We start from the raw sequence: 85,126 nt of genomic DNA on the forward strand, positions 1-85,126 counted from the left end.
TCCGGCGCCGGCTGTCCCGCTCGATGCGCTGTCGCATCCGGTCGTCCTGCCGTACGGGCTCCTGGTCGACCGCCGTCGGCTGCCGGACCCGAGCGGGCGTCGTATCCGGTGGTCCTGCGGTACGGGTCCTGGCCGACCGCCGTCGGCCGTCTCGGCCGAGCGGGCGGCCGTCGTGCCGCACGGCCCGTGCACTCGCGTCGGCCGTCCGGCTCGATTCGGCCCGCATCCGGCCGTCCTGCCGCACGGCCCCGGCCGAGCGCCGCGGCCGATCTGCCCGGGCGCGATCGAACGAGCCGTCCCAGGGCGCGTCGCCTCCGTTCGTCCTGCCACACGGCCTCCGGCCTAGCACCGTCGGCCGACCCGTCCCAGGGCGTGTCGCCTCCGTTTGTCATGCCGCACGGCTCCCGGTCGACCGGTGTCGGGCGTCCCGCCCGTGCGCTCGCCGGGGGCGGCGCCCGCCCCGAATCCCGGCCCCCGCTCACCGCGGCGGGCGCCGTCCCGGTCAGCCGTGCGGTACGACGGCGACGGGGCACGGGGCGTGGTGCAGCACCGCGTGCGCGACGGGGCCGAGTCTCCAGGTCATGTGGGCCGGCCGGCGGCGGCGGCCCACCACGGTGAGCCGGCTGTGCGTGGCGGCGGACAGCAACGCGGGCGCGGCCGATTCCGTGACGACCTGCGCCACGACGGGCACGTCCGGGAACATCTCGCGCCACATGACCAGCGTGGTGGTGAGCCGGGCGCGTTCCTCGGCCTCCAGGCGGGCCTCCCCGTCTGGGGACGTCAGATACGCATGACGGGGAAGGGCCCGCACCACGCGCACCCCGACGCCGTACGACTCCGCGGCGGCGAAGGCGAACTCCAGCAGCGGGTCGCTCGCCGCCCCCGCGTCCGACAGGCCGACCACCACCTCGCCGCGGTCCACCGCGGCGGGGTGTCCCCAGCCGGTCTCGACGGCGGGATCGCCGGCCCGGACGGTGACCGCCGGGCACCGGGCGAGGCCCAGCACGTGCAGGCTGATGGACCCGAGCAGGAAGCTCGCCATCGAACCGTATCCGCGCGACCCGAGCACCAGCAGGGACGCACCCCTGCTGCGGGCGAGGAGGGCCTGGGCGGCGGGCTCCGCCACCAGTTCCGTCGTCGGCTTCAGATCGCTGTACCGGTGCAGCAGTTCGGCCTCCATGCGGTGCAGCAGATCCTGCCCGTACCGCTGCTTGCTCGCGGCCTCCTGGGGGATCGGCACGTCGAGTGGCTGCGTGGTCCACGAATGGAGCAGGACCAGCGGCAACCCCCTGCGGACCGCCTCGTCGGCGGCCCACCACGCGGCCGTCACGCTCCCGGGTGAGCCGTCGAGTCCGACGACGACGGGTCCGGTCATGACGCACCTCCCGTGTCCGGCGCGGCAGGTCACCCAAGGTCCGGCGACCGCACGCGGTTCCCTCCACCCTCTCGATTCTCCGCAACCGCCGACGGCCGGGACAGGGCCGGACGGTGCGCTTCGGGGCCCGACCGGCCCCTGCCGGGGCGCCCCGCACCCGGAGAGCGTGGGGTCGGGAAGCGGGACAGGGCCGTCGGACCCGAGGAGTCCGGCGGCACCGAGCTGTCCGCCGTCGCGCCGGGGAGCACCACCGCTTCCGTCCCGGCGCCGTGCGAAGGATGCGAAGGAAGGGGGGAGCCGACATGAGCGGCCCCGTACTGGTGGGAGTGGACGGCTCGGCGACGAGCATGGCCGCGGTGGAGGCCGCCGCCCGGGAGGCCGGCCGGCTGGGGGTGGACCTCCGGCTGGCGCACGCCTTCGAGTGGCCGGCCGCGCAGGTGCCGCCGGGGGTGCCCCCCTGGGACCCGGAGGGCGCCGGGGACCACGGCACGGGCGACGGCGCGATGGCGGAGGCCGAGCGCCGGGCCCGCGGGGCCGTGCCCGGTCTGCGCGTCACGCACACGGTCCTCATGGGGGAACCCGCGTCGGTGCTGGAGGCGGAGTCCCGCGGGGCGTCGCTCACCGTCGTCGGCAGCCGGCCGGCGAGCCGGTCCGGCGGTGCGCGACGCGGCTCGGTCGCCGCCAGGCTGGCCGCCGGCGCGGGCTCCGCGGTGCTGATGGTCCGCGGCAGGCCGGACCGGGCCGGCCCCGTCGTGCTCGCCTGCGACCACGGCCCCGCCGGCCGGCGGGCCGCCGAGTTCGCCTTCGCGGAGGCGTCGGCCCGGGGAACGGACGTGGTGGTGCTGGACGGGTCCGCGGCGCGCGCCGGCCGGTTACGCGAGCAGTCCGTCGCCCTGCCGGCCGCGCTGCGGAAGAAGTACCCGGACCTCACCGTGCGCCGGGCCCGCGTCCGGGGCGGGACACGCCGGGCGGTGATCGAGGCGAGCACCCGTGCTCAGCTCGTCGTGATCGGCACGCGTCGCCGGGGCGGCTGGACCGCCACCCGCCCGGCCGGCGTCAGCCGGGCGGCCCTGCGGTACGCCGGCTGCCCCGTCGCGGTGATCCGTGAGGAGGGCGGGAATCCGTGACCGGGCCGGCGACGGCCGAGGGCCCGCGCCACCAGGACGCCGCCGAGCGCCCCGCCGCGACGGCGGACGCCCACCGGCAACAAGGTCGTCATCGTCCGCGCGCTGCCGGACCAGGGGCACACCGTCGCCACCCGGCCCTGACGATGGCGTTCACCCCCCTCATGCCGTTCCAGCTGTTCAGCGTGCTCAGCGCGCTCAACGCCCGTGCGGACGAAGGCCCCCTGCCGGGCCGTCACCGGTTCCGCGACCGCGCCCTGGGGCTGTGTCTGGCCGGTGTCCTCGCCGTGGGGGCGGCCGCCGTCCACCTTCCCTGGGCCAACGCCGTGTTCGGCACCGTGCCGTTGGACGCGGCGCGGTGGGCCGCGGGCGCGGCCACAGCCTCCGGAGTCCTCCTCGCCGCACTGGCGGCCCGTCGCGCGGGAAGGCCCCACCGGTCCGGAACGGCCTCCCGATGAGGAGGCCCGCACCGCCGTATGTCCCCGGGATTCGGGACGTTCGGCCCCTGCGGGCCGCCCCGGTGCAGGGGCGAGGCTGGTGCCGCCGGTCCGGCAGCGGGCACGAGGGAGGTGCCATGGACGCTTCGAGCGCCTCGGTCGCCGCGCTGCGCGCCGCCCACGAGCAATACGCGTCCACGTCGCGCCGGGCGCCGGGCGTGCGCGGCCTCGTCGCCGACTCCTGGCAGCGCTGCGCGGCGGGCGAGGTACGGCCCGACGGCAGCCGCCCGCCACCGCGGCGCTGGGCGTCCGAAGAGCTGGAGGCCTATCGCCGCGCCCACCCCCTCGCCTCCGTACTGCCCCTGTTCCGCGCACTGCTGGGCGCCGGCGCCGCCGACGACGGGCATGTGTTCGCGGTCGCCGACGCCGACGGCGCCCTGCTCTGGGTCGAGGGGGACACCGGGGCCATGGGACGCGCCGAGCGCATGCACTTCGTCGAGGGAGCGGTGTGGTCGGAGCGGCAGGCGGGCACCAACGCCCCGGGTACCGCACTGGAGTTGGGCCGGCCCGTGCAGATCGTGACGGGCGAGCACTACAGCGCATCGGCGCACGCCTGGTCCTGCGCCGCCGCCCCGGTGCACGACCCCGCCACCGGGCGCGTGCTGGGCGTGGTCGACCTGTCCGGCGGCGCCACCATCGCCACACCGCCCGCCCTGGCCGCGGTCCGTGCCGCCGCGCTGGCGGCCGAGGCGCTGCTCCTGCGGCAGCCGTCGGTGCCCCTTCTCGGGCCGGACGGGCGGATGCGACGCGGCGGGGAGACACCGCCCTTCGCCGGGGTCCGTCTGTGGGCGCTGGGCCGCGACGGCGTCCTGCTGGAGGACGCGGACCGGGTGCGTCACCTCAGTCCGCGGCACAGCGAGATCGTGCTGGCGCTCGCCCTGGCCGGCCGGGGCGTGCCGGGGGACCGGCTGGCCGTGGACCTCTCGGAGCACGAGGTGCCCGCCTCGACGCTGCGCGCCGAACTGACCCGGCTGCGCGCCGTACTGGGACCCGACCTGCTCGGCTCTCGCCCGTACGCGCTGCTGCGGCCCGTGCGCACGGACTTCGGCGAGGTGTCCCGGCTGCTGGCCGAAGGCCGGGTACGCGAGGCGCTCACCCGCTACCGCGGCCCGCTGCTGCCGCGCTCCGAGGCACCGGCCGTCGTCGCCCACCGGCGCTGCCTGGAGCAGCAGGTGCGCGGGGCCGTCCTCGGCGGCGGCGACGCCGTGCTGCTGCGCCGCTGGGTGGAGGCGGCCTGGGGCGCCGAGGACCCGGGTGCCTGGGCCGCGCTGGCCCGGACACTGCCGGCCGGCTCGCCGCAGCGCGCCGCGGCCGCGGCGCGGGCCCGCGCGCTGGACCTGGAGACGGCCGTGGTCCCGCAGGTCCGGCGGCATGCAGCGGTGTTGCAGCGTTCCCGCTCCTAGCGTTCCGAGCGTCACCCCGATCGTCGTGATCGGACGTCATCCGAGAGGAGACGGTCATGAAGTACGAGCCTCCGGGTGCGCCGGGCAGCCCCGTCGACGTCGCACCCCGCTACGAGAACTTCATCGGAGGCAAGTGGCAGGCGCCCACCACGGGTCAGTACACGACCGACCTGTGCCCCGCCACCGCCCGGCCCATCTGCGAGATCCCGAAGTCCGGGCCCGAGGACATCGAACACGCCCTGGACGCCGCGCACTCCGCCAAGGACGCGTGGGGCGAGGCCTCCACGGCCCGGCGCGCCGCGGTCCTGAACAGGATGGCCGACGCCATCGACGCCCACCGCGAGGAACTCGCCGTCGCCGAGAGCTGGGAGAACGGCAAGCCGGTCCGCGAGACCCTGGCCGCCGACATCCCGCTCGCCGCCGACCACTTCCGCTACTTCGCGGCCGCGATCCGCGCAGAGGAGAGCCGGATCACCGAGATCGACAAGGAGACCGTCGCCTACCACTTCCACGAGCCGCTCGGCGTGGTCGGACAGATCATCCCGTTCAACTTCCCGCTGCTGATGGCCGCGTGGAAGCTGGCACCGGCGCTCGCCGCCGGCAACGCCACGGTGATCAAGCCCGCCTCCCCGACCCCGTGGTCGATCCTGAAGCTGATGGAGGTCGTCGGCGACATCGTGCCGCCCGGCGTCCTCAACGTCGTCAACGGACCCGGCGCCGAGATCGGCAAGGCGCTCGCCACCAACGAGCGCATCGCCAAGGTCGCCTTCACCGGCGAGACCACCACGGGCCGCCTGATCATGCAGTACGCGTCCCAGAACATCATCCCGGTCACCCTGGAGCTGGGCGGCAAGTCGCCGAACATCTTCTTCAACGACGTGGCCGCGGCCGACGACGACTTCCTGAGCAAGGCCGTCGAGGGACTCGTCCTGTACGCGTTCAACAAGGGCGAGGTCTGCACCTGCCCCTCCCGCGCCCTCATCCAGGAGGACATCTACGAGGAGTTCATGGGCCGCTGCCTGGAGCGCATCCGCGCCGTCAAGCAGGGCGACCCCCTCGACACCGCGACCATGATCGGCCCCCAGGTGTCGAAGCAGCAGGTCGAGAAGATCGCCTCGTACGTCGAGATCGGGCTCGAGGAAGGCGCCGAACTGCTCGCCGGCGGCCACCGGCCCACCCTCGACGCCCCGTTCGCGGACGGCTACTTCTACGAGCCGACCGTCCTCAAGGGCCACAACAGGATGCGGGTCTTCCAGGAGGAGATCTTCGGACCCGTCCTCGCGGTCACCACGTTCAAGGACGAGGCCGAGGCCCTCGCCCTCGCCAACGACACCCTGTACGGCCTCGGCGCCGGCGTGTGGAGCCGTGACGGCGCCCGCGCCTACCGCATGGGCCGCGCCATCAAGGCCGGCCGGGTCTGGACGAACTGCTACCACCAGTACCCCGCCGGTGCCGCGTTCGGCGGCTACAAGGTCTCCGGCATCGGCCGCGAGACGCACCAGATGATGCTCGAGCACTACAGCCAGACCAAGAACCTCCTGGTCAGCTACGGCACCAAGCCGCTCGGGCTGTTCTAGGAAGGAGCACGGCGACATGTCCCCGAAGGTCGTGAACGGCACCGCGGGACGCGTCACCCTCACCCGGGCGGCCCGTAGGGCCATCGAGGCCCTGCGCGCCGCCCAGGGCCGGCCGGTGATGTTCGTCCAGTCGGGCGGCCGCTGCGACGGCAGCGACCCGATGTGCTTCCCCGGCGGCGCATTCGCCCTGGGAGAAGGCGACATGCTCGTCGGCGTGGTGCACGGCTGCACCTTCCACATGAACGCCGACCACTACGAGGCGCTCGGCCGCCCGCTCCTCGTCCTGGACGTCGAACCGGGCACCCCGGGCGGCTTCTCCCTCCCCGCCGGAGACGGACAGCGCTTCGTCACCCGGATCAAAACGCCCCCGCGCCACAGCAGTTGAGGAGCAGGTCATGAAGGCAGCAGTGGTCACCGACTTCGGCAAGGCCCTGGAGATCCAGGACCTGCCGGTCCCCGAGCCCGGCCCCGGACAGGTACTCGTCCGCATGGAGGCCTCCGGTCTCTGCCACACCGACATCCACGCGGCCCGCGGCGACTGGCCGGTCAAGCCGCGGCCTCCGTTCATCCCCGGCCACGAGGGCATCGGCCCCGTCCGGGCCGTAGGCCCCGGCGTCTCCGAGGACCTGGTCGGCAAGCGGGTCGCCGTCCCCTGGCTCGGCTCGTCCTGCGGCACCTGCCGCTACTGCGTCTCCGGCTGGGAGACGCTGTGCCGGTCGCAGGTCAACTCCGGCTACTCCGTGGACGGTTGCTATGCCGAGTACACCGTCGCGAACGCGGGCGCGGTCGTCCGCGTGCCCGACGCCGTGTCGTCGCTCGACGCGGCACCGCTGACCTGCGCCGGCGTCACCACGTACAAGGCCGTCAAGGTCGCACACGTGGTCCCGGCCGAACGGGTCGCCGTGTTCGGCATCGGCGGACTCGGCCACCTCGCGGTGCAGTACGCGCGCCTGGTCGGCGGTCTGGTCACCGCCGTCGACCTCGAACCGGACAAGCTGGGCCTGGCCCACCGGCTCGGCGCCGACGCACTCGTCAACGCCCGCACCCACGACCCCGTCGAGGAGATCAGGAAGGCGGGCGGAGCGGACGTGGCGATCGTCCTCGCGGCCGCGCCCCAGGCCTTCGAGCAGGCGTACCGGTCGCTCAACCCCGGCGGACGTCTGGTCATGGTCGCGCTGCCCGCCGACGACGCGGCGATCCAGGTGCCGATCTTCGAGACCGTCATCGGCGGCATCTCGGTGATCGGCTCCATCGTCGGCACCCGCCAGGACCTGACCGAGGTGTTCGCGCTGCACGCGGCAGGACGCACCCGGGTCATCGCCGAGACCCGCCGCCTGGAGGACGTCAACGACTCCTTCGAAGAGGTCCTCGGCGGGCGGGCCGAGGCACGGCTCGTCTTCGAGTTCTGAGAGGCCCGAGAGGCCCGAGAGTTCTGTGGCCCGGCACCCACCGGGCCACAGGGAAAGGCAGCACACCATGGCCACCGTCACCGTGGGCGCCGTACGGGAGCGGGCGCCCGGCGAACGCCGGGTCGCCGTCGTCCCCGAGACCGTCCCCCTTCTGCGCCGGGCCGGGCTCGACGTCCTCGTCGAGACCGGCGCGGGCTCCGGAGCCTGGTTCACCGACGCCGACTACACCGCCGCGGGCGCGGCCGTCGTGTCCCCGGCGGAGCTGTACGCACGGGCCGGCCTCGTCCTGTGCGTGGCGGCGCCCGACCGGGAGACCGCCGCGGCCCTGCGCGCCGGGCAGACCCTGACCGGTCTGCTCGAACCGCTGCGCCACCCCGCCCTGGTGCAGGACCTGCACCGCCGCGGCGTGCGCACGGTGAGCCTCGACCTGCTGCCGCGCACCCTCAGCCGCGCCCAGTCGATGGACGCGCTGACCTCCCAGGCCTGCGTCGCCGGCTACAAGGCGGCCCTGCTCGCCGCCGACTCCTACGACCGCTTCTTCCCGATGCTGACCACCGCGGCGGGCACCATGCGCCCGGCGCAGTTCCTGGTCCTCGGCGCCGGAGTGGCCGGACTGCAGGCCATCGCCACGGCCCGCCGCCTCGGCGCCGTCGTCTCGGCGTACGACGTACGCCCCGCGTCACGAGGGGAGGTGGAGTCCCTCGGTGCCCGGTTCCTCGACGTCCAGCGCCCGCCGGACGAGGAACCGGGTACCGGACGGGGAGGCTACGCACGGGAGTTGACCGAGGCCGAGCAGCAGGCCCAGCGCGCCGCCCTGGACACGCACATCGCCCGCTCCGACATCGTCGTCACGACCGCCCAGGTCCCCGGCCGCAAGCCGCCGCTGCTGGTGACCGCGTCCGTGCTGGAGCGGATGCGGCCCGGCTCGGTCGTCGTCGACCTCGCCGCGAGCGACCTCGGCGGCAACGTCGAGAACTCCGAACCCGACAAGACGGCCGTCCTGGACAACGGGGTCACCGTCATCGGCGCCGGACGCCTGCCGTCCGCGATGGCCACCGCCGCGTCCACGGCCTACGCCCGCAACCTCGTCGCCCTGCTGCGCCACCTGGTGCGGGACGGCGAACTCGTCCTCGACCCGTCCGACGAGATCACGGGTGCCCTCATGGGAGGTGAAACGTCATGAACGACCTCGACCTCCTCACCGCGATCACCGTGTTCGTGCTGAGCGTGCTGGTCGGCATCGAGGTCATCAGCAAGGTCCCCGCGACCCTGCACACCCCGCTGATGTCCGGTTCCAACTCGGTGCACGGCATCGTCGTCGTCGGCGCCATGCTGATCGCGGCGGAGTCGCACACCTGGCTCGGCTACGTCCTGGCCTTCGTGGCCATGGTCTTCGGCGCGATGAACGTCGTCGGCGGATACGTCGTCACGGACCGGATGCTGGAGATGTTCAAGGCCAAGCCGCGGACCCACGACACGACGGAGGTGTGACCGCCATGGACACCGTCTCCCAGGCCGTCCACTACGTCTTCCTCGGCGCGGCCGCCTGCTTCGTGCTCGGCCTGCACCTGATGAACCATCCGCGCACCGCCCGCCGCGGCAACACCCTCTCCGCCGTCGCGATGGCCGTCGCGATCGGGGCCACCGTGTGGCTGGTGGCCGACGAGGGCGTCATCAGCCGCACCGGCTGGCTGGTGCTCGGCTCCGGCGGGCTCGTCGGCGGAGCACTCGGCCTGTGGGCCGCGCGCGAGGTGCGCATGACCGCCATGCCCCAACTGGTCAGTCTCTTCAACGCCGTCGGCGGCGGCGCGGCCGCGCTCATCGCCGTCAACGACCTGCTCCAGGCCGACGACCCGGCGGCACTCGGCGCCAGGGTCTCCCTGCCGGGCGCGCTGGACATCGTCATCGGCGCGGTCACCTTCTCCGGCTCGCTGATCGCGGCCGGCAAGCTCCAGGGGACCGTCTCCGGGGCGCCCGTCGTCTTCCCCGGGGCGCGGCTGCTGAACGTGCTGCTGCCGGCCTCCTTCGTCGCCGGCACGGTCTGGCTGGTGCTGGCGCCCGACTCCCGTACCGCGCTGTACGGACTGACCGCCGTGGCCCTGCTGTTCGGCGTGACCATGGTGCTGCCCATCGGCGGCGCCGACATGCCGGTCGTCATCGCCCTGCTGAACGCCTTCACCGGATCCGCGGTCGCGATGGCCGGCTTCGTCCTCGACGAGACCGCCCTCATCATCGCGGGCATGCTGGTCAGCTCCTCGGGCGGCATCCTCACCAAGCTGATGGCCGACGCCATGAACCGCTCCGTCGCCAACGTCGTCGTCGGCGGCTTCGGCACCGGCGACAGCGCCCCGGCGGCGACCGGCGCGGGCGGGCCCCAGGCCCCGGTGCGGCCGGTCTCCGCCGACGACGTGGCGATCCAGCTGGCGTACGCGAGCAAGGTCGTCTTCGTCCCCGGCTACGGTCTCGCCGCCGCCCAGGCCCAGCACGAACTCGGCGACCTGGCCGAACTGCTCACCGCCCACGGCATCGACGTCAGCTACGCCGTGCACCCGGTCGCGGGCCGTATGCCCGGTCACATGAACGTGCTCCTGGCGGAGGCGAACGTGCCGTATCCGCTGTTGCGGGAGATGGACGAGGCCAATTCGGAGTTCCCCCAGACCGACGTCGCCCTCGTCGTCGGCGCCAACGACGTCACCAACCCCATGGCGCGCCGCCCCGGCAACGCGATCTCCGGGATGCCGATCCTCGACGTCGACAAGGCGAAGAGCGTCGTGGTCATCAAGCGGTCGATGGGCCACGGCTACGCGGGCATCGACAACGAGCTGTACACCGACCCCAGGACCGGGATGTTCTTCACCGACGCGAAGAAGGGACTGAGCGAACTGAAGGCGGCCGTCGCGGAGTTCGTCGGCTGAGTGCCCCGGCGGCGATGAGCCCCCGCCCGCGCGGCGGGGGCTCACCCGTGGACGTCAGCCGTCGGACCCCGGCAGCCGCCGCTCCGTCAGCGCGGAGAAGAGGTGACAGCCGTCCGTCCGGACGGTGACCCGCAACTGCTCCCCCTTGCCGTGCCGTCGCCGTTCCGGGGCGCGGACGACGACCTCCGCGGTCTCCGGGCCGACCTTGGCGGTCGTGTGGAGGTAGGTGACGGCCCCGGTGTCCTCCACGGCCTCCACCACCAGCTCCAGGGCCGGCGTCTCCAGGTCCTCGCCGGACAGCACGGTGAAGGACTCCGGCCGGACCCCGAGCAGGACCTCGGCCGCGCCCTCCTCGGACGCCGCCCGCCGCACCCCCGGATCCAGCGGCACGAGAAGCCCGCCCAGTTCGGCGCCCTCCCCGACGACAGGCAGACGGAAGAGGTTCATGGCGGGGGAGCCGATGAAGCCGCCGACGAACGCGTTGGCCGGGCGCGCGAACACCTCCCGGGGGGACCCCACCTGCTGCAGCACCCCGTCCTTGAGGACGGCCATGCGGTCGCCCATCGTCATCGCCTCGACCTGGTCGTGCGTGACGTACACGGTGGTGGTGCCCAGCCGCCGCTGCAACGAGGCGATCTGCGTCCGGGTCTGGGTACGCAGCTTGGCGTCCAGGTTGGACAGGGGCTCGTCCATCAGGAACACCCGGGGTTCGCGGACGATGGCCCGCCCCATGGCGACCCGCTGACGCTGCCCTCCGGACAGGGACTTGGGCTTGCGGTCCAGGAAGTCCCCGAGGTCGAGAGCGTCCGCGGCCTCGGTGACGCGGCGGCGGACGTCCTCCTTGCGCATCTTGGCGATCTTCAGTGCGAAGCCCATGTTGTCCGCCGTCGTCATGTGCGGGTACAGGGCGTAGTTCTGGAACACCATCGCGATGTCCCGGTCCTTGGGCGGCTGGGGGTCCCCCCAGGCCTTTCAGGCTCTGGGGGAGGGTCACGTCCCGGTCGCCGATGCGGATCGCGCCGGAGTCGACGTCCTCCAGTCCCGCGAGCATGCGCAGGATCGTGGACTTGCCGCAGCCGGAAGGACCCACCAGGACCATGAACTCGCCGTCGGCGATCTCCAGGTCGAGCCTGTCGACGGCCGGGTGCTCCATGCCCGGAAAGCGCCTCGTGGCCTTGTCGAAGCTGACGGATGCCATGACCTTTCCCCTCCCTGTCGGCCCCCGCGGGTGCCTCGTACGAGGGCACGCGCCACGCGGGGGCGGGGGGCGCCTCGCCCGGCGCCGCCGCACCTTCAGCCTCCCGGCCCGCAGGCGTGCGGCGGCAGGCACCCGACGGCCCCGTCACGGCGGCGGCGAGCCCCGAAGCGCAGGGCCGCACAGCCCGGCGCCGGGGCCCTTCGGCCCGTTCCGCGGGAGGAGAGCCGCCTGCCGCCCGGGGGAGAGGACTCGGCGGGCCGGCTCAGCCGAGGTCGAGCACCTCGTGCACGGGGCGGCGCGGGGTGCCGGGGCCCGCGGGGCCGTATCCGAGGCGCAGGACCATCTGGATGAAACCCATCGGCGACTGCGGGTCGCGCACGGTCCAGCGGAGTTCGGGCCATTCGAGGGCCTGGGAGGTGAGGGAGGTGGCGAGCCCGTCGAGGGTCGCCTGGAGCAGGACGCGCTCCATGGCCTGGCCCGCCAGCAGCCAGTCCTTCGTTCGGTCGCCCGTGGTGCCGAGGACGGCGAGCTGGGGCGCGCTCTCGAACGCGGCGGTCTCACGGCCGGGCACCGGCAGCCTGGCGGCGAAGTCCCGCACGGGCGCCCGGCCGTTGCGCCGGCGGGGGCCGAAGGCGTACTCGGGCACCCCGTCGCTCGCCGTCTCCGCCGCCGCCGTGCCCGTACGGGTCCACTGCCGCAGTTCCTCGGCGGCGGCCGCGTCCAGGGCGTCGCGCCCCTCGGCGTCCTGGACCAGGTCCAGCAGGGTCCGCACATGCCATGATCCGGGGAAGACCAGCCGAGCCCCCTCCAGCAGGGCGGCGGCGCTCAGCGCGTCCTTCAGGGGGTCGGGGATCTGCTCGTCCGTGAACGGCTGACGGCTGGTGTGCCGGCGGCGGATCGCCGGATACAGCGGCACCAGGTCGTGCTCGACGCCGTGCCCGGGAAGCGCGGGACCGCTCAGCCGCACCGACGCGAGCAGCCGCGGGTTCGCGGGGTCGGGCAGCAGTTCGGTGGCCGTCGCCCAGCCCGCGTGGGCGGCGGAGACCCGCAGGTTGAACAGGGCGGCGGCGCACCCCAGGTGCAGTGCGCGCGTGGTGGGGTCGGCCCGTGGCATGGCGCGGTCGAGATCCGCGTACACCTCGACGGTGCCGTCACCGCGCAGGAAGCGGAACCGCCACGGCTGCGCGTTGTGCATCGACGGAGCGGCTGTGGCGTCTTCGACCAGGGCTGTCACGGTCGTCGTGTCGAGTTCACGTACGCTCACCGGATCTGCCTCCCTCCAGGGCCGACCGGCCGTTCACGAGAGCGCGTCCCGTCTCCTCCACTATTCCACGGCGGTCGCGGACGCGTGCGGCCATGGCCGTGCGATCAGTTCTTGCCGGGCCGGGGTTCGCCGCCGGCCCGCAGAACGGTCAGGCGGCGGCGGTATTCGTCCTCGTCGATCTCCCCGCGGGCGAAGCGTTCGGCGAGGAGCTGTTCGGGGGTGGTCCTGGGCGGTGCCGCGCCGGTCGTCGCCCCCGGGCCGGCCGGCCGGGACAGGGCCCGGAACAGCAGGACGCCGCAGGCGATCAGCGCGGCCCAGAAGAGGACCATGCCGACCGACATGGTGAACCAGCCCCACCCACCGGGGTCATGGCCGTACCAGAGCATCGCGGTCACCCACTTCCTCACGGTCGCCGGACGCGGGCCTCACACCCGTGATCCCGGCGCCCGTCTTCACGGTCGTCCTGCGTCCACTCGCCCGTCATGGGCCGAAGAGCCCCGATCCGCCGGGCCTTGGGCCCTGATGCCGCGGGCCGGTCGGCGCACGCCGGGGCGAGGGCGGCCTCCTCGGGCCTCCGGCCCGATGGGGACCGCCGGAGGATCGTGCAGGGTGTGGTGCGCCGAGCGGTGCGCGGCGACCGCGAGCGGGGCCGCACGGCGCCGGGCGGACAGTTCGGGCGGCGGCACCAGGACCACGCGCCGGATCCGACGCGGGCGGTCCGGTCTCCGCGTCCGGGTGTCCGTACGGACCCGCGGTCCGGCGCGTGGCGGTCCGTGGCGCTCCAGAGGGCGGCCCGCGTGGAAGGCGACGCAGGTGGCCCTCGGCGCGGCGAACGACTCGACCGGAGCCGGCACGGTGTCCGTACCGCCCGCGTCCAGGGGCCGGCCGACCTGGAGCCGGTGGCCCGGACGTCCACCGCGTACGTGTCACCGTCGACGTGGGTGCCCTCCGGCCGGTGCGCCTCCGGCCTCCCTCGCGGCCCGCCGGCCGTCGCGTCCGGTGCTGTGCTCGTCATGGCCATGGCGCCCCCCTCGCCGCGGTCCGCCGCTGTTCCCGGCGGACCGCGCACGGCGCGGCGGGCCTAGGTCGTGTCCGCAAAGTCCCGCCTGCCTCGCGACGCCCGGCACGTGCTCTCGCCGCACCGGGCGAAGCCCGAGTACACCCGGTACGAGGCCTTCCGCCCGGCACGCCGAGAGCACGCTCCCCCACGCTCGGCTTCGCTCGCGCGGGAGGGGCCCCACGACGCCGCGAGGCCCGCCCTGCGGGCGAACGGCGGGACCTCGCGGACACGACCCAGGGGCCGATCGGGTGAGGGGCGGGACCGTGCGGGCCTGGCGCCGTCCCTCACGGCGGAAGGACCGTCCCCCGCCGGCCACCGTCGAGGCCAGGCGGTCCTCCCGGGTCCGCTTCAGTCGTGCGGGACCACCGCGACGGGGCAGCGGGCGTGGTGCGCGGCGGCCTGGGCGACGGGCCCCAGGCGCGGCCCCGCTCCGGCCGGGTGCCTGCGCCGGCCCACGACGAGCAGGTCGGCACCCTCGGCGGCCCTCACGACGGCCCTGGCGGGGCTCTCCAGCCGCGGCACGTCCGTCACGACGACGCCGGGGAACTTCTCCCGCCAGGGGCGCAGGACCTGGTCGAGCCCCTTCTGCACGTCGTGCGCGATCTCCTGGGTCACCCCGTGGTCCGAGCCCCAGGGGGCGTACGCGTGCAGCGGGACGCCCCGGCCGTGGACGGCACGCAGCGGCACGCCCCGGGCGGCGGCGGTGGCGAAGGCGAACTCGAGCAGGTCCTCGCACGGGCCGTGGAGCTTCAGCGCCACCACCACGCCGCCCGCCGCCGTCGGGGCGGGCCGCCCCGGCTCCCCGGGCTGCCGGGCCCGTACCAGCACCACGGGCCGCTCCGAGCGGGCCACGACGGGCATGCTGATGTCGCCCAGGAAGTAGCTCTCCCAGGGCGTCAGTCCGCGCGAGCCGAGGACCAGCATCTCGGATTCCGACGCCGCCTGGAGCAGGGCGTTCTGCGCGTCGTCGGCGACCAGATTGCCCACGACGGTGAGTCCGGGGTGGCCGGCCTGGAGCTCCGCCTGGGCGTTGTGCACGAGCTTCTTCGCCCAGTAGTTCTGGTCGATCTCGGAGCGGACGTTCGTCGGCTCCGGCACCAGCAGGGGCCACGCGTGCAACAGGCGCAGGGTGAGACGGCGCCGCTCGGCCTCGTCGGCGGCCCAGTGGGCGGCCGCATGGCTCTCGGGTGAGCCGTCGAGACCCACGGTCAGGGCTGGTTCCATGGCGACTGCCTCCGTCTCGTACGAAGCTGGAAGGACGGTGAGCGTCGGCGCAGACCGGCAGAGCACGGCGCTTCTACATCGAGGACTACCCCAGATCTCCCCGCGCCGCATGTGGTCCCCGGCCCGACGGCGCCCGGCGTTCGAAGTCCGCAACGACGGAGGTGGCGGCGGTGACGCTTCCCCTGGTGGCCGGCATCGACGGGTCCGAGGCGAGCCTCGAGGCGGTGGACTGGGCCGCCGACGAGTCGCTCCGGCACGGCGTGCCGCTCCATCTCGTGCACGCGGCCGTCGCCGGCCACGAGGCGCCGGACCTGATCGACGTCGCCTGGGAGCGCGCCCGGCGCGGCACACCGGCCGTGCGGCTGTCGAGCGAGGTGGTGCACGAGGACGCGGCCGCCGCCCTGGTCGGCCGCGGGCGCAACGCCTTCGCGCTGGTCCTCGGGTCGCGGGGCCTCGGGGATCTCGCCGGCCTGCTGCTGGGCTCGGTCAGCCTCGCCGTGGCCGCCCACGCGACGTGCCCGGTCGTCGTCGTACGCGGCGGAGCCAAGCACCGGCACGGCCGGTTCGGCAGCGTCGTCGTGGGCGTCGAGGACGGGGAGGGCAGCGACACCGCGGTCCGGTTCGCGTTCCGCGAGGCCCGCGCGCGGCACTGCCGGCTGGTGGCGGTGCACGCCTGGAGCGCCCCGGCCGCGAACGCCGGACCGCCTGGCCTGGCCGGGTACGCGCTCCAGACCCGCCGGCGCCCGCCGGCGCGGGTCCTCGCCGAGGCGCTGGCCGGCCCCTTCGAGCACTACCGGGAGGTCGAGGTGAGCAGTGAGGCGGTCGAGGGTCCGGCACGGCGCGCCCTCCTGGACGAGGCGTCCCACGCCGACCTGCTCATCGTCGGAGCACGCCGGCGCCGCGGGCACGTCGGTCTGCAACTGGGCCTCGTCAACCACGCGGTGCTGCACCACGCGCCGTGCCCGGTCATGGTCGTGCCGAGGATATGAACGGCCCCCGCGCGGGCGAAGGACACCCCGGGCGCCCCGCGCCCGGGCCCGGCCCGCGACGAACCGCACACGAACCGCACCCGACGTACCGACGTACCGACGTGAGGAGCAGAACGATGCCGCATACCGTGGAGTGGAAGGTGCGTCTCTTCCTCTTCGAGGAGGACGACGACACCAAGGCACGCGTGGTGCTGAACACCGGCACCACGGAACTCACCGGCCACGGCGCCGCGCACCGCAACCCCGCCGACCCGGAGGTCCCGGAGATCGGCGACGAACTGGCGGCGGGCCGTGCCCTGCACGACCTCGGCCGGCAGCTCGTGGAGGTCGCCGGCCGTGACATAGAAGCGATGAACCCGCCCGCGAACGGGCGCACCGCCGGTCCGGGCACCGGCTGGCCGATGCCGGAGCAGACACCGTGAGCATGAGCGCCCACACGCCGGCGGCATCCTGAGGAACGGTGGCGATCATGCGAGCTCAACTCGGCGACCGGCTCGTTGTGGAGCGCCCGGGCACCGGTGCCGCCAGGCGCGACGGCGAGATCGTGGGGCTCCATCACCCGGACGGTTCCCCGCCCTACGACGTGCGCTGGTCGGACACGGACGAGGTGACGCTGGTCTTCCCCGGGCCGGACGCGCACATCCGTCATCCCGCTCACGAGGCCCCCGGCACCCCCGGGGACCAGGGCGGCACCGGGGCCCACGGCGCCCTGACCGGCCGGACCCCCAACCCCGGCGACGTGGGCCGGCGCGTCGCCGCCGAGCGCGCCCGCCGCGGTCTGTCCCGGGAGGAGACGGCCCGCCGCGCCGGAATGGCACCGGAGTATCTCGCCTATCTCGAGGAACAGCCCTCGGACCCGACGGTGGCCACCCTCATCAAGCTGTCCGACGCGCTGGGCACCAGCGTCACGGCCCTGCGCGGGGGCGGCGGCGACGTGCCGCCCGGCCAGGGCACGGCGCTCCTGCGCCCGCGCCTGCGCGACCTCGATCCCGAGGAGTGCCGGGCCCGCCTCGGCACGCACGGCGTCGGACGCGTCGCCGTGTCGGCACCGGACGGCCCGGCGGTCGTCCCGGTCAACTACGACGTGGTCGACGACGCGGTCGTCTTCAGGACGGCACCGGACTCGGCCCCCGCCTCGGCCGTCGGGAGGGAGGTCGCCTTCGAGGTCGACCATGTGGACGAGACCATGAGCCAGGGCTGGAGCGTCCTCGTCGTCGGCCCCGCCCGCGCGGTCACCGAACCCGACGCGGTGCGGGAACTGGCCGCCCGCGCCCACACCAGCCCGTGGGCCGGGGGCGAACGGGACCTGTGGGTGTCGATCCGGCCGACGCGCGTCACGGGACGCCGCGTCCTGCCGGCGGAGGACTGAACGGGACCGGCGCACGTGTCGCGGGGGACCGGGGACGGTGCGACGGTAAGGACAGGCAAGTCTCGGGGTGCCGACCGGGAAGGCGGTGGCGACGATGGAACTCCCGCTGGTCGTGGGCGTCGACGGATCGGATTCCAGCTTCGAGGCGGTGGACTGGGCGGCGGACGAGGCGGCGCGCCACGGGCTGCCCCTGCGGCTGCTGTACGCCTCCCTGTGGGAGCGCTACGAGGGCGTCCGCCCGTCGTTCTCCACCGGCCGTCCCTCCGAGGAGGTCATGGCGGAGAACATCGTCGCGTCGTGCGTGGAACGCGCCCGGCGGCGCACCCCGGAACTGAAGGTGTCGGGCGAGGTCCTGCCCGACGACGCCGTGTCCGTGCTGCTGAACGCGGGCCACGCGTCCTTCGCCCTGGTCACGGGTTCCCGCGGCCGTGGCGAGCTCGCCGGGCTGCTGCTCGGGTCGGTCGGCCTCACGGTGGCCGGCCGCGCCGTGTGCCCGGTCGTCGTCGTCCGGGGCGGGCAGCGCAACCGGCAGGGCTCCTACGGCCGGGTCGTGGTCGGCGTCGGCGACTCGCCCGAGGGCTCCGAGGCGGTCCGGTTCGCCTTCGACGAGGCGCGCACGCGCGGCTGCGCCCTGCACGCCGTACGGGCCTGGCGCCGCCCCGCCCGTGAACACGCCGGCGACGCCGCGGGCGCCGACGAGGAGAGCGCCTCCGCCCTCCTCACCGAGTCGCTGCGCGACGCCGTCCGGGACCACCCCGGGGTCGAACTGCACCGCCAGGTGGTCGAGGGCACCGCCCACCGGGTCCTCCTCGACGCCTCGACGGCCGCCGATCTGATCGTCGTCGGCGCCGAGCGGCGGCACGGCCTCTTCGGTCTGCAGCTCGGCAGGGCCGCGCACACGCTGCTGCACCACGCCGAGTGCCCGGTGGCGGTGGTTCCGCAGCGGGACTGAGCGGACGCGTCCCGCCGCTTGACCGGGGTCAGGGCACCAGCGGGCGGTCGTCCGGCTCGGTGCCGCCCATGTCGAGGCGGAACGGCGGATAGACGTCCGTCATCAGGGAGGTGTAGGCGGCGACCCGCAGCACCCATCGGTTCAGACCCGTGACCAGGTCGAACAGGTCCCGGGGGTACTTCTCGGTGAACGTAAGGATCACGGCGGCGATCACCGTCAGGAGGGCCACCAGCCCGCCGTCCCACCAGCCGAGGTGCCAGCCGCCGACGAAGAAGCCGACGACGATGTAGTGCGGGATGGCCAGCAGCCACCACTTCACCAGGACCAGGCCCCGGGAGAGCCGCTCGGGGTAGGCGATGTCCAGCCGGGCCGGGTAGTCGGGCTCCTCACCGAGGCTGAACGGCGGGTAGCGGTCGGTGGCCAGGGTGCCGTACGAGTAGAAGGCGACCCGCCAGGTCCAGCGCAGCACTCCCAGGTTGAAGTCGAACAGGCCGCGCGGGTAGCGCTCGGTGAACAGGATCGCGAAGAAGGCGATCACGGAGACGACGGTGAAGGCGATCCACAGGAAGAACAGCACGATGCAGTGCGGGATGATCAGGATCCACTTGACCAGCCACAGCCAGCGGGACAGCGGGGCGTCGAGCCGCGCGGTGACCCGGACCGGGCGGTCGGGCAGGGGGGTCGGAGACGTCATGGCGCTCAGCTCCACTCTCGCTCAGGTGGCCAGTCCGGCGCGGCGTGCCGTGTCGTCGCCCGGCGCCGCGGAGGTGTCGTCCACCCGGTGCTCCAGCCGGGCGGACACGTCGACGACACCGTCCACCCCCTGGCACAGCCGGACGACGATCGGAACGAGGGACTTGCGTTCGACGGTGCCCGTCAGCGTGACGCGCCCGTCGACGACCCGCACCGTGACCGCGCCGGGGCTGATCCCGAGCGTGCGCAGCAGGACCTCCCCGGTGATCTCCTCGCGCAGGGCGCTGTCTCCCCGCAGGAACACGCGGAGCAGGTCGGCCCTGCTGACCACGCCGACCAGCCTGTCGGTCTCGTCGACCACCGGCAGCCGTTTGACGTGGTGGCGCTCCATGACCTGGGCGGCCTCCACCACGCTCCACTGCGGCCTGGCCGTCACGGCCGGACTGTTCATCAGCCCTTCGGCGGTCGTGGCCGCCGCCTTGGCGCCGGCGGACGGCTCGGGCCGCGGACCCGGCGGCTGAGCGGACGGATCCAGCTGGGCGGCCTCCTTGCGCAGCAGGTCGGCCTCGGAGACCACACCCACGACGTGTTCGTCGTCGTCCACGACCGGTACGGCGGTGACGTCGTACTCGGCGAGCAGTTTGGCGATCTCCTTGAAACCGGTGTCCCGGTGCACCCGGACGACCGTGGTGGTCATGAGGTCGCTCACCATCCGGTGCCACATGGTCCCGCCTCCTGATGTCGTGGGCGTTCTCCTCCTTCCACTCTCCGCCCGGCGCTCGGTGCCCGCATGGGCCGGCCGGCCCCGAACAGGACGGTTCCGAGGGGGGCCGGACGGCTCCTCGGCTGCCTGACCTCGGGTCATCCGGTCCGCCGAGGAGGACGCGGCGGAGCGGCGCGGTGTCCCCCGAACGGGCCTACGCGCCGCCGCACCGGCCCCGGCGGAGCGCCAGGACCGGGCCGCGGCGGCGGCCGGGGCGACGGACCGGGCCGAGGCGGAGGCGGCTCACAGGCCCACCCGTTCGGGTTCGGCACGCAGGCGCGCGATGTTGCGTTCCAGCAGGGCGGTCGCGGCGCGCACCCCCACACCGCGGGCCCCGTCCAGCTCGGGCAGGCGGCCGTCGGCCCGCTTGAGGCCGGCCAGCGCGGAGTCGATCGCCTCGTGCGCCGCGAACAGACACGGGGTGCTGTAGATCGCCACGTCGACGCCCAGCCCGGTCAGCTCGCCCAGCGACAGCCGGGGCGACTTGCCTCCGGCGATCTGGTTGAACAGCAGCGGTTTGTCGCCGACGACGGCACGGATCCGGCGGATCCACTCGACGCTGCGCACCCCGTCGACGAGGACCACGTCCGCGTCGGTGGCGGCCAGCGTCCCGGCACGGTGCAGGATGTCGTGCTCGTCGGTGGCGTCGGTGCGGGCCACGACGACCAGGTCGCGCCGGGTGCGCAGCACCATCTCCAGCTTGGCGAGGTACTCGTCCAGCGGCAGCACCTGCTTGCCGTCGGCGTGGCCGCAGCGGCGCGGCCGCTTCTGGTCCTCCAGGATCACGCCCGAGGCCCCGATCCGCTCCAGGCCCTCCACCACGTGGCAGGCGACCTCCGGGTCCACGTACCCGTCGTCGATGTCCACCAGCAGGTGGTGCCGCGGGAAGGCGCCCCGCAGACGCTGGACGAACGCCACCATGTCCGGCCAGGCGATGAAACCGATGTCCGGCAGTCCGTAGTACGAGGCCGCGAATCCGAACCCGGAGACGAACAACCCGTCGTAGTGCTCGGCCGCGATCGACGCCGAGTACATGTCGTGGACGCCGATCAGCGGGGTCGTCCCCGGACTGACGATCTGTTCCCGCAGCTTGTTGCCGTGGCTCAACGTCCTGCTCCTCCCATGAGGCCGAGGCTTCAACACCGTGCGCGGGAACGCCGTGCCGACACGGGGACCTGCGCCGGGACAAGAGAATTTCGCTGTCGGGACGCGGCTTTCTCCCCGTGCCCGCCTCCCTCACTCCAATGGCGCAGCCGGTTCACCGCAGAAACGTCACTGGCCGTCGCGGCCGTGGTCGGCGGCGTACGCGGCGAACACCTCCGCGGGCGCGCCGCCCGTGTGGAGGAACCGCTGGTCGAGGATGGTGGCGAGGTCCTTCAGCGCGCCGGCGAGCAACGCACCCGCCAGCCGCACCTCGGGCCGCTCCGCCTCCTGCCCGCGCCGGGCGAGCACGGTGGCGTAGCCGACCATGGCCGCCAGCGACGAGTGGTCCTCCCCGTCATGGAAGTAGTACGCCTCCGCGTACTGGGTGAAGTCGATGCGCACGCGCGCGACTTCGGTCGCCAGGCCGTCCAGCAGCAGGGCCCCCGCGGTGCAGTCGATCTGCCGCGTCGTCGGAGCCGCGTCGCGCAGCAGCGCCAGCCGGACCGCCAGGACCCTCCTGCGGGTCAGCGCCGGATAGATCTCCAGCACCCAGGAGACGGTGGCCGTCAGGAGCGCGAACCCGATGAGGGCCTCCAGCGGTGAGACCAGCCGCAGCCAGCCCTCGTCGGGCGCGATGTCGCCCAGCCCCAGGGTGGCCACGGTGACGAGCGACAGATACAGGGAGTCGAGCAGCGCCGGCTCCTGCGCCGCCTTGGACCCCGGGGAGAAGGAGAACGCTCCCGGCATGTGGGGCCAGTACACGATCGCCCAGCCGAGGACGACCATGACGGTCCACATGCCCACGACCGTGACCATGGCGAGCGGCCCGACCAGCCCGACCACCCGCCCGGGCGCACGGAAACGCCGCGCGAGTCGCCACAGCGCCGTCATCACGAGGCGGCTCAGACCGCCGTGGCGGGTGGGGTGCCAGAGCGTGTGGAACAGGTCCCGCAGGGTGATCATGACGAGCCCGGCACCGACGAGCGAGACCAGCCACTTCATCCATGTCTCCCACGGCCTGTCGCGTGCAAGGGAACCCGCTTCCGGAGCCTAGGCCCTGTGCGGCCCGGCGGCGGGAACGGAGACGGTGGGAACGGGTGGCCGCCGCCGGTGTCACTCGTCCGCCGGGCTGATGCGGCGGCCCGTGAGGTGGGCGGGCCGGATCGACACCCACATCTCCCGTGCTCCGCCCGCCCAGGGCGTGGTGTGGGCCCCCTCGGTGAGCCTGCGTACGGCGTCCGGCTCCGTCACGGCGCTCGCGGGGCCCACGGCGAGGACGCTCCAGCCCTGACTCGATGCCTCGTCCAGGTGGTCGACCTCGAAGGCGACCTCGGTCCCGACCGCTGCCGACGGCGTGGAGTCCGGCGCGGTCCGGAACACGATCGCGTCGTCGACGACCTCGTAGTTGACCGGAACGACCGCGGGCCGGCCGTCGGCCGCGGACACCGCGACCCGCCCCACGCCATGGGTGGAGAGCAGGGCGCGGCACTCCTCCGGGCCGAGGTCCCGCAGCCGGGGACGCCGCAGCGCGCGGCCCTGACCGGGGGGCTCGTCCGCTCCGCCTCCGCGCAGGGCGGTGACGGTGGTGCCCAGCGCGTCGGCGAGCCTGACGAGGGTCGCCGCACTCGGGTCGGCGGGCCGTTCCTCCAGGTACGCGAGGTAGCCGGCGGACATCCGCGCCCGGTGGGCCGTCTCCGCACGGCTGAGGCCCAGCCGGTGGCGTTCGGCGGCCACCCGGCGGCCGATGTCACCGTGGTGGAACGCCCCGGGTGCCGCGGGCGGCGTCCGGGATGCCGCGGATGTCCCGGGCGCCGGGGCGGCCGCGGTCCCGGTTCCCGCCGCGTGCCCGCCCGCCGCCGAAGGACCGTGCGCGGTCCCCGGATGCCCGTGTTCGAGATGGCGGATGTGCGCGTCGGGCCCGGGGAACACGAGCGTCACTTCGTCCGTGTCCGACCAGCGCACGTCGTAGGGAGGCGTTCCGTCCTCGTGGTGCAGCCCGACGATCTCGCCGTCGCGCCTGGCGGTGCCGGTCGTCGTGCTCTCGATGACGAGTTGATCGCCGAGGTGGGCTCGCATGACGCCTCCCTCTCCTCAGGGTGGTGCTGCATCCAACGTGCCACGCGCGACGGGCGGCCGCACGGGGTCACCGCCCGGCGGCACCGGGGACGGTGCGGGCGTGGACCGGCAGTTGCTCCTCGATACGGCGCCGGACACGGGCGGTGAGCGCGCTCAGCCGCTCGGAGGTGGTCGCGCGGGGCGCGACGGGCGCGTGGATCCTGCGGGCGGCCGGGGGCAGCATGTCCAGGTCCGCGGCGAGTCTCTCCCGGCACTCGGCGAGCGAGGCCCTGGGGCCGGTGCGCCGCCCGTCGAGCATCACCGTCTCCAACAGCGGAACCCCGTCCTCGGGGGGCCGCTCGGTCATGAGACCGATCACGTCGGCGCAGCCGGGCCGGCGGAACACCTGTTTGCGGCCGGGGGCCGTCACCTTCGCCGACGAGAGCTTCATCACCGGGTGGCCGTCGAGCTCCACCAGCTTGTAGGCGGAGTCCAGGTACGGCGCGTCGGCCGACACCCCGACGCGGGTGCCCACCGCGTACGTGTCGATCGGCGCCCCGGAGCGGACCAGGTCGTCCACGGCGTACTCGTCGAGACCGCCGCTGGCGACGATCCGCACGTCGGGCAGTCCCGCGTCGTCGAGGATCGCGCGGGCCCGTGCCGCCAGGTCGCCGAGGTCGCCGCTGTCCAGCCGTACGGCGGAGCCGGGCCCGCGGTCCAGGTCCCGCAGGACGCGTGCCGCGACACGCACGCCCTCCTCCGTGTCGTAGGTGTCCACCAGCAGGGTCACCGGCCCGGGGTGGGACCGGGCGAACGCGCGGAAGGCGTCCTCCTCCGTGGCGAACGCCTCCACGAAGGAGTGGGCCATCGTGCCGACGGCGGGGATGCCCTCGGCGGTGGCCGCCGCCACGTTGCTGGTCCCGGCGAAGCCGGCCATCGCGCCCAGACGGGCGGCCTGGAAGCCCGCCTGCGGGCCGTGGGTGCGCCGCAGGGCGAAGTCGACGACCGGGTGACCGGCCGCCGCGAGCACGCAGCGCACGGCCTTGGAGGCGATCGTCGTCTGGTGGCTGAGCAGGTTGAGCACATACGTCTCGGCCAGTTGGGCCTGCGGAAGCGGTGCGGTCACCTCCAGCAGCGGCTCGCCCGCGAGCACGATCCGCCCTTCGGGTACCGCGCGCACCTGGCCGGTGAACGTCAGGCCGAGCAGCGGTTCCAGGTCCCGCGGCGGCCGGTGCAGCGCGGAGGCGAAGGCGTCGACGTCCTCCGGGCCGACCCGGAGACCGGTCAGGTGGTCGAGTGCCGACTCCAGCCCCGCCGCCACCAGGAAGCCGCGTTCAGGCGGCAGGTCGCGGACGAAGAGGCTGAACGTCGCCTGGCCGGTCGTGCCCTCCCGCAGGTAGCACAGGGCCATCGTGACTTCGTACAGATCGGTGGTCGTGGCGTCCGACATCGGTGTCACCTCCCGGTCCGCGGCCGGTCCTGTCCGTCACCGGTGGAAGCGGGCCGACCACCGGGGCTCGACCAGCTCCCACTCGGCGTCCCACCGCGCGTACCTTCTGCGGTCCAGGGCCAGGCGCGTGCCCGCCCAGGCCGCATAGGCCCCGGCGGCCACGCCGAACGCCGCCATGCCGCCCACCAGCCAGCCGGTGGTCGTCGCGTTGAGCGTGCTCACCGGCGCGGTGGTGACGGTTCCGTCCCGGTCCACCCACACCCGCACCGCGGTGCCCGCGGGGGTGCCCGGCTTCACCAGGGCCGCTCCCGTGCGCACGGTGCCGTCGGGGTCGGTCCAGCGGACCTGCGCCGGCTGCTTCGCCCAGTCTCCGTCGCTCTCGACGCCCGCGGCCACCCGGGCCGTGACCTGGTGACGCTCCGCCGCCTGGACCCGCACCGTGCGCATCGAGGCCTCGTACGCCGTGAGTCCCGCACCGACCGCGGCGGCCGGCACACCCAGGAGGACAACCACGATCAGGACGCGGCGGAACCAGCGTTCGAACCTGTCGGACGCGCGCCGCAGGGAGGTCGCGCCCGGGGACGGGCCAGGACCGCGCCCCGGCGGCGGACCGGAGTACGGCGAACCGTGCGTGCTCATGACTCGGCCTCCAGCGACTCGTCGGCCGTCCCCCGCCATCCGCTCCCACCGTCGAACGGCACCGCTCCCGGAGCACTGGGCCGAAGGTCCCTGCCGGTCCGACTTCCGGCCCGGATCCACGAGGCGGACCCACCCGACCCCGCCGTCCGCGCATGCGCCGGGGAAGGGAATGGGGTACTCCTCGAAGGAGGGAAGCGCCGCGCCCGGCATGCCGGCGACGTCCGGACCAGGCACGTCATCGGACTCGGTCGTCACCGTCACCCGCCGCCGCGTCAGGCTTCGTACGAGACGGAGGCCGCCGCCATGGCATCTCACCCCGGTCCTGTCAGCCGGGCCGCCATCCACCACGGACGCCGCCCCGGCGCCGTCGTCCCCCATGACTGAGCCCGGCCACGACGGCGGGCAGCCGCCGCGCGCGGAGGTGTGCGAGACCCATTCCGCGATCGTGTTCTTCGTCGGGGACCGGGCCTACAAGGTCAAGAAGCCGGTGGACCTGGGATTCCTGGACTACACCACACCGGCCGGACGCCGGGCCGCGTGCGCGCGCGAAGTCGCCCTCAACCGCCGCTTCGCCCCCGACGTGTACCTCGGCCTGGGAGAGTTCCGCGGCCCCGGCGCGGAGGCGCCGGAACCCCTCGTGGTGATGCGGCGCATGCCCGCGCACCGACGCCTGTCCCACCTGGTACGAGAGGGGGAGGCGCTGGACGAGGTCCTCAGGTCCGTCGCCCGGCACCTCGCCGCGTGGCACGCCGACGCGCCCCGCAGTCCCGAAGCGGACGCGCAGGGCACGCGGGACGCCCTGTCGTCGCGGTGGGAGGCCGGCTTCGCGCAGGTCCACGCGATGGCGGAGGACGGCCCGGTGCCCGACGGCGTGACCGAGACGGAACGGCTCGTGCGGCGCTATCTCGCCGGCCGCGAGGGGTTGTTCGCGGCCCGCATCGCGCAGGGCCGGGTGGTCGACGGTCACGGCGACCTCCTCGCCGAGGACATCTTCTGCCTCGACGACGGCCCCCGCGTCCTGGACTGCCTGGAGTTCGACGACCGGCTGCGCTGCGTCGACGGCCTCGACGACGCCGCCTTCCTCGCCATGGACCTGGAACGACTCGGCGCACCCGAGGCCGCCGCGTACTTCCTCGCGCGGTACGGCGAATACTCCGGCGACCCCGCGCCCCCGTCCCTGTGGCACCACTACGTCGCCTACCGCGCGTTCGTCCGCGCCAAGGTCTCCCTGATCCAGGCCCGCCAGGGCGCGCCCGGCGCGGAGACGGCGGCACGCCGGCTGGTCTCGACGACGCTGCGCCATCTGCGCACCTCCGCCGTCGGCCTGACCCTGGTCGGCGGGCTGCCGGGCAGCGGGAAGTCCACCCTCTCCGGCGCGCTGGCCGACCGCCTGGGGGTCACCCTGCTCAGCAGCGACCGCCTCCGCAAGGAACTGGCGGGCATGCCCCCGGAGCGGTCGGCGGCGGCCGGCTACGGCGAGGGGCTGTACACGGCCGAATGGACGGCGAGGACCTACGCCACCCTCCTCGACCGGGCGGCGGCCCTGCTGTCCGCGGGCGAGTCCGTCGTCCTGGACGCCACCTGGTCCGACCCCGCGCAGCGTGCGGCGGCACGGCGCGTGGCCGAACGCACCTGCTCGGACCTGGTGGCCCTGCACTGCCATGCGCCCCACGACGTGTCGGCGGCCCGCCTGAGGGCGCGCGCTTCCGCCTCCGGCCATTCCGTCTCCGGCCACTCCGACGCCGACCTCGGCATCGCCAACGCCATGGCGGCCCGGGAACCCCCGTGGCCGGAGGCGGTGGCCGTCGACACCAGCGGCCCGCTGGAGTCCGCGGTCGCCCGTGCCCTGACGGCCGTACGACCCTGGGGAACCGGCCAGGCCCCGGTCTTCCGCCGCCCCTACGGGGAGCCGGACTGACGGCCGGCGCGGCAGCGAGCGGGGGGCGGGTGGCCCGGAGCGCCGGGCGGTCGCGTGCACCGGAACCCGACCGGAAACCCGTGCACCGGAACCCGACAGGAACCCGTGCACCGGAACCCGACAGGAACCCGTGCACCGGAACCCGACCGGAACCCGTGCACCGGACCCGCACCGGAACCCGATCACTGGAACGCGGCGTGGATCTCCTGCTCGGTCGCGGTGTGCGAGACGAGCAGGATCTCGTCACCGGGGCGGAGCCGGACCGCGGGGTCCGGTACGGTCGGCTGCCCGTCGCGGACGATCGTGGCGACGACCGTCCCCTCGGGCAGCCGGACGTCGCCCAGGGCCCGGCCCGCCGTCCTGGACCGCGGTGTGATGGCCGTTTCGATGACGTCGACGCCGGCCTTGCTGAGCCGCAGCAGGGCGACCGTGTCGGTGGCCCCGGTGGCCTCCTCGATGAGGGAGATCAGCGGGGTGGCGGCGGGGACGGCGACGTCCACGCCCCAGCGCTCGTCGAACAGCCAGGCGTTGTCGGCGTCGTTGAACCGCGCCGCCACGCGGGGCACCGAGAACTGCCGTTTGGCGAGCAGGCTGATGACGAGATTGTCCTCGTCCTCCCCGGTGGCGGCGATGACGAGGTCGGCGGTCAGGGCCCCGGCGTGTTCCAGGAGGGCCGGTTCGCAGGCGTCGCCGGCCACCAGCCGCACCGGGACGCGGTCCTGGAGCTCGGCGACGCGGTCGTCGTCGATGTCGATCAGCGTGACCTCGTTGTGGGCCGCGGAGAGCACCTGGGCGATCTGGGTGCCGAGCCGCCCCGCTCCGGCGATGAGCACGTTCACGTCCCCAGCTCCTTGTCGAGAAAGCCGCGCAGCCTGCCGAGCGCGGTGGCGGCGACGGCGAAGGTGACCAGGTCGTCCGCCTGGGCTGAGGTGCCGTGTGCGGGAATCAGCGAGTGGCCCCCGCGGGTGACCTCGACGACGCGGATCTCCCCGTCGACCTCGAACTCGGCCAGCCGCCGTCCGATGAGGTAGTCGGGCACCTCGGAGCGGACGAGCACCGTCTCGCCGTTGCCGAAACCGAGCTCGGGGCTCAGATGGCGGTGCAGCAGCATCTGGTGGATGCGGTGCACGGTCCAGCGGACGCTGGCGATGGTGGGGATGCCGAGTTCGCGGTAGATGTCGGCGCGCCGTGGGTCGTAGATCCGGGCGAGGACGATCGGCACCCGGTAGGTCTCCCGCGCGGTGCGCGCGCTGACGATGTTGCTGTTGTCCCCGGAGGTGACGGCGACGAAGGCGTCCGCGTGCTCGACACCGGCGGCCTCCAGCACGGAGCGGCTGTAGCCGTTGCCCTCCAGGAAACGGATGCGGGGGCTGTCGGGCAGCCGCCGGGCCGCCTTGGGACGCCGGTCGACGACCCGCACGTCGTGCCCTTCGGAGGCGAGCAGACCGGCGAGGGTGGCCCCCACGCGTCCGCAGCCGACGACGATCACCTTCACCGTGGGGCTCCTTTCCGGCGGTCGGCACGGTGGCGCAGCCACCCCTTGCGTACCTCGTCCGCGATCAGGGGGAGGGTTCCGAGCCCGGCCAGCACCGCCCAGTCGGCGGCGTCGAGCGGGGCGGTGTTGAAGACGGCCTGCAGCGGAGGCGCGTAGCTGATCGCGGCCATGAGGGCGACGCCGAAGCCGCCCGCCGCCAGCAGGGCCGGATTGGACAGCAGCCCCACCTTCAGAAGGCTCTGCCGGTCGGTGCGGACCGCGAGCGCGTTGAAGAACTGGCTGAGCACGATCCCCGCCTGGACCATGGTGATCGCCTCCCGGTAGACGGGCGTGTCCTCGGTGAAGTCGTCGAACGGGATGCCCGAGGACCCGATGTGCCAGAAGAAGACGGCGGTGACGCAGAGCGCCTGGATGCCGCCGAGGAACAGGATCCGTCCCACCACGGAGGCGGAGAACAGCCGTTCCCGGCGGGAGCGCGGCGGGCGCTCCATCACGTCGGGCTCCGGGGGTTCGGCCCCCAGGGCCAGGGCGGGCAGTACGTCGGAGCCCAGGTCGATCGCCAGGATCTGCACCGCGCTGATGGGCACCAGCGGGAAACCGGCGAAGGTCGCCGCCAGGATCGGGACCAGCTCCCCGATGTTGTGACTGAACAGGTAGACGAGGAACTTGCGGATGTTCTGGTAGACCGCCCGGCCGAGTCGCACCGCCGCGGCGATCGAGGCGAACGAGTCGTCCAGCAGCACCATCGAGGCCGCCTCCCGCGCCACGTCGGTGCCCGAGGCCCCCATCGCCACCCCGATGTCCGCGTGCTTGAGCGCGGGGGCGTCGTTCGCGCCGTCCCCGGTGACCGCCACCACCTCGCCCCGCCGCTGGAAGGCGGTGACCACGCGCATCTTGTGCTCCGGGCTGACCCGGCACAGCAGCAGCTCGGACGGCTCGGCCAGCAGCGCGTCGAGCGCCTCCTCGTCCATCGCGTCGAGCCTGGCGCCCGTCACCACGACGGGATCCGGCCCGCGCACGATCCCGACCCGCCGGGCCACGGCCTCCCCGGTGAGCGGGTGGTCGCCGGTGACCATGACGATCCGGATACCGGCCCGGCGGCAGGCGGCGACCGCGTCGGTGACCTCCGGCCGCGGCGGGTCCAGCATGCCGACCAGTCCCAGGAGCGTGAGCGAGGACTCGGCCTCGTCCTGTGCGGGCCGGGGCCCGTCCAGCTCCCGGCGCGCGACGGCGAGCACCCGCAGCCCCTGCGACGCCAGCGCGTCACCCGCGGCCAGCACCGCCGCCCGGTCCTGCGCGGTCAGCGGCCCGCCCCGCCCCTCCCACTCCACCTCGGCGCAGCGCGCCAGCAGCTCGGCGGGCGCGCCCTTGACGCACGCCTGGTAGCCCGTGCCGCTCTTGTGCACCGTGGTCATCAGCTTGCGGTCCGAGTCGAACGGAAACTCGGTCACGCGCGGAGCCGCCGCCTCCTCCGCGCCCGGGTCGAGACCGGCCTTGGCCGCCACCACGAGCAGCGCGCCCTCCGTGGTGTCGCCGAGCACCCGCCAGTGCCGGCCGCCCTCGGGCGGCACGAGACGGGCGTTGCAGCACAGGCTCGCCACCCGGAGCAGCTCGCGCACCGGCGCCGCGTCGGCGACCTCCCCGTCCGGGGCGTAGCCGACACCCGTCACCGGGTGCGTCGCGCCCCCCGCCCACACCCGGGTGACGGTCATCTCGGCCTGGGTGAGCGTCCCGGTCTTGTCGGTGCACACCACCGTGGTCGACCCGAGCGCCTCCACGGCCAGCAGCTGCTTGATCAGAGCGCGGCGGCGCGCCATCCGCCGGACACCGATCGCCAGGGACACCGAGAGGGTGGCGGGCAGCCCTTCCGGCACCATCGCCACCATGACCCCCAGCGCGAACACGAACAGGGGCACCACGGACTCGCCGGTGGGGAGCCGTACGGCGAACATCAGGGCGCCGATCGCCAGGGCCGCTCCCGCCACCCGCCGCGCCATCGAGGCCACCTGGAGCTGCAGCGGGGTCTTCTGCCGCGGGGCCGCCGCGGCCAGCCGGTAGATCCGCCCGAACTCGGTCGCCGCACCCGTGGCACAGACCACCGCCCGGCCGGATCCGGCGACCACGTCGGTTCCCATGAACACGCAGTTGCGGGCCTCCAGCGGCGGCCCGGCCGCCACCGGATCGGCGGTACGGCCCACGGCGTTGCTCTCGCCGGTCAGCGGCGCGTTGTTCACCGCCAGCTCGTGCGCCTCCACCACCCGGCAGTCCGCCGACACGGCGTCCCCGGCCTCCAGCACCACCACGTCGCCCGGCACCAGCTCCCGGGCGGGCACCTCCCGCCGCTCACCGCCGCGCAGCACCCGGCACGCGTGGGGCACCATCGCCTCCAGCGCCTGGGCCGTCCGCTCGGCCGAGTACTCCTGCGCGAAGCCGATGACCGCGTTCAGCACCACGACGCCCAGGATCGCCAGCGCGAGCTGCAGGGTGCCCACGTCACGCGGTTCCTGAAGCTCGTACGCCAGAAAGGTGATCCCCGACGCGACGATCAGCAGGACCGCGAACAGGTCCGTGAACTGCGCCCCCAGCTGCCGCCATACGGCGCGGCCCTTCGTACGGGGCAGTTCGTTGGGCCCGTACCGCTCCAGCTCCGCCCGCGCCCGCTGCGCCGACAGACCGCGCCGCGAGGTGCCCAGCGCGGTGAAGACATCGGCGGCGGCGAGCTCCCGCACCGCGGGAGGCGGACCGGAGCCGGACGCGGCGCCGGCCGCCTCCTCCGCCTCCGCGCCCGGTACCGGCGGGTCCGTACGGGCGCGCATCACACGCACCCGTACGGTGCCCCGACGGCCGGCTCCCGCCGAAGCGGGCGAAGGGCGCGGAGGGCCTTGCGTGAGGTTTCCATCACGGACTCCAGTGCGTTCGGCGGCCGTCCCGCCGGTGCGCCGCCCTCGAACGGGGGCGTCCCCCCATCGTGCGTCGCCCCGGCCGACCCCACCAGGGCCGTCCGGGGCAGCCCCCCGGCCGTCCGGCGCCTCCTCACCCGGACCTGCCCAGGTCGCCAAGGGCTCCTTCCCCTGCCGCCCCCGCCGAGTCCGTCCGCCCCACCCGAACCCCACCCGCTCATCCAACGCACCCGACGGACCGATGGCGCCGAGCGGCGTCCAGCCGCGCTCGTGGTGGGGGCACGGCTGTGGCCGGGGGCCGGAGGCGGCGGGTCCGGGGCGTGTCCCCGGTCGGCGGGGCGATGGTGCCGGGCGGGGTTCAGCCGCGCTCGTGGTGGGGGCACGGCTGTGGCCGGGGGCCGGAGGCGGCGGGTCCGGGGCGTGTCCCCGGTCGGCGGGTCGATGGTGCCGGGTGGGGTTCAGCCGCGCTCGTGGTGGGGGCACGGCTGTGGCCGGGGGCCGGAGGTGGCGGGTCCGGGGCGTGTCCCCGGTCGGCGGGTCGATGGTGCCGGGCGGGGTTCAGCCGCGCTCGTGGTGGGGGCACGGTCCGTGACCGGGGGACGGGAGGTCGGCCCCGGGGCGTCTCCCTGGGCCGGAGGTCGGGCCCTCCGGGCTGAGGTCGGGGCCCCGCCGGGGCGGTCACCCGGTGTCGGGGTCCGGCGGGAGGCGTGAACGGGCGACGCTGAAGCCGATGGAGGATCCGCCGCCGGGGCGGGCACCCGCTCGCACGGTTCCGCCGTGGGCCTCGGCGACAGCCGGGACCGGGCCGCCGCCGGACGCGACCCGCACGAGCACGTCGTCCGGCGCGCGGGCCCTGCGGTGGACCGGCGACGCCACCGCGGACCAGATGCGGAGCCTCACCCTGCGCCGACCCACGGACGCCCGCGTCCCCGGCCGGTGCCCGCGGCCGGGGACACCGGCACCCTCAGCCGGCGGCGGCGCCGAACCACCTGCCCAGGCAGGGGAGCAGTTCCCGCTGCTCCTCACCGGCCCACGCCACATGGCCGTCCGGTCGCAGCAGCACCGCGGGGACGTCCAGTTCCTCGCTCACGTCGACGACGTGGTCGACGCGGTCCGCCCAGCCCGCCACCGACAGCCGGCCGGTCTGGTCGAGCAGCAGGCCGCGGCCGCCGTGCATCAGCTCGTAGAGGCGGCCCTGCTTCAGCTTCACGTCCCGCAGCCGCAGGCCGAGCAGTTCGTGGCCCTCGCCGAAGTCGTAGCGGACCCCGACGGCGGTGATCATCCCGGTGACGTACCGGTTCACCTCCTCGAAGTCCATCAGCTTCGAGAACAGCTCGCGCAGCGCGGCCGCACCCGGCTCGGTCCCCAGCAGCGTGATCTGCGCGCGGGTGTTGTCCAGCACGCGGGCACCCACCGGGTGCCGTTCGGCGTGGTAGCTGTCCAGCAGCCCCTCCGGCGCCCAGCCGCCCACCTCGGCGGCCAGTTTCCAGCCGAGGTTGAACGCGTCCTGGATGCCGAGGTTGAGGCCCTGCCCGCCGGTCGGCGGGTGGATGTGGGCCGCGTCTCCCGCGAGCAGCACCCGGCCGACCCGGTAGCGCTCGGCCTGCCGCGTGGCGTCGCCGAACCGGGAGAGCCAGCGCGGCGAGTGCACGCCGAAGTCGGTGCCCGCGACGGCCCGCAACCGCTGTCTGAACTCCTCGAGGGTCGTCGGCGCCGTGCGGTCCTCTGCCACCCCTTCGGCGGGCACGACGAGCCGGTACCGCGCGCCTTCGAGGGGCATGGCGCCGAAGCGCAGCTGGGTCTTGCGCACTTCCTGGACGACGGCGGCGATCGTCGCCGGGTCCTCGGTCACCTCCATCTCGCCCAGCAGGGTCTCGACCCGGGAGGGTTCACCGGGAAAGCCGACGCCGAGGCCCTTGCGCACCGTGCTGCGGGCCCCGTCGCAGCCGACGAGATAGCGCGAGCGCAGGCGCGAGCCGTCCGCCAGTACGACGGTCACCCCCTCCTCGTCCTGGCTCAGCGCGGTCACCTCGTCACCGCGGCGGATCTCGGCACCGAGTTCGAGGGCCCGCTCCTCGAGCAGCCGCTCGGTGACCGGTTGCGGGGTGGCGAGTCCGTACGGGTGAGCGGTGTCCAGCCGCTCCGGCCACGGCTTGGCGATCCCGCCGAAGAGCCCGCCCACCTGGAACTTCTCACTGACCGCGAGGAACCGGTCCAACAGGCCCCGCTGGTCCGTCATCTCGACGCTGCGCGCGTGCAGGCCCTGGCCCCGGGACTGCCCGGTCGGCTCGGTCAGTCTCTCCAGCACGACCACGTGCACACCGTGCAGCCGCAACTCGGCGGCCAGCATCAAGCCGGTCGGCCCGCCCCCGACCACGATCACATCGATCATCGGCCCACCCGTTCCACGAGACCGGACTCGGCCCGGCAGCCCCACGCGGCCCATGAACTCACACAACTACACATACTCGGCATATCCGCCATTCCCCCAGTTTCCGTCCTGGGCCGATCATTCTGCGGCACACCCCGGGCCTTGCCGCAAGGCCCCCCGTGCGCTATACGTTGAGAGTGGCAAGGAGCGCTGAACTCCTTGCCTTTGTCGTTTCCGGCGCCGCCACGCCCGCGATCGCGCCGACGCCGAACCCGCGCCGTTGCGCAGCCACCGCCCCCCGCAGGCCGTCCGCCACGGTTCTGGCCGGCCCTGGGGCGCAGCATGTTCCAGCGGAAAATGCCAAAGCCGTCTCCCAGGGCCGGTACGTTCCGTAGTCTCGGGGTCACCCGCACGCTTGGGGTGCGTGAACGACCCTGAACCGCACCGTAGTTGAACCGCTTCCGCCGTCGGCGCGCCGAAAGGACACGGTCATGGCCGTCGAGGCCGAGGTTCTGAACGAACTGCACCGGCTGCGTGCGCGCATGCCGCAGCTGAGGGGAGCGCTGGCGGCCAGCGCCGACGGGCTCGTCCTGGCCCGGGACATGCCGGACGTCGAGGCGGAATCGCTGGCGGCGCTCACCGCGGCCGCGCTCGGTGTGGGCCGCCGCATGGCCGACCTCGCGGCCCGAGGCGAGTTCCGCGAACTGCTCGTCCGCGGGGCCGGGGGATACGTGGCGACCTACGCGGCCGGCCCCTCGGCCGTCCTCACGCTGCTCGCCGACGACCGGGTCAACGTCGGCCGCCTCCACCTGGAGGGGCGGCGCAGCGGCACCCGTATCGCCCAACTGGTGGCGGAAGGCTCCCCGGCCGACCGGCCACACCTCCCCGGGGCCCCGCCCGCTCCCACGGTCCGCGGCCGGATCCTGGGCTCCCTGCCCGTGCGTATCCCCCCGCAGTCCCGGCACGAGCCCTGACCACGGGCCCGGCCGGGTTCAGCCGCCGGTGCCCTCGGCCTCCGCGCGGCCGCGCCGCCTGCCGGCGCCCCGACGGCGGGTGCCCGCCCGCTCCGGACCGGGGCCGGGGGGCGAGGGGGCGCTGAAACCGCCGGGGACGAGACGGGGCGGGGCCACCGTCGGCGGTGTCGCGGCGCCGGGCGGTGACGGACGGCTGCCCTGCGGCTCCCGTTCCGCGTCCCGGGGCGGGGGCGGCGGCGGAACCGCGCGGCTCATCACGCGGGCGTGGGGCATCAACGGGGCGCAGGCGGAGCACACTTCGGTGAGCGTCCACACCTGGCCGACCGCCGGGTCGTGCCGCAGCACGAGGACGACCGAGCCCGCACAGTTGACCCGGGTGCCCTCGTGCAGCGCGCACCGCTGGCGCCGGCACCAGCAGGCGGCGTCGTGGTGCACTGCCGCAGCTCTGGCGTGCGCGGCCACATGGGCCTCGGCGAAGCGGCGCAGGGCCGCGATGTCCCGGGAGCGCGGCGGCATCGCGCACGCCGACGAGCAGGTGACCGAAGCGGTGCGGTCCCGGTGCCCGACCACACGGATCGTCCAGCAGCGGCCCGGGCGTCGGGCCGAGGGGGCGTCAGGGTACGTAAGAGCCAAAGCACATGTCCTTCGTGGGGGGAGGGCGACGAGTCCGGATGGCTCCGGCAACGGCCCGCCGGAAGTGACCTCGTTCACAGCATGCCCGTGCCCGCGCGGACCATTCGCGCTGTGCCCCCTCTGGCGGACACACCACTGTCCGCGTCTACCCCTAAGCTCCCTCCATGAACACCGGGGAACCTGAGAGACGCGTCGTCGACGGCCGATTCGAACTGCTGCACCGGCTCGGCGGCGGAGGCATGGGATGGGTGTGGCGCGCCCGCGACCTGGCGCTGCACCGCGACGTCGCGGTCAAGGAGGTACGGCCGCCGGATCCCGCGCTGGCCGAATACGACCCCGAGGGCGCCCGCACCCTGCGCGAGCGCGTCCTGCGCGAGGCACGCGCCCTGGCCCGCGTCCACCACCCCAACGTGGTCACCATCCACCACATCGTCGACGGCGGCGAGGGCACCTATCCGTGGATCGTGATGGAACTGGTCACGGGCGGCTCGCTCCAGGACCGGCTGCAGCGCGGCGTGTTGACCCCCGTCGAGGCCGCGCGAGTGGGGCGCGAGGTGCTGTCCGCGCTGCGCGCCGCGCACGCCGTCGGCATCGAGCACCGCGACGTGAAACCCGCCAACGTCCTGCTGCGCCCCGACGGGCGGCCCGTGCTCACGGACTTCGGCATCGCCGCCGTGCGCGAGGCCACCAGCCTCACCGCGACCGGCTCCGTCATCGGTTCGCCCGACTTCATGGCGCCGGAACGCGTCAGCGGCAAGGACGGCGGCCCGGCCGCCGACCTCTGGTCGCTGGGAATGCTGCTGTACGTCTCCGTCGAGGGCAACCATCCGCTGCGCCGGGCCAGCACGCTCGCCACCCTGGCCGCCGTGCTCGGCGAGGACGTCCCGCCACCCCGGCAGGCCGGCCCGCTGACCGGCCTGCTCACCGCGCTCCTCGTCCGCGATCCGCAGGCCCGCCCCGGGGCGGAGGAGGTCGACCGGCAGCTCGCGGCGGTGACGGGGGAGGCCCAGGACGCGTCGGCGGGGCCGGTGGGCGCCACCGGGGCTCCGGCCGCGGGCGGCGCCGTACCCGGGGACCGGCCGTTCCCGTCCCCGGGCTCCGCCGTGTCGGGGGCCCGGCAGGCCCCGCCCGTGGGCCCGAAGAGCGCCTTCGGACCGTTCGCCGCCCCGGCCACGCCCCCGGGTGTGCCCGCACCGGGCTTCTCCGGCGGGCACGCGTCGGATCGGGTGCCGGGATCCGCCGGCGCGCCGGGGTTCACCGGCGCGCCGACCTCCTATCCGCTCGCGCCGCCGCCGGCCGTTCCCTCCCCGGGGCCGGCGCCCGCCGCGGCCTTCGGTGCCGTGACGGCTCCCGCTTCCTCCACCCTGCCCCGGCCCCGCCGGAACCGGACCTCGGCCGTCGCCTCGGCCGTCGTCGGCACCGTCCTGACCGGCGTCCTGGTCTGGGCCCTTCCCCAGCTGAACGACGACGACGGCGGCAACGGGGACAGCAAGGGGGCCGCGCCGACCTCCTCCACCACGCAGAGCGGCCGGTCGGCCTCCGCGTCGCCGAGCGGCTCTTCGTCCGGCGGTGACGCGGCAGGGGCGACCGACCTCCTCACCAAGGACGGTCTGCGTACGGCGGTGACGAAGCTGAAGGCCGCGATGGGCGGCACGAAGGTCACCAGCCTCGTGGTGTACCCGGGGTACGCCATCGCGGAGGCGCCCGTCGACGGCAACCCGAAGCTCTACGACCGCTACGAGTACCGGGGCGGGGACGTGGCGGTGAAGGACGGGCCCGGCGGCACCGTGCGCACCGGCGACACCCCCGTGGATCTCGACACCTTCAACTGGGACGCCGTGCCCGGGCTGTTCACCGAGGCCGGGCGGACGCTCAACATCAGCGCCCCGACCAGCCGCTACCTGGTCGTCGACCCGGCGTCCACCGTCTTCGACGACCCGCCGACGATGAACGTCTACCTCGCCGACGACTACGGCGGCGCCTACCTGGAGGCCGATGTGAAGGGCAAGGTGATCGAGGCCCACCCCCGCGACAGCGGCTGACGGGCCTGGCGCGGTGCCTCAGTGCGGGAACGCCCGCGGCTGCCGCAGGACGGGGAGTTCCTCGCGGAACTCCTCGATGCGGGTGCTGATCTGCCGCATCAGGACGGTGTCGGTGAGGCGGTCCAGGTAGAGGTTGCGGCGGGCCAGGCCCACGGCGTCCACACAGAAGTACAGGGACATGAGGGGGTTGACGAACAGCTCGCTGTCCCTGGTGCGTTCGGTGAAGCGTACGTCGCCGAAGTCGCCCCGTACGGCGGCGGCGACGGAGCCGTTCACGATGCTCGGGTGCCCGGGGGTGGACGCCTGGGCGTGGGCCACCGCGTCCAGGTACAGAGCCCCTTCACGGCTGTCGCGGGGCAGGGAGAAGGCACCCAGGTAGGCGCCCTCGCGGTCCAGCGCGGCCAGGTTCTCCAGGACCAGGGAGTGGTTGACGCCGTGATGGGCGTCCACACCGAAGCCCAGGCAGGCCACCAGCCGGTGCTCGACCTCGTCGAGGGCGTGCACGGCCGCCAGACTCGCCATGTCCTCCTCGGGCGTGCCCAGCCCGTGCTCGTCGCCGCGCATCAGGATGTCCGTGCCGCCGTCCACGAGGACGAGGGCGTCGACGCCGCCGAGGTGGCTCAGCAGGGCCCGGTAGGCGTCCCGCAGCGGCGCCACACCGGTGCGGGGGAACGCGTACACCGTGGCGGGCAGCCCCTGCCGGTCCAGCCAGGTGGCCAGGGTGTGTTCGGGGAAGTAGTCGCCCCGCGCCGGGGTGTCGGGGCGCACCACCGCGACGTCCGGCTCCAGCCAGACCTCGGAGGGCAGGCCGTACAGCTCGGTGAAGGAGAGGTTGGCCAGATGGACGTCCTTGCCGGCCGACCGCAGCGCGAGCGCCAGCGGAAGGCCCGCGAACACGTCGAACCCGCCGCCCGCACCGGCGACGAGCACCCGTCGCGCCTCGCGCAACCGGGTGAACAGGGGAGGCTCGTGAAGGAAGAACACGCCGGGACGTTAGCAGCCGTCGATCATGTACCCCACCCCCATTGCCGGCCCCCGCCGTCAAACCGCGGAACGTGGAGTCGGGCGAGGCCCGGTGGAGTCGCCCGAGGGTCCCGGTGCCGCCCAGCCGCCGTACCCCGGTGGCCTCGTGCCGCCGGGGCTCAGGGGGGCGCTGTGTCGCCGGGACCCTCGGGCAGGGCGCCCTGTGGGGGGTTATGCGCCGCTCTCGCGGAGCATGTCCTCGCGTTCGACGATCTTGACGCGTTCGCGGCCCTGCGGCTCGCCCAGGGCCTTCTCGGCGGCGTCCAGCTTGTACCAGCCCTCCCAGGTGGTGTAGCGGACGTCGCGCTCGCCGAGGAACGCGTCCACGGCCTCCGGCTCGGGCGAGGACGGCGTCTGCAGACGGCCGCCCGTGTAGTCGGCCAGGAGGTTCGACACCGTCTCGTTGGCGTCGCCCTTGGTGTGGCCGATCAGGCCGACCGGGCCGCGCCGGATCCAGCCGGTGACGTACACCGACTGCAGGTGGTTGCCGCTCTCCTCGACGACCCGGCCGCCCTCGTCCGGAACCGTGCCCGAGTCGATGTCCCAGGGCAGCTTGGGCAGCTTCTCCGAGAGGTAGCCGACCGCGCGGTAGACCGCGGTGACGTCCCAGTCCTTGAACTCACCGGTGCCCTTGACGTTGCCGGTGCCGTCGAGGGCGGTGCGCTCGGTGCGCAGGCCGACGACCTTGCCGTCCTCGCCGAGGATCTCCGAGGGCGACTCGAAGAAGTGCAGGAACAGCTTGTGCGGACGGTCGCCGACGTCGCGGATCGCCCAGTTCTCCAGCGTCTTGGCGACCATGTCGGCCTGCTTGTTGCCGCGCCGGGTCGCGATCGAGCCCTCGTCGTAGTCGATGTCCTCGGGATCGACGACGACCTCGATGGTGGGGGAGTGGTCCAGCTCCCGCAGCTCCATCGGCGAGAACTTCGCCTGCGCCGGGCCACGGCGGCCGAAGACGTGGATCTCCAGCGCCTTGTTGGCCTTCAGACCGTCGTAGACGTTCGGCGGGATCTCCGTCGGCAGCAGCTCGTCCGCCGTCTTGGCCAGGACGCGGGCCACGTCCAGCGCGACGTTGCCGACGCCGAGGACGGCGACCTTCTCGGCCTCCAGCGGCCACGTGCGCGGCACGTCCGGGTGACCGTCGTACCAGGAGACGAAGTCGGCGGCGCCGTAGGAACCGTCGAGCTCGATGCCCGGTATCGCCAGCTCGCGGTCGGCCATGGCGCCCGTCGAGAAGATCACGGCGTCGTAGAAGGCGCGCAGGTCGTCCAGATTGATGTCGGTCGGGTAGTCGACATTGCCGAAGAGACGTATCTGCGGCTTGTCGAGCACCTGGTGCAGGGCGGTGATGATGCCCTTGATCCGGGGGTGGTCGGGGGCCACGCCGTAACGGATCAGTCCGAACGGGGCCGGCATCCGCTCGAAGAGGTCGATGGAGACACCGGGGTCGGCGGCCACATCGGACTTGAGCAGCGCGTCGGCGGCGTAGATCCCGGCGGGGCCGGCTCCGACGATGGCTACCCGCAGGGGGCGGGGCATGATCAGTTTCCCTTCGAGCGACGACAGATCAACTCGGGGGAAGCCTAAACTGAGGCATACCTAACCCGGTACGCGGGTCCGTTCTATGGACTCATAAACATCATTTATGAGTCAAAGATCGCATCGGCCCCGGATCCGACCCTCCCTACGGCAGCGGCTGTTCCGCCCAGATGACCTTGCCGGTGGGCGTGTACCGGGTCCCCCAGCGGTCGCTCAGCTGCGCCACCAGGAACAGCCCGCGCCCGCCCTCGTCCGTCATCGCCGCGTACCGCAGATGCGGCGAGGTGTTGCTGCTGTCGGAGACCTCGCAGATCAGGGTGCGGTCGCGCAGCAGCCGGACGCGGACCGGGGCACTGCCGTAGCGAAGGGCGTTGGTGACCAGCTCGCTCAGGATCAGCTCCGTGGTGAACGACAGGTCCTCCAGGTCCCACGCGGCCAGCCGCCGGGCCACCGCCGCCCGCACCTCCCCCACCGCCGCCGGATCCATCGGCACGTCCCACTCGGCGACCCGGTCCGCGCCGAGCGCCCGGGTGCCCGCCACGATCAGGGCGATGTCGTCGTTCGGCCGCGCCGGCAGCAACTCGTCCAGGACACTCAGGCACGTCTGCTCCGGCGTACCGCCCGCGCTCCGCTCCAGGGCCGAGCGCAACAGCTCCAGCCCCGTGTCGATGTCCCGCTGCCGGTCCTCCACCAGCCCGTCCGTGTACAGCACCAGCCGGCTGCCCTCCGCCAGCTCCAGCTCCGCCGTCTCGAACGGCAGCCCGCCCAGGCCCAGCGGCAGCCCGGCCGGTACCTCGGGGTACTCCACCCGGCCGTCGGGGTGGACCAGCGCCGGCGGCGGATGCCCGGCCCGGGCGACGGTGCACCGCCGCGCCACCGGATCGTAGATGGCGTACAGACAGGTCGCCCCCGACACCGGCGCGCCGACGGCGTCGGCCGACTCGTCCTGGTCGATCCGGGTCACCAGCTCGTCCAGCAGCCCCAGCAGCTCCTCGGGCGGCAGGTCGAGGGCGGAGAAGTTGTGCACCGCGGTGCGCAGCCGTCCCATCGTGGCCGCCGCGTGCAGCCCGTGCCCGACCACGTCACCCACCACCAGCGCCACCCGCGCCCCGGACAGCGGCAGCACGTCGAACCAGTCGCCGCCGACACCGGCCTGCGCGGGCAGATAGCGGTAGGCGATGTCCAGCGCGTTCTGCTCGGGCAGGGTCCGCGGCAGCAGACTGCGCTGCAGGGTGACGGCCATGCCGTGCTCGCGGGTGAAACGGCGCGCGTTGTCGATGGAGACCGCCGCCCGCGCCACCAGCTCCTCCGCCAGGGCCACCTCCTCCGGGTCGAACGGCTCCGGCCGCTCCGAGCGCAGGAAGCTGACCACGCCCAGCACCAGGGCCCCCGCCCGCACCGGCACGGTGATCAGCGAGTGGATCCCGAACTCCACGACCTGCTCGGTCCGCTCCAGGTCCTGGGCCCGCCAGCCCGGCGACTCCGCGAGCCGCGCCTCCAGGACGGCCCGCTCGCTCGCCAGACTGCGGGCCTGCGGCGCCGAGTCCACGAACCGGATCCGCTCGCCCACCGCGTACAGCGGCGCGCCCTTGCGGACCCCGCTCATCGCCGTGCGCCGCAGCGTGGCCCGCGCCTCCGGCTCCTCCCCGTCCAGGACGGCGTCGAACAGGTCGACGGTGGCGAAGTCCGCGAACCGGGGCACCGCCAGCTCCGTCAGCTCCTGAGCCGTGCGGGTGACGTCCAGGCTCGTCCCGATCCCCACCCCGGCCGCGTACAGCAGGTCGAGACGCTCACGGGCCGCCTCCGCACGGCCGGACAGGGCGCGCAGCTCCGTGGAGTCGCGCAGTGTGGCGACGCTGCCCGCCGGGCCGCCCGTGAGGTTCGTGGGCCGCTGGTTGATCGCCAGCAGCCGATCCCCGACCAGATGCACCTCGTCCGTGACCATCCGCCCGGAGGCCAGCAGTTCGGCGGTGCCGGGATCCAGGCCCAGGTCGAGGACCTGGCGGCGTTCGGCGTCCGGCGGCAGGTCCAGCAGACGGTGCGCCTCGTCGTTGGCGAGCAGCAGCTCACCGTGCCCGCCGACGATGATCACCCCTTCGCGTACGGAGTGCAGCACCGCGTCGTGGTGCTCGTACATCCGCGTCATCTCGCGCGGTCCGAGACCGTGGGTCTGGCGCAGCAGCCGGCGGCTGACCAGCGCCGTGCTCGCGGTGGCCAGGGCGAGGGCCGCCGCGGCGCTGCCGAGGACGAGCGGCAGCTGACGGTCGGCGTTGCCGCCGACGTGCTTGGTGGTGATGCCGGACGACACCAGGCCGACCACCGTCCCGTCGGGCGCCTTGACGGGCACGACGGCCTGCACCAGCCGGCCGATGGTCCCGTCGATCTCCTCGACCTCGGTGCCGCCCTCCAGCGCCGGCTGGATGTCGCCGACGAACTTCTTGCCGATGCGGTCCGGTTTGGGATGCGTGTAGCGGATGCCGTCGGTGTTCATGACGACGATGAAGTCCATGTCGGCCGCCTTGCGGGCGGCCTCGGCCGACGGCTGGAGGACCGCCGTGGGGTCGGGGCTGCGCAGGGCCGCGACGATGCCCGGCGAGTTGGCGTACGTCTGCGCCACCGCGAGGGAGCGGTTGCGGGCCTCCTGCGAGCTGTCGTGGCGCACCTGCAGCAGCAGCGCGACGACGGCCGCCACCACCAGCAGCAGCACGATGGCCACTTGCAGGAAGAACACCTGCGCGGCGAGACTGCGCCCGCCCAGTGCCGACTCGGGCGCACGCCGTCCCGAGCCCCGGGGACGACGGGCCGGCCGGGCACCCGGGCGCCCCAGGACACGTGCCATGTGCCATTCCTACACTGCCCGGCCCCGTGAGGCGAGAGACGTCACACTGGGTCACGGGCCGGACCGGTCATGATTCCCCTGTGTGATCTTCACGGTCGTCCGGGAGGGTGGCGAGCAGCAGGGCGATGTCGTCCGCCCGGTCTGCCGCCTGCCGGGCCGACGCGGTCAGCAGGTCCGCCACCTCCCCCAGGGAGCGCCCGCTCGCGCCGCCCGCCCCGGCCAGGACCGTGCGCAGCGCGGCGATGCCCTCGTCGATGTCGTGCCCCGGCCGTTCCACCAGCCCGTCCGTGTACAGCGCCAGGATCGCGCCGGGGTCGAGCCGCAGCTCCGCCACGGGGTACTGGGCGCGCGGGTCGACCCCCAGCACCACCCCGCCCGGCAGGTCCACCGTCGTGGTACGGCCGTCGGGTCGGCGCAGCAGCGGGGGCAGATGCCCCGCCCGGGCGGCCCTGGCGAGGCCGGTGGCCGGGTCCAGCCGGACGTAGCAGCAGCTGGCGAACTGGCCGGGGTCCAGGTCGATGAGCAGGTGGTTCGTGCCGGACATGACCTCCTGCGGCGGATGGTCGCTGAGCGCGAACGCCCGGACCGCGCTGCGCAGCTGCCCCATGGTGGCCGCCGCCTGCACCCCGTGCCCCTGGACGTCCCCGATGACCAGCGCCAGCCCGTCACCGGCCTCCACGACGTCGTACCAGTCGCCGCCGACGTCCATGCCCTCGGTGCCCGGCAGATAGCGCCCCGCGGTCTCCACGCGCGCGTGCTGCGACAGCCGCCGCGGGAGCAGCGCCTGCTGCAGCCCGCGCGCGAGGGCCGCCTCGGTGTCGTAGCGCTGGGCCTTCTCCATGGCGTGGGCGATCAGCCCGGCCAGCGCGGTCAGCACCGTGCGCTCCTCCTGGCTGAAGCTGCGCGGGCCGTCGAAGCCGAGGATGCACGAGCCGACCGGCCGGCCCGAGGCGATCAGCGGGAGGAAGGCGCGGGCGCCCTCCGTCGCGTCCAGCGCGATGCCCGGATAGGCGGCGGCCAGCTGCTGCATCGAGTCGAAGAAGATCGGACGGCCGGTGGTGAGCGTCTCCACCCCGGGCAGCCGGGCGTCGAGGCCCACCCCCTCGAACGGCGCGAGGAAGCCCTCCGGGAAACCGTTCTCCCACGCCAGGTACAGATGCCGCTCCTGCAGCAGGTAGATCGCCAGCCGGCGGCCGCCGAACGCGGGCAGCAGCTCCTGCATGACCACCGCCGACACCTGGCGCGCGGTCACCGCCTCGGTCAGCGCGATCGCCAGCACGATCGGCCGGTACAGCGGGGCGGTCGACGCGGCCGCCTCCGGCGCCGGGACCTCCGCGTCCACCGGCTCGGGGGCCGATTCGGAGGGCACGCGGTTCGCCGGGACCACCTTGCAGGTGAGCAGATCGGGGCCCGGATAGACGGACAGGCTCAGCCAGTCGCCCTCGAAGACCCGCGGGCGGTCGGGGGGCCGCCGTACGTGGAAGTGCACCGGCTCCGGCGACAGCAGGGCACCGCGCAGGTGCTCGTCGCAGCTGGACTGGTTCAGCCACGGTACGGCGTCCCACAGCGGCCGGCCGACCAGTTCGGCCCGGTCCACGCCCAGGAAGTGCGCGGCCCGGGAGTTGGCGTAGACGATGAGCCCCAGCCGGTCGAGGCAGAAGACGCCCTCCGGGAGCAGGTCGGCCGCTCCGTCGGCGAGGGCCCCAGCGCCGGGGTCGAGGAGGACGCCGGTGACGGTCCCGGACGGCCCCTCGGCCGCCGCCCACAGTTCCAGCAGCCGCGTGCCGCCCTCCGTGGTGCGCACCTCCAGGGGCAGTGGCGGGGGGCTGCCCCGCGCGGTCTCGCGCAGGAGGTCGGGCAGCCGGTGGGCGTCGGTCGGGTCGACGGCCCGGGCCAGCGCGTCCAGTGTGGCGGGAAGGTCGCCGGTCGGCAGCCCGAACAGGGCGCGCGCCCGCTCGTCGGCCACGACGGCGTCGGACGCCGGGTCCCACGAGAACCGTCCGACCCGTCCCGGTGCCGGGCCCGCCGCCGGCGGCCGCACGCCCACCGGCTCCTCGTCCCACGTCACGGTCACACCGTCGGCCTCCAGCCGCAGCAGGGCCGCCGCCAGACGGTCCGCCACCGCCGCCAGCCGCTCGCGCTGCGCCAGCACCTCCGCCGCGTCGGCGACCGCCGCCCGCACCACGAGCAGCACCCCGAAGGACCGGCCCTCCGCCGCGACCGGGACATAGAGGGAACCGAACTGGAAGGGCAGCCCCGCCGCCAGCTGCGGATACCGCCGCATCGCCTCCGTGGCGTTCGCCAGCACCACCGGTACGCCCGTCCGATGGACGTCCACCACCGGGAACGGCCGGTCCTCGTGCACCCGCCACCAGGGCCGGAACAGCGGGCCCGGGAGCCCCGAGAGCACGGCGAGCCGGAGCACCCCTTGTGTGCGCGAGCACAGGTAAGCGCCCCCGGCACGCCCGCCCGTCGCCCGCAGCGCGTCGACCGCGGCAGCGGTCAGCAGCGCGGGCAGCGACCCGGCCGGCTTCCGCTCGTCCTCGGCGCTCCCAGTCATCGGCCCTACCTCGTCCGTGCGCCGCCGCGTGGGCGACACAGCAAGAATGCGCCACATCCGGTCGAATGTGCATCCGCACCCGGCAGTCCGGGGCACGGCCGGAGCGCCGGGCCGGGCGGAGGGGGGAGAGAACGTCAGATGCCGTGAACGGGCGCCGTCGCCGCGCCCGGCGGGGCGCCCGGAGAGCGACGCCCGGCGGGGTGGCCGGTTCGGTGGCGGTGCCCTGGTGGGGGCGCGTGGCGTGCCGTGTGGTCGGGTGGATGGGAGCGGTGCCCCGCCGGGTGGCCGGTTCCGTGGCGGTGCCGCGGTGGGTGCGGGTGCCGTGTCGTGTGGCCGGGTGGATGGGAGCGGAGGCCGGTTCGGTGGCGGTGCCCTGGTGGGTGTGGGTGCCATGCCATGCGGCCGGGTCGACCTGAACGGTGCCCCGCCGGGTGGCCGGTTCGGTGGTGGTGCCCTGGTGGGGGCGCGTGGCGTGCCGTGTGGTCGGGTGGATCGGAGCGGTGCCCCGCCGGGTGGCCGGTTCCGTGGCGCTGCCGCGGTGGGTGTGGGGCCGGGTGGATGGGGACCGCCCCGGCGGGGCGGCCGGTTCCGTTGCCGTACCGCGGGGGGTGTGCCGGCTGGCCGCACGGCCGGGGTGGCCGTGCGGCTCGGCCCGGTCAGGGTGTCGTGTGCAGGGTGGTCTTCGCGAGTTCGTAGGCCGGGAGCATGGCCTCGTGCTCCTCGTTGTCCAGACCGCCGAGGTGGAGCACGACGGGCCCGTCGGGCGTGATCACGGCGAGGGCGCGGGCCTTCTTCACTTCCTTTCCGCCACCGGGGGTGACGTACTCGACCTCGGTGCCGGTGACGTCGCCCGCCCGGAAACCGCGGTACTTCTCCCGTCCGGCCCCCTGCTCGTCGGCCACGAAGTCCTCGAGCACGGCGCGTGCGCCGGCGTCACCGGGCTCACCGGTCCAGACCCGCAGGAACCCGATGTTCCCCGCCGGTTTGGCGTCGATCTCGCAGGCCATGGTGACCGGGCCCTGGTGCAGAAACGCGTCGGCCAGGTCGGCCAGTTCCTCGCTCACGTCGTCCGCCGCCCCGGCGTCGACGGCCTTCGCCTTCCAGGACTCGGCGATGTCGAAGGTGACGGGCAGCTCGCAGGCCGAGCCCGCCGCGCCGACGGTCCCTCCCCGGCGGGCGACCTCGGCCGCCGTCGAACCCCCGCCCCCGCTTCCGTCCCCGTCCCCGGCCGCACAGCCCGTCAACAGTCCCGTCACCAGTCCCGTCAGCAGGGCGGCCCGTGCCGGCCCCCGCCTCCCGTTTCCCACCCCGAAGCGCACCGCGCCGTCTCCTCTCGATCCAGGCGGTGCACTGTAACCCGGAGGGTCGGGCCTCCCGCCACGGAATACGCCCGGAGGGGTGCCGGCCCCGCACCGGCCGGCGGACACGGTCGGCGCGCGGATCCGCTGCCGTTCAGGCCTTCGGGTGAGCGCACATGACGTGCTGTCACACCCGGGCCCCGGCTGGGAACCATGAGACCCATGGGGAAGACCGCGCTGATCGTCATCGACATGATCAACACCTACGACCACCAGGACGCCGACCTGCTGCTGCCGTCGGCGCGCAGAGTGGTCCCGGTCGCCGCCGGTCTCCTCGCCCGCGCCCGCAGGGACGGCACACCGGTCGTCTACGTCAACGACAACTTCGGCCAGTGGCGCTCCCACCACGGCGAACTCCTCGGCACGGCCCTCGCCGGCCCCCATGCCGACCTGGTCGAACCGCTGCAACCCTACGAGGACTCCCTGTTCGTCGTCAAGGCCCGCCACTCGATCTTCTTCGAGACGCCCCTGTCGTATCTGCTCGACCAGGAGGGGGTGGACCACCTCGTGCTGTGCGGTCAGGTCACCGAGCAGTGCGTGCTGTACTCGGCGCTCGACGCCCACATCCGCCATCTGCGGACGACGGTGCCCCGGGACGCCGTCGCCCACATCCACGCCGACCTCGCCGACGCGGCCCTGCGGATGATGGAGCGGAACATGGACGCGCGGGTCTGCGACAGCGCGGACGTCTGGCCGACCTGAACGGCCTCCATGACACGCACGGCGTGAACCGCGCGAACGACACGCCCCCGCACCCCCGCCTGACGACGGGCCGGCCCACGCCGGCCCCTCTCCGTGCGCGCCGCCCACCGTTCTCTCCGCTCGACAAGGACACGCATGGCCGAGTTGACCCGCCGCAGACTGCTGGGCTCCGCGGGCGCGCTGGGCGCGGCCGCGGCCGTCACCCTGCTCCCGCCGAGCGTGCGCAGGGCCGTCGCCGCCGAGCCGCCGCGGCGCGGCTCGCTCGCCGACGTCGAGCACGTCGTCCTGCTGATGCAGGAGAACCGGTCGTTCGACCACTACTTCGGCACCCTGTCGGGGGTGCGCGGCTTCGCCGACCCGGACGCGCTGACCCTCGACACCGGACGCTCGGTGTTCCACCAGCCGGACGCCGAGCACCCGCAGGGCCACCTGCTGCCCTTCCACCTCGACACCCGCACCACCAGCGCCCAGGCCATCCCCTCCACCAGCCACTCCTGGTCGGTGCAGCACGAGGCGTGGAACGGCGGGAAGATGGACCGCTGGCTGCCGGCCCACCGCAAGGCCGACGGCCTGAACGCCCCGTACGTCATGGGCTACCACACCCGCGAGGACATCCCCTTCCAGTTCGCGCTCGCCGAGGCCTTCACCATCTGCGACCACTACTTCTGCTCGGTCCTCGGCCCGACCTGGCCCAACCGCCTGCTGTGGATGACCGGCACCCTCGACCCCGGCGGCACCCGGGGCGGGCCGGTCATCAACAACACCGCGCCGACGCCGTACCGCTGGACGACGTACGCCGAACGGCTCCAGGCGGCCGGGATCAGCTGGAAGGTGTACCAGCAGGAGGACGACTACGCCTGCAACGTGCTGGAGCAGTTCGCCGTGTTCCGCGACGCCCCGCCGGGCTCCGCGCTGTACGAACGCGGCGTCCGGCCGCAGCCCGAGGGGACGTTCGAGGGCGACGCCCGCGCCGACCGGCTGCCGACCGTGTCCTGGATCATGCCGACCAGTCACCAGTCGGAGCACCCGCACCACCTGCCGGCGGCCGGCGCGGCCTTCGTGGCCTCGAAGATCGAGGCGATCGCCGCCAACCCGAAGGTGTGGCGCAAGACGGCGTTCATCCTCAACTACGACGAGAACGACGGCCTGTTCGACCACGTGCCCCCGCCGACGCCGCCCGCCGGCACACCCGACGAGTTCGTACGGGGACTCCCGGTCGGCGGCGGCTTCCGCGTCCCCGCGCTCGTCGTCTCGCCCTGGACCGTGGGCGGCTGGGTGGCCACGGAGACCTTCGACCACACCTCCACACTGCGGTTCCTGGAACGGGTCACCGGAGTCGAGGAGCCCAACATCAGCGCCTGGCGGCGCGCCGCCTTCGGCGACCTCACCTCCGCCTTCCGTTTCTCCTCCACCCGGCCGGTCGCACCCCGCCTGCCGGGCGACACGGCGGAGCAACTGGTGCGGGCGCAGCAGGCGGTGGCCGCGCTGCCCAGGCCCACGCCGCCCGGCGCGGCCCAGACGCTCCCGCCCCAGGAGCCGGGGAGCCGGCCACAGGTGTGACCGGCACCGCCCGTCACCGGACGGGTGCCGACAGTCCCGGTCCGTGAGGGAATGATCCTGGCGGGCCGTCTTCGCGTCTTCACAGGGGCGACACCGGCTCTCCCGCCGGGGTGGCGTCTCCCGCCGGTGACGTGCGCCGATCCCGTCGCGCGGGGTCGTGCCGTACGGGTGGGGGAGTTGTTCCGACCCGCCCGGACCCGCACGTCCGGGCGACGAGTTCCCTGGGGGGACCCTTGGTGATCCTGCGTCCAGACGCGGAGCGGCGCCACGACGGCCGTGCCGGGGACGGCGAGGACGGGCGGCGCCTCGGCGCCCCGGCCCGCGCGGCCGCCTTCGTGGGCCGGACCCTGCGGGGCGAGTGGTACGGCATCGTCGTCGACCCGGTGCGAGAGCTGCGCCGGCGCGGCCCCGGCGCGCTGCTGCTGGCGTTCGTGGCCTGCGGCGGCGTGATCTTCTTCCACGCCGTCGCGCAACGCCCGGCCGGCGCTACCGCCGTACGGATCCTCGGCGGCGTCCAGGGCGATCTCCCGTTGTGGCTGGCCCTGTTGCGCACCCCGGTCTCCCTGTACGTCCCCGCCCTCGACCTGCCGGTGTGGGCCGGCATCACCCAGCTCTTCCTCGCCTTCGCCCTGGCCGAACTCGCCCTCGGCCGCCTCAGGACCCTGGCCGTCGCCTACGCGGCCACCCTCGCCGGCACCCTCACCGTGCGGGTGATGATCGCGATCGGGCCCGGCTGGTGGGGCCTCGGACTGCCGCCCGAGGCGGGGCAGGTGCTCGACACCGGCCCCTCCGCGGCGGTCGTGGGGCTCTTCACGTACATCTCCGTCGTCCGCCGCGCGCCCGTCGTCTTCATCCTCACCGGCGGCTCCATGGTGGTCGAGTCGATCGCCAAGCCGAACCTGGCCGGCCGCGAGCACCTGATAGCCGTGGCCGCCGCCGTCGTCCTGGGCCTGCTGCACGAACGCGGTCGACTCCAGCGGCCCCTGCGGGTTCCGGCGGCCCTTTCCACGGCGGTGACGAAGGACCGAGGGGGACGGTCCGCCTGAGATGTTGCTATGAATTCGTGAGGCGGTTGAACACTCCTGTGCCCCGCTGCGTATAGGGCCGGGGGATTTCCATGCCCCGACCGCCGACCACGACGCGTAGGAGCACTCCTTGGTACACAACAGGCGCAGACGCCCGACAGGCGGACGACGTGCGACCTTCGCGGCGGTCGCACTGATCCTCGGCGGCGGCGGGCTGATGGCGGTGAACGTCTATGCCTCCGCCACCTCCAACGGCGAGACCGTGCAGCTGACGGGAGGGGGTGCGGTCACGATCGACTGTCCCGACGTCGGCAACGGCCTCACCGCCGTCCCGGAGCAGGCCGCACCCGAGGTCGCCCGCGAACTCGCCCTTCTGGACGAGCAGATAGCCGCCGCCTACCGCCAACTCCAGGAGCAGGCGGATGCGGTGCGGCAGGACCCCGGATTCGCCGACAACGCGGTCATGAACCCGCTGAAGGAGAAGCGCGGCGCGACGCTCGGCCGTATCGCGGACGCCATCGACCGGGCCGGCGACCGCCCGGAGGGCCTGGATTCCCTCGCCGCCTGCACCCTGCGCGTCACCGAGGAACCGGTCCAGGGGCAGCAACAGCAGGAACAGGGCCAGGAAGAGGGCCAGAAGCAGGAACAGGGGCAGAACCAGAACGAAGGCCAGGGACAGGGCCAGGCTCAGGGGTCCGGTCAGAACGGCCAGCAGGGCAACGGCGGGCAGGCCGGCAACGGCCCCGTCGCCGGCGACTACGTGGACATCACCACCGTCCAGCCCGCGCAGCAGGGCGCCGACCCCGGCTCCGGCCCCTCGCGCGGCACCTTCACCACCAGCTGCGGCGTGAACGAGAACGGCCTGTTCAACTCGGACAACGTCATCGTCGCCCCCGGCGTCAGCAACGGCGCCCACCACTTCCACGACTACATCGGCAACCAGTCCAACACCGCCTTCGCCTCCGACGAGGACCTGGCGAACGCCGAGACCAGCTGCGTGGACCAGGGCGACAAGTCCACCTACTACTGGCCCGTCCTGCGGCTGCAGAACGGCACCCAGGAGCAGGACGCGGGCAGCCCCGGCGGCGGGATCGAGGGCAACGCCGGTGAGATCGTCACCCCCAAGGACGTCACGCTGACCTTCGTCGGCAACCCGCGCTCCAAGGTCACCGCGATGCCCCGGCTGCTGCGGATCATCACCGGCGACGCCAAGGCCTTCGTCAACGGCAACGCGAACGCCAACGCCTCCTGGAGCTGCACCGGCTTCGAGGACCGGCAGCTGAAGGACAAGTACCCGCTCTGCCCCGACGGCAGCGACGTGGTGCGCACCTTCCGCTTCCAGAGCTGCTGGGACGGCAGCAACATCGACAGCGCCAACCACCGCACCCACGTGGCCTTCGCCGCACCCGACGGCACCTGCCCGGCCGGTTTCGAGGCCATCCCGCAGCTGGTGCAGCGCATCGTCTACGACGTCGACGCGCCGAGCCTCGCCGACGGAGGCCGTACCAAGCCGCTGTTCGCGGTGGACTCCTTCCCCGAGCAGCTCCACAAGCCGGTGACGGACCACGGTGACTTCATCAACGTCTTCGACGAGGACCTGATGGGGCAGATGGTCGGCTGCATCAACGACGGCCGGACCTGCGGCGCCGGAACGGGCGACGACGGCTCCGGCAACGGCTCCGACGACGGTGCCGGCAACGGCGCGGACGACGGCGCGGGCAACGGCTCCGACAACGGCGCGGGCAACGGCGCTGACGAAGGCAACGGCGGGGACAACGGCTCCGGCGCAGGCTCGGACGACAACCCGGGTGACGACGCCCAGAAGCCCCCGGCCCAGTCCCAGGCCCCGGACGCCCCCGCCACCGAACCCGCGGAGACGGACCCCGCGGCAGGCGGCGACGGCGCCGGTGGCGGCTCCGCCGACACGGGCCCCGACACCTACACCAAGCCCACCGCCGACGCGCCCAAGGCGGCCACCCCGGCCCCCGGCACCGAGGCGGAGGGCGAGGTCGGCAAGGCCGCGACCGCCCCGGAGAAGACGCCGTCACCGGCGGACACGGCCGCCGACACCCCGGCCGACACCGACACCCCGGCCGACACCGGCGCACAGCCCCCGGCGGACACCGGGACCGGCACCCAGCCGCAGGCCGTCGAGGGCAGCCTGGCCGAGACCGGCGCCACCCTGTGGCCCGCGGCCGCCGGCGGCCTGCTGGTGATCGCCGGCTTCGTCGTCCTCTACCGCAACGTCCGCCGCACCGGCTGAGACGGCGGATCACCAAGAGGAACACCACGAGGAACACCACGAGGGGCCCGTCGCACCGGCGACGGGCCCCTCGCCCCGTACGGGTGCTCCCGCGCCGAGCCACCGCTCCGGCACCGGCCCGCACGGTATACGTCGCTCGAACCGCGCGACGATGGGAGCACCATGGAACCCGTGGACCACGTGGACTACTACGACCTCGGCGGCCACCGCCGGCCCGTGACGACCTCGTCCCCCGAGGCCCAGCTGTGGTGCGACCGCGGACTGGTGTGGTCGTACGCCTTCCACCACGAGGAGGCCGTCGCCTGTTTCGAGGAGGCGGCCCGCGCCGACCCCGACTGCGCGATGGCGTACTGGGGCATCGCCTACGCCCTCGGCCCCAACTACAACAAGCCCTGGGACTTCTTCGACGACCAGGACCTCGCCCGGACCGTCGCCCGCACCCACGCCGCCGTGGAGCTGGCCCACGAGAAGGCCGCCGGCGCCACCCCCGTGGAAAGGGCGCTGATCGGCGCGTTGCGGGCGCGCTATCCGCAGGACCGGCCCGCGAAGGACTGCTCGGTGTGGAACGCGCCCTACGCCGACGCCATGCGCGCCGTCCACGCACTCGCCCCCGACGACCTCGACGTCGCCGCCCTGTACGCCGACGCCCTGATGAACCTCACCCCCTGGCAGCTGTGGGACCTGCGCACCGGCCGGCCCGCCGAGGGCGCCCGCACCGGCGAGGCCAAGGAGGTGCTCGACCGGGCGCTCACCGACCCCGCCTCGGCCGGGCATCCCGGCATCCTGCACTTCTACATCCACCTCATGGAGATGTCGCCCACCCCCGAGGCGGCCCTCCGGGTCGCCGACCGGCTGCGCGGACTGGTGCCCGACGCCGGCCACCTCCAGCACATGCCCTCGCACCTGGACGTGCTCTGCGGCGACTACCGGCGGGTGGTCACCGACAACACCGCGGCGATCGCCGCCGACGAGAAGGTCCTGGCCCGTTCCGGCCCGATGAACTTCTACACGCTCTACCGCTGCCACGACCTCCACTTCAAGATCTACGGCGCGATGTTCCTCGGCCAGTGCCGGACCGCGCTGGAGACCGCGGGACGGCTGGAGGCCGCCATTCCCGAGGAACTGCTGCGGGTGCAGAGCCCGCCCATGGCCGACTGGCTGGAAGCCTTCCTCGGCATGCGGTTCCACGTCCTGATCCGCTTCGGCCGCTGGGACGACATCCTCGCCCTGCCGTTCCCCGCCGACCGGGAGCTCCACAGCGTCACGACGGCGCTGCTCCACTACGCCCGCGGGGTCGCCCTCTCCGCCACCGGCCGGGTGACGGACGCCGAGACCGAACGCGAGCTCTTCCGGGCGGCGGCCGAGCGGGTCCAGGAGACCCGCATGCTGTTCAACAACACCTGCCGGGACATCCTCGCCATCGCCTCCGCGATGCTGGACGGCGAGCTGGAGTACCGCAGGGGCCGGTACGACCTCGCCTTCGCCGCCCTCGAACGCTCGATCGAACTCGACGACAACTTGCCCTACGACGAGCCGTGGGGCTGGATGCAGCCCACCCGGCACGCCTACGGCGCCCTGCTCCTCGAACAGGGCCGGATCGCGGAGGCGGAGGCGGTGTACCGCGCCGACCTGGGGCTCGACGACACGCTGCCGCGGCCGTCCCAGCACCCGGGCAACGTCTGGTCCCTGCACGGCTTCCACGAGTGCCTGGTCCGCCAGGGCAAGGACGCGGAGGCCCGGATCGTCGCCCAGCAGCTGAGGTTCGCGGCCGCGCTGGCGGACGTACCCGTCCGGGCGTCCTGCTTCTGCCGTCTGGACCCCTCCAACGCCCCGGGCGTCACGCCGGATTGCTGCGCCATGGACAATTGACCGAATGCTGTCCACCTACCATGACTCGTACCACACGACACGCACCTCGAGGGGACCTGGGAGCATGGCGGGCGCACGGTGAACAAGACGCTTTCGAAGTGGACCGCGGGCGTGACGGGCCAGGACGCCGTCGCCCGGGCGCGCAGATGGGCCCGGCTCGCCCTGGTCCTGGTCCTCGGCTGCGCCGCGGTCGTGGCCGGCGGCGCCGGGTCCGGCGGCTGGCTGGTCCTGCTCGCCGGCCTCGCCGGTCTCGCGCTCGCCGGGGCCGGCGTCTGGTGGATGCTGGCCCACCGGGGCGGCGCCCGGTTCCTCGGCGGTGTGCTCGCCCTCACCTCGCCCGTGGGCGTGCTCGTGCTGTACGCCACCTCGGGTCTGTGGGTGGTGGCGGTCGGCGCCCTCGCGCTGTGGGCCGCGGCCCTGGCGTCGGCCCGCCAGTCGATGCGCTCCCTGCGCCGTCCCAAGGGCACCCACGGCCGCCGCACCCCGCCGCCCCGCCACCCCGTTCTGATCATGAACGTGCGGTCGGGCGGCGGAAAGGTCGAGAAGCACGGCCTCGTCGAGCGCGCCGAGTCGCTCGGGGCCCGGGTGGTGCTGCTGGGCACCGGGGAGGGCTGGACCGACCCGGTCGCCGAGGCCCGCAGGGCCGTCGCCGAGGGCGCCGACCTGCTCGGCGTCGCGGGCGGCGACGGCACCCAGGCGCTCGTCGCCGCCGTCGCCGCCGAACACGACCTGCCCTTCCTCGTCGTCGCCGCCGGCACCCGCAACCACTTCGCCATGGACCTCGGTCTGGACCGCACCGATCCCGTCCGCAGCCTCGACGCCCTCACCAACGGCATCGAACTGCGCGTCGACCTCGGCGACGTCGACGGGCGGCCGTTCGTCAACACCGTCTCCTTCGGGGCGTACGCGGAGATAGTGCAGAACCCCGAGTACCGGGACGCGAAGGCGGCCACCGCCCTGGAGCACCTGCCCGACCTGCTGCAGGGCGGCGCGGGGCCGGCTCTCGAGGTGCGCGCGGACGACACCCGTATCCGGGCCCCGCAGGCCGTGCTGGTCAGCAACAACGCCTACGCGCGCGCCGACCCCCTGGGCGGCGGCCGCCGGCCCCGCCTCGACGCCGGTCTGCTCGGAGTGATCGGCGTGCGTGTGGAGGGCGCCGCCCAGGCCGCCGAACTGGCCCTGCTCGGCGAACGGGCCAGCGGTATCACCACGCTCACCGCGCACCGCGTGGTCGTCGAGGCCGACCGGGACCGCATCCCGGTCGCCATCGACGGCGAGGCGCTCGAACTGCCCACCCCGGTGGTGTGCACCGTACGGCCCAGCGTGCTCCGGGTCCGGGTGCCCCGCCATCGCCCCGGCGCGGCCTACGCGCCACCGACGGTCGACTGGCGGCGCATCGCGCGCCTGGCCCTCGGCCATCCCGACCCCCGTACGATCAAGGATGTCTACGATGTCTGACCGCCTGCCGAAGCTCACCACCCCGCCACTGGTACGCGACCTCGCCACCCTGGACCAGGCGCTGTACGAGACGGTCACCATCACCCGCACCCCCACCCTGGACACCGCGCTGCGCCGGCTCTCCGCCGCCTCCGACCACTCCAAGCTGTCCTTCGCGGTCGCCGCGGGCCTGGCCCTGCGCGGCGGCCGCCCGCGCCGCGCCGCCGTCCTGGGCGTCGCCGCCATCGGCGTGGCCTCGGCGACCGCGAACCTGGTCGGCAAACGGCTCGTACGGCGTCGGCGGCCGCACCGCTCCGCGGACTCGCCGTTCCCCGGACGCCATGTGCCGATGCCGGACTCCGCGTCCTTCCCGTCCGGGCACACCGCCTCGGCCGTCGCCTTCGCGGCCGCCGTCGGCCAGGCCTTCCCGGTCGCCGCCGTCCCGCTGGGCCTGCTCGCCTGTGCCGTGGGCTACTCCCGGATCCACACCGGCGTGCACTACCCGGGCGATGTCGTCGCCGGCGCGCTCCTGGGTACGGGATCGGCGGCCCTGGTGCTGTCCCTCGCGGCCCGCGCGGACGTCTAGGGGGTTCGTCACGCACGGATCGGTTCACGCCAGGTGAGCGAAAACGGTTTCAGGAACGGCCGGAATCCCATTTTCCACTACCGTAAGTAACATGGTCCACTTTCCTTCGACCGGACCTACTGGCAAGTAGGCAAGCCCGCGGAAACCGTTGTTTCGTTCGGAGGACCCCCCATGCCCTCGCCCGAGGACGCCCTGTACCAGGCCCGCACCGCCTACGAGGAGCACGTGCGCACGTGCCGTCAGTGTCACGTCGACATGTCGCCGTGCGCCGTCTCCAAACTCCTCCTGCGCGCCTACAACAACGTCCGCAGAACCCAGGGACGCGCCAGCTCCGTCATGCGCTGAGGAAGCCGCTGCCGGTCCTTGACCCATGAGGTGTGTCACCCGCCGGGCACGGACGGGTGAGGCAGGAGGGGGCGCCTGGGCGGCGGACGGCCAGGGCGAGGCGGCGCCCACCGGCCGCGCGCCGGGCGGGACCAGGTCGCCCGGGTGTGCCTGGGCGACCCGGCACGGGCCTCCTGTGGCCCGGCTCGCCGGGCAGCCCAGCCCGCAGCCGCCGTGCATCACTGACGCGGCGGACGTACGGCGTCCCGGTCGTCCTCCCCGTCACGGCTCCGACCGGGGCGCTCACCTCACGCGGGCCGCACCGCGCCGCGTACCGTGCCCTCACCGACGGCGAGGATCGGCTCCTCGCGGATGTGCGCGCCGGGGCCCGGGGCGTGGATCATCGTGCCGCCGTCGGTGCACAGACCGACGTGGCTGAGGTCGTCGTGGAAGAACACGAGGTCACCGGGCCGGAGTTCGTCCAGGCCGACCCGGGTGAAGGCCTTCGCCTGGTCGATGGCGGACCGCGGCAGGGTCACCCCGGCGGCCCGCCAGGCGGCCTGGGTGAGACTGGAGCAGTCGTACGACTCCGGGCCCGTCGCGCCCCACACACAGGGCCGCCCGACCTGCGCACGCGCGAAGGCGAGCGCCTTGTCCGCCTTGCCCAGATAGGCCGCGCCGGTCGCGCTGAAGGTGGCGCCGACGGGGGCCGCGGCCGAGGCGGGGGCGGGCGCATAGGCGGCGGCCGGGGCGGGCATCGGAGCCGGGGCGGGTGCGGGTGCGGGCATCGGAGCCGGCGCGGGTGCGGCGACGGGCGCGGGAGCCGTGAGGGCCGGCTCGGCGTACCCCATCGGCGCTCCCACGAGACCCGCGGCGGGGGAGGCCGCCATGCCCTGCATCGGCGCCGCGACGCCGGCTCCGGAAGCCGGGAAGCCCGGCTGGGGAGCGGCGCCCACGAGTTCGGGGGCCGGGAAGCCCGGCTGGGGAGCGGCGCCCACGAGTTCGGAGGCCGGGAAGCCCGCCGCGGACGCGGTGAGGGCGGCGTCGGGCATGGGCGGACCGGCCGGGGCCATGGCGAGGCCGGTCTGGGCCATCGGGGTTCCGGCCGGAGGCGTGGTCAGGGACGCGTCGGGCATCGGGAAGCTGAACGACCCGCTCGCCGGGCCGGTCTGGGGCATCGGTGTGCCGGCGGCGGGCGTGCCGGGGCCGGCTTCGGGGTACGGGAAGCTGAACGGAGGCGCTCCACCGAATTCGGCGGACGGGGCGCCCGCCCCGCCGCTCGCGGCCACGGCGCCGGGGGCCGTGGCGCCGGCCTGGGACGCGACAGCGGCGTCGGGCATGGGGAAGGTGAACGAGCCGGTTCCGGGGCCGGGTTGGGCCGCGGGGGTTCCGGTGGCGGGGGTGGTGGGTTCGGCGTCGGGCATCGGGAACGTGAACGAGCCGGTGGACGGGCCGGGTCGGGCCGCGGGCGTGCCGGATGCCGGGGTGGTGGCCACGGCATCGAAGTCGGGGAGGATGAACGAGCCCGTGGCGGGGTCTATTTCGGGCATCGGGAAGCTGAACGCGGGCTTGGCCACGCCGAATTCGGAGGTCGGGAAGACGGGCGTCGACTCGGCGCCCCCGGAGGCGGACCTGGCACGCCGGGAGGCGGATCTGCCGCCCCCGGACGGGGAGCCGGCCCCCGCCCCCGGAGTCATGATCTTGGCTTCGGGCAACTGGTCGTCGCCGCCTATGCCGCTTCCGCCGCGCTGAGCCGCTGCGTCGGAGCCGGCGGCCGGAGCCTGGCCCGCCCACGCGGCCGCTGCCTCCGCCCGGTACACCTGCTGCTCCGCGGTGTCTCCGGGCTGCGACACGGGGGCGGTCGGAGGTCTCATCGGCTGTGCCGCCAGGGGCTGTGACACCGTGCCGGGCTGCGGTCCCATGGGCAGCCCCGTCGGCTGCGACGGTATCGCCGGCGCGAGCTCCTCCCGGCGCGGCTCGAGGGCCGCGGGCGCCCGCTCGGGTGCCGCGGGCAGTGCGGGGACGGCTCGCGCGGTCAGCTCCGGGGTCCGCCGCTCGGGCGCCTCCAGTTCGAGTCGCCGGCCCGGCTCCGCCGTGCGCCCCGCGGCGTTCTCGAAGGCCCTCTCCAACTCCATGGGCACCCGGGGGCCGGCCGCGGCGACGGGGCGGGCCGGCATCCGGTCCGCCGGCAGGACCGCCTCGACGGTGGGGCCGATGCTGCTGCGGGCCACGTCGAACCACTTGCGCGCCATGGCCTCGGTCGACGGGTCGGCCGACCCGCGCCCGCCCCGCGCGAGGGAGACACCGGACCGGCGGTTCGCGCCCGACATGGCGGCGCGCGTCGCGTTGAAGTTCCCGGTGTCGCTCTCGGCCCGGTCGTACAGCGCGTGGACCGCCTGCTGGACCTCCGCCCGGCTCGGCTCGCCGACCTCCATCGCCATGGAAGACGTACTCCTTCCGTGCACCGCCGGGCGCCCCGGCCCGCGGATCCGGGCGACCCCCGATTCGGGGATGCCCCAAGCTCAGTGCCCTGCCGGGCTGTTGGGCCGCGTGACCCGGCGGGGTGTGCCGGAGTCGTTCATGCGGTCTGGGCGTCAACCTAGCCAACATGTGTGACTGGTGTGAAGATTGAAGCGTTAAATGTCCGATACGTATTCGTGACCTTCGTCTCTCGCCCCGCTGGACCGGCCCGCAATGACCGGTTCACCACCGTTCATGATCGCCCACCGGGGTCGCGAACGTGCCTCGTCCGTTCAGGAGTCGGGGCGGCGGGCGCGGGTGGCCTCGTCCTGGGCGAGCAGCGAGAGCAGGGCGGCCACCTGCAGCCCGGCCTCCGCCGGATGGCGCAGCACCTTGTCCGGCTCGATCCAGTAGACGTTGCCCCGCCCCTCCCGGACGTGGGACAGATAGCCGTCCCGCTCCAGGTCGGCGATGATCTTCTGGACGGCGCGTTCCGTGAGCCGGCAGTGTGCGGCGATGTCGCGGATCCGGGCGCTGCGGTCGTCCGCGATGACCGCCAGCACGCGGGCGTGGTTGGTCAGAAACGTCCATCCGTTGTGCGGCTCGGGCACTCCCTCCATGCGGCAAATCCTACGGCCGGGCATTCATGTATACAAATACCGGAACTTCATTTCACGTATCTGTTGACGTGCGACAGGTGTGCGAGTGAATCTGTTGTCGCAAGGAAAGTGACCGGGGGAGGCGGTCATGTCGGATCCCGCGTACGACGCGAACCCTGGAACGGGGGGCGCGACCGCCCTGCGGATCACGGTCCGGCCGGACGGCGACCGCGTCGTCGTGGCCGTCCACGGTGAACTCGACCTCGACTCCGCCGAACGCCTGGATCAGGCCCTTCGTGCCGCTCTGCACGCGGCGGTCGGCGGTGTCGACCTGGAACTCGGCGAGGTCGCCTTCTGCGACTGCTCCGCCCTCAACGTGTTGCTCGGCGCGCGTGAGCTGGGTCTGCGGCAGGGCAAGACGGTCGTCCTGCGGAGCCTCGCCCCCGTCGTCGCGCGCCTCCTCGACCTGACCGGCACCCGCCCGCTGTTCGCCGACGCGGGGCCGGACGGTCCCGCAGGGGGTGACGGCGGTGACCGCGAGAGCGAGGGTGAGGGTGACGGCGCGGCGTACGGCCCGGACCGGGTCCCGGACGAAGCACTCCTGCGCGACCTGCGCGTCGAGGTCGTCCAGCTGCGGCGCGCGATGCAGACGCGTCCGGTGATCGACCTGGCCCGCGGCGTTCTCATGGCGTCCTTCGCCCTGAGCGCCGAGGACGCCTGGCGGGTCCTCGTGGAGGCGTCGCAGCACACCAACACCAAGCTGCACCACCTCGCCCAGGAGGTGGTGTCCGCCGTCCGGGGCGCACCGCCGGCCGATGCCGTGCAGGAACAGGTGCGCGCGGCGGTGGCCAGGATCCGGGCGGAGGCGCCGGCGGGTGCCCCGGCCGGGGCGGCGGCGGAGGGGGCGCCGGGGACGGCGGCCCACCACCCGGCGGACGACGGAATCGATCGCCGTGACGATCGATTCCGTCGTCAGGACTTGAGATTGTCGCGGGAACAGTCGTAGATTCGTCGTATTCAATCGTCCCTCGGATCCGGGGTGTGCCATGGACCGTGCCCGACTGCGTCATCTCCTGGCCCGCGAGAGCGCGGACGCCGAGCGGCGCAACCCCCGCTCCCGCGACGCCTACGCCCGCGCCGGACATCTCTTCGGCCGGGTGCCGATGACATGGATGAACAAGACGGCCGGTGCCTTCCCCCGGTACCTGGAGTCCGCGCGCGGGGCCCGCGTGCGGGACATCGACGGGCACGAGTACATCGACTTCTGCCTCGGCGACACCGGCGCCATGGCGGGTCACTCCCCGGCCGCCGTCGCCGACGCCGTACAGCACCGCTTCACCACCCTCGGCGGCGCGACCGCGATGCTGCCCACCGAGGACGCCGAATGGGTCGGCGCCGAACTGACCCGCCGCTTCGGCCTGACCCGCTGGAGCTTCTCCCTCACCGCCACCGACGCCAACCGGTGGGCGATCCGCCTCGCGCGGGCCGTCACCGGCCGTCCCAAGATCCTGGTCAACAGCTACTGCTACCACGGCAGCGTCGACGAGTCCCTGATCGTGACCGGCCCCGACGGGACCGGCACCGCCCGCCCCGGAAACGTCGGTGCCCCCTGCGACGTCACCCTCACCAGCAGGGTCGCCGAGTTCAACGACCTGGAGCAGCTGGAGCGCGAACTGGCCCACGGCGACGTGGCCGCCGTACTGATGGAGCCCGCGCTCACCAACATCGGCATCGTCCTGCCCGAGCCCGGCTACCTGGCCGGGGTGCGCGAGCTGACCCGCCGGCACGGCACCCTGCTGATCAACGACGAGACGCACACCTTCTCCGCCGGCCCCGGTGGCTGCACCGCCGCCTGGGACCTGGAACCCGACGTGCTCACCATCGGCAAGGCCATCGGCGGCGGTATCCCGGCCGGCGCCTACGGGCTCTCCGCCGAGCTCGCCGACCGGCTCCTGGGCCGAGCCGACCTGGACCTCGTCGACATGGGCGGCGTCGGCGGCACCCTCGCGGGCAACGCGCTCTCCGTCGCCGCGACCCGCGCCACTCTCGAACACGTGCTCACCGACGAGGCGTTCGCCCGGATGCACAAGCTGTCCGAGCGCTTCGAGGCGGGTGTCCGCGCCGGCATCGACGCCCATGCCCTGCCCTGGTCCGTCAGCCGCCTGGGCGCCCGTACCGAGTACCGCTTCGCCACCCCCGCTCCCCGCACCGGCACCGAGGCCGCGGCCGCGGGCGACACCGAGCTGGAGGACTTCCTCCACCTCTACCTCGCCAACCGGGGCATCCTGCTCACCCCGTTCCACAACATGGCCCTGATGTGCCCCGACACCACCGAGCAGGACGTCGACACCCACACCGGGCTGTTCGCCGCCGCGCTGGCCGAACTGGCCGGCTGACCACCGGGAAAGGACCCACGCGTGGACGAGATCGACCGGGCCATCCTGCGCGAACTGCAGACCGACGGACGGATCGCGTACGCCGATCTGGGCCCCCGGGTCGGGCTGTCCGCCTCCGCCGCCCGCCAGCGCCTGCAACGGCTGCTGGACTCCCGTGCCGTCCAGGTCGTCGGCGTCACCGACCCGATGGCCATGGGCGGCCAGGCCATGGCGCTCCTCGGCATCACCGCGGACGCCGATCCGCGCCCCGTCGCCGACGCCCTGGCCGCCCACCCCGAGGTGGTGTACTCCGTGCTCACCTCCGGCGGCTTCGACCTGTTCGCCGAAGTGGTCAGCCCCACCGCGAAGGACCTGCTCGACTTCGTCAACGACACCGTGCGCCAGATCGAGGGCGTCAGCGGTGTCCAGTCCTTCCCCTACTTCGCCATCCACACCCACCGGTTCCTGTGGGAGGTGGGCTGACCGGCCCGCCCGGGGACGGGCCCGGTTCCGGCCCGGCCGCCCCCGTCGGGTAGAACTGCTTTCCATGCGCGTCGACCATGACCCCGAGTCCCTGGGAGCGGGGGCCTTCTACCGGCTGCTCACCGCCGTCGTCGTACCCCGGCCGATCGCCTGGGTGTCGACCCTCGCGGCCGACGGCACGACCGCCAATCTCGCACCGCACTCGTTCTTCACCGTCGCCTGCACCGACCCGCCGGTCGTCCAGTTCACCTCCGTCGGGCGCAAGGACTCCCTGCGCAACGTCGAGGCCACCGGCGAGTTCGTCGTCAACTTCGCCCCCGAACCGCTCTTCGAGCAGATCAACGCCAGCGGCACCGACTTCCCCGCCGACGAGGGCGAGTTCGACGCGGTGGGCATCGAGCGGGAGCCCTCGCTGCGGGTGAAGCCGCCCCGTGTGGCCGCCTCACCCGTGGCACTGGAGTGCAGGCTCCACTCCACCCTCGGCATCGGCAACTCCACCCTGGTCCTCGGCCGGGTCGTGCATGCCGCCGTACGCGAGGACGTCCTCGTCGACGGCCACCCCGACATCCGGCGGCTGCGGCCCCTGGCCCGGCTGGGCCGCGACGAGTGGGGCACCGTCGGCGAGGTCCACGAACGGGCCCGGATCGCCTACCGCGACTGGCCGCCGTCCTGACCGGTCCGGTCCTATGATCGGATCATGATGAGGTCTGGGGCGAGATTCACGGCCGGGCGCGCGGGTGCCGACGGCTCCTGGCGTTCGCTGTGGTCGAAGAACTCGGCGCTGTCGATCGGCTCGGTCGACTCGTTCCTCTCCATCGGCTCCGTCGGCAGCTCCCTGTCCGTCGGATCGGTCGGCAGCTTCCTGTCCGTGGGCTCCGTCGGCTCCGCCGCGTCCATGGCGTCCGTGGGTTCCTGGCTCAGCGCCGGCTCCGTACTGTCCGCCCGGTCGACCGGCTCGGTGCTGGCCTGGCGCGCCCGCTCCCGCGGCGGCGCCCGCGCGATCGGTACGGCGGCGGCCGCGCTCGCCGGCGTGGCGCTGCTCCACGCGTGGACGGCGGACCGGGACCGTTCCCCCGGATGACCCACCGCCGGAGCGGCTACCGCACCCACCTGGCCGTCGACCGCCGGCCCGCGGTCACTCCACCCCGCGCCGCACACACCGTGCCCAGGACCCCGCCCTGGCCGGCGGGGCTCGACGAGCCCGCTGCGCTCCCTCGGACGAACGAGCCGGAACGCGCCCACCCGCGCGCGGAGCGCCCGTAGGCCGCGCGGAAGACCCGGCTGAAGCGGGCGGGATGGGCGAAACCCCAGCTCCGGGCCACCGCCGACACCGTGGCGGCCGCCGCGTCACGCCGGGTCAGCTCCCGGGCGCACCCCTCCAGCCGCCGCCGCTGGATCAGCCGGGCCACCGCTCGCCGCAGGCAGCAGCGGACCCACCTGGGCCTCGTCGCGCGCGTCGTCCACGACCAGCGGACAGCGCCGCTCGGCCGGCACCTGCCGGTACAGGGCGGTATGGCCCGCCTGGCCGGCCTGGGCGAGGGCACGGTCGGCCACCTGGAGGGCCTTGAGCAGCCGGAGCACGAGTTCTGCCGGGCCGGGCGCCTCGTCGTCCGCACCGCACAGGTCGAGGAGCAGTTGTCCGGCGGTGGAAAGGTCGGCGAGCCCGCGGGCTGCGTGCCGGGCGAGCGTCGTCCAGCCCGCGCCCGGCGAAGCCGTCGATGCCGCGCGGGAACGCAGCCACACCCGCCGGACTGTGTCCCGCGGTGCGCCCCGCGCGGGCGGCCGCCAGCAGTCGCTTCCGCAAGGCCTCGTCCAGCCCCGGACCGTCCGCGAGCGCCGCGACCGTACGCCGCTGCGGAGCCGCCCGCCGCCCCCGCTCCCGGGCCCCGACACCCCGCCCGCCCACACCCCCACTCCTCCGCGAGGCCCTCGATGGTCTGCGACGCGGCAGCCGCAACTCCCGCAACAGCGCACCGAACGCGGCCCGCTCCGCTCAACCCCGCCCCTTCCGCCCGCCGTGGCCTGCTCCGACTCCCGGGCATCACCGTCCGAATGCTGGGGGAGCCGCGCTCCCGCACCGGCGGTGATCCGTCGTCGCCGCAGGTCAGAGGCATTGTCAGTGGCCGCCTGTACGTTCTTCGATGTCGCGCCGATCCGGTGCGGCAACCCCCCTTCGTGCTGCGCCGGTTCGGCGTGTGCAGCCGTGTGCCGCAAAGGAGATGGTGCGTTGTCGGACCGGGAGAACTGGGAGAGGGCGAGTACGGCCCGGGTCGTGCCGCCCGCCCGTCCGCGCAAGCTCGCCAAGGTGCCCTTCGTCGAACTGGCCGACGGACGCCTGCAAGGGGTCGTCTCCAGCGGGTCGGACATCGAGCGGGTGTACGTGTCGTCGATCGCGTCCGGCACCCACGCCTTCGCGTGCAGCACCAACAACAACCGGCCCTGCGGCGGAGCGCGCGGCTCGTTCTGCAACCACATCCGCGCCCTGGTCACCGAGGCGGTCCTGCAGTACGGCGCCGGACGCGTCGCCCGCTACCTGCGCGTCGACCCGACGGACGGCGCCCTGGACGCCGCCGCCCTCACCACCGCGATGACCGCCGCCCGCCCGCCCCAGGCGGACGGCAAGGCGGCCGCCGCCCCCGTCTTCAGCCGCTTCCTGCGCCACCTCGCCTATCTCGAACAGGCCCCGGTCACCGCGCCGTTGCCGGAGATGCAGTGGTTCCCGCCGACCCGCGCCGAGACGGCCGGGGCGCTCGCCGCCGACGCGGGGGAGCGCACCGGCGCGCTCACCGCACCCGTGGCGGGACTGGACGAGGCCCTGGCCGCCGCCGACGCCCTCGACCGGTGTCTCGCCGCAGGCCTGCTGCGCCCGCGGCCCGACCAGGCCACAGACCTCGCCGGCCTCGCCCGCGCGGTCGCCGGCAGCCCGCTGGCCGCCCGGGTCGCCGAGGCCGCCGAGAAGGCCGCGGCGGGAACCGCAGGCGAGGACCACTTCCTCGCCCTGGCCGCCGCCCGCACGGCCCTCCTCGGCGCCGCCCACGACGCGCTCGCGGCCCGCGCGGACGAGTTCACCGGCCGCACCCGCACCGACGACACACCTCCGGGAACCGGCGATCCACAGCAGGTCAACCTGCTCGCAGCCGCCCGTACCTGGCTCGCGGACCTCGCCCGCGCCGGCTGGCGGGGCATCGACCACGACCTCGTCGGCGGCGCCGCCCAGGTCGTCTCCGCGATGCTGCCGCAGCCCGAACTGCGCCGCCTGGCCACCCTGCTCGACGGATTCGCCGCCGAACTCGCCGCGTCCTGCCCGGGATCCGCCCTGGAACGGATCCCGGCCCGCCGCTGGGGCGACCTGTGGGCGCGCGCCCTGCTGCTCACCCGGCCCGCCGCCACCGGCCGGCCCGCCGCCGGCACCGCCACCGGCCGGCTGCTGCCGCTCGGCGTCGACCTGCACGAACACGCGACCGCCGCCCAGGCCCAGGTCCACGCCGTGTTCGAACCCGACGACGGCACCGCGCCCCTGCTGGTCCGCGCGAGCGTCTCCGTCCCCAAGCCGGACACCGTCGTCGCGGCGGGCGTCTGGCAGCTGCTGCGACCGCATCTGTCGCTGCTCGCGGCCCTCGGCGAAGGCCGGTCCATGCACCTGGACGCCATGCCGCTCACCGCCGAGGGCGACCTCGTCTGGGACGACGACCGCGCCCGTCCGGGCGACCCGGCGGATCCCTTCGCCACCGCCCGTGTCGCCCTGCCCACCGCGACCGCCGCGCCCACCGCGCCCCTGGACCGCCACCCCGCGCGCCTCGCCGAGCCGGTGTTCCTGGAGGGCTACACCACCCGGCGGGACGGCGACACCCTCGTCCTCACCACCGCCGGGGACGACCTCGCGGTCGACACCGACCGCATCCCCGTCGCGGGCCCGCTCACCCCCGAGGCCGTCGAGGCCTCCGGCGCCTGCATCGGCCTGCTCCGCTGGGACGCGGGCGCGTTCCGGCTGCACCCCCTCGCCGTCGAGACCACCGTGCGCAGGAAGACCGTCGCCCTCCACGCGGGCGCCTGGGCGGGCGGCACCACCGACAAGGCGGGCGTCAAGGCCGAGAAGGCCGCCACCGAGGCCGTCACCGTCCTGCGGGAACGAGCGGGAAGGCTGCTGCGCAAATGAACGACGTGACGCCCCGGGCGACCCCGGACGACAACCGCCGGCAGGTCCTGTACTGGCGGCTCCTCGCCCGCCTCTTCGACCCCGAGGAGCAGGCCGCCCTGGAATCGGCGAGCCTCGCCGTCGTCGAGGACATCGGCCTGCCGCCCGCCCTGCTGGACCCGCAGGCCTCCGTCGACTCGATCGTGCAGCGCCATCCGGAGCTGGCGGGGGAGTTCGACGGGCTGATGGTGCCCGAGGCCGCGGCGGACGAGGTCGGCGACGCCGGCGCACGCGACCGGCCCGCCGAGGTGCGCCGCGCGGCCCTGGTCTCCAAGGTGCTGCTCAACGTCTTCGCCACCGGCACCGGAGCCGTCAGCGCCGGACAGCTGTCCCGCTGGCAGTCCGACGCCGGCTGGCTGGAGCGCGCCCTCGGCTGCTCACCCGGCGACCTGCGCGGAGGGCGCGGCGCCGGCGGCGCCGGAGCGGGCGGCCCCGGCGTCGGCCCGACCGGCACCGGCGGCCGTGGCGCCGGCCCCGACCTCAGCCGGCTGATCCCCGCCATCGGGCCCGAACTCGGCTCCCTGGAGGCCGACCTGGTCCAGCGGATGAAGCTGCGCGAGGTGCTCGCCGACCCCCGGCTCGCCGCGCGGCTCACCCCGAGCATGTCGCTCATCGAGCAGCTGCTGCGCGACAAGAACAACCTCTCGGGCGTGGCCCTGGCCAACGCCAAGTCCCTGATCCGCCGCTTCGTCGACGAGGTCGCCCAAGTCCTGCGCACCCAGGTCGAGAAGACCACGGTCGGGGTGATCGACCGCTCCGTCCCGCCCAAGCGCGTCTTCCGCAACCTCGACCTCGACCGCACCATCTGGAAGAACCTCACCAACTACAGCCCCGAAGAGGAACGCCTCTACGTCGACCGCCTCTACTACCGGCACACCGCACGCAAGACGACACCGCAGCGGCTGATCGTGGTCGTCGACCAGTCGGGCTCGATGGTCGACTCCATGGTCAACTGCACCATCCTCGCGTCGATCTTCGCCGGACTGCCGAAGGTGGACGTCCACCTCGTCGCGTACGACACCCGGGCGGTCGACCTCACCCCCTGGGTGCACGACCCCTTCGAGACCCTGCTGCGCACCCAGCTGGGCGGCGGCACCGACGGCACGGTCGCCATGGCCCTGGCCTAGCCGAAGATCACCGAGCCGCGCAACACCGTCGTGGTGTGGATCTCCGACTTCTACGAGTGGAACCACCAGCCGCTGTTCGACAGCATGGCCGCCCTCCACCGCTCCGGCGTCAAGTTCATCCCCGTCGGCTCGGTGACCAGCTCCGGGCGCGGCAGCGTCAACCCCTGGTTCCGGGAGCGCTTCAAGGACCAGGGAACACCGGTGATCTCCGGCCACATCCGCAAACTCGTCCAGGAACTCAAGACCTTCCTCGCCTGAGACCTGACACCTGACACCTGAGACTTCCCCGCTTTCCGATATCCGTTGAGAAAGGCCCTTCGATGACCGACCTGTTGCGCGCCCCCGCCGAGATCAAGTACGCAGAGGAACTGGACTGGCTGGAGTCGGTCGACGACGGCCCCAAGCCGTTCTCCTGGCGCCTCTCCCCGAAGATGGTCCGCCTGTTCGTCCTCGGCTCCGAGCGCGCCGACGGCCTGGACCGCCAGATCGACCAGAAGTGGTTCGGCGACCGCAGCTTCGTCGAGCGCTCCATCGTCACCCTCGCCTCCGACCGCGGGCTGCTGCTCATCGGCGACCCCGGCACCGGCAAGAGCTGGCTCGCCGAACTGCTGGCCGCGGCGATCTGCCGCAACTCCACCCAGGTCGTGCAGGGCACCGCGGGCACCACCGAGGACCACATCAAGTACTCGTGGAACGTCTCCATGGTGATCGCCAAGGGCCAGTCACGGGAGTCGATGATCCCCTCGCCGATCATGACCGCGATGGAGACCGGCACCATCGGCCGCTTCGAGGAACTCACCCGGTCCACCAGCGACGTGCAGGACGCGCTGATCTCGATCCTGTCGGAGAAGTACATCTCGGTCCCCGAACTGGACGGCGCCGACGGCGACAACATCGTCTTCGCCAAGCCCGGCTTCTCCGTCATCGCCACCGCCAACAGCCGCGACCGGGGCGTCAACGACCTCTCCTCCGCCCTCAAGCGCCGCTTCAACTTCGTCCGCATCCCCGTGGTGACGAACAAGAAGAGCGAGGCGGAGATCGTCCGCTTCCGCACCGAGGAACTGCTGCGCCGCCACCGGATCGAACTCGACGTCCCGCCCACGTTGCTGGACGTGCTGCTGCAGAGCTTCGCCGACCTGCGCGCCTCCGCGGCCGCCGCCGGCAGCGACGACGAGAAACTGGAGTCCGCCCTGTCCACCGCCGAACAGATCGGCGTCCTCGAGGACGCCATCCTGCACAGCAACTTCTTCGGCGAGCGCGCCCTGACCGCCCACACCCTCGCCTCCTCCCTCGTCGGCTCCCTGGCCCGGCGCGAGCCCGAGGACCTCGCCATCCTCAACAAGTACCTGCACGGCGTCGTCGAACCCCGCAGCAAGGAAGAGGGCGGCTCCTGGCCGGAGTTCCTCGCGGGCGGCCGCGACGCGATCGCGACCCTGTCATGAGCGGCGTCACGAGCGGGGGCACGTTCGAGGCGCTGCGCGGCCAACTCCACCAGGCGGCCACGGCGTTCGCCGACGGACCCGGTGCCCTCGAAGGCATCCTCCGGGGCATCGTCGACGACGTCGAGCGCGCGGTGCGCGAGCCCCTGGAGATCTTCCCGGTGTGCCACCACTCACCGGCCTCGGCGATCGCCATGGCCCGCCGGCTGCGCGAGAAGCAGCCGAAGGTGGTGTACCTGGAGCTGTGCGAGGACATGGCGCCGCTCCTCACCGAACTGCGCAACTGCCGCCTTCCGGTGGCCGTCCAGGCGTTCGCGACGGAGATCGAGGGCTTCCCCGCCGACTGGTCTCCGCTGTCGGTCGTCGCCCCGGTCACGGAGGCGTCCGCCGAGTACCAGGCCATCGCCTACGCCCTGGACACCCCCGGCGTCGAACTGGTCCTCGTCGACCGCTCCTCGGACCACGTCTTCCAGTGGGAGAGCCGGGAGGAGCCCCCGGGGGAGTCGTCGGGACCGGCCGCCGGGGCGGACCCCGACGCGCCGGCGGACGGCGAGGAGAGCGCCCTGCACGGCGACGCCGTCGGAGTGGAGATCGGCGACCTGCGGCCCCGCTTCGCCGAACTGGAGGAACACCTCCTGCGGCACGGCCGGGTACGCCACTGGTCCGAGTGGTGGCACCAGTACGTGGAACTGCCCCTCGGCGACAGCGACCACGACACCTACCGCCAGGTGATGCTGCTCATCGGCAGCCTCTTCCGGCGCCTCGCCCCAGGCGATCCGCACAAGGTCCGGGTCGACGAGGACCGCGAGCGGTACATGTGGACCCGGATGCGCGAGCACCTCGCCGCCACCGGCACCGACCCCGCCGACTGCCTCTACGTCTGCGGCGCTTTCCACGCCGCCAGCCGCGTCGCCGAGTTCGGCGTGCACGGCAGCGACACCTTCACCATCAGCCCGCCCAGCGGCACCCGGTGGCGGTACGGCCTGATCCCGTCCAGCCACGCCGCGATCGAGGCACAGTTCGGCCTGGCCGCCGGCTCGGTGTCCATCGCCGCGACGGAATGGGCCAAGAACCTCAGGCGCACCCGCGTACGGCCGTACCGGCTGGCGGGCCAGGCGGGCACGAAACCGAGGAAGAGCCTGCCCGCGGCATCACCCGCCGCCGCGGCACCGCCCGCAGACCGGCTCACCGGCTTCCTCCAGCGGCCGCCCGCCCTCGACCCCCTCGACGAGGCCGAACTGCTCGGCTGGTCGGTGGACATCGTGCGCGCCGCCCGGCGCAACGGCTATCTCGCCTCCACCGCCGACGCCATCGCCGTCTTCGAGACGTCGATCCTGCTGGCCGGCATGCGCGACCGTGCCAAGCCGACCCCGTACGACTTCCAGGACGCGGCCGTCACCTGCATCGAGAAGGACGCCGTACCGGGCCGGCGCGACGTGCGCAGGCTGGTGGAGATCATGATGGGCGGCGACCGCGTCGGCCAGGTCGGCTACGACGCGCTGCCGCCCCTGGCCCGCGACGTCCACGACCGGCTCGCCCCGCTGAACCTGAGACTCCAGCAGCGCGGAGTGCAGCGGGCCCTGCTCGACATCGCCTCCCGGCCCGAACTGGCGCACTGCTCCGACGTGCTGTGGATGCTGCGCCGGCTGCTGCCCCAGGGAGCCGCCCGGCCCATCATGGGCGACCGCAGCCTGGGCGAACGCCCCATCCAGGAGTCCTGGGACCTCGCCCTGGGCACCCACCAGCGCGCGCTCATCGAACTCGGCTACGAGGGCGTCAGCATCGAGCAGGTCCTCGAGCAGCGGCTGCGCCGCACCGCGTACGCACCGCAGGCCACCGCGGCGACCGTCCTGGAGACGGTCGAGGACGCGATCCTCTACCTGCGCAGCCGCCGTCTCGCCGACGAACTGGGCACCCGCGCCCTGGAGGTCCTGGCGGGTGAGCGCAGCGTCGACGGCGCGCCCGAGGTGCTGCGCCGCATCCGCCGTCTGCTGGCCTACTACCGCACCAGCGAACCGGTCCTGCCGCCGTGGATCGAGTCCTTCGTCAAGACCGGCTACGCGCACTACTGCACCCGGCTGCCGACCGCCTTCACGGACGAGGACGCGACCGTCCGCCAGGTCGCGGCGATGCTGGGCTTCCTGTTCAGCATGGAGAGCCTGGCCCTGTCGCTCGGCTGCGACCGCACCCAGCTGGAACTGGCCCTCGCCCAGTCCCACCCGGCCGAGCCCGCACGGACCGCACTGCTCTGGGCGGCCCGGACCCACCTGGGCACCCTGTCCCGGGCCGCTCTGCGGGAGCGCTGCGACGGCCTGCTCGCCAACCCCCTGGTGGTGCCGGCGTACCCCCGCTACCTGAGCGGGTTCGTGCACGCCCTGGAGCCGGTGCCGGGCCTGGCGGACTTCGTCGTCGAGGCGGTGTCGAACGCCTTCGCCCGGCTGCCCGACCGGGTCCTGCTGCCCTGGCTGCCGACCCTCATCACCACGCTGCGTGCCGGCGGCGGCGAACTGGCCCCGCTGATCGTCCGCGAGGCCGGCCGGATCTTCCCCGCCCGGCTCGCGGAGCTGGACACCTGGGTCCCGCCGTGGCGGCTCCCGGAGGCACCGCCCCCGGCCCTGCCGTCCGCGCACACCGGCGGTGGCGTGGCACTCCTGGCCGCCCACCCCGTGACCTGCGACGCGCTGGCCGCGCTGCTGGGTTGCGAGGGCACCTGGGAGACGGCGGAACCGGGCGGCGCGGAACTGCTCACGCGGCACCCGGGAACCGCACGGGCACTGGAGGCCCTGCTGGCCGTCAGCTGACCGGCATCGCCGCCACCAGCCGGCGGACGGCGTCCATGCCCGGCGCCGGCTCGGCGGCGGCGTCCCGCACCAGCGCCTGGTCGTCGAGCAACTCGGCCGGCCGGGGCGGCGGAGGCTTCGGATGGCCCTTGTGGCCCCGCGACCCCGACGCCGTAGGGCAGGACGCGCTCTCCGGTCACCCCGCGGGCGAGGAAGCCAGGGGTGTGGGCGTCGGCGGACGGGGTGAGCGCCGGTCCGGCCGGGCGGCGGGTGGGCGGACCTGCCTCGTCCCAGATCCGCTCGGGTGTGCGCATGGAGCCGTCTCCCCCTGGATACGGCGCACGGGCCCCCTGCGGCGCAGGGGGCCCATGACTGTGACCGGCCGCTAGCGGCGGTGCGTGCCGATCGTCACGGTGCCGGGCTTCACCCCCGCCCCCGTATCGAGGACGACCGTGCCGTCGGACTTCTTCCAGATCCTGATCGCGAAGGTGTCGGGGTTGTCGGTGGCCGTGACCCGGAAGCCGTAGCCCTTCTTGCCGCCCACCGTGCCGGAGCCCTCGACGACGGCCTTGGAGCCGCTGACGACGAGCCAGTCCAGTCCGGTGGAGCGGAACTTCACCCGGGCAGGGCCGGAGACGTAGGTGACCTGGCCGAGCGGGGTGACGGCCTGCGGGAGGTAGCGGGCGGCGACGGTGAAGAAGCCGCGGAGGCCGACGGCGCCCGCGCCCACCACCGGTCCGGCCGATCGGTCGTACACGACGACCTCGGGCAGCGTACGGCCGGCCGACGCGCCGTCGTCGTCGGTGACCGTGACCACCGGCCGGCGGATGCCCGCCGAGGCGTAGGTGTGTTCGGCGCGGCAGCCGGTCGCGGTGACCGTGCCGGCGGACGGCCTGGTGCCGTCCTTCCAGTCGACGGAGCAGGTGTGGGTGTCGGCGGTGCCCGGGTCGGCGAAGGACGCCGTGACGACCGTACGGCGGCCGACCGGGACCGGGCCCGTCGGGCCGGTGGCGGAGGTGACGGCCGGGGCCGCGTTCCGCACCGTGACGACGGCCGTGTCGGTGCTGCGCCCACCGGTCAGGGTGAGGGTGAACGTGCCGTTGTCGGCACAGGTCACCGTGGTCCGGGCCACCCCCGCGTCCGCGATCTTGCAGGGCGCGCCCTGCTCGGCCGTCCACTTCGGGCTTCCCGCGCCGGAGTGCGTGCCGTCCAGGGCGATCGCGTCGCCCTCCGTGCCCGTGACGTCCGGGCCGGCGTGCACGACGGCGACCGGGTCGACGCCGGTCAGCGTCGGAACGACCTTCTCGATCAGACCGTCCGCGTCGAACTCCATCTTGTCGACGGTGGTCTCACGGTGGGTGCCGTCACCGCCGGGGATCGCGAAGCGGTGGTAGGCGATGTACCAGTCGTCTGTGCCCGGGACCTGGACGACCGAGTGGTGGCCGGTGCCCAGGATGCCCAGTGAGGCGTCCTTCTCCAGGATCACGCCCCGCTTGGTCCAGGGGCCGGTGGGGGAGGGGCCGGTGGCGTAGGCGACGCGGTAGTCCGCGTCGCGGGTGTCGTTCTCCGACCACATGAAGTAGTAGGTGCCCTTGCGCTTCACCACGAACGAGCCCTCGTTGTAGCCGCTCGGGGTGATGTCCTTGATCTGCGCGGTGTCGATCGAGGTCATGTCGGCGTTCAGCGGCGCCACGTACGCGTGGCCGTTGCCCCAGTAGAGGTACGACCGGCCGTCGTCGTCGGTGAACACGGCCGGGTCGATCATCTGGCCGCTCAGCTGGCCCGCCTTGAGCAGCGGTGCGCCGAGCGCGTCCTCGAAGGGACCCGTGGGCGAGTCGGAGACGGCCACGCCGATGTTCGCGTCGGCGCAGAAGTAGAAGTAGTACTTACCGTCCTTCTCGGCGATCGTGGGCGCCCAGGCCCTGCTGTCCGCCCAGCTCACGTCGGGGCCCAGGTCGAGGATGACGCCGTGGTCCGTCCAGTGCACCAGGTCGGTCGACGAGTACGCCTTGAACTGCGTACCGCTCCAGCCCTCGAAGCCGTCGGTCGTCGGGTACATGTAGAAGGTGTCGCCGAAGCGGACGATGTTCGGGTCGGCGTTGAGCCCCGGCAGCACCGGGCTCTTCATGATCAGAGCCGAGACCGTCCAGGTGCGCTTCTTGCCGTCGGAGCCGGTGACCTCGTACTTCACCGGCTTCGTGAAGTCCTGCACGCTGCCGGAGGCGGGACTGATCGCCGCGCCGTGGGCCAGGGTGAACTCCGGCGCCAGCGCGGTGAGGTCGGTGCCCTCCTCGAAGGGGAGCGTGATCCGGCTGTCCGCGTTGTCGATGAGCGCGTCGACCTTCAGCGAGGAGGCGGTCGCCCGCGCGATGCCGGTCGTGTTGCCGCTCAGCTCCATCACCTCGGCCGCCGACAGCGCACGGTCGTAGATACGGAAGTCGTCGACCTCACCGCCGAAGTACGGGTCGGCCGCGTACAGGGAGCGTCCGATGTAGCCGCTGTAGTCCTTGTCGGCGTCGTACAGCTCGGACGGCTTGATGGGGACGCCGGTCGCCCGGGCCGCCTCGATGCCGTCCACGTAGAGGACCATCGTGCCGGTCGAGCCGTCCAGGGTGACGGTCACGTGCCGCCACTCGCCGGCGGTGAGCTGCGAGCCCGCCGTCAGCTTCGACTCCGCGGACCAACTCGCCTTGGTGATGGCCGAGTACAGCTTCGAGGAGCCGTTGGAGGGGCTCGCGAAGAGGTACTTGTCGCTGTCCGGACCGAGCCCGAACAGCCACTGCCAGCTGCTGCCGCCCTTCCACTTCGCGTACGTCGAGACGGTCACGCTGTCGGCGTTCTTCAGCACACCGTTCGGGATCTTCACATACGGCGAGTCGCTCGCGCCGGACATGCTGAACGAGCCGCCGTCCACGCCGGTGCCGAAGGCGGGCGTACGGGCGTAGGTGCCGTGGTGGCCGTGCCCGCTGGAGTCGACGGCGATGTTGCCGGACGTCTCGTCGAAGCCGTAGTGCAGGAGCAGGTCGGCGGGCACGTCGGCGCCCTCCTCGGAGACCGTCACCTCGGCCTGCACGGGGATCGCGGCGCCGTCGGGCAGGCTGCCGGTCACCGTGAACGTGCCGGCCTGCGCGTACGCCGATTCCGGCACGTCCTCCCAGGCCACGGCCACCGGGCGGCTGACCCCGTCGGCGTAGTCGGCGATCACGGTCGCGGGCAGCACCGGCGCCTCGCCGATCCGCGTCTTCACCGAGACGTCCTCGACGCTCTCGACGAGCTGGTCCGGCTGGTAGGCGCGCAGCAGCCGGTCGTACTCGGCCTGGGTGACCGGCAGGACCGTGCCGTGGCGGGGCCGGGAGGGCAGGTCGTAGTCGGCGACCGGCGTCCAGTTGCCGGAGGCGAGGTCGGTGGTCTCGAAGGGGATGTAGCCGCGCCCGCCGAACTCGTCGAGGAAGGCGTACCACTTGTCCTCGGTGTTCGACTTGAACACCAGCGGGCCCTCGGCCGCGCTCATCGCGCCCTTGCCGATGCCCTCGGCGACCGCGTCCCAGGACAGGTTCAGCAGCGAGTCGCTCTTCTCCTCGAAGATGAACTTGCTGTTGGGCGTGGAGGAGGTGTTGTTGCGCTCGTCCTTCGACAGCCGGAAGTAGGTGCCGTCGTGCTGGATGACCGTGGAGTCGATGACGGAGTAGCCGCGCTCGATCCAGACCCTGGGCTCGCTGAAGGTGTAGAAGTCGCGGGTGGTGGCGTACATCATCCGGTTGTAGGTGTCGCCGGAGTGCGCCTCGTTGTCGTACAGCTTCGACGCCCAGAAGACGACGTACTCACCGAGGGTGCTGTCGTAGTACGCCTCGGGCGCCCAGGTGTTGCCGGCGCTGTCGGGGGAGACCTTCACCAGGCGCTGGTTCGTCCAGTGCACCAGGTCGGTGGACTCCCAGACCATGATGGACTTGCTGCCGGTGCGCTGGGCGGCGTCCCAGTCGCCGTTGCCGTAGATCCTGAGGTCGGTGGCGATCTGGTAGAACTTGTCGCCCTCGGGGGAGCGGATGATGAACGGGTCGCGCAGGCCCTGCTCGCCGAGCGTCGAGGTCAGCACGGGCTCGCCGTCGTTGAGCTCCCGCCACTTCAGGGGGTCGTCGCCCTTGCTGAGCGCGGCGTAGAGCTGCTCGCCGTTCGCGGTGCCCTCACCGGTGAAGTAGCTGAACATGTAGCCCTTGAGGGCTTCCTTCACGGGCAGTTCGGGGACCTTCGCGGTGAACACGCGCGTCGACTTCGCGTCGCCCTTGGTGACCGTCGCGGTGAGGTCGACGGTGGTGGCGCCGTCGCCGTGGGCGGGGCGGTGGACCACGCCGTCGGCGGAGACGACGTCCGGGTCGGCGGAGGACCAGGTGACGTCCGTGCCGTAGGTGCCGGAGGACGGCAGGGTGAGGTTGCCGCGTGCGTCGTCGAGGTTGTGGACGGTCAGCGCCTCGGCGGCCTGCTCGGTCGCGGTCTGGTCGTCGAAGGCCGCGAGGACCGTGATGTCGAACGTCCTTGTCGCGGTGACCGTGCCCTTCTTCAGGGTCGCGGTGAGGGTGGCGTGCCCGTCGGGCTGACCCGCGGCGGGGCGGGTCACCTTGCCGGCGTCCGTGACGAGCTCGGTGTCGTCACTGGCCCACGTGATGGTGGAGCCGCCGGCCGCACCGGTCTTCGGCAGCGTCAGGTCGGCGGTCACCGCGCTGGTGTCGCCCAGGTCGAGGGCCGCCTTGTCGTCCTCGACGCCCTGGGCGGCGACGGGGAGCGCGAGCTGCTCGACCTCGGACGCGGCCAGGGCGCGGTCGTACACCCGGAAGTCGCGCATGCTGCCCTTGAACAGCTTGTCCCCCGAGTAGACCGACTTGCCCAGGTAGTTGGCGGTGGTCGTGCCGGAGCCGATCGCGCCGGGGGTGATGGTCACCGAGGTGTTGCGGGCGACCTCGACGCCGTCCTCGTACAGGACGCCGGTGGTGCCCGTCTGGGTGTAGGTGACGTGCTTCCACACCGAGCGGGTCAGATTGCGGGAGTCGGAGGGCTTGGTGGTCTGTTCCGTCGACCAGTTGCCGGTGGCGATCGAGGTGCGCAGGGAGTTGCCGGTGGCGAAGAGGTAGCCGTTGCCGCTGCTGCCGCTGGAGTTGCCGAAGCCGTAGAGGAAGTACGGCGTGGACTGCGCGGCGTCGAGCTTCACGTCGAAGGCGACGCTGATCGACGTCAGCCCCTTCATCACGTCGTTCGGCACCTTGACGTAGGTGTCCGAGCCGTTGAAGGCGAGTCCCTGACCGGACGACGACCAGTCCGCGGTGCCGTTGACCGTGCCGTCGAGACCGTGGCCGGAGGCGTCGGGCACGGTCGTGCCGGAGGCGCCGTCGAGCTTGTACCAGAGGGCGAGTCCGTCCGTGACGTCCGCGGCGTCGGCGGCCTGCGCGGGAGCGGCCGAGACGAGCCCGGCGAGCAGGGACACGGCGGTCAGGGCGGCCAGTCGACTCGCCCTGTGTCTCGCATGGTCGCGGAAGCGTTTTCTATGCGTCATGGGAGACCGCCGTTTCAGCCGTGTGACGTGATGTTGCGAGAGTGTCAAACGGTGTACACGGTCGCGTCAAGAGTTCTCGAACAATGTCCGACCAGTCGAACGAGAGGGCGGTGCGCGTCAAGCCCCGCCCCTCAGCGCGGTGTTGTGGATTCCAGCCATGCCGTGAGGGCCCACCACCCGTGCAGGGCGGCCGCCTGACCGCCGTCGCCGTCGCCGTCGGTGAGGGGCGCGGAGGTGATCACCGGCATGCCCGCGCAGGTCGACCGCCGGATGCTCGCCGTCGCCGAGCAGGCGGGCATCGGCGACACCCTCGCCCGCCCCGGCGACACGCTCGGCCGTACGGCCTCCCCGTACGGGATCCCCGCCCCGAGGGCCGGGCCGCCGCTCGCCGTATTGCTCAACGTCCTCGGTCGCGAGGGCGACATGATCGACCGTCGAAGGTAGCGGGCACGGTCCGATCGAGCGAGACATGCGGTGAGTGGCCCGACTCACATGGCCAACCCGGTCACTCACCGCCACGATGGGTCCCGTCACCGGCAGGCTGAAGGGGTCCAGAATGTTCCGCAAGGTGCTGGTCGCCAACCGTGGCGAGATCGCGATCCGTGCGTTTCGCGCCGGCTATGAGCTGGGCGCGCGTACGGTCGCCGTCTTCCCGCACGAGGACCGCAACTCGCTGCACCGGCTGAAAGCAGACGAGGCGTACGAGATCGGCGAACCGGGACATCCGGTGCGCGCCTACCTCTCCGTGGAGGAGATCGTCGGCGCGGCGCGCCGGGCGGGCGCGGACGCCGTCTACCCCGGGTACGGGTTCCTCTCCGAGAACCCCGAACTCGCGCGGGCCTGCGAGGAGGCGGGCATCACCTTCGTCGGACCCGACGCCCGCACGCTCGAACTGACGGGCAACAAGGCGAGCGCCGTCGCCGCGGCCCGCGCGGCCGGCGTCCCCGTCCTCGGCTCCTCCGCGCCCTCCAACGACGTCGACGAACTGGTACGGGCGGCCGAGGAGATCGGCTTCCCCGTCTTCGTCAAGGCCGTCGCCGGCGGCGGCGGACGCGGCATGCGCCGGGTGGAGGACCCGGCCACGCTGCGCGAGTCCATCGAGGCGGCGTCCCGCGAGGCCGCCTCGGCCTTCGGCGACCCCACCGTCTTCCTGGAGAAGGCCGTCGTCGACCCCCGCCACATCGAGGTGCAGATCCTCGCCGACGGGCAGGGCGAGGTCATCCACCTGTTCGAGCGTGACTGCTCGCTCCAGCGCCGCCACCAGAAGGTCATCGAGCTGGCCCCCGCGCCCAACCTCGACCCCGGGCTGCGCGAACGGATCTGCGCCGACGCCGTGCGCTTCGCCCGCGAGATCGGCTACCGCAACGCGGGCACGGTCGAGTTCCTCCTCGACCCCGACGGCAACCACGTCTTCATCGAGATGAACCCCCGCATCCAGGTCGAGCACACGGTCACCGAGGAGGTCACCGACGTCGACCTGGTCCAGGCCCAGCTGCGCATCGCCGCCGGCGAGACCCTCGCCGACCTCGGCCTCTCCCAGGACACGGTCGCCCTGCGCGGCGCGGCCCTGCAGTGCCGTATCACCACCGAGGACCCCGCCAACGGCTTCCGCCCCGACACCGGCCGTATCAGCGCCTACCGCTCCCCGGGCGGCTCCGGCATCCGTCTCGACGGCGGAACCACCCACGCCGGTACGGAGATCAGCGCCCACTTCGACTCGATGCTGGTCAAACTCACCTGCCGGGGCCGGGACCTGGAGGCCGCCGTCCGGCGCGCCCGGCGCGCCGTCGCCGAGTTCCGCATCCGCGGCGTGGCCACCAACATCCCGTTCCTGCAGGCCGTGCTCGACGACCCCGACTTCCAGGCCGGGCGGGTCACCACCTCGTTCATCGAGCAGCGCCCCCACCTGCTGACCGCCCGCTCCTCCGCCGACCGCGGCACCAAGCTGCTCACCTACCTCGCCGACGTCACCGTCAACAAGCCGCACGGCGAACGGCCCGAGCTGATCGAGCCGACCACCAAGCTGCCGCCCCTGCCGGCCGGCGAGCCGCCCGCGGGCTCCCGGCAGCGGCTGATCGACCTCGGCCCCGAGGGCTTCGCCCGCTGGCTGCGCGAGTCGCCGACCATCGGTGTCACCGACACCACCTTCCGCGACGCCCACCAGTCCCTGCTCGCCACCCGGGTGCGCACCAAGGACCTCCTCGCCTCCGCCCCGCTGGTCGCCCGGACCCTGCCCGGTCTGCTCTCCCTGGAGTGCTGGGGCGGCGCCACCTACGACGTCGCCCTGCGGTTCCTCGCCGAGGACCCGTGGGAGCGGCTGGCCGCCCTGCGCGAGGCCGTCCCCAACATCTGCCTCCAGATGCTGCTGCGCGGCCGCAACACCGTCGGCTACACCCCGTACCCCACCGAGGTGACGGACGCCTTCGTGCAGGAGGCCGCCGCCACCGGCATCGACATCTTCCGCATCTTCGACGCGCTCAACGACGTCGGCCAGATGCGCCCGGCCATCGACGCCGTACGCGAGACGGGCACCGCGATCGCCGAGGTCGCCCTCTGCTACACCTCCGACCTGTCCGACCCGAACGAGCGCCTCTACACCCTCGACTACTACCTGCGCCTGGCCGAGCAGATCGTCGAGGCCGGCGCCCACGTCCTGGCCGTCAAGGACATGGCGGGCCTGCTGCGCGCCCCGGCCGCCGCCAAGCTCGTCTCCGCCCTGCGCCGCGAGTTCGACCTGCCGGTGCATCTGCACACCCACGACACCGCCGGCGGCCAGCTCGCCACCTACCTCGCCGCGATCCAGGCGGGCGCGGACGCGGTCGACGGCGCGGTGGCCTCCATGGCCGGTACGACCTCGCAGCCCTCCCTCTCCGCGATCGTCGCCGCCACCGACCACTCCGAGCGGCCCACCGGCCTCGACCTCCAGGCCGTCGGCGACCTCGAGCCGTACTGGGAGAGCGTCCGGCGGATCTACGCCCCGTTCGAGGCGGGCCTCGCCTCCCCGACCGGGCGCGTCTACCACCACGAGATCCCCGGCGGCCAGCTGTCCAACCTGCGCACCCAGGCCGTCGCCCTCGGCCTCGGCGACCGCTTCGAGGACATCGAGGCGATGTACGCCGCCGCCGACCGCATCCTCGGCCACCTGGTCAAGGTCACCCCCTCCTCCAAGGTGGTCGGCGACCTCGCCCTGCACCTGGTCGGCGCCGGGGTGTCGCCCGAGGACTTCGAGGCGGCCCCCAACCGCTACGACATCCCCGACTCCGTCATCGGCTTCCTCCGCGGCGAACTGGGCACCCCGCCCGGCGGCTGGCCGGAGCCCTTCCGCAGCAAGGCCCTCGAGGGCCGCACCGAGGCCAAGCCGGTCAAGGACCTCAGCCCCGAGGACCGCGAGGGCCTGGAGAAGTCCCGGCGCGCCACCCTCAACCGGCTGCTCTTCCCCGGCCCGACCCGCGACTTCGAGACCCACCGTCAGACCTACGGCGACACCAGCGTCCTGGACAGCAAGGACTTCTTCTACGGTCTGCGCCCGGGCAAGGAGTACTCCGTCGACCTCGAACCGGGCGTCCGCCTGCTGATCGAGCTGCAGGCCGTCGGCGAGGCCGACGAACGCGGACTGCGCACCGTGATGTCCAGCCTCAACGGCCAGCTGCGGCCCATCCAGGTCCGCGACCGGGCGGCGGCCTCCGACCTCCCGGTGACCGAGAAGGCCGACCGCGCCAACCCCGGCCATGTCGCGGCCCCCTTCGCGGGCGTGGTGACCCTGGCCGTCTCCGAGGGCGACGAGGTGGAGGCCGGCGCCACGGTGGCCACCATCGAGGCGATGAAGATGGAGGCCACCATCACCGCCCCGAAGGCCGGCCGGGTGAGCCGGCTCGCCATCAACCGCATCCAGCAGGTGGAGGGCGGTGACCTGCTCGTCGAGGTGGGCTGACCGGGTGGTCGCCGGCGCTCACCCGCCGGCGACCACGCACCGTCGCCCGTCGCCGGGGGCGCCGACCCGCGCCGGGCGGCCCCCGTCCAGGGTCCCGCTCCAGCCCGGGCGCCGGTCCTTCCGGCGGCGCCCCCGCCCCCGTCCCCCGGCACCCGCCGGGGGACGGTTCTGCCCTCGCGGGCAGCACCTCTGCCCTCGCGTCCGGTGACGCGCGCCGGGCCACGGGCTACCGTCCGGCCGTGAACACCTGCACTCTTCCGGAACGGCCCGTGACGGATGCCCTGGCGTCCCCGGAGCTCTCCGCGTGAGCGACCAGCACGCCGTCGACACCCCCCACGCCGAGCACCCGGCCCCCGGCCACGACACCGAGCGACCCGGGACCTCCGCGCAGGAGAACTCCCCGGACCGGTCCGCCGCCGCACCGGGGTCCTCCGCCGCGCGCCCCCGCCGCCGGGGCCCGGGCCCCTTCACCCTCCTGGTCCTGCCCGGCCTGCTCACCCTGTCCGCCGTGGCCGGAGTCCTCGCCCTGACCGGCGGGCTCCCCGACGACCGGACACCGGACGACGGCCCGCGACAGGACGCCGTCTCCGGGGTCAACGCGACCTACGGCCCCTGGCTGCGCAAGGCCGCCGGCCAGTGCACCGTCGTCACCCCCTCCGTCCTCGCCGCCCAGATCGACCAGCTCACCGGCTGGAACAACGACACGGCCGGACTCTCCGGCGGACAGGGCGTCGCCGCCTTCACCGACGAGGAGTGGCGCACCTGGGGCAAGGACGACGACGGCAACGGAGCCTCCTCGCCGGCCGACCCCGCCGACGCCATCATGGCGCTCGGCCGCCGGGACTGCTCCCTCGCCCGAAAGGTCACCGGCCTCAGGACCGACGGAACCGTCAACGGGGACCTGGTCGACCTCACCCTCGCCGCCTACGCGGTCGGCACGGACGCCGTGACGGAGGCGGGACGCGTCCCCGCCGCCGCGAAGACCTACCTCACCGAGGTCAAGGCCCTGTTCGCGAAGTACGCCGAGTTCGACCGGGAGGACCCGGCCGGCGGCGCGGGCGCCCAGGCGGACGCCATCCTGGCCCCGCCCGTCACCACCCTCACCATCACCTCCCCCTACGGCTCCCGCAAGCACCCCCTCACCGGCGTCACCAAGCTCCACACCGGCGTGGACTTCGGCGCGCCCCAGGGAGCCCAGGTCTCCGCGGCCCGCGCGGGCACCGTCGTCTTCGCGGCCATGACGAAGGCCTACGGCAACCGGGTCGTCGTCGACCACGGCACCATCGAGGGCAAGCGGCTGGAGACGACGTACAGTCACCTCTCCCGCATCGACGTCACCGCGGGACAGACCGTGCGAAGCGGGACCCCGGTCGGCCGGGTCGGCTCCACCGGTCTGTCCACCGGCCCCCACCTGCACTTCGAGGTGATCTACGACGGCTACTACACCGATCCGCGGCCCTGGCTGTCGTCGGGCGGCTGACCGGCAGGCGCCGACGGGCTCAGCCCAGCACGGTCTCCCAGGTGTCCACGGCATAGTGGAGGCCCATCCCGTGGCGCGCGTACAGCGCCGGCGCGCCGGTCGCGTTGGCGGTGTCCACGCCGAGCCCGACGGTGTCCCGTCCCCGGGCGGCGAAGGCCGCGAAGGCGTGCCGCAGCAGCAGCCCGGCCAGACCGCGCCCCCGGGCCTCGCGCAGTACGCCGATGCTGCGGATCCAGCCCATCGCCTCACGGTCGTCACGGGCCAGCAGGAACCCGGCGTCCCCCTGCTCGTCCGTGCCGGCGATCCACACCAGCGACCAGTCGAGCCCGGCGGCGTCCACGTCGTGCAGCCACTGCTCGTAGCCGCGCGGCTGGAAGTCGAAGTGCCCGGCGAACGAGTCCTGGTACAGCTCGTGGACGCGCCTGCGGTCCGCCTCGGTGGCACAGGACCGCAGCCGCACCCCGGGGGGCAGCGACGGCGCCCGGTCCTCGACGGGGTCCACGGCCCGCCGCAGCACGTGATAGCGCCGTACGACGGACCACCCCCGCGCCCGGAGCAGCGAAGTGTCCAGCGTGGGCTCGATGTTGAGATGCAGATGCACCACGGCGCGTCCGGCGCCGTTCTCCCGCGCCTTCCCGAGCGCCCGGGCCTCCATCGCCTCCAGGACGAGCCGCCCCGCCTCCTGCCGGTCGGGCAGCACGTAGTGGTCGATGTCGATGCGCTCGCCGCCCGACTCGTCCCACAGCAGCCCGTAGGCCACCAGCCGGTCCCCGTCGAGGGCGAGCCAGGAGTCCCGCTCCAGATCGGTCCCGGGGTGCTTCAGATCGGCCTCGACGGTGTGCAGGTCCGTCTCGGGCCGGCCGATCTCGATCACGTCGACGGCGTTGAGCAGATCGGTCACGGCGGGCGCGTCGGCGAGGGTGGCGGGACGCAGGACGAAGGACATGGGCCAAGCGTCGGCGGCGGCGGGACCGGCCGCAACGCATTTTCACCTCGCCCGCGGTGCAGCGGTGAGCCCTGTATGCGCCCCCACGCGCCTGGGCAGAATCCGTTCGGCCATTGATCATGCGGGTGAGCGACGAGGTCCTCCCCACGAACTACCCGGGAAGGCAGGTCGGTTGTCGTGCAGTTGCGTCTCCCCGTCTCCATAGCGGAAGCACAGCGGTGTCTGGCCGAGGGCGCGGTCCCGATCGGCGGCGCCACGCTGGTGTGGGCCGCCTGGCAGCGGGACGGCTTCCCCGAACAGGCGCTGTCCCTGCGCAACCTGCCGGAGGCGAACGTGGTCGGCTCCGAGGAACTCGGCGGGGCCGTGCTGCTGCACCGCGTCGACGCCACCGTGCCCGAGGTGCTGCACCGGGCGGCCGCCGGCGTGGGCACGGGAGCGGTGCGCCGTACCGCCACGGTCGGCGGCAACATCGTCGGCAGCACGCTGCGCTGTCTGCTCCCCGCGGCCCTCGTCCTCGACGCCCGGGCCACCGTCCTCGGACCCGACGGCGTGTCCGATACCGACCTCGCCGAGCTGCTGGCGAAGCGTCACCTCCTGCTCGCCCTGCGCTGGCGCACCCCGCTGGTGAGCGGCCACCGCAAGGTGGAGGGCGAGGCGGGCGGCCCGCCGCCCCTCGTCGTCGCCGCCGCGGCGCACACCGACGGCGACGGCCCCGGACAGCTGCGTGTGGCCGTGCGCGACGGCTACGAGGTGCTCAGCGAAACCACGCCGCTCGCCCCGGACGCCGACCACGTCCTGCACGCCCTGGAACGCACGGACCTCGGCGGCCTGCCGGCCCCGGCCCGGGAGCACGTCCGCGAGGTGGTCACGGACGTCCTGGCCCGCGCCGACGCCCGCCCCTGAGGCCCGTCGGCTGCACGCCGCCCGCACCCGTGACGGCCCGGAGAGCCGTCCGGCCCCGTCTCCCGCACCCGGCGACGGCCTGGAAAGCTGTCCGGCCCCCCGGTCTCCCGCACCCGACGCCCGCCCCTGAGGCCCGTCGGCTGCACGCCGCCCGCACCCGTGACGGCCGGAGAGCCGTCCGGCTCCGTCTCCCGCACCCGTGACGGCCTGGAAAGCCGTCCGAGCTCCCGGTCTCCCGCACCCGACGCCCGCCCTTGAGGCCCGTCGGCTGCACGCCGCCCGCACCCGTGACGGCCGGAGAGCCGTCCGGCTCCGTCTCCCGCACCCGTGACGGCCTGGAAAGCCGTCCGGC

General features: G+C 73.8%; 63 protein-coding genes and 3 pseudogenes. 38 read left to right on the forward strand and 28 right to left on the reverse strand.

Going from position 1 to position 85,126, the window contains the following annotated elements:
- Positions 1-502: 502 nt before the first annotated feature.
- Complete coding sequence (locus tag ACFY2L_RS11550) at positions 503-1,375, reverse strand: universal stress protein (protein ID WP_390822142.1); 873 nt, start codon at positions 1,373-1,375, stop codon at positions 503-505.
- A 302-nt stretch (positions 1,376-1,677) separates the two neighbouring features.
- On the opposite strand from ACFY2L_RS11550, the gene ACFY2L_RS11555 reads away from it, so the two are divergent.
- From ACFY2L_RS11555 to ACFY2L_RS11595, 9 genes are all read left to right on the forward strand, one after another.
- A complete protein-coding gene (locus ACFY2L_RS11555) occupies positions 1,678-2,502 on the forward strand; it encodes a universal stress protein (RefSeq protein ID WP_390822143.1) in 825 nt (274 codons plus the stop codon).
- Complete coding sequence (locus ACFY2L_RS11560; protein ID WP_390822144.1) at positions 2,499-2,957, forward strand: cation transporting ATPase C-terminal domain-containing protein; 459 nt, start codon at positions 2,499-2,501, stop codon at positions 2,955-2,957. Before ACFY2L_RS11555 ends, ACFY2L_RS11560 begins: the two co-directional genes overlap by 4 nt.
- Before the next feature lie 116 nt (positions 2,958-3,073).
- Entirely contained in the window at positions 3,074-4,399 is a 1,326-nt protein-coding gene (locus ACFY2L_RS11565; RefSeq protein WP_390822145.1) for a transcriptional regulator, read from the forward strand.
- Between the two features lie 56 nt (positions 4,400-4,455).
- Positions 4,456-5,976, forward strand: a complete 1,521-nt coding sequence (locus tag ACFY2L_RS11570; RefSeq protein WP_390822146.1) for an aldehyde dehydrogenase family protein — start codon at positions 4,456-4,458, stop codon at positions 5,974-5,976.
- A 16-nt stretch (positions 5,977-5,992) separates the two neighbouring features.
- Complete coding sequence (locus tag ACFY2L_RS11575; RefSeq protein WP_390656725.1) at positions 5,993-6,361, forward strand: DUF779 domain-containing protein; 369 nt, start codon at positions 5,993-5,995, stop codon at positions 6,359-6,361.
- A gap of 10 nt (positions 6,362-6,371) precedes the next feature.
- Entirely contained in the window at positions 6,372-7,385 is a 1,014-nt protein-coding gene (locus ACFY2L_RS11580) for a zinc-dependent alcohol dehydrogenase (protein ID WP_390822147.1), read from the forward strand.
- A gap of 67 nt (positions 7,386-7,452) precedes the next feature.
- Positions 7,453-8,568: an NAD(P) transhydrogenase subunit alpha gene (locus ACFY2L_RS11585; protein WP_390822148.1), complete on the forward strand. Its 1,116-nt coding sequence runs from the start codon at positions 7,453-7,455 to the stop codon at positions 8,566-8,568.
- Complete coding sequence (locus ACFY2L_RS11590) at positions 8,565-8,876, forward strand: NAD(P) transhydrogenase subunit alpha (RefSeq protein ID WP_390656728.1); 312 nt, start codon at positions 8,565-8,567, stop codon at positions 8,874-8,876. The genes ACFY2L_RS11585 and ACFY2L_RS11590 overlap by 4 nt, the downstream gene beginning before the upstream one ends.
- A gap of 5 nt (positions 8,877-8,881) precedes the next feature.
- Complete coding sequence (locus tag ACFY2L_RS11595; protein ID WP_390656729.1) at positions 8,882-10,300, forward strand: NAD(P)(+) transhydrogenase (Re/Si-specific) subunit beta; 1,419 nt, start codon at positions 8,882-8,884, stop codon at positions 10,298-10,300.
- A 54-nt stretch (positions 10,301-10,354) separates the two neighbouring features.
- Here ACFY2L_RS11595 and ACFY2L_RS11600 read toward each other — a convergent pair.
- From ACFY2L_RS11600 to ACFY2L_RS11615, 4 genes and pseudogenes are all read right to left on the reverse strand, one after another.
- A pseudogene (locus ACFY2L_RS11600) lies at positions 10,355-11,498 on the reverse strand (ABC transporter ATP-binding protein).
- A 262-nt stretch (positions 11,499-11,760) separates the two neighbouring features.
- Entirely contained in the window at positions 11,761-12,762 is a 1,002-nt protein-coding gene (locus tag ACFY2L_RS11605) for an Acg family FMN-binding oxidoreductase (RefSeq protein WP_390656730.1), read from the reverse strand.
- 104 nt (positions 12,763-12,866) lie between these two features.
- Positions 12,867-13,148: an SHOCT domain-containing protein gene (locus ACFY2L_RS11610; RefSeq protein WP_390657123.1), complete on the reverse strand. Its 282-nt coding sequence runs from the start codon at positions 13,146-13,148 to the stop codon at positions 12,867-12,869.
- A gap of 1,022 nt (positions 13,149-14,170) precedes the next feature.
- Complete coding sequence (locus tag ACFY2L_RS11615) at positions 14,171-15,046, reverse strand: universal stress protein (RefSeq protein WP_390822149.1); 876 nt, start codon at positions 15,044-15,046, stop codon at positions 14,171-14,173.
- Positions 15,047-15,216: 170 nt separating this feature from the next.
- On the opposite strand from ACFY2L_RS11615, the gene ACFY2L_RS11620 reads away from it, so the two are divergent.
- The 4 genes from ACFY2L_RS11620 (at position 15,217) to ACFY2L_RS11635 (ending at position 18,356) form a co-directional block, all read left to right on the forward strand.
- The gene (locus tag ACFY2L_RS11620; RefSeq protein ID WP_390822150.1) at positions 15,217-16,035 is read left to right on the forward strand and encodes a universal stress protein; all 819 of its coding nucleotides are present in this window, start codon (positions 15,217-15,219) and stop codon (positions 16,033-16,035) included.
- A 116-nt stretch (positions 16,036-16,151) separates the two neighbouring features.
- On the forward strand, positions 16,152-16,457 hold the full coding sequence (locus ACFY2L_RS11625; RefSeq protein ID WP_390656733.1) for a DUF1876 domain-containing protein: 306 nt from the start codon (positions 16,152-16,154) through the stop codon (positions 16,455-16,457).
- A gap of 47 nt (positions 16,458-16,504) precedes the next feature.
- Positions 16,505-17,404, forward strand: a complete 900-nt coding sequence (locus tag ACFY2L_RS11630; RefSeq protein WP_390656734.1) for a pyridoxamine 5'-phosphate oxidase family protein — start codon at positions 16,505-16,507, stop codon at positions 17,402-17,404.
- Between the two features lie 94 nt (positions 17,405-17,498).
- Positions 17,499-18,356, forward strand: coding sequence for a universal stress protein (locus ACFY2L_RS11635; RefSeq protein ID WP_390822412.1), 858 nt, complete (start codon positions 17,499-17,501; stop codon positions 18,354-18,356).
- A gap of 28 nt (positions 18,357-18,384) precedes the next feature.
- Here the strand turns inward: ACFY2L_RS11635 and ACFY2L_RS11640 are convergent, their stop codons facing one another.
- From ACFY2L_RS11640 to ACFY2L_RS11670, 7 genes are all read right to left on the reverse strand, one after another.
- The gene (locus tag ACFY2L_RS11640; RefSeq protein WP_390656735.1) at positions 18,385-19,050 is read right to left on the reverse strand and encodes a DUF4389 domain-containing protein; all 666 of its coding nucleotides are present in this window, start codon (positions 19,048-19,050) and stop codon (positions 18,385-18,387) included.
- 21 nt (positions 19,051-19,071) lie between these two features.
- On the reverse strand, positions 19,072-19,773 hold the full coding sequence (locus tag ACFY2L_RS11645) for a CBS domain-containing protein (RefSeq protein WP_390656736.1): 702 nt from the start codon (positions 19,771-19,773) through the stop codon (positions 19,072-19,074).
- 282 nt (positions 19,774-20,055) lie between these two features.
- On the reverse strand, positions 20,056-20,919 hold the full coding sequence (locus ACFY2L_RS11650) for an isocitrate lyase/phosphoenolpyruvate mutase family protein (RefSeq protein ID WP_390656737.1): 864 nt from the start codon (positions 20,917-20,919) through the stop codon (positions 20,056-20,058).
- Between the two features lie 165 nt (positions 20,920-21,084).
- The gene (locus ACFY2L_RS11655) at positions 21,085-21,957 is read right to left on the reverse strand and encodes a potassium channel family protein (protein WP_390656738.1); all 873 of its coding nucleotides are present in this window, start codon (positions 21,955-21,957) and stop codon (positions 21,085-21,087) included.
- Between the two features lie 111 nt (positions 21,958-22,068).
- On the reverse strand, positions 22,069-23,031 hold the full coding sequence (locus tag ACFY2L_RS11660; RefSeq protein WP_390822151.1) for a pyridoxamine 5'-phosphate oxidase family protein: 963 nt from the start codon (positions 23,029-23,031) through the stop codon (positions 22,069-22,071).
- 67 nt (positions 23,032-23,098) lie between these two features.
- Positions 23,099-24,460, reverse strand: a complete 1,362-nt coding sequence (locus ACFY2L_RS11665) for a nicotinate phosphoribosyltransferase (RefSeq protein WP_390822152.1) — start codon at positions 24,458-24,460, stop codon at positions 23,099-23,101.
- Positions 24,461-24,496: 36 nt separating this feature from the next.
- Positions 24,497-25,099, reverse strand: a complete 603-nt coding sequence (locus ACFY2L_RS11670) for a hypothetical protein (protein ID WP_390656741.1) — start codon at positions 25,097-25,099, stop codon at positions 24,497-24,499.
- 376 nt (positions 25,100-25,475) lie between these two features.
- Between ACFY2L_RS11670 and ACFY2L_RS11675 the strand changes: the two genes are divergently transcribed.
- Positions 25,476-27,017, forward strand: a complete 1,542-nt coding sequence (locus ACFY2L_RS11675) for an AAA family ATPase (RefSeq protein ID WP_390822153.1) — start codon at positions 25,476-25,478, stop codon at positions 27,015-27,017.
- 182 nt (positions 27,018-27,199) lie between these two features.
- Here ACFY2L_RS11675 and ACFY2L_RS11680 read toward each other — a convergent pair whose 3' ends face one another.
- The 4 genes from ACFY2L_RS11680 to rox all read right to left on the reverse strand — a co-directional run bounded on the left by ACFY2L_RS11680 (position 27,200) and on the right by rox (position 33,804).
- Positions 27,200-27,856: a potassium channel family protein gene (locus tag ACFY2L_RS11680; protein ID WP_390656743.1), complete on the reverse strand. Its 657-nt coding sequence runs from the start codon at positions 27,854-27,856 to the stop codon at positions 27,200-27,202.
- A complete protein-coding gene (locus ACFY2L_RS11685; protein WP_390822154.1) occupies positions 27,853-28,512 on the reverse strand; it encodes a potassium channel family protein in 660 nt (219 codons plus the stop codon). The genes ACFY2L_RS11680 and ACFY2L_RS11685 overlap by 4 nt, the downstream gene beginning before the upstream one ends.
- On the reverse strand, positions 28,509-31,328 hold the full coding sequence (locus tag ACFY2L_RS11690; protein ID WP_390656745.1) for a cation-translocating P-type ATPase: 2,820 nt from the start codon (positions 31,326-31,328) through the stop codon (positions 28,509-28,511). Before ACFY2L_RS11690 ends, ACFY2L_RS11685 begins: the two co-directional genes overlap by 4 nt.
- 1,048 nt (positions 31,329-32,376) lie before the next feature.
- Entirely contained in the window at positions 32,377-33,804 is a 1,428-nt protein-coding gene (gene rox / locus ACFY2L_RS11695; protein WP_390822155.1) for a rifampin monooxygenase, read from the reverse strand.
- A gap of 470 nt (positions 33,805-34,274) precedes the next feature.
- Between rox and ACFY2L_RS11700 the strand changes: the two genes are divergently transcribed.
- The gene (locus ACFY2L_RS11700) at positions 34,275-34,757 is read left to right on the forward strand and encodes a roadblock/LC7 domain-containing protein (RefSeq protein ID WP_390656747.1); all 483 of its coding nucleotides are present in this window, start codon (positions 34,275-34,277) and stop codon (positions 34,755-34,757) included.
- Positions 34,758-34,775: 18 nt separating this feature from the next.
- Here ACFY2L_RS11700 and ACFY2L_RS11705 read toward each other — a convergent pair whose 3' ends face one another.
- Positions 34,776-35,390 (reverse strand): hypothetical protein, encoded by a 615-nt coding sequence (locus ACFY2L_RS11705; RefSeq protein WP_390822156.1) that lies wholly within the window; start codon positions 35,388-35,390, stop codon positions 34,776-34,778.
- Positions 35,391-35,554: 164 nt separating this feature from the next.
- Here ACFY2L_RS11705 and ACFY2L_RS11710 point away from each other — a divergent pair, with 164 nt between their 5' ends.
- Positions 35,555-37,432 (forward strand): serine/threonine-protein kinase, encoded by a 1,878-nt coding sequence (locus tag ACFY2L_RS11710; protein WP_390822157.1) that lies wholly within the window; start codon positions 35,555-35,557, stop codon positions 37,430-37,432.
- A gap of 18 nt (positions 37,433-37,450) precedes the next feature.
- Here ACFY2L_RS11710 and ACFY2L_RS11715 read toward each other — a convergent pair whose 3' ends face one another.
- The 5 genes from ACFY2L_RS11715 to ACFY2L_RS11735 all read right to left on the reverse strand — a co-directional run bounded on the left by ACFY2L_RS11715 (position 37,451) and on the right by ACFY2L_RS11735 (position 46,709).
- Positions 37,451-38,416: a DUF1152 domain-containing protein gene (locus tag ACFY2L_RS11715; protein WP_390656750.1), complete on the reverse strand. Its 966-nt coding sequence runs from the start codon at positions 38,414-38,416 to the stop codon at positions 37,451-37,453.
- 210 nt (positions 38,417-38,626) lie between these two features.
- Entirely contained in the window at positions 38,627-39,991 is a 1,365-nt protein-coding gene (locus ACFY2L_RS11720) for an FAD-dependent oxidoreductase (protein ID WP_390656751.1), read from the reverse strand.
- Between the two features lie 145 nt (positions 39,992-40,136).
- Positions 40,137-42,830 (reverse strand): SpoIIE family protein phosphatase, encoded by a 2,694-nt coding sequence (locus ACFY2L_RS11725; protein ID WP_390656752.1) that lies wholly within the window; start codon positions 42,828-42,830, stop codon positions 40,137-40,139.
- 67 nt (positions 42,831-42,897) lie between these two features.
- A complete protein-coding gene (locus ACFY2L_RS11730) occupies positions 42,898-45,390 on the reverse strand; it encodes a SpoIIE family protein phosphatase (RefSeq protein WP_390656753.1) in 2,493 nt (830 codons plus the stop codon).
- 656 nt (positions 45,391-46,046) lie between these two features.
- Positions 46,047-46,709, reverse strand: a complete 663-nt coding sequence (locus tag ACFY2L_RS11735) for a lipoprotein (protein ID WP_390822158.1) — start codon at positions 46,707-46,709, stop codon at positions 46,047-46,049.
- A gap of 201 nt (positions 46,710-46,910) precedes the next feature.
- On the opposite strand from ACFY2L_RS11735, the gene ACFY2L_RS11740 reads away from it, so the two are divergent.
- From ACFY2L_RS11740 to ACFY2L_RS11775, 8 genes are all read left to right on the forward strand, one after another.
- Positions 46,911-47,450 carry an isochorismatase family cysteine hydrolase gene (locus ACFY2L_RS11740; RefSeq protein WP_390822159.1) on the forward strand — a complete coding sequence of 180 codons (540 nt, stop codon included), beginning with the start codon at positions 46,911-46,913 and terminating at the stop codon, positions 47,448-47,450.
- A gap of 135 nt (positions 47,451-47,585) precedes the next feature.
- Complete coding sequence (locus tag ACFY2L_RS11745) at positions 47,586-49,010, forward strand: alkaline phosphatase family protein (protein ID WP_390822161.1); 1,425 nt, start codon at positions 47,586-47,588, stop codon at positions 49,008-49,010.
- Positions 49,011-49,345: 335 nt separating this feature from the next.
- Positions 49,346-50,056, forward strand: coding sequence for a hypothetical protein (locus tag ACFY2L_RS11750; RefSeq protein ID WP_390657125.1), 711 nt, complete (start codon positions 49,346-49,348; stop codon positions 50,054-50,056).
- 196 nt (positions 50,057-50,252) lie between these two features.
- Positions 50,253-52,298 (forward strand): DUF1996 domain-containing protein, encoded by a 2,046-nt coding sequence (locus tag ACFY2L_RS11755; RefSeq protein WP_390822413.1) that lies wholly within the window; start codon positions 50,253-50,255, stop codon positions 52,296-52,298.
- A 180-nt stretch (positions 52,299-52,478) separates the two neighbouring features.
- Positions 52,479-54,167, forward strand: coding sequence for a tetratricopeptide repeat protein (locus ACFY2L_RS11760; RefSeq protein WP_390657127.1), 1,689 nt, complete (start codon positions 52,479-52,481; stop codon positions 54,165-54,167).
- A gap of 78 nt (positions 54,168-54,245) precedes the next feature.
- On the forward strand, positions 54,246-55,625 hold the full coding sequence (locus ACFY2L_RS11765; protein WP_390822162.1) for a diacylglycerol/lipid kinase family protein: 1,380 nt from the start codon (positions 54,246-54,248) through the stop codon (positions 55,623-55,625).
- Positions 55,618-56,190: a phosphatase PAP2 family protein gene (locus ACFY2L_RS11770; RefSeq protein WP_390656758.1), complete on the forward strand. Its 573-nt coding sequence runs from the start codon at positions 55,618-55,620 to the stop codon at positions 56,188-56,190. Before ACFY2L_RS11765 ends, ACFY2L_RS11770 begins: the two co-directional genes overlap by 8 nt.
- Before the next feature lie 171 nt (positions 56,191-56,361).
- Complete coding sequence (locus tag ACFY2L_RS11775) at positions 56,362-56,535, forward strand: hypothetical protein (RefSeq protein ID WP_390822163.1); 174 nt, start codon at positions 56,362-56,364, stop codon at positions 56,533-56,535.
- Positions 56,536-56,822: 287 nt separating this feature from the next.
- Here the strand turns inward: ACFY2L_RS11775 and ACFY2L_RS11780 are convergent, their stop codons facing one another.
- On the reverse strand, positions 56,823-58,955 hold the full coding sequence (locus tag ACFY2L_RS11780) for an NlpC/P60 family protein (protein ID WP_390822164.1): 2,133 nt from the start codon (positions 58,953-58,955) through the stop codon (positions 56,823-56,825).
- 312 nt (positions 58,956-59,267) lie between these two features.
- Positions 59,268-59,594, reverse strand: coding sequence for a helix-turn-helix transcriptional regulator (locus ACFY2L_RS11785; RefSeq protein WP_390822165.1), 327 nt, complete (start codon positions 59,592-59,594; stop codon positions 59,268-59,270).
- A gap of 127 nt (positions 59,595-59,721) precedes the next feature.
- Here ACFY2L_RS11785 and ACFY2L_RS11790 point away from each other — a divergent pair, with 127 nt between their 5' ends.
- The 5 genes from ACFY2L_RS11790 to ACFY2L_RS11810 all read left to right on the forward strand — a co-directional run bounded on the left by ACFY2L_RS11790 (position 59,722) and on the right by ACFY2L_RS11810 (position 63,512).
- Positions 59,722-60,579 carry an anti-sigma factor antagonist gene (locus tag ACFY2L_RS11790; RefSeq protein ID WP_390822166.1) on the forward strand — a complete coding sequence of 286 codons (858 nt, stop codon included), beginning with the start codon at positions 59,722-59,724 and terminating at the stop codon, positions 60,577-60,579.
- A gap of 40 nt (positions 60,580-60,619) precedes the next feature.
- Positions 60,620-61,969 carry a transaminase gene (locus ACFY2L_RS11795; protein WP_390656763.1) on the forward strand — a complete coding sequence of 450 codons (1,350 nt, stop codon included), beginning with the start codon at positions 60,620-60,622 and terminating at the stop codon, positions 61,967-61,969.
- A 21-nt stretch (positions 61,970-61,990) separates the two neighbouring features.
- Positions 61,991-62,431, forward strand: a complete 441-nt coding sequence (locus tag ACFY2L_RS11800; protein ID WP_390656764.1) for an Lrp/AsnC family transcriptional regulator — start codon at positions 61,991-61,993, stop codon at positions 62,429-62,431.
- 64 nt (positions 62,432-62,495) lie between these two features.
- Entirely contained in the window at positions 62,496-63,104 is a 609-nt protein-coding gene (locus ACFY2L_RS11805) for a flavin reductase family protein (protein ID WP_390656765.1), read from the forward strand.
- 24 nt (positions 63,105-63,128) lie between these two features.
- Positions 63,129-63,512 carry a hypothetical protein gene (locus ACFY2L_RS11810; RefSeq protein ID WP_390822167.1) on the forward strand — a complete coding sequence of 128 codons (384 nt, stop codon included), beginning with the start codon at positions 63,129-63,131 and terminating at the stop codon, positions 63,510-63,512.
- A gap of 16 nt (positions 63,513-63,528) precedes the next feature.
- Here the strand turns inward: ACFY2L_RS11810 and ACFY2L_RS11815 are convergent, their stop codons facing one another.
- Both ACFY2L_RS11815 and ACFY2L_RS11820 read right to left on the reverse strand, forming a co-directional pair.
- Positions 63,529-63,840 (reverse strand): helix-turn-helix domain-containing protein, encoded by a 312-nt coding sequence (locus tag ACFY2L_RS11815; protein ID WP_390822168.1) that lies wholly within the window; start codon positions 63,838-63,840, stop codon positions 63,529-63,531.
- Positions 63,779-64,174, reverse strand: a complete 396-nt coding sequence (locus tag ACFY2L_RS11820) for a hypothetical protein (RefSeq protein WP_390822169.1) — start codon at positions 64,172-64,174, stop codon at positions 63,779-63,781. The genes ACFY2L_RS11815 and ACFY2L_RS11820 overlap by 62 nt, the downstream gene beginning before the upstream one ends.
- A gap of 484 nt (positions 64,175-64,658) precedes the next feature.
- Here ACFY2L_RS11820 and ACFY2L_RS11825 point away from each other — a divergent pair.
- The 5 genes and pseudogenes from ACFY2L_RS11825 to ACFY2L_RS11845 all read left to right on the forward strand — a co-directional run.
- A pseudogene (locus tag ACFY2L_RS11825) lies at positions 64,659-65,171 on the forward strand (hypothetical protein); the annotation flags it as partial.
- A 54-nt stretch (positions 65,172-65,225) separates the two neighbouring features.
- Positions 65,226-66,587, forward strand: a complete 1,362-nt coding sequence (locus tag ACFY2L_RS11830; RefSeq protein WP_390822414.1) for a hypothetical protein — start codon at positions 65,226-65,228, stop codon at positions 66,585-66,587.
- A pseudogene (locus tag ACFY2L_RS11835) lies at positions 66,584-68,011 on the forward strand (VWA domain-containing protein). Before ACFY2L_RS11830 ends, ACFY2L_RS11835 begins: the two are co-directional and overlap by 4 nt.
- A gap of 62 nt (positions 68,012-68,073) precedes the next feature.
- Positions 68,074-69,195: an AAA family ATPase gene (locus ACFY2L_RS11840; RefSeq protein WP_390822170.1), complete on the forward strand. Its 1,122-nt coding sequence runs from the start codon at positions 68,074-68,076 to the stop codon at positions 69,193-69,195.
- A complete protein-coding gene (locus ACFY2L_RS11845; RefSeq protein WP_390656770.1) occupies positions 69,192-71,993 on the forward strand; it encodes a hypothetical protein in 2,802 nt (933 codons plus the stop codon). The genes ACFY2L_RS11840 and ACFY2L_RS11845 overlap by 4 nt, the downstream gene beginning before the upstream one ends.
- 364 nt (positions 71,994-72,357) lie before the next feature.
- On the opposite strand, the gene ACFY2L_RS11850 is transcribed toward ACFY2L_RS11845, so the two are convergent.
- Positions 72,358-77,514, reverse strand: a complete 5,157-nt coding sequence (locus ACFY2L_RS11850; protein WP_390822171.1) for a family 43 glycosylhydrolase — start codon at positions 77,512-77,514, stop codon at positions 72,358-72,360.
- Positions 77,515-77,760: 246 nt separating this feature from the next.
- Between ACFY2L_RS11850 and ACFY2L_RS11855 the strand changes: the two genes are divergently transcribed.
- The 3 genes from ACFY2L_RS11855 (at position 77,761) to ACFY2L_RS11865 (ending at position 82,925) form a co-directional block, all read left to right on the forward strand.
- Positions 77,761-77,958, forward strand: a complete 198-nt coding sequence (locus tag ACFY2L_RS11855; RefSeq protein WP_390822173.1) for a hypothetical protein — start codon at positions 77,761-77,763, stop codon at positions 77,956-77,958.
- Between the two features lie 112 nt (positions 77,959-78,070).
- Positions 78,071-81,445 carry a pyruvate carboxylase gene (locus ACFY2L_RS11860; RefSeq protein ID WP_390656773.1) on the forward strand — a complete coding sequence of 1,125 codons (3,375 nt, stop codon included), beginning with the start codon at positions 78,071-78,073 and terminating at the stop codon, positions 81,443-81,445.
- 304 nt (positions 81,446-81,749) lie between these two features.
- Positions 81,750-82,925 (forward strand): M23 family metallopeptidase, encoded by a 1,176-nt coding sequence (locus ACFY2L_RS11865; RefSeq protein WP_390822174.1) that lies wholly within the window; start codon positions 81,750-81,752, stop codon positions 82,923-82,925.
- A 19-nt stretch (positions 82,926-82,944) separates the two neighbouring features.
- On the opposite strand, the gene ACFY2L_RS11870 is transcribed toward ACFY2L_RS11865, so the two are convergent.
- Complete coding sequence (locus ACFY2L_RS11870; protein WP_390656775.1) at positions 82,945-83,871, reverse strand: GNAT family N-acetyltransferase; 927 nt, start codon at positions 83,869-83,871, stop codon at positions 82,945-82,947.
- Between the two features lie 177 nt (positions 83,872-84,048).
- Here ACFY2L_RS11870 and ACFY2L_RS11875 point away from each other — a divergent pair, with 177 nt between their 5' ends.
- On the forward strand, positions 84,049-84,774 hold the full coding sequence (locus ACFY2L_RS11875; RefSeq protein ID WP_390656776.1) for an FAD binding domain-containing protein: 726 nt from the start codon (positions 84,049-84,051) through the stop codon (positions 84,772-84,774).
- Positions 84,775-85,126: the final 352 nt, after the last annotated feature.

The sequence above is a fragment of the Streptomyces sp. NPDC001381 genome, from assembly GCF_042895685.1.
Lineage (GTDB): Bacteria > Actinomycetota > Actinomycetes > Streptomycetales > Streptomycetaceae > Streptomyces.

Bases quoted from the DNA above. Each gene is read 5' to 3' on its own strand.
- ACFY2L_RS11550 (WP_390822142.1), bottom strand. From the start codon at position 1,375: ATGACCGGACCCGTCGTCGTCGGACTCGACGGCTCACCCGGGAGCGTG.
- ACFY2L_RS11555 (WP_390822143.1), top strand. From the start codon at position 1,678: ATGAGCGGCCCCGTACTGGTGGGAGTGGACGGCTCGGCGACGAGCATG.
- ACFY2L_RS11565 (WP_390822145.1), top strand. From the start codon at position 3,074: ATGGACGCTTCGAGCGCCTCGGTCGCCGCGCTGCGCGCCGCCCACGAG.
- ACFY2L_RS11570 (WP_390822146.1), top strand. From the start codon at position 4,456: ATGAAGTACGAGCCTCCGGGTGCGCCGGGCAGCCCCGTCGACGTCGCA.
- ACFY2L_RS11575 (WP_390656725.1), top strand. From the start codon at position 5,993: ATGTCCCCGAAGGTCGTGAACGGCACCGCGGGACGCGTCACCCTCACC.
- ACFY2L_RS11580 (WP_390822147.1), top strand. From the start codon at position 6,372: ATGAAGGCAGCAGTGGTCACCGACTTCGGCAAGGCCCTGGAGATCCAG.
- ACFY2L_RS11585 (WP_390822148.1), top strand. From the start codon at position 7,453: ATGGCCACCGTCACCGTGGGCGCCGTACGGGAGCGGGCGCCCGGCGAA.
- ACFY2L_RS11590 (WP_390656728.1), top strand. From the start codon at position 8,565: ATGAACGACCTCGACCTCCTCACCGCGATCACCGTGTTCGTGCTGAGC.
- ACFY2L_RS11595 (WP_390656729.1), top strand. From the start codon at position 8,882: ATGGACACCGTCTCCCAGGCCGTCCACTACGTCTTCCTCGGCGCGGCC.
- ACFY2L_RS11610 (WP_390657123.1), bottom strand. From the start codon at position 13,148: ATGCTCTGGTACGGCCATGACCCCGGTGGGTGGGGCTGGTTCACCATG.
- ACFY2L_RS11615 (WP_390822149.1), bottom strand. From the start codon at position 15,046: ATGGAACCAGCCCTGACCGTGGGTCTCGACGGCTCACCCGAGAGCCAT.
- ACFY2L_RS11625 (WP_390656733.1), top strand. From the start codon at position 16,152: ATGCCGCATACCGTGGAGTGGAAGGTGCGTCTCTTCCTCTTCGAGGAG.
- ACFY2L_RS11630 (WP_390656734.1), top strand. From the start codon at position 16,505: ATGCGAGCTCAACTCGGCGACCGGCTCGTTGTGGAGCGCCCGGGCACC.
- ACFY2L_RS11635 (WP_390822412.1), top strand. From the start codon at position 17,499: ATGGAACTCCCGCTGGTCGTGGGCGTCGACGGATCGGATTCCAGCTTC.
- ACFY2L_RS11640 (WP_390656735.1), bottom strand. From the start codon at position 19,050: ATGACGTCTCCGACCCCCCTGCCCGACCGCCCGGTCCGGGTCACCGCG.
- ACFY2L_RS11645 (WP_390656736.1), bottom strand. From the start codon at position 19,773: ATGTGGCACCGGATGGTGAGCGACCTCATGACCACCACGGTCGTCCGG.
- ACFY2L_RS11655 (WP_390656738.1), bottom strand. From the start codon at position 21,957: ATGAAGTGGCTGGTCTCGCTCGTCGGTGCCGGGCTCGTCATGATCACC.
- ACFY2L_RS11660 (WP_390822151.1), bottom strand. From the start codon at position 23,031: ATGCGAGCCCACCTCGGCGATCAACTCGTCATCGAGAGCACGACGACC.
- ACFY2L_RS11665 (WP_390822152.1), bottom strand. From the start codon at position 24,460: ATGTCGGACGCCACGACCACCGATCTGTACGAAGTCACGATGGCCCTG.
- ACFY2L_RS11670 (WP_390656741.1), bottom strand. From the start codon at position 25,099: ATGAGCACGCACGGTTCGCCGTACTCCGGTCCGCCGCCGGGGCGCGGT.
- ACFY2L_RS11675 (WP_390822153.1), top strand. From the start codon at position 25,476: ATGACTGAGCCCGGCCACGACGGCGGGCAGCCGCCGCGCGCGGAGGTG.
- ACFY2L_RS11690 (WP_390656745.1), bottom strand. From the start codon at position 31,328: ATGCGCGCCCGTACGGACCCGCCGGTACCGGGCGCGGAGGCGGAGGAG.
- rox (WP_390822155.1), bottom strand. From the start codon at position 33,804: ATGATCGATGTGATCGTGGTCGGGGGCGGGCCGACCGGCTTGATGCTG.
- ACFY2L_RS11700 (WP_390656747.1), top strand. From the start codon at position 34,275: ATGGCCGTCGAGGCCGAGGTTCTGAACGAACTGCACCGGCTGCGTGCG.
- ACFY2L_RS11710 (WP_390822157.1), top strand. From the start codon at position 35,555: ATGAACACCGGGGAACCTGAGAGACGCGTCGTCGACGGCCGATTCGAA.
- ACFY2L_RS11720 (WP_390656751.1), bottom strand. From the start codon at position 39,991: ATGCCCCGCCCCCTGCGGGTAGCCATCGTCGGAGCCGGCCCCGCCGGG.
- ACFY2L_RS11725 (WP_390656752.1), bottom strand. From the start codon at position 42,830: ATGGCACGTGTCCTGGGGCGCCCGGGTGCCCGGCCGGCCCGTCGTCCC.
- ACFY2L_RS11730 (WP_390656753.1), bottom strand. From the start codon at position 45,390: ATGACTGGGAGCGCCGAGGACGAGCGGAAGCCGGCCGGGTCGCTGCCC.
- ACFY2L_RS11740 (WP_390822159.1), top strand. From the start codon at position 46,911: ATGGGGAAGACCGCGCTGATCGTCATCGACATGATCAACACCTACGAC.
- ACFY2L_RS11745 (WP_390822161.1), top strand. From the start codon at position 47,586: ATGGCCGAGTTGACCCGCCGCAGACTGCTGGGCTCCGCGGGCGCGCTG.
- ACFY2L_RS11755 (WP_390822413.1), top strand. From the start codon at position 50,253: ATGGCGGTGAACGTCTATGCCTCCGCCACCTCCAACGGCGAGACCGTG.
- ACFY2L_RS11770 (WP_390656758.1), top strand. From the start codon at position 55,618: ATGTCTGACCGCCTGCCGAAGCTCACCACCCCGCCACTGGTACGCGAC.
- ACFY2L_RS11775 (WP_390822163.1), top strand. From the start codon at position 56,362: ATGCCCTCGCCCGAGGACGCCCTGTACCAGGCCCGCACCGCCTACGAG.
- ACFY2L_RS11780 (WP_390822164.1), bottom strand. From the start codon at position 58,955: ATGGCGATGGAGGTCGGCGAGCCGAGCCGGGCGGAGGTCCAGCAGGCG.
- ACFY2L_RS11785 (WP_390822165.1), bottom strand. From the start codon at position 59,594: ATGGAGGGAGTGCCCGAGCCGCACAACGGATGGACGTTTCTGACCAAC.
- ACFY2L_RS11790 (WP_390822166.1), top strand. From the start codon at position 59,722: ATGTCGGATCCCGCGTACGACGCGAACCCTGGAACGGGGGGCGCGACC.
- ACFY2L_RS11795 (WP_390656763.1), top strand. From the start codon at position 60,620: ATGGACCGTGCCCGACTGCGTCATCTCCTGGCCCGCGAGAGCGCGGAC.
- ACFY2L_RS11805 (WP_390656765.1), top strand. From the start codon at position 62,496: ATGCGCGTCGACCATGACCCCGAGTCCCTGGGAGCGGGGGCCTTCTAC.
- ACFY2L_RS11810 (WP_390822167.1), top strand. From the start codon at position 63,129: ATGATGAGGTCTGGGGCGAGATTCACGGCCGGGCGCGCGGGTGCCGAC.
- ACFY2L_RS11840 (WP_390822170.1), top strand. From the start codon at position 68,074: ATGACCGACCTGTTGCGCGCCCCCGCCGAGATCAAGTACGCAGAGGAA.
- ACFY2L_RS11845 (WP_390656770.1), top strand. From the start codon at position 69,192: ATGAGCGGCGTCACGAGCGGGGGCACGTTCGAGGCGCTGCGCGGCCAA.
- ACFY2L_RS11850 (WP_390822171.1), bottom strand. From the start codon at position 77,514: ATGACGCATAGAAAACGCTTCCGCGACCATGCGAGACACAGGGCGAGT.
- ACFY2L_RS11855 (WP_390822173.1), top strand. From the start codon at position 77,761: ATGCCCGCGCAGGTCGACCGCCGGATGCTCGCCGTCGCCGAGCAGGCG.
- ACFY2L_RS11860 (WP_390656773.1), top strand. From the start codon at position 78,071: ATGTTCCGCAAGGTGCTGGTCGCCAACCGTGGCGAGATCGCGATCCGT.
- ACFY2L_RS11870 (WP_390656775.1), bottom strand. From the start codon at position 83,871: ATGTCCTTCGTCCTGCGTCCCGCCACCCTCGCCGACGCGCCCGCCGTG.